The organism is Flavobacterium sp. CF108 (assembly GCF_900129795.1).
Lineage (GTDB): Bacteria > Bacteroidota > Bacteroidia > Flavobacteriales > Flavobacteriaceae > Flavobacterium.
Window position 1 is genome coordinate 230,686 of record NZ_FQWW01000006.1, and the last position, 115,343, is coordinate 346,028.

Genomic DNA, 115,343 nt, shown 5'->3' on the forward strand with positions numbered 1-115,343 from the left:
GACTTATAAAGAAATTGGAGACGCAGAAATACAGCACAGTATAAGTAACATTGGAAAAGCCTTACCAACCGGATCTATTTATTTATTAGACAACAACATGAAACCGGTACCAGTAGGGGTTATTGGTGAAATCTACGTTGGGGGCGAGGGAGTTGCACGTGGGTATATGAATAATAAGGAACTAACAGATTCAAGATTTATAAAAAATCCTTTTAAAGAAGGGGACCGATTATATCGATCTGGTGATTTGGCTGTATTACTGGAAAATGGAGACTTAGAATATAAAAGACGTTCTGATAATCAAATACAATTAAAAGGATTTAGAATTGAATTAAAAGAAATAGAGCATCATTTATACCAGCACAAACTAATCGACAATGCAGTTGTGATTATGAGAGTGTCTAAAAAAGATGAACCTTATTTATGTGCGTATTACGTAGGTAAAGAAGAACTAGATATAAATAATTTAAGATCTTATTTAGAAGAACTTCTTCCTCATTATATGATCCCGTCATTTTATGTTAAGATTGAGGAGATGCCATTTACTTCCAATAATAAAATCGATATCGCCAAATTACCAGAACCTAAAATTGGGTTTGTAGGCAATTACATAGCTCCTACTAATGAGGAAGAACAAATCATGTGTGAGATTTGGGCAAAATATATGGATATAGAGCAAGTAGGGATAATGGATAATTTCTTTAGTCTGGGAGGAGATTCGTTGAGAGCCATTGCATTAATATCGACTATAAACGAAAAGTTATCAGCATCATTAATGATTGCAGACTTGTATTCTTTCCCTACAATTAAGGAACTTGTAGTAGCCTTAAAGTCTAATAAAGGTGAAGAACAAGCATTCTTAAAGAAAGAAGCAGTAAAAGAACTTAAGTTATTTCAGGAAACATACAGAGCAGAAAACGAATTTTTAGATAACTATGAAGAGGTATATCCTATGAATGGTATCGAGAAAGGAATGGTTTATTATTCTTTATTAGGTAATACAGATAGTATCCATAACATTATGTATCACGAACAAAATATGTATGACGTGCCATTTGAAAATTTCGATTTTGAAATTTTCAAAACCACACTGAATATGATGATTAAAAAACACAGTGAGTTAAGAAAGATATACGATCTAAAAAACTTAACGCACATCATATTGAAAGAAATTGAACCCGATGTTCATTTTATAGATATATGCCATTTAAGTAAAGCAGAGCAGGATAAATTTATAGAAGATAAATTAGAAGAAGAAAAACTTAGAACAACAGAATTGTCACTATCCTTAATATGGAGAATGCACATTATTAAAGTACGTGAAGGGTTTCAATATCTTTTATTTGATTTTAATCATTCCTTATTTGATGGATGGAGTCTGGCTTCTTTTTTAACAGAACTAAACAATACCGCAATAGCACTTAAAAAAGATCAAAATTACCTTCCAAAGCAAATAGTAGGTAGTTATAAAGATCAGATACTTGGCGAATTGGCTGCAATTAATAGTGAATCCAGTAAAAACTACTGGCAGAAAGAGTTATCCGGCTACAATCGTTTTGAATTATTCCCAACCGGTAAACCCCATGTATTTATTACTGATGACCATGATTTTGGAAGAGAATATAGAAAAAAACTAGAAGCAGCAGCAAGTAAATTCAATACAAGCTTTAAACACTTATGCTTTTCGGCAATTATCTATGCTCTAAGAAGAATAAATTTTGAAAATGACATAACTATGGGAGTTGTGACCAATATTCGACCATTAATTCCAGATGGAGAATATCTTTTGGGTTGTTTCTTAAATACAGTTCCGCTTAGAGTTCAAATACCTGAAAATTTATCTTGGGGAGAGTATGTAAACTTTATTGAACAAAAATTCACAGAATTAAAGTATCATGAGCGAGTACCTTTTTATAAAATATTAGAATTTATTGATGAGAAAACATTCAATGCAAATCCAATCTTTGACGTTAAGTTAAATTATATAGATTTTAGAGTATACAATGATTTTCAAGGATATGACGAAAATTATTTTGGACCATCAAATGCGAGAACCAGTTATTTAAATGAAAATACACTGCTTAACCTTCATATCATTGCTAATAATGACGATTTTATTTTCCGTATAGTTTATTCTACTTCTTTTTTCGAAGCAGAACAGTCTAGTAAACTATCTTCTTATTTTAAAAGTACGCTGGATCAAATATTAAATGATGCAGATAAGAAGCTGGATGATACTTGTGTTTTAAATGAAGAAGAGCAAAACGTAATTACAGAAGAATTTAATAACACTGAGTTTAGCTTTCCTCAAAACGAAACAATTTTAGATTTGTTTAAAGAGCAGGTAAAATCAGCACCAGATAATATTGCTGCTGTAATTGATGATAAAGCTATTTCCTATAGTGAGCTGGAAAGTTTATCAAACCAGTTATCTCATAAGCTGATTCAGATTGGGGTAAATTCAGAAACTCTTGTTCCTATATCTTTAGATCGTTCATTAGAAATGATAATAGGAATTTTAGCTATTCTAAAAGCAGGAGGAGCCTATGTTCCTATAGATCCTACATATCCGCAAAATAGAATTGATTATATTTTAGAAGATATTCAATCTTCATTTATTTTAACCGAGTCCAAATATGAAAACAGCTTTGATATACCAAAACTAATCTTAGATGATAAAGCCATTTATGATAAACAATTAAAATCAGCTCCCGAAGTTAAAATAAGCGAAACTTCTTTAGCCTATGTTATTTACACATCAGGAACTAGCGGTAAACCTAAAGGAGTAATGAATTCGCATGAAGGTATCTATAATAGATTGGCCTGGATGCGCGATCATTTTAATGTAACATCTAAAGACAATATTTTACAAAAAACGAATTTTTGCTTTGATGTATCAGTTTGGGAATTAATACTTCCTTTAATTACCGGAGCAAAATTAGTATTTGCAAAACCAGAAGGTCATAAAGAAACCACTTATCTCGAGGAGATCTTAGATAAAGAGAATATTACATTAATGCATTTTGTACCCTCAATGTTATCTGCATTTTTAATAAATCTGGAAAACTTTAATGGAGGCCAGTTGAGAAGTGTAATTTGCAGTGGAGAAGAACTAAAAGCTGCGACATTAAAAGATTTTCAAACCAGACTTCCGGGTGTTAGTATTTATAACTTGTACGGTCCAACCGAAGCAGCAATTGATGTTACTGCGATAGATTTAACCAATCAAAAAGAAGGTAAAGTTTCAATAGGTAAGCCTATAGCAAATACACAGCTTTATATTGTAGATAGTGAATGTAAAATTCAGTCAGTAGGTGTAAAAGGCGAATTGCTTATTGGAGGTATACAAGTAGCGAAAGGATATCTTAACAAACCAGAATTAACGTCTCAAAAATTTATAAATAATCCATTTAACAAAAAGGACAAATATAAATTATATAAGACCGGTGATATGGCCAGATGGCTTCCTGATGGAAATATTGAGTACTTAGGCAGAATTGACGGTCAGATTAAATTGAGAGGAAACCGAATAGAATTAGGAGAAATAGAAAGTTATTTAATTGATTATCCGGAAATTCTAGCAGGTGCAGTTGATTATAGAAAATACAATAATGACTATTGTATTGTAGCGTACTATGTTGCTGAAAATAACGAAAAATTAGAACTGGAACAGCTGAAAAATTACTTAGCAAAGTCTTTACCGGCTTATATGATTCCATCTTATTTTGTCAAGTTAAATGAACTTCCAATAACCTCAAACGGGAAATTGAACAGATCTGCTTTACCTGATCCTGAGATATTAAGCGCAGAAACATATGTAAAACCATCTAACGAAACCGAAGAAAAGTTAGTAGAGATATGGTCTGAAATTTTAAGTATTGAAAAAGAAAAAATAGGCGTAGAAACTAACTTTTTTGACATAGGAGGTCATTCGTTAAAAGTAATTACCCTTGTTAATACAATCTTTAAAGTTTTTGCTGTTGATGTAGCCTTAAGTCAGGTTTTTGAAAAACAAACAGTTAAAGGCATATCAGATTACATTATTACGGTTAAACAAATGGAATCGGACACAGAAAAAAATCAGCAAAAAATCAAATTATTCATATGAAAATAGATGAGTATATTTCTCATTTGAGAGACGAAAATATCATTATTACTGTGAAAGAAGATAAAATTGCAGTAGAAGATCCAAATGATGTTTTAACTTCTCAAATAATTGACGAGCTTAAGTCTAAAAGATTAGAAATTTTAGACTTTTTCGGCTCGATTAAAACTAAAAAAGAATCATTTATACCTATTTCTAAAGCTCCTGTAAGCAATTATTATCCATTGTCTTCGGCACAACAGCGTATGTATTTTTTGTACGAATTTGATAAAAGAGGAACAACATATAATATGCCAATGTTTTTAAAGCTGGAAGGGAATATTGATTTCTGTCAACTGGAAAAAACATTTAAAAAGTTAGTAGATCGTCATGAGAGCTTACGAACAATATTTGAATTGCAAGACGGCAGTCCTGTTCAGCGATTAGCTCATGATGTTTCATTTTCGATTGAATATGCAGCAAATGATAATTTAACAACAGAATCTGTAATAAAAGATTTTATACGCCCATTTGACCTTTCAAAACAATTACCGATAAGAGTAATAGTAATTAAAGAGGCAGAAGACACCTGTATTTTAGGTATCGATTTGCATCATATTGTAAGTGATGGAAGAACCATGGAGATTTTGACGCATGATTTTTGGTCATTGTATAGTGGAGAAGCCTTAAACGTTTTGCCTATTCAATATAAAGATTATGCTGTATGGCAGCAGAGCAAAGTGCACCAAACTTTGGTTTCCAGCCACAAATCTTATTGGTTAGACACTTTTGCAGGCGATTTTTTCTCTTTGGAATTACCTGTAGACTATTCCAGATCATTAGAACAAAGTGATCGGGGAGATACTCATTCTATACATTTTAATAAATCACAAAGCGATAAGTTACGTGCTTTTATAAGCGCTGAAGGAATCACTACTTACACCTTTTTTTTAGCGATTTATAACATTTTGCTTAGCAGGCTGTCAAACCAGGATGATGTTATAGTTGGGACTTCTACTCTTGGCCGTCATCATTCCGATTTGGAAGAAATAGCAGGAATGTTTGTAAATACACTTGCTTTGCGCAATCGTGTTGATTCTGATAAGAGATTTAGTGATTTCTTATTTTCGGTACAAGAATCCGCGATGAGAGCTTTTGACCATCACACATTTCAATATGAAGAACTAGTTGAAACATTAGACATACCCCGTACTGCTGGCCGTAATCCTTTGTTTGATGTATTCTTCTCCTATCGTCAGGAAATGGAAGGATTAAAGCTTAGTAATTCCAATATTAAAATAGAGCACTATAATGCATCTCCTAAAATTACGGCCAAGTTTGACCTTAATTTAGCAGTATTGGATTCTGAAGAAATTAGCTTGTCATTTACCTATCGAACAGATTTGTTTAAGCAATCAAGTATCAGTCGTTTTTCAGATTATATGATTCGAATTGTCGAAACAGTTCTCGAAAATCCGAATCAACTAATAAAGAATATTGAGATATTATCGAAGAAAGAGAAATCACAATTACTGGTTGACTTTAATAATACAGCTGTAGATTATGATTTAGAAGAGACTGTATTAGATATGTTTGTGGCTCAATCCTTAAAAACACCCTATGCAGAAGCTATTGTATTTGGAGAGGAACGTCTTACTTATCATGATTTAAATACCCATTCTGATCGTTGGGCATCAAACCTTATTGAATCAGGAATAATTTCCGGTTCAATAGTAGGTTTAATAATGTCAAGATCAACAGAAATGGTTACAGCAATCCTGGCAGTAATGAAAGCAGGAGCAGCATATCTGCCTATCGATCCGGAGCAGCCTTTATCCCGCACACTTCATATTTTAAAAGAAAGCGGAAGTAGTTTTGTTATTGGAAATCTAGAGGTTGTTCCTGACGAGCTGAAACAATCTTACCTTTATTTAGGAACAGAAAAATTGGATAAAACTGTACTAAATAGAGCTCAGCAAACTACATTTTCTTCTCCGGATGATTTGGCATATGTTATTTATACATCTGGATCTACCGGACAGCCAAAAGGGGTAATGACACAACACAAAAATGTATCAAATTTCATTAATCATGAACGTAATTTTTTAAATATAGATGCCTCTGACAGTATATTACAATTCTCTCCCTATTACTTTGATGCATCTGTTAAACAAATTTGGCTGGCTTTAACAACTGGAGCAAAACTGGTTTTAGTGCATAAAAACACATTGAGTGACAGAAAACAATTGATAAACTATCTGGAAAAAGAAAGCGTCACGATGCTAAATGTAACACCTTCTTTTTTAAACGGTTTAGACATTCCAAAATTATTTAACCTTAAACGAATTGTTGCCTCCGGAGAAGAATGTAAAGTGAATTTAGCAGAGAAATATTATAAAGAGTATGATTTTTATAATGAATATGGGCCAACAGAAACGACCGTTATCACTATTTCCGGTAAAGTGACTCAGGAAATGATTAACAGGAAAAACATAGCTATTGGCCGACCAATAGCAAATGCAAAAGCGTTCATTTTAGATACTAACCTAAATTTAGTTCCAATAGGATTTACCGGTCAGCTTTATATAGCTGGTAAAGGCTTGTCTAAGGGATACTTAAATCGTTCTGAATTGACAGAAAGCCAATTCATAAATAACCCATTTGGCGAAGGAAAAGTTTATAAAACAGGAGATTTAGCAAGATGGCTTCCTGATGGTACAATAGAATTTTTAGGAAGATTAGATGATCAGATAAAGCTTAATGGCGTCAGAATAGAATTAGGTGAAATCGAAAGCCAGTTAAATACATTTAAAGGCATTAAAGACGCTGTTGTTAGTCTTCGCGAAATCCAAAATAATAAATTTTTGATAGCATATTATGTCTCTGATGATGTTATATCTCCTTCTGAATTAAGAAGCCACTTGATAGATCAAATGCCATTCAGTATGATACCAAGCTATTATATGCAGCTGGATAAACTGCCATTAAGCCCGACAGGCAAACTGGATCGTAGATCACTGCCCGACCCAAAAAAGAAAGAATGGATTTATAAAGCGCCTTCAAATGAAATAGAAAAACAATTGGTATCAATTTGGTCAGAGCTATTACAGCTGGAAATAGAAAAAATTAATGTTGATGATGGATTTTTTGAATTGGGAGGCAATTCTTTAAAGGCAATTTCACTTGTAAATACGATCTCTAAAACATTGTCTGTAAAAATTACCCTGAAAGAAATTTTTATAAAACAAACCATAAGAGAAATTGCTGATTACATCGTGACGGTTAATCAGATAAAAAATATTAAAGCAGATATTAATGGAGAAGTAAAACTTGTACTATGACAACAGACGAATACATTACTTATTTAAGAAGCCTAAATATTATAGTTACTTCACAAGAAAATAAAATTGCGGTTGAGGATCCAAATGATGCTTTAACTTCTGAAATAATTGAAGAACTAAAAGTTAGAAAAACAGATATTTTAGAGTTTTTTAATTTGATAAAAAGTAAAAAAGAACTTTTTATTGGTATATCCAAAGCTCCTGAGAGCGCTTATTATCCATTATCATCAGCGCAGAAGCGCATGTATTTTCTATACGAGTTTGACAAAAAGAGCACTGCTTACAATGTACCTGTTTTTTTCAGGATTGGCAGACCGCTTGATGTTTCCCGTTTAGAAACCGCCTTTGCAAAATTGGTTTCACGCCATCAAAGTCTTCGTACCGTATTTGAAATAGTGGATGGCGTTCCTGTACAGCGTATATTAAATGATAATTCTTTTAAAATGGAACATTACAGCGGGAATGTTTCAGAGATCAATACCTACATCAATACCTTTGTCCGTCCCTTTAATCTGTCTGCAGAGTTTCCAATCCGCATCTCGCTGATGGAAGTTACAGGAGAAGATTACCTTTTAATGTTAGACATGCACCATATTGTCAATGACGGTGTTTCGCATGACATTTTAATGCGTGAATTCTGGGCATTGTACAAAGGCCTGCAGTTAGATGAACTGCGCATTCAATATACAGATTATGCCGTATGGCAGCAGAGCGATTCGCATCAGTCTTTAGTATCGGCCCATAAATCGTACTGGCTTGATCTTTATTCAAAAGAGATCAGTGCTTTAGACCTGCCATTGGATTATCCGCGCCCGCTTTATAAAGGCGGTCAGGGCAATAGCCATTCGCTGCATCTTAATAAACAGCAGAGTGCGAGACTACGCAGTCTGGCAGCTTCAAGCGGTGTAACGGTTTACACCTTGTTTCTGGCTGTTTATAATGTACTGCTCAGCAAGGTCTGCAATCAGGATGATATTATTGTAGGAACTCCCACAGCCGGACGCCACCATGCTGATCTTGAAGGTATAGTGGGTATGTTTGTCAACACACTTGCGCTTCGTAATAATGTAGATTCCGGAATTTCATTCAAAGATTTTCTGGCTTCGGTACACGAATCGACATTATCTGCTTTTGATCATCAGCTGTATCAGTATGAAGAACTGGTTGATGCACTGGAGCTTCCACGTGATGCGAGCCGCAGCCCGTTATTTGATGTTTTCTTCTCTTATCAAAATCAGGTTGATGATTCCGGGTTTAACGATCCGGAGCTTAAGATCAGCTATCATGAAGTATCCTATGATATTGCCAAATTTGATCTGAGCCTTGCCGTACTGGACGCAGAAGAAATCATCCTTAACTTCGGTTACCGTACAGATTTGTTTACAGTTTTAAGTCTGGCACGTTTCAGCAGCTATCTTCATAGAATTATCGAAGAAGTTCTGGAAAATGAAAATCAATTAATAAGGGATATTACAATTTTATCAGAAGCAGAGAAATCGCAGCTACTGGTTGACTTCAATGATACTTTTGCAGATTATGACCTGAAGCAGACAGTTCTGGATATGTTTATCTCGCAATGTGCTGAAACACCAGATTCAGATGCAGTTGTTTTTGGAGAAGAACGCCTTAGTTATCGTGATCTTGACGAGCGATCTGATCTTTGGGCATCTCATCTTATTGATTCGGATGTAGCTGCAGGTTCAATAGTTGGTTTAATCATGACCCGTTCAAGCGAAATGATAACGGCTATTCTTGCTGTTATGAAAGCCGGGGCAGCTTATGTCCCAATTAACCCAATCCAGCCTGTATCACGTACAGCTCATATGCTGGAAGAATGCGGCAGCGTGTTTGTGATCAGCAACTTAGAGAAGCAGCCGAATGAACTGTTAGGATATACTTACTTGTCTGTGAAAGATCTGGACAGTGAGCAGATCATTAGAAGCCTGGAAAAAAAGAAACTTCCAAAAGTAAATTCACAGAGCCTTGCTTATGTAATTTATACTTCGGGTTCTACCGGAAATCCAAAAGGGGTTATGGTTCATCACGAATCGGCTACCAACCTGATTAATTATGAGCGTGAATTCTTTTCAATAGAATCAAGTGATAGAATCCTGCAGTTTTCGCCTTACTATTTTGACCCTTCTGTAGAACAGATTTGGTTATCCCTAACAACAGGTGCAGCTCTGGTTCTTGTTGATGAAGCAACGCTTTTAGAAAGTAGTATTCTTAATTCCTATTTAATAGAAAAGGGGATAACTCATTTCCATAGTACACCATCTTTCCTGGAAAAAGTTGATTTTGAAGGAGTGTCAACTCTTCGCCGAGTGATATCTGGAGGGGAAATTTGTAAGCTTCAATTAGCAGAAAAAATTTCAAATAAATATTCGTTTTATAATAAATATGGTCCAACAGAGACCACTGTAACTTTTACAATTCATAAAATAGTAAAAGAAAATATACAAAGTAAAGTTTCTATCGGCCGTCCTGTAGCCAATGCTCAAGCTTATATTCTTGATGGGCAGATGAACCTTCTTCCAATTGGGGTAAAAGGGGAACTTTATATCGGCGGTAAAGGTTTGTCAAAAGGATATTTAAACCGTTTGGATTTAACTCAGGAGCGTTTTGTAGAGAACCCTTTTGGAACGGGGCTTTTATACAAAACAGGAGATCTGGCCAGATGGTTTGCTGACGGAACTATCGATTATTTAGGACGTAACGATAACCAGATAAAACTTCGCGGTTACCGCATCGAACTGGGAGAAATCGAATCACAATTAGAAGCAATTGATACAGTAAATCAGGTTTTAGTAATTGCCCACGGATCAGACGACAACAAACAGCTGATTGCTTATTTAAGCGGCAGTGAGCAGCTGGAAAGTGCTAAAATTAAATCCATATTATCATCAAAACTTCCTGATTACATGATCCCTTCAGCCTTTATCTGGCTGGATAGTTTTCCGGTTACCGCTAATGGTAAAGTAGATAAAAGGACACTTCCTAATCCTGATTTTACAGCCGGAGAGGTATATGTCGCTGCCGAAAATGAAGATCAGGAGAAACTGGTCATGATATGGTCTGATGTTTTGGGTATTGCGGCTGATAAAATCAGTATCCACTCCGACTTTTTTAATCTGGGCGGACACTCTTTAATGGCCATTACCCTGAGTAATAAAATCAATAAAGTATTCTCGGTTAATATCTCACTGCGTGATTTATTTGAACACCGTACTATATCTGAATTATCAATATATATTTTAAGTGCCGAGAAGGTTAGTTTTATATCGATTCCGCAGGCACAGCAAGAAGATTATTACCCATTATCTTCTGCACAGAAACGCATGTATTTTTTATACGAGTTTGATAAAGAGAGCACGGCTTATAATATGCCCGGTTTTTTCAGGATTGGCAGACCGCTTGATGTTTCCCGTTTAGAAACCGCCTTTGCAAAATTGGTTTCGCGCCATCAAAGTCTTCGTACCGTATTTGAAATAGTGGATGGTATTCCTGTACAGCGCATATTAAATGAGAATTCCTTTAAAATGGGACATTACAGCGGTGATGTTTCAGAAATGAATACCTACATCAGTGCCTTTATCCGTCCTTTTAATCTGTCTGGAGAGTTTCCAATCCGCATCTCGCTGATGGAGGTTAAAGATGAGGATTACCTTTTAATGTTTGACATGCACCATATTATCAATGACGGTGTTTCGCATGAAATTTTAATGCGTGAATTCTGGTCATTGTACAAAGGGCTTCAGTTAGATGCCCTGCGTATTCAATATACAGATTATGCTGTATGGCAGCAGAGCGATTCACATCAGTCTTTAGTATCGACCCATAAGGCGTACTGGCTTGATCTTTATTCAAAAGAAATCAATGCTTTAGACCTGCCGTTGGATTATCCTCGTCCGCTTTATAAAGACGGTCAGGGCAGCAGCCATTCGCTGCATTTGAACAAAGAGAAGACTGCTAAGCTCCGCAGTCTGGCAGCTTCAAGCGGTGTAACGGTTTACACCTTGTTTCTGGCTGTTTATAATGTACTGCTCAGCAAGCTCTGCAATCAGGATGATATTATTGTAGGAACTCCGACAGCCGGACGCCATCATGCTGATCTTGAAGGCATAGTGGGGATGTTTGTCAATACACTTGCACTTCGTAATAATGTAGATTCTGGGATTTCATTCAAAGATTTTCTGGCTTCGGTACACGAATCGACATTATCTGCTTTTGATCATCAGCTGTATCAGTATGAAGAACTGGTTGATGCACTGGACCTTCCTCGTGATGCAAGCCGCAGCCCATTATTTGACGTTTTATTCACCTACAACAAACAGGTTGATGATTCCGGTTTTAGTGATCCGGAACTTAAGATCAGCTATCATGAAGTATCGTATAATACTGCCAAATTCGATCTGAGCCTTGCCGTACTGGATGCAGAAGAAATAAGCCTTGATTTTGGTTATCGTACAGATTTGTTTACAGCTTCAAGCCTGGCACGTTTCAGCAGCTATCTTCATAAAATCATTGAGGAAATACTGGAAAATGAAAACCAGTTAATAAAAGATATTACAATTTTATCTGAAGCAGAAACATCAAAACTGCTGGTTGATTTTAATAATACTTTTGCAGATTACGACCTGCAGCAGACAGTTCTGGATATGTTTATCTCGCAATGTGCTGAAACACCAGATTCAGATGCAGTTGTTTTTGGAGAAGAGCGCCTTAGTTATCGTGATCTTGACGAGCGATCTGATCTTTGGGCATCCCATCTTATTGATTCTGGCGTAACAGCAGGTTCAATAGTTGGTTTAATCATGACCCGTTCAAGTGAAATGATAACAGCTATTCTTGCCGTTATGAAAGCCGGGGCAGCTTATGTACCGATTAACCCGACCCAGCCTGTATCGCGTACGGCTCATATTCTGGAAGAATGCGGCTGCGAGTTTGTGATCAGTAATTTAGAGAAACAGTCAGATGAACTGCAAGGCTATACTTATTTGTCTGTAGAAGAACTGGACAGTGAGCAGATAATTAGAAGCCTGGAAAAAAAGACACTTCCAAAAGTAAATTCACAGAGCCTTGCTTATGTTATTTACACTTCAGGTTCTACCGGAAATCCAAAAGGGGTTATGGTTGAACATGAATCGGTTACCAACCTGATCAATCACGAACGTGAGTTTTTAGAAATAGAATCCAGTGATAAAATCCTGCAGTTTTCACCTTATTATTTTGATGTTTCTGTAGAGCAAATCTGGTTATCGCTGACCACAGGAGCGGCTCTGGTATTAATTGATTCTGTGGTATTAACAGATCAGGATTTGTTTATAGGATATTTAGAGGAACATTCAGTTACACATCTAAATGTTACGCCATCCTTTTTAGAGAGCTTATCACTTCCAGTTTTGCCAAATCTTAAACGAATAGTAGTATCTGGGGAAGAATGTAAATTAGGACTGGCCCGCAGGTACAACGAAGATTATGATTTTTATAATGAATACGGGCCAACAGAAACAACAGTTATCTCGATTTCCCAAAAATTAACCTCAGAAACATTAAAAGGCGATAAAGTTTCCATAGGCCGTCCTGTAGCCAATACTCAGGTATATGTTCTGGATGCGCAGATGAACCTTTTACCAATTGGGGTAAAAGGGGAGCTTTATATCGGCGGTAAAGGTTTATCAAAAGGCTATTTAAACCGTTTGGATTTAACCCAGGAACGTTTTGTAGAAAACCCTTTTGGAACGGGGCTTTTATACAAAACAGGAGATTTGGCAAGATGGTTTGCTGATGGGACGATCGATTACTTAGGCCGCAACGATAACCAGATAAAACTTCGCGGTTACCGTATCGAACTGGGAGAAATAGAATCTCAATTAGAAGCAATAGATACTGTGAACCAGGTTTTAGTAATTGCCCACGGATCAGACGACAACAAACAGCTGATTGCCTATTTATGCGGCAGTGAGCAGCTGGAAAGTGCTAAAATAAAATCCATATTATCATCAAAACTTCCAGATTACATGATCCCTGCAGCTTATATCTGGCTGGATAGTTTTCCGGTTACCGCTAATGGTAAAGTAGATAAAAGGGTACTTCCTAATCCTGATTTTACAGCCGGAGAAGTATATGCTGCTGCAGAGAATGAGGATCAGGAGAAACTGGTCATGATATGGTCTGATGTTTTGGGTATTGCGGCTGAAAAAATCAGCATCCACTCCGACTTTTTTAATCTGGGAGGGCATTCTTTAATGGCCATTACCCTGAGTAATAAAATTAATAAAGTATTCTCGGTTAATATTTCACTTCGTGATTTATTTGAACACCGTACTATATCTGAATTATCAGTATATATTTTAAGTGCCGAAAAGGTTGGTTTCGTATCAATTCCACAGGCACAGCAGCAAGATTATTATCCATTATCTTCAGCGCAGAAACGAATGTATTTTCTATATGAGTTTGACAAAGAGAGTACGGCTTACAATATGCCCGGTTTTTTCAGGATTGGCAGACCGCTTGATGTTTCCCGTTTAGAAACGGCCTTTGCAAAATTGGTTTCACGCCATCAAAGCCTTCGTACCGTATTTGAAATAATAGATGGTATTCCTGTACAGCGTATATTAAATGAGAATTCCTTTAAAATGGGGCATTACAGCGGAGATGTTTCAGAAATGAATAGCTACATCAGTGCCTTTATCCGTCCTTTTAATCTGTCTGGAGAGTTTCCAATCCGCATCTCGCTGATGGAAGTTACGGGAGAAGATTACCTTTTAATGTTTGACATGCACCATATTATCAATGACGGTGTTTCGCATGAGATCTTAATGCGTGAATTCTGGGCATTATACAAAGGCCTGCAGTTAGATGCTTTACGTATTCAATATACAGATTATGCCGTATGGCAGCAGAGTGATTTGCATCAGTCTTTAGTATCGACCCATAAATCGTACTGGCTTGACCTGTATTCAAAAGAAATCAATGCTTTAGACCTGCCATTGGATTATCCGCGCCCGCTTTATAAAGGCGGTCAGGGCAGCAGTCATTCGCTGGATTTGGATAAAGAGAAAACCACTAAGCTTCGCAGTCTGGCAGCTTCTAGCGGTGTAACGGTTTATACCTTGTTTCTGGCTGTTTATAATGTACTGCTCAGCAAGATCTGTAATCAGGACGATATTATTGTAGGAACTCCGACAGCCGGACGCCACCATGCCGATCTTGAAGGTATAGTAGGTATGTTTGTTAACACGCTTGCACTTCGTAATACTGTAGATTCGGGAATTTCATTCAAGGATTTTCTGGCTTCGGTACACGAATCGGCATTATCTGCTTTTGATCATCAGCTGTATCAGTATGAAGAACTGGTTGATGCATTGGAGCTTCCTCGTGATGCGAGCCGTAACTCTTTATTTGATGTTTCTTTTACGTATCAAAAACAGGTTGATGATTCCAGTTTTAACGATCCGGAATTTAAAATCAGCTTTCATGAAGTAGCGTATAATACTGCTAAATTCGATCTGAGCCTTGCCGTGCTGGATGCAGAAGAAATAGGTATTTCCTTTAATTATCGTACAGATTTGTTTACAGCTTCAAGCGCAGCACGCTTTGGTGATTATCTTCATAGAATTATCGAAGAAGTTCTGGAAAATGAAAACCAGTTAATAAAAGATATTACCATTTTATCTGAAGCAGAGAAATCGCAGCTACTGGTTGATTTTAATAATACTTTTGCAGATTATGACCTGCAGCAGACAGTTCTGGATATGTTTATCTCGCAATGTGCTGAAACACCAGATTCAGATGCAGTTGTTTTTGGAGAAGAACGTCTTAGCTATCGTGATCTAGATACCAGATCTGATCTTTGGGCATCCCATCTTATTGATTCTGGTGTAACTGCCGGTTCAATAGTTGGTTTAATCATGACCCGTTCAAGTGAAATGATAACAGCTATCCTTACTGTTATGAAAGCCGGGGCAGCTTATGTACCGATTAACCCGACCCAGCCTGTATCGCGTACAGCTCATATGCTGGAGGAATGCGGCTGCGAGTTTGTGATCAGTAATCTAGAATCACATGACCTGCAGGGTTATACTTATCTGTCTGTAGAAGATCTGGATAGTGAGCAGATCATTAGAAGCCTGGAAAAAAAGAAACTTCCAAAAGTAAATCCACGGAGCCTTGCTTATGTTATTTATACCTCAGGTTCTACCGGAAATCCAAAAGGGGTTATGGTTGAACATGAATCGGTTACAAATTTAATCAACCACGAACGCGAATTCTTAGCGATAGAAGCCAGCGATAAAATCCTGCAGTTTTCGCCTTATTATTTTGATGTTTCTGTAGAACAGATCTGGTTATCGCTGACCACGGGAGCGAGTCTGATATTAATTGATTCTGTGATATTAACAGATCAGGATTTGTTTGTCGGATATTTAGATACACATTCGGTTACACATCTTAATGTTACGCCGTCCTTTTTAGAGAGTTTATCGCTGCCAGTTTTACCAAGTCTTAAACGAATAGTAGTATCTGGAGAAGAGTGTAAATTAGGACTGGCCCGCAGGTACAACGCAGATTATGATTTTTATAATGAATACGGGCCGACAGAAACAACGGTTATCTCGATTTCTCAAAAATTAACTCCGGAAGTATTAAAAGGTGATAAAGTTTCTATAGGCCGTCCTGTAGCGAATACTCAGGTATATGTTCTGGATGCGCAGATGAAACTTTTGCCAATAGGTGTAAAAGGAGAGCTTTATATAGGAGGTAAAGGTTTATCAAAAGGATATGTAAATCGTTTGGATTTAACTCAGGAGCGTTTTGTAGAGAACCCTTTTGGCTCCGGGCTTTTGTATAAAACAGGAGATTTGGCAAGATGGTTTCCTGATGGAACAGTTGATTACTTAGGAAGGTTAGACGGGCAGATAAAACTTAATGGTGTTAGAATTGAGTTAGGTGAAATAGAAAGCCATTTAAAAGCTTTTAAAGGAATTAAAGATGTCGTTGTCAGCCTCCGTGAAATTGAAAACAATAAAACGCTGGCAGCTTATTATGTAGGAGACGAGATGATAATTAAATCTGAATTAAAAGATTTTTTAATCGACCGACTTCCATTTAGCATGATACCAAGTCATTATATACAACTGGATAAATTGCCATTAAGTCCAACAGGTAAATTAGACCGCAGATTGTTACCAGATGTGGAAAAGAAAGAAAAGGTTTATGAAGCTCCGTCAAACGAAATAGAAAAGCAATTGGTATCAATCTGGTCCGAACTATTACAAATAGAAATTGAGAAGATCAATATTAATGACGGATTTTTTGAACTGGGCGGTAATTCCTTAAAAGCAATTGCACTTGTAAATACTATTTCTAAAATGTTATCTGTAAAAATAACATTGAAAGAGATTTTTACAAAACAAACTATTAGAGAAATAGCGAACTATATCATTACAATTAAACAAATAACAGATACAACAGAAGAAAATAAAGAAGAAATAAAACTTATACTATGAGAACAGACGAATACATTACTCATTTGAGAGGGAAAGGAATTATGGTGTCTATTCAGGAAAATCAAGTAGAGGTTAAAGCTCCGGATGGAGTATTAACACCTGATATTATAGAAGACCTTAAATCAAAAAAAAGAGATATTCTTGATTTTTTTAATTCGATAATTGAAGAAAAAGAGTTTGAGTTAATTAAACCAGCTCCAATACAACCGCATTATCCGTTGTCACGCGGGCAAATTCGTCTTTGGATTCTTAATGAGCTTGGAGAAACTCAGGGATTATATAATTCACCTTTAATTTATCCTATAGGAGAGTTAGATGTCGATATGGTTAAGGAAACGCTTAATGATCTGATTTTACGTCATGAAATCCTTAGAACAGTTATAAAAATTGTAGATGGCCAGCCTCGCCAATTTGTTAAGGAATTTAATGATTTTAAGTTAGATATTGATCATCTTGAGGCTTTTACGCCCGCTGATTATAGAACAATAATAGAGAAGGAACTTTTTTATCCTTTTGATTTAGCTAAGTCAGCAATTAAAGCATCTTTAGTGAAAAATTACGACGGAAAAATGCTGCTTGTCCTTATTTTTCATCATATTATTATAGATGCCTGGTCATTAAATGTACTTAGTAACGAGTTTACCGAAATTTACAAATCAAAAGCTACAGGATCTTTTGCTTATGTTCCTAAATTAACAATTCAGTATAAAGATTATGCTGTATGGCAAAACACTTTACATGAAACAGGAAATTTTGATGGTGCCAGAAAATATTGGATTGATAAGTTTTCTGGTAAAATAGCCAGATTAAAATTACCGGTAGATTTTTCATCTGAGGAAACTCAAACCTATGAAGGAAACAATGCTAATTTCGAAATTTCAAATAAAATTTCAAATCAGCTGATAGCATTTGCAAAACAGCATAATGTTTCTCTATATATGATATTTATAGGGGTTTTAAAATCCTTATTTCACAGATATACCGGTGAAGAAGATATAATTTTAGGTTCTGTTGTAAGCGGGCGAGATCATGCCAGTTTAAAAGATCAGGTTGGTTTTTATGTAAATACCATTGCTCTTAGAACTGCTGTTAAGGGGACAAGTTCGTTTAAGCAGATTCTTCAAGATGTAAAAACGACAACTCTGGACGCTTTTGAACATCAGTCTTATCCATTTGATTTATTAGTAAATGAAATAGAAAGTGAAGTTAATGCAGAAAAAAATCCATTATTTGATGTATTAATATCCTATCATGATTCTGATGATTCTATAGATCCGTCAAATAAAATTATAGAAAGCCTGTCTTTAGGGGACGAGATTGAATTTTGTAATACCATTGCCAGTAAATTTGATTTATCTTATACTTTTCAAAGAAAACCAGATGGTACAATAATGGGAACTTTAGGATTTAATGCAAATCTTTTTGGCAAAAATAAAATTACAAGAATGATTCATCATTTTAAAAATTTGCTTGAAGAAGTATTAAATAATCCAAATGAACCTATTGCTGATATTTTTTATTTAGAGAAAGAGGAAGTTAAAACCTTAGCAGCATTTAATAATACTGCTAAAACACTTCACTTTAATAAAGGGATGAAGCATATTATTGAATCCCGTGTTGAAAAAAATCCTGCATCAACAGCTATAATTACTGAAAATGGAGAAGTAACTTTTGAGGAATTAAATAATAAAGCAAATCGTTTATCTCATTATCTCAAAGATACATTTAAAGTTTCTAAAGGAGATTGTGTAGGGGTTATGATGGACAATACGGTCGATAGAATGGTGGCCCTTTTAAGTATTATCAAACTTGGAGGAGTGTATGTGCCTATTGATAAGGAAAATCCATTTGAAAGAACATCTTTTATACTAAATGATACCAATGCTAAACTTTTAATGACCGAAAGCTTCTGTAAGGTGGTTCAGGAAGAATCGCGATACAATGTTGCTTTTGTAAAAGTGGATCAGATAAAAAATGATTTAAATGAGTTTTCATCAGAAAATATTAAAGTCAACGTTGATTTACAAGATCTGTTTTCAATATTATATACTTCAGGATCAACCGGAAATCCAAAAGGCGTATTAATTAAAAATGAAGGGTTAATAAATAGAATAAATTGGTTTTGGGATCATTATGAATTTACTGAAAACGATATTATTTTTCAAAAAACACCATTTGTTTTTGATGTTTCGATTGGAGAAATATTCATGCCGCTGTGTTTTGGAGCAAAATTAGTGCTTGCTACCGGCGAGGAAAATTCACTTCAGATTACAGAAAGTATTATTAAATACAATTTAACTTATATACATTTCTCACCTACTCAGTTAAATAACTATTTAGATGCTGTAGATAATGATTTTTCAAAAATTACTTCTTTAAGAAGGATTGTCTGCAGCGGAGAAGAATTGACAAAAACTATATTAACGAAGTATTATAAGCATCTTCAAATTCCATTATCAAATCTTTATGGACCTACAGAAGCTTCTATTGAAGTTACTTATTTTGATGCATTTCCTGCTTTTGTACAAAATAACAGTTCAAGAATTCCTATCGGGAAACCAATTAATAACGTACAGATCTATGTATTAGATCCTAATCGTAAAATAGTTCCTATTGGTTTTGTTGGCGAGATTGCAATAGGAGGAGTATGTCTTGCAGAAGGTTATCTAAATTCACCAGAAAAAACTAAAACTCAGTTTATAGAATGTGAATTCAATTTAAATGAGAGCACAAGGGTTTACAAAACCGGAGATTTGGGAATGTGGTTAGAAGATGGTACGGTACAGTTTTTAGGCAGAAAAGACAATCAAATATCAATAAATGGTTCCAGAATTGAACCGGGAGAAATAGAAAGTGTTATTTCAAAACATCCCAGAGTTCATAATATAGCTGTAGTCCCTAAAAAAGATGAGTTTAATAACTGGCACTTAATGGCTTATTATACGCTTAAAAATGAAGAACTTATTGAAGTAAAAAAGAAAAATGCTGTAGAAAAAGATTTTCCAATAGTTAAAAATCAAAATTTTAATTATGAAAAATTATCCTCTAACAAAACGAATATATATCAATTATTTCAAGATTCATTTGATAAAAATGCAAATAATACCGCAATTGTTTTTAAGGATAAGAATTTGACTTATAAGGAACTAAGTTCTGAAGTTGACAAGCTTGCCGCCTTATTAAGAGTAGATCATAACCTGGGCGTTGGAAGCCATGTAGTTTTAATTGCCGGAAGGTCTGAGCAAACAATTATATCCATTCTTGCCATCATGAAAATTGGTGCGGCTTATATCCCGGTTGATCGAGATTATCCGGAAGCAAGAATAAATTACATTGTAAACGATTGTGCTGCAGATTTAATTATAATAGATCAGGATGTCGAATATGAAATAGAGAATGATGCTGTTCCTGTTTTATTTTACGATTATTCAAAACACCATTCAGGAGATCATTATCTGCATGAAGATGATGCATCTGCAGACTTAACAGACCTATGTTATATTTGTTATACTTCTGGCTCAACAGGAGAACCAAAAGGAGTAATGATTGAACAACGATCTGTTATTGATTATGTTGAAACATTTTCTAATTATTTTGAACTATCAAATAAAGATGCAGTTATCCAGCAATCGTCTATATCATTTGATACATCTATCGAGGAAATATTCCCAATATTATCCACAGGAGGTACTTTAGTTGTGCTTTCTGAAGGAGGAAGAGATATTGAAGGGATTATTGATGGGATAAATAACCATAATGTAACAATCCTGTCGACAACACCTTTGGTTATTAATGAACTTAATATTAATTCAGACAGATTACAGTATATTCCAAGAGCCATTATTAGTGGTGGAGATGAATTGCGAAAATCTTATATTGATAAGTTAATAGAAAAAACAGCTCTATTCAATACATATGGACCAACAGAGTTTACTATATGTTCATCTTTTGCTCAAATTGATAGTGTTGAAAATTGTAATGTAATAGGAAAACCTATAAATAATCATACAATTTACTTATTTGATGATAACTTAAAAGAGGTTGAGACTGGAGAAATTGGTGAAATCTTTATTGCCGGATCAGGTATGGCCAGAGGATATCTTAATAGGATTGATGAAACTAAATCACATTTTATATCTCACCCTTCGGTTGAAGGACTAATCTATAAAACAGGCGATTTAGCGAAATATAATGAAAATGGAGAACTGGAATTTTGTGGAAGAAAAGACAGTCAGGTAAAAATTAAAGGATATCGTGTTGAGCCTATCGAAATAGATAATACCCTTCAGAAATTTACGGATATACTAAATAGTGTTTCTGTTGCTAAAAAAGATTATAATAACGACAAACATTTAGTAACCTATTACAAAGGATCTGATAAAGTTGAGGAAAAGGAAGTTATTGCATTTTTGCGAAATGAACTGCCTCATTATATGGTACCTGATTATTTGGTAAGAATAGAAGAATTTCCAATAACTTCAAATGGTAAAATTGATGTAAAACTGTTACCTACTCCAAACAGTCTTTTGCATAATGAGTTATTTTATCTTGAGCTAAAAGATTTTATGAAGCAATTCCTTCCTGCATATTTAATCCCTTCTCAATTTGTTTTAATGGATAAGCTGCCATTGACTGTGAGTGGGAAAATAGACAGAAAATTTTTGGAGAATAAAAAAATCGAAAAAAGAGAGGATAAAAAATATGTAGCTCCTCAAAATATAACCGAGGAAAAAATTCAAAAAGTATGGGAAGATAATTTGAAATTATCTAAAATAAGTATCGACACCAACTTTTTTGAAATAGGAGGAAATTCAATAAAAGCTACGCAGATAATGGCAATGATATCTAAGGAACTGGAAATATATGTTCCTTTAAAAGATATCTATAACAACCCAACAATTTTAGAGCTGGCAAGAAAAATCAATGACAATTTTACAAGCGAAAGTTTACTTATAAAGCTTAATAAAATAGTAGATCATGTTCCTAACGTTTTCTTCATTCCTCCGGTTTTAGGATCTTCAATAATCTTTAAAAATTTAGCTACAGATTTGAATAATTTAGCTAATGCATATGGACTGCAGTATCGAGGTTTTGATAAAAATGAGCCATTTGATGAAAGCATAAAAGTTATGGCCAGATCATTTGTTCAAGAAATAAAAACCATAAAATCAGTAAATCAGCCAACTGTTTTAGTGGGGTACTCAATGGGTGCAACAATAGGTTTTGAAGTCGCAAAAATTTTGGAAGAAGAAAATGTCGATGTCAAATTAATATTAATTGATAGAGGTGCATACGAAACGGAAGAAATTTTATTTGATCAGAAAAAATCAGATGATGTAATTGATAATGAATTAGCGCACTGGGGCAAAGAAATTAGAAAAGAGGACTTTGATCGAATTAAACAGTTAGTTTTTCATAACATAAAAATATTAGCCTCTCATAAACTTGAAGGTAAAATAAGCAGTGAAATCATTGCAGTAGAAGCTAATAAAAATTCAGATAAAGTTAAAATGAAAGGATGGCAAGGATATACTAACGGTACTTTTGAGTATCATTTCTTAAATACGACCCATTATGAAATAATCAACGAACAAAAAGACGAACTGGCATCACTTATTAAAAAAGCATTACTGTAATTTTTACAGGATGCTGCAGAAATATCAAATTTAATTTAAATAAAGATATTTTTTAAAGTGAATGTTGACGTAAGTAAATTAGATAATAATCCTATAAAATTAATATGCAATGACAGAAAAAATAAAACTCTTTTGCTTGCCATTTGCCGGAGGAGCATCAAGTATTTACCGAAATTGGGGAACAGGATTAGCAGATAGTATCGAATTATGCCCTATTGAACTAGCCGGGCGCGGTATTCGAATAGCCGAAGATTGTTATGCAAATTTAGAAGAAGCAGTAGAGGATATTTTCAATCAGATATCTGATGATATATCTAAATCTGATTATGCAATTTTTGGACATAGTATGGGGGCTTCTTTAGGATATGAAGTCCTTCAAAAAATTATGTCATTGGGCATGAGGCCGCCAATACATGCTTTTTTTTCAGGAAGATATCCGCCAGATGTGCAAAGAGTGAGGGAATTGTGGTCACTTATGGGGCCACAAGAGTTTCAGGAAAAAGTCTTAGCTTTGGGAGTAACACCTCCTGAAATTTTTCAACATCCGGAACTAAGCAAAATATTTATTCCTTTACTAAGAAGTGATTTTGCCATAGCTGAAACAATGGTTCACAGACCGGAAATAATTCCTTTGAAAGTAAATATTTCAGTATTAATAGGGGAAAGTGAAGGGATTTCACGCGAAACAGCGGTTAAATGGAAAGCACATACAACAAAAAGATGCTCGATATATTATATTGAAGGTGGACATTTTTTCCTTTTAAAAGAAAAAGATGCGGTAATTAAAATTATTAATGCCAGCTTAGTGCAGCAAAACTTAGAATTTTTAATTTAAGAGTAACTATTGTATTTAAAAACAAAATAAAATGAGTCTTACAACAGTAAAAGAAAATAAACATGTCATTTCTCTGGTAGATTTGTCAGTACAGGAAACACTTGATATAGTTAATAGAGGTATCGAATATGCAAATGGTATGGTCGAACTTGGCCATCAATTACAAGGTAAAATAGTAGGGATATATTTTACAAAGACTTCTACAAGAACAAGAACCTCTTTTTCTACGGCGGCGCTTAGACTAGGGGCACAAGTTATTTCGTATGGCCCAAATGATTTACAGATAAATACAGGTGAAAATTTGAGTGATACTTTGCAGGTACTTTCTCAAATGCTGGATGGTTTAGTAGTAAGAACCGGAGAATCTCCAGCTTTACTCAGAACTTTTGCAAATCAGCAAAGAATGTCAATCGTGAATGCCATGACCGAAGATGAACATCCAACGCAGGCCTTAGCTGATCTAACAACAATGAAACGCTATTTTGGAGAAATCCAAGGACTTGAGATTATATATCTGGGAGAAGGAAATAATACAGCGTCAGCATTAGCTTTAGCATTTGCTAAATTTCCAAATGTAAAAATCAGCTTTTTTACACCGCCAAATTATCAAATTGATCCTCAAATTTTGCATTATGCACAAAAAGAGGCAGTAGGAAGAAATACAGTTATCGCCGAATATCATGATCTAAAATTCTTGCCGCCAAATGCAGATGTAATCTATACTACACGCTGGCAAACAACAGGAACTGTAAAATTAGATGTTAACTGGAGAGACATATTTGAACCTTTTGCAATTACACAAAAACTTATGTCAAGATATCCTAACGCAATTTTTATGCATGATCTTCCAGCTCACAGAGGGGAAGAGGTTGAAGCAGAAGTAATTGATGGGGATAGAAGCATCGTTTTTGAACAGGCAGAAAACAAAGCACATAGTGCAAAAGCAGTTCTTGAATGGTGTATGCAATAAATGTATTGATATGATTTTGAAAAAAACACGAGTTTTTTAAACAAAATACTACAACTTTTTTTAGCTTTAAAGAATAAAAGGCAGGACATATTTTTGAGTATGATTCTGCCTTTCTTAATGAATTAATTTTTCCCCCTATATGACAATAGTTTATTATACGCTCTGCAAGCAATTAACGGATGAAAAATATATAAAAGCAGTTTCATTACTTCCTGATGATATGCAAAATAAAATCGAGAAATTCAGACGCTGGGAGGATGCACATTCTTTTTTATATGGAAAGTTACTGCTAAAACAGGGCATGCTTAAATTAGGATATCAGGATTCTTTAGCAATAATGAAGAAAAACCAATATGGAAAACCTTATTTCTCTTATGACTCTTTTAGCTTTAATATATCTCACTCTGAGGATTATATTGTATGCGTAATAAGTACTGATGAAAAAGAGAATATAGGAATTGATATTGAAAAAATAAAAACTATTGATATTGAAGATTATAGTTCTGTTTTTACTTCAAAGGAAAAAAATAATATTACCAGCGAGAAACATTTTTATAAATACTGGACACGTAAAGAAGCAGTAATTAAAGCCGATGGAAGAGGATTACAAATCCCTTTAAGGAATGTTGATACAACAGAAATAAAGGTAGAAGTAGAAGATAAATTTTATTATTTACTCGAAATTGAAATTGATAAAGAGTATGAAATGCATTTGGCATCTTCAAAAAAAATAGAAGAATATACACTTCAATACGCTTCGTTAGATTATCTATGATGTCAAAATTTCAGTAATCGCTATTTAAAAATTTAAAATAAACCTTGTTTCTATATTTGGAATCGAATGTACTTTAATGGTACCGTCATGTAAACGCATAATTTGTTTAGATAAACTCAGTCCTATACCTGTTCCTGTAGTTTTTGTAGTAAAGAAAGGAACAAAAATTTCTTCCATTAGCTCTGCCGTTATTCCCGGACCATTATCAGTAAGCATGATGAATTTTTTATCCTGATTGTTTATGCCGGCAGAAATTTTTATAATACCATTTTCCTGATCGTTCAATGACTGCAGCGCATTTTTACCCAAATTTATCAATACTTGAGTAATTTGCTTTTTATCTATGTACAATTCTAAATTTTCAGGAAATATCTCAATATCTATTTTTACAGTATCATTATTTGGATTTATTAGTAAAAACATATTGTCTAATAATGTTTTAGCCGGAACTATTTCTTTTTCGGGTGCAGGAACACTTAATAATGTTCTGTAAGATCGTACAAAACTCATCAAATTATCACCCTGTTCACTAATAATTTCTAATCCTTTAGCGGTATTTATTATATGTTTTTCATCAAACTCGCTAATTGGAATTAGTTTGTTATTGATTTTATAATACTTTAAAATAGATTCAGAAATTGATGTGATTGGTGCTATTGAATTCATAATTTCATGCGTTAAAACCTTAATAAGTTTTATCCATGAATCTGTTTCTTTTTCTTCTAATTCCTTATTAATATCCTGTATAGTAACTAAAAAAAGATTCTCTTTATGTATGCTGATAGTGCTGGATTTTATTGAAAGCTGTTTTTTTTCTCTCTCATTTGTTATTTGAAAAAGTTTCTGTTCAAAAGGTTTTAAGTTATCAAAAAAAGAAAATAATTTTTCATCAACCTGTCTCAGTTGTTTAATATGATTTAAAGGTCTGTAGTTAAGTAAAGTTTCTACGGTAGGGTTCGAATAAATAATATGACCATTTTCATTAAAAGCAAAAATTCCAATATTGGCTTGTTTTAATATTTCATGGTAAAATTGTTCCTGAGCTTGTTTTTTTAAATGCAGCTCATGGATTAAACTATTAACCTTATTAAGACTTTGGTTAAGGTTTTTAAAAGGTTTTATAAGATCTTTTTCAGGAAAGTGCAGTGTAAAATCTTCATTTTCTATTCCATTTAAAAAATGGGATAATTTCCTGTTTGTATAATTGATGTATCGTATGAATAATAATACTTGCAATATTAAAATAAGAAGAAACAGAAGAGAAAGAATAAGAAAACCTCTATCAAAACAGAATGCAAATCCAAGAGAAGACATGGTGATAAAAACAATCCGTAATACAATATTTAAATAAAAATTGATGTTAACCATTGCTTTTCCTTTTCTTTATTTTATTGTACAATGTTTGCCTCGAAACACCTAGTTGGTTGGCAGCCGCACTTAAATTAGAGTTGTTTTCATTTAAGACCCTGTTTATCATTATCTCTTCCATCTCATCCAAAGTATTTGGCTGGTTGTTTGGAGATGCTGAAGATTTATTGATTAACAAAAAGTCATCTGGTTTTAAAACATTGCTTTCGCATAAAATTATAGCTCTTTCAATGGTATGCTGTAATTCCCTGACGTTCCCTGGCCAGGAATAAGCCATTAATTTTTCCTGAGCTGCAGCATCAATTTTCATGTCTGGTCTATCGTATTTAGAAGACATTTTTTTTAAATAAAAATCGGCCAAAAGTAAAATGTCTTTATCACGATCTCGCAATGAAGGAACTTCAAGATGAATAGTGTTGATTCTATAAAGTAAATCCTCTCTAAAAACACCGGCGGCCACCATTTGATGCAGATTGCAGTTTGTCGCACAGACTAAGCGAATGTTAACAGGGATAGGCTTATTAGAACCCACTCTAACAATGATTCTATTTTGTAGTACCGAAAGAAGTTTAGCTTGTAATTGAAGTGACAGATTTCCAATTTCATCTAAAAATAATGTACCTCCATTTGCAGCTTCAAATTTACCAATTCTGTCCTGCTTAGCATCTGTAAAGGCCCCTTTCATATGTCCAAAAAGTTCACTTTCAAAAAGTGACTCAGAAATAGAACCCATATCTACCGAGATAAATATTTCATTTTTTCGGCTCGAAAGTCTATGCAGTTCCTGAGCAATTACCTCTTTTCCGGTACCATTTTCACCGGTTATTAAAACACTAACATCAGTCTTTGCTACTTTTTGAGTTAGATGAAGAAGGGATAATAATTCTTTAGAATTACCAATAATAGAGCTTTCATTCTGATCATTAATCTCCTTTAAACCTTTTTCATTCGTTTTTGGTTTATTTCTTTCTTTTAAAGATTTTTTTAATAAGTAAACTGATTTTATTGTAGATAAAAGTTTATCGTTATTCCAGGGTTTAAGTATAAAGTCAGAAGCCCCGGCCTTCAAAGCATCCACAGCTAAATCGATAGCTCCATAAGATGTAATCATTATTACCGAAATGTCCGGAGCCTTCTTTTTTAGCTCTTTTAGCCAAAACAGACCTTCATTTCCGTTATTAACACCAGCTACAAAGTTCATGTCTAATAAGACAATATCAAAATCAATTAAATTTTTAAAAGATGAAATTTGATTTGGATTAGATAACGTTTCAATGTGCTTGTATTCAAATTGCAAGAGAATTTCTAAAGCACTCAATACACTTTTGTTATCATCAATTATCAAAATTTTTCCGTCAATCATAAAAAAGGCTTATTGAGAAGTTGTTTTTAGGAGGAAATCAGAACTAAAAAAGTGTGGTTCGTTGTAACAAATATAAAAATAATAAGCGAATTCTGATTTTAATTGTTAAGATATTCGACACTGAGTGTAAAAATATTTGACACTTTAAAAAAGGTGTTTTTTAAATATTTGTTGTAAGTATTTGATAATTAACTGTGTAGTTTTTTGGCACGAGGCTTGGATAAACGGTAGCAGTAGAAAAAGAATAATTTGAATTCCGTTATAAACAACTAATATATGAATATTAAAAATAATATTAAAACTGCAATTATACTTTTTTTGATTTCAAAATCAGCAATTGCTCAACAATCCTGGACATTAGATCAATGCATAGACTATGCAGTTGAGCACAATCTTAAATTGAATGAGTACAAGTATAATTTTGAAGCAAATAAAGAAACTCATAAACAATCTGTAAGGAGTTTATTGCCCGCAATTGAGGGGGTTTTAGGTTATAGTACCCGATATGGACGTTCTATTGACCCTATTAATAATAATTATACAACTACAAGTTTTTTTACAAACGAATATACTTTACAGTCTTCTGTTGATTTATTTAAAGGCTTCCAAAAAATAAATACAATTAGATTGACAAAGTTATTACAAAATGCTGCACAACAGGATTTATTACATGAAAAATATATGCTGGCTTTTAGAGTAATGGCCGCTTTTTATGATATTTATTTTTATCAGGGGTTAGTAGTTATATCTAAAGAACAATTAGAAATCTCACAAACTAATTATGACCTTGTTAAAAGAAAAATAGATTTAGGCTTAAAGGCTGGTACTGATTTGTATGAAGCAGAATCTACATTAGTTTCAGATAAATTACTGCTTACTCAACATGAGAACAGCTTAGCAATTGCTCAATTAAAACTTATTCAGGAAATGAATTTGGGAGATATAAGCAAGATTTCATTAGCAGAACCATCAAATGAATTTGATATGCCGGATAACGATCCTGCTTTAGAAGATTATGAATCAATTTTTAAGACGGCAAAGAGTTTTGTTCCGTTGATAAAATCTGAAGAATTTAAAACTCAGGCAGCGATGAAAGATGTTTCGATAGCAAAAGGAGCCTTATATCCAACCTTAACATTATTTGGAGCGTATGGTACAGGATATTATGAAACTTCCTTTGATGAAAACGGAAAAACGATTCCATTCAAGAACCAGTTCAGTAATAATGCAGCGCAGCAGGTTGGTTTTTCATTAAAGATCCCAATTTTTAACGGTTGGTCTGCCCACTCAAATATCAAACAAAAAAAGATAGAATTTGAAAGAGCTAATAATAATTTGAACCTACAAAAACAAGAACTCTATAGACTGATTCAGGAATTAGTGCAAAATCAAAAAGCTTTTGAAAAAGAATTTGAGCAAAGCAATCAAAAAATAGCAACAAGAGAACTTGCATTTAAGATAGAACAGAGAAAATATGAATTAGGGTTAATAAGTGATATAGACCTATATCAGTCAAAAACGCTGTATGCAAACTCTAAGAATGAAAATTTGCAAGTAAAAATAAAACTAAAAGTCAATAAAAAAACATTGGATTTTTATAAAGGATTATCAATTTTTAACATCAAGAACTAATTAATATGGACATTCGAATTGAAAAGAAAAAAGGCCTAAAACTTAAGCATGTGGGCTATGCGGTACTAACAATCGTAGTGATTGCTGTAGTGTTTAAAGTATTTTTAAGTGACTCATTAGGCACATATGACATTGAAAAAAATAAATTATCAATCGCTCAGGTTACTCAGGGCAAGTTTGATGATTATATTACGATCAATGGTAATATTGCCCCAATTTCTACAATCTACCTGGATGCATATGAAGGAGGAAGGGTAAAAGAAAAACTAGTAGAAGAAGGAAATATGGTTAAAAAAGGGGATGTAATTTTAAAACTGGAAAACTTAGACTTGTACGAGCAAATTCTAACAAGCGAAAGTAATCTTGCCCTAAAACAAAACGATTTAAGATCTACAAAACTGGCTTTTGATACAAGACAATTAACGGATCAAAAAGATCTTGTTAATTCTCAATATGATCTTCAAAAGCTTAAAAGAAATTACGAGCAAAATGAAGCTTTATACAAAGAAAAACTTATTTCTAAAGAAGAATATTTACTATCTAAAGAAAAGTATAACCTTACCAAAGAACAATATGTTATTAATAAAACACAAGCAGATAGCGACAGTAAACTAAGAAACACATCGTTTAAGAGTTTAGATGCCGATTTAGTACGTATGAAAAAGATATTAAATATGGTGTATCAACGATTGGATCATTTAAATGTAAAGGCTATTGCAGATGGGCAGCTTGGACTTCTTAATGCAGAAGTGGGACAAAATATTAGTCCGGGTGACCGTATAGGGCAAATAAATGTACTAACAAACTATAAAATAGAAGCCACAATAGATGAACATTATATTGATCGTGTAAAAAATGATTTATCAGCAAGTTTACAGCGTAACAACACAGAGTATCCTTTAAGAATACAAAAAGTTTATCCGGAAGTTCGTGACGGAAAATTTAAAGTTGATCTTGTTTTTGTTGGTGGCAAACCAGAAAATATAAGAACCGGTCAAAGTTATAATATTAAATTACAGCTGGGAGAATCTAAAAAAGGGATTTTGTTACCAAAAGGCAGTTTTTTTAACAGTACAGGCGGGCAATGGGTTTTTGTTGTAGATAATAAGACAGAACAGGCGTTAAAAAGACCAATTAGAATTGGAAGACAAAATTCAAAATATTATGAAATTTTAGAAGGTCTTAATGGTGGAGAAAATGTTATAATTTCTGGTTACGAAGGATTTAAGGAAGTTGACAAAATAATATTAAATTAGCAAACAATACATTAACAAGATAAATTGCATACAAATACTTAAAAAATATAGAAAGATGATAAAAATTAAAAATTTAAAAAAGAGTTTTAGAACAGAAGATATTGAAACTCTAGCGTTGAATGATATCAATTTGAATGTAGCAGAGGGAGAATTTCTTGCTATTATGGGACCGTCAGGCTGTGGAAAATCAACATTGTTAAATATTGTAGGTATGCTGGATAATCCTTCAGAAGGAAGCTATAAATTTAATGATATTGAAGTAGCAGGTTTTAAAGAGCAAGAACTTACCACTTTACGAAAAGGAAACTTAGGTTTTGTATTTCAAAGTTTTAATCTAATTGAAGAATTAACGGTTTTTGAGAACGTAGAATTACCCTTAATGTATCTTAATATAAGTAAAAGTGAGCGAAAAGCAAGAGTATTAGAAGTTCTTAAAAGAATGAAAATTGCTCACAGAGAAAGCCATTTTCCAAAACAATTATCAGGAGGACAGCAGCAGCGTGTAGCTATATCAAGAGCTGTAATAACAAGACCTAAATTAATTTTAGCAGATGAGCCTACAGGTAACCTGGATTCTAAAAATGGAATTGAAGTGATGAATTTGTTAACGGAATTAAATAAGGAAGGTGCTACTATTGTAATGGTAACCCACTCAGATAGAGATTCTCATTATGCACACAGGGTAATTAACCTATTTGATGGACAAATAATGAGCGAAGTAAAAGCATCTCCGTTAGCAGCAGCGGCTGTGGCTCAAAGTTTAGTATAAAAAAAGTACTGCATCAAGTGAAAGCAAAGAATGCTGCGCAATAAAAATTTTTAAATAATTGAGTGATAAAAAAAACCTGCAGATCTGCAGGTTTTTTTATCTAATCTAGAAAATTATATTTTGATTAATTTAAAAACTCATCAATTTTTATACTCCTGTTTTCATTATTTGCATTTTCTATAGCTTTCAAAATACTTGTGATTTGATTTTTATTCATCATATATTTTCCAAAGAAAACACTTTCTATAGTTTTTGTATTTTTAATATCTTCTAATGGATTTTTTGAAAGAAGTATTAAATCTGAATTATATCCTGTTTTTATTTTTCCTGTTTTGCTTTTTAGCCAATTGCTAGGTTCAACAGTTGCAGAATAAAGGACTTGTGAGTTTGTCATTCCTGCCTTAGCTAAAGATTGCAGCTCATTATGAAGCGAAAAACCCGGAACAATAGTAGCAACGTTTGCATCTGTCCCCGCCATAATTGTAACATTATTGTCAATTAACGCTTTTGTCATAATATGGATGGCTTCAACATACGTATTCCAGAAAGTTAACGATGATTTTAATGCTTCAGGATTATCTTCGCCGTCATATTCGTATCCATTTTTACCAGGTAACCAGCCTAACTTATATATTGGACTGCCTTCAATAATTTTAGGATTAGCGTATTTTAATTCTATTTCTCTGAGTCTGGATTTTAAGTCGAATCTCTGTTGTGGAAAACTTTCAACTAACGAAATAGTTGAGGTTACACAAATATTATTTTCCTTTAATTTTTTGGCTATTAGCTTTGAATGTATTTTTAAGAAATTAATATATTCTTTTGGATTTTTAGAAATTGATTTTCCAAAATCATCCATATTTTTGATAGTTAATTCTTCGATGTGAGCAACCTCTTTTTGACCTGAATGATACAAGGTGTCTAAATTTACCAAAGGAATATGTCCAATAACTGGAAGATTATTTTCTTTAGAAATCTCAATTGTCGTTTTATATATTTCGGGATTAACAAAACCGTACATTTTAACGGCATCGTATCCTTGTTCTTTTATCTTTTTAATTTCTTTTTGGGCATCCTCTTTAGTTGAATAATTTATAGCCTGTCTTGTCCAGCTAAAATAATAACCACTTAATCCACTTTCGCTATATATTGGAGGAGATGCAATAAACATTCTGGGGCCAATACCATTTTTCTTTATTGCTTTTCTCCATTTTAAAGTTACAGGTCTCCCAGCCATTTCTCTAATATAAGTGATACCATTAGCTAAATATAGAAATAGATCGTTTTGGCTTTCTTTTAAGTGAACGTGTGAATCTATAAGGCCAGGAATTAAAAATTTATTTGTTCCATCTATTATAATAGCTGTGCTGTCCAAAGGTTGATTTTTTCCCAAGCTGACTATCTTTCCATTTTCAATGACTATTGTCTGGTTTTTAATAAAAGAAGTACAATCTTCTGAAAGTATATTGACATTTTTTATTTGAATTGTTTTGGAAGGCTTTACAAAAGAAGAAATGGGAATCACTTTAGTTGATTTACCCAAAACTTTATTTAATTCATTATCTGACCAGATAAAAACGCAGATAATAATGACTAACAATATCATAATGGCATATATGAACCTCCTGAACCATAGTTTTTTCATGAATTAATTATTTGGATTTAAATGTAAATATACATATAAATAGGGCGTTAATTTAAGGTATAAACGTTTGCTATGCGAGTTTATTCTGTACATAAATAAAAAGATGGAGGGCTATAGTAGATAATTTACCAGAAGAGTAAAAAAAGTAATGCTCAGTAATGTAAGATATGTAAAACTTGGTGAAACGTATCAGTTCAAATAGAATAACTAATGGGTAAATTTATAGAAGATGTACTTTTGAAGATATGGATAATAAAAGAAAAAAGCCTTTAAACAGTAATGTTTAAAGGTTTTGATTTTTAAAGTTTCTTTTGAAACTTCTACTGGTGGAGAAAGAGGGATTTGAACTATTTAGTCTCAGCCCGCTTTTTATACTGCATCTTCCGATATATTCTAACTGGTGCGCCACAATTCTGCCATAAAAGTATATATAGCCAATAGATACAATTTTAGATTTTTTTAATTTTATAAATTCTTTAAATTTAATAAATCTAAAACCTTTGGTGAAACTTTCAAATCAGATCGGAACTTTAAAACACCCTTTATGAAATGTCTTTTTAATTCTTTTCCATTACGTATTGAAAATGGAGTATTGAATATAATGGCTTTATAAATTATTATGTTCCTAGAGTTGTCGAAATAATATACACAAATATCATAGCCCGCATCTTCTCCCTCTGATAAAACTACATCATAATTTTTCAGATCAGGATTTGGATATAAAGACTCAAAAGTTAGGGATTCAATAATTATTTCATCTTTACAATGGTGTAAACCATTTTGATCAACTATTACTTTGGTAATTTTGTTTTCTCTGGTAACGATTGTATCCTTTAATACCGAATATACCAAAAGAGATAAAAGAATAACCGATAGTATTCCAGAAGAAATTTTAAATTGAACAGATAGTTTTTCAGATTCAATAATAATTATTTCTAAAGTAATTATTCCTAAAATTGCACTCACAAAAATAAATGCTCCTACAGTCTTTGTTATAAGAGTTATTTTCTTTGACTTTAATGATTCCATTTTTGAAAATTCATTATTCTGAAAATCCATTTTTTGCAAGAAGTTAGAGGTTAAATATTACAGTTGTTGGAGCAAACTTAAAAGATAAATTTATTAGTAAGTTTTTTGGTGCTGCTGCGGAATTTGAAAGGGATCATGTCCCGCCCAGTCTCTGCAATTGTAAAAAAATAGATAAATTGACCATTCTTATGATTTGTTTTTCGTCTGGATTAAATATTTTCGAATGTCTTTTTCTAACTTTTCAGGATATTCGTAGTTTAATTTTTTTGACAATTTAGTTCCGACTTCCGAAACTAGGTCAGCCATTGAAAATAAAGCATTCCAGTTATCGTCTATATTACTTCCAGAAAATGTTTGCTCTGTTTTTAACCACATCTCTGGGTTTAGATACTTTTTAAACAGTCTCCCATATTTGTTAGTTGTAATGGCCCAATTGTGTTCACTTGCAATATGCCATTCAATTAAAGGAATTAAATAGTCGGTTCGGATATTTGTTTCCGACATAAATTTTGCATAAAATATTTCATCCCTTGCAAGGCATTTGGCTACGTAAGTCGTATCCCACCAAAAGTCATTAAGAATACTTTGAAATTCTTCTTTTGAAGGTTTTATGATAATGGAAACTTGAAAAGCTGGTTGTTGCATTTCCTGTGTTATCTTGTCTTTGTCAACGATAACTTTATAGCCAATATCCCAGTCTTCAGGCAATTCTTTTAGTTTTATTTCTTCTAAAAATTTGTCTTTACTAAATAGCTTAAAATCAACTTTTACATTGTCATCATACAAAACCATTTTCATTGCGTGTTTATGCTCGAAATAGTTTTCGTCTTCTTCAATCATCGCAATTGGATTTCCAAAGATATGAATCCAGCTATTACTAGATATGTAGTCGGAATTATTCGCGAAAACAAATTCAATATCTAAATCACTAAAATCATCAACAGGTGCTAATGGATTTACAAGTGAACTTGTAAGCAGCACCGCTCTTACATCTTTGTTGTTTTCTGCCCAATTAATGATGGCATTTAACTTATCATCTCTGACTATCATTTTTTATAAGTTCGATTTTTTACTGTGCGATCTAACAGATTAGATTTTTGTGATGTGGCGGCAATAGTATTCCGTCTACTCAAATATAGTACAAAAGCTCAATAAAAGTAATATTGTTGCGGCTTTAACAACAAGCCGTCATATTACCAATACTTTATTAAACTAAACCCTTCAATGATCCTTATCTTTATTTGGTACCTTTATAATTAAAAATTCATAACTATACTTCAAAAAAAACATCCCAATGTAACAATAGATAATAAATGTTTGGCAAAAAACGAGTTCATTCCTTGAAATGAAGATTTGTTCTTTGAATCTAATTCAGCACTTTTAAAAAGAGTATCATAGAATTTGGTGGATTATTAAGGTACCTATAGAAATAAAGTAATCTATCGTATCTGATACCAGTTGATACCATCACTCTGTACTTCAACACAGCTTGAGGCATTAATTGTACTTACTGAACTTCCTGCTAAATTAATATAATTTACGGTGAGGGATTTTGATGAGGCAGAATTATTAATAATGCTATATATTCGACCCGTTACTCCTGACGCAGCAGCTGGGAGCGTAACAGTAAATGCAGACCCAAGCGGAATGATCACGGTTTTATGGTTTTGATCTAATGTTAAGTTTGCAGAAATCACTGTAATACTATTGGCAATACTGCCATTTACATCAAAAGTAGAAGTTGGTGAAATTGCGACTCCAAAACTCCCTGCGCTGGTGAACCTTGCAAATGTAGTAAAAGCCGTTGTGTTAGTAAATTTACCAAAAGCGAGATGTGGAGCTCCTGCAAAATTTGATGTAAACACACGCAGCGCATCTGTTGTACCGGTTTGAGCAGCTGAAACTTTCTCCATACCATATGCATCCCCTATAGCAATAAAATATATTGCTGCTATGCCCATTCGTGTATCTTTAGCAAATCCTAACCCAGCTGGAGCCTGGAATTCTGGCCTTCCGGAACCTGAGAAAGTAAGATTATTAGATCCCATAGTAACTGTACGATTGCCTGTCAGCGTACCATTGCTGTTGTAAATGTCGGTTGCGGTTGTTGATGATCCTAATGTAGTTTTCCACGCACTATTGGTATAGACAAAAGCCACAGCCTGACCATTGAGAATCGTGGTGCCTGAAAACGTTGCACTAAAGCCGCCGGTAGTATTATTTGAAATAGTTAATATATGACCATCTATAGTTGGGGTAAATGCCGTTATTGCAACAATACCGGTAGCACTGCCTGTAATGCTGGCGAGTGAAGTATCAATATTAATATTTACCGCATTAGAAGCGGCAGTAAAACTTACCTCCCTATGGGTAACTGCTCCGTTGACATCCAGCATTGTTCTGGGATCAGTAGTATTCATCCCAATTTGGGCAAAGGACAACCAAGGGGTAAAAAACAGCAGCAGAATTTTATTCTTCATTTTAATTGTCTTTTAAGATTATGTAATACTTTACAAGTCTTTATTAAACTTTCATTTTTCAGGCAATAACTTTATACTTTGATCTAAAAATACATTTGACAAAAAGTTTATCTTAAGTCATAAAAATCAGTTTTCGAGCTGAATTTTAGAATATGAAACCTTTAAAAACTCTTTCTGTCTTATTGTATCTGATGCCAGTTAGTACCGTCACTCTGTACTTCTATACTGCTTGCTGCATTGATTGTATTTACAGAAGTTCCGGTTAAATCAGAATAGTTTACGGTCAGGGATTTTGAACTGACTGTATTATTGACAATGGTATAAACTCTCCCCGATATTCCTGCTGCTGCGGGCAGCGTAACGGTAAATGCAGACCCAAGTGGAATAATTACTGTTTTATGGCTCTGATCTAATGTTAAGTTTCCAGAAATAACTATGATACTATTAGCAATACTGCCATTTACTTGAAAAGTAGAAGTTGGTGTAGTAGTACCAATACCAAAATTGCCCCCGTTGGTAAATCTGGCATATTCAGTAAAAGCAGTTGTAGTGGTATATTTACCAAAAGCAAGATGTGCCGCTGCCGCATTTGCTGTAAATAAACGCAGTGCCGGAGTTGTACCACTTTGGGCAGTCGAAACCTGTTCCATACCATATACATCACCAATAGAAGTATTATATATTGCTGAAATCCCCATTCGTGTATCTTTTGCAAACCCGAACCAATTTTGAAATTCAGTTCTTCCCGTACCAGCAAAAGTAAGACTATTAGAACCGAGAGCAACCGTACGATTGCTGGTCAGGGTACCATCACTGTTGTACAGATTGTTTGTTGATATGGTCGATGATCCCATTGTAGTTTTCCATGCGCCATTGGTATATACAAAAGATATAGCTTGGGCATTGGGAATAGTAGTTCCTGCAAACGTTGCACCAAAACCACCTGTGGTATTATTGGAAATGATTAATATGTGACCATTTATAGTTGGGACAAACGCTGTAACTGTTACAGTACCTGTGGCAGTGCCTGTAATATTGGCCAGTGAAGTATCAGTATTAATATTGACTGCATTAGATGCTACAGTAAAGCTTACTTCTCTATGTGTGACTCCTCCGTTGACGTCTAACGTAGTTCTGGGGTCGGTGGTGTTTATTCCTATTTGGGCAAAGGATAAATAAGGAATAAAAAACAGAAATAGAATTTTACTTTTCATTTTTAATCATCTTTATATTAAAAAAATAAAGATAATATTTTTTGGCTTATCGCTGTAAATTAGTGATTTATAATTATGATGATCGCTTTATTCTAAAAAAGGCTGGTCTATTTGATCGTTTTTTTTCAATTTTAGGGACAAGATATCAGTTGTTATTATTGGGTTATTTATAAGATAAAGGGAATAATAAATAAGCTCTCAAGGTCATTTGATTTTCGATTTTGTTTGCTTAAAAAAACTGTTTATCTAAAATAACTTTTAGTACTAATTCTGTTAAATTATTTAAAGATTACTTACGCCATAATTGTAGAGAGGTTGTATTTTTACAAAACCGATTTAGTATACAAATAAGACTTGATTTTTTATAAAGAATAATTTGGGTTTTATAATGAGTACAACTATTTGTTTAAGAATTTTTTTAAAAGCCAATTATAATTTTGAAATTATATTACGATGAAATATTTTTTTTCCTTTTTCCTTTTTTACATTTTTGCGGGAATAGCAAATAGCCAGCAAAAACATGATTTTTCATTTTCTAAAAATGATTTTATGCTCGATGGAAAGCCTTTTCAACTAATTAGTGGGGAAATGCATCCTGCAAGAATACCCAAGATATACTGGCGTCATCGTATTCAAATGGCAAAAGCTATGGGGTGTAATACTATTGCGGCTTATTTATTTTGGAATTATGTTGAAGAAAAGGAAGGAGTTTATGATTTTAAGTCGGAGAATAGGGATATAGCAGAATTTGTTAAAATATGTCAGGATGAAGGGATGTGGGTACTGTTCAGACCAGGACCTTACGTTTGTGCGGAATGGGATTTTGGAGGACTGCCTCCTTATCTTTTATCGATACCGGATATTAAAATCAGGTGTATGGATCCAAGATATATGGCCTCAGTAACTAAATATGTAAGTGAAGTTTCTAACCAGATCAGACCATTGTTGTGCAGCAATGGGGGGCCTATTATTATGGTTCAGGTTGAAAATGAATACGGCAGTTATGGAAATGATAAGGATTATATGAACGCCATACAAAAGCTTTGGATTGATAATGGAATTAATGTGCCTTTTTATACTGCTGATGGCCCTGCTTCTTTTTTACTGGAAGCTGGAACAGTAGAGGGAGCTGCCATAGGTTTAGACAGTGGAAGCAGCGATGCTGATTTTGACAGGGCTGCTAAACAGAACCCGAATGTGCCTTCTTTTAGTGCAGAAACATATCCGGGATGGCTGACACATTGGAATGAAAAATATCAAAAGCCCGCAGTAGAGGATATTGTCAAACAGGTTAGCTATCTGATGGATCATAAAAAATCATTTAATCTTTATGTAATACACGGAGGCACAAATTTTGGATTCAATGCTGGAGCTAATTCGTCAAACAGGACCCAGTTTCAGCCTGATATTACCAGTTATGATTATGATGCACCAATTAACGAAAGGGGAGAGCCAACTACTAAATACATGGCATTACGAAATCTCATTGCGAAATATAATAAAAAGAAATTGCCAAAAATTCCAGAACCAACGGCTGTTACTGAAGTGCCCGAATTTGAGATGAAGCCTTTTACAAGCGTTTGGAATGAGCTGCCGGCGGGTATTAAATCTACTCAGGTAAAATCTATGGAAAGTATGGGACAATATGCAGGTTTTATACTTTATCGTACCAAGTTGATTGGACGCAAAAGCGGCGAACTAGTGATTAATGAACCGCATGATTATGCTAAAGTATTATTAAATGGAAAATTAGTGGACACTATTTATCGTGATGGTGGGAAATGGACAGTCAAATTACCGGAATCAGATGTGAAGGATCCTGTTTTGGAAATTCTGGTGGAGAATATGGGGCATATTAATTTTGGACAATTTGTGATTGATCGCAAGGGCATTACAGATCGCGTTACACTTGAAGGGATGACACTGTTTAACTGGGAAATATTTAACTTACCCATGAATGATCAATATATTCAATCGCTTAAATCTCATGAAAACAGTGATTTACACGATGGTGTTTTTTTTAAAGGTTCATTTAAATTGAAATTAACTGCTGATACTTATCTGGACCTTAGTAAATTTAAAAAAGGAGTTATTTGGGTAAACGGACACAATTTAGGAAGATTTTGGAATGTGGGTCCCCAGTTCCGTCTTTACTGTCCTGCAAACTGGCTAAAGAAAGGTGAAAATGAAGTGCTGGTATTTGACTGGCATCAAAAGAGCGCAAGTTCAATTAAAGGTGTGAAAACTTTAGAGTAAATAGGAAGAAAGATGTTTGAAAGCAATATATGATTTTTGTGTTTCATTTTATATTTCGGGATAAATTTTGTCAACTATTAAACTTTAAAACATTAAAAACTGCTGACGGTTTTATATGAAAAAACCGCCTCAAATTTTAAATTGAGACGGCTTCTTTAAAAAAAAACAGTAGGTGCGATCGGGTTGGGATTGTTTAATCTCGTATTTATCCTATACAAATAATGGTATAATGCGGATCGTTTTGTATCTGAGTATAATTTACATTATCAAGAATGTGAACGATTTGTTTTGGAACCTTCTCAAATCAAATTAGCGTCCTTTGATAACAAAATAATGATTTCTTCTTGAAGTTGACAAATCTGTTACATTCATTGCATTGATATCAATAGCAAGCTTGATCATGACTTGATATATCTTTTTTAAATCGTATTTAATTAATTATTGAAATGAGTAAGCAACCATTCTAAAAGGTGTTGTTGTACTTGTAAAAGTATAAGCTCTATAACCAACAACGGGTATTTCTGCAAAATAAAGACCTTGAGGACTCATAAATTCATCATCAAGTGCTTTTAAGAAAGAAGGGGGCGTGATTGTTGGTGATTTGGGATTACGACGAGATTTCCAAACATCTGGAATAAGTGTAATTGTTTTGTTTACATCATCTGCTTTTAAAGTAAAGTAATGATAATATGATACGTTTCCAAATCTGTATTCTATATAATTAGTACCATCAGTATTATTAAACCAAAGCTGTGCTCTTTCCAGAGGTTCTCCGTTAGCTTCCTCTATATCTTTTAATAAAGATAAAAATAATGCAGAGTTTACTCCTTCAAGTTCTGTGTAATCATGTATATAAGCATAGGCATTATTTCCGTTTCCGATTCCAGGTAACAGCAATGTATAATCATCCATTAAAATCAAAGGTTTATCAGTATATTTAATTGAAGCACTCACACCATTTGTACCTGCTGCAGTAAAACTCCCTGTGCTGTCATCATAAATAAATTCAGTTAATTCCTGATCGTTGACCACTACAGCCGGACTCACAATAATACCTGTTTTTGTAAAGGCAATTCTCATATTATAACTCATACTATAACCTTGCTCTACAGAGTTTGCAATACCTTCCACGTCGTTCCATTCATTTCTATTTAATTGATTTAGATACCTTCCACCATCAAACGAGTGTCTGGTAAATTTTTCAATGGTTGTATTTTAACCTCTGGTTTTGCCATTCTCGAAATTGCATTTAATGCAGCTGCAATAGCGCCTTCTTGCCAACCAGGAAGGGAGGAAATTTGATCACCAACAATAAAAAAGTTAGCATTGCTAGCATTTTTTGTTTTCGGATCTATAATTCCAGATCCTTGTGCAATAGCGTTAAATTGTTTCGTTGAGTAGTTCGCATCTCCAACGGCTTGCCAATATGCCCAGCCACCCTTGATATTTGGCATATTTTGCCAAGCTATGGCAACGCCTTCTTCTAAGCCTTCGGCAAATTTCTTACCGAATTTACTGGCATCATTTCGTGCTTTGGTAAGTCGCTCATCAACGGGTAATTTTCCCCAATCGTGTGCTACTTTATCAAAATTATAAGCGCCTGTGAGTACGCCTTTTTCGTCTTGATACGCCGTAGATGGATACCAAATTTGTTGAATTTCATTGTCTGTCCAAGAGATTCCTCCAAAAATAGGTACAACTCCCACTTCGGATTTTTCAACTGCCATTGTCTTGAGATTTATTGGGCTTCCTTGCCATAAAGATCGATTTGCTTGCCAACCCACTTTGGAGGTACAGGCTAAAAAACGTGGAACGTATCCGTCTTCTCGCGGTTTATAACCTGGAGCTTGTGTTGGTTCAAATTGTGCCACAAAAACGGCTTTTAATGCATCTTTAAATTTAGGTTCAAGTCCCGATTTTAGGAGATCAGAATCTAGAATGTTTTTCAAAAAAGGCATCGCAAGGTTGCAAACACAATAATCAGCTTCGTAATAGATTGGTTCTTCTGTTCCAACTTGTCCAACCGAAATGATGTACTTCTCTTTAGTTGAGTCCCATTTTATTTTTTTTACAGGACTATTCAAAAGAATGTTTCCTCCCAAAGCTGCCACTTGTTGAGCAAAAGCGTGTTGCACCTGATCCATTCCTCCAACGGGTTGAAATAAGGTAGGTTGCCAAAGAAAATCTGTAGGTTGATAGAATTTCGTGCCTTCCCAAAATTTTGATTCGAGCAATTTATTAAAACTCAAAACATCGGCTACAATTCCAGCCGCAACACCAGGTAATACTTCATATCCAGCGCGTGTTTTTCCATCTTCGAAGCCAGGTGATCCAGCCGTTGCGCTATAGGTCCCATCTACATCAAGCTCTCCGAAACTGATCATCAAACTTTGTAATTCTTTAACGCGTGTTTTAAGATTACTTTCACTAATTCCCACTTTTGAATTGCGAAGTAATTCTTCTGCATTTTTGTATACCATGTGCGCCAACCAACCTCTTGTATTATGATCCAAACGACGGTAAACCATAGGCTTACCTCCGAAACTTTCGTCCTTTTGAACCAAATTAGATTCAGAGTTCATCACATATATTTCAACGTCTACCGAAAAACGTTTTAAGTAAGAAAGGAGTCGTTTGTGACTGCTTGGAATACGACCAGGACCTGCATTAAGGTAAGGTTCTGAGTCTCCCACTGGGCGTTTAAATCGAACAACTTGTGGTTTTCCAGGTTTCGAATCGAACAAATCACTGTTTGCATCTTCGATGAGTGTATCCCCTGTGCGTAAGCTCATGCAGCGTCCTCCCGTTTTATGAGATGCTTCCAGAATGGTTACTTTTGCACCAGACTCTTGAGCGAGTAGTTCATACGCGGTGGTAAGTCCCCCAACACCAGATCCGATGATAATAACCTCCTTTCCTTCTAGTTGATTTGGACTAAGTTTAATCGCTTGATTGGTAATCTTGTCTTGCATTTTTGTTGCTTCAGCCAATGCGGCGAATGCAATTGATTTTGGATTGTTTTTTAAAAATTCCTGACGACTTTTGTACTGTCCCATTTTGTATAAATTTTATGTTAAAAAATAATTTTTTTTTGATTTCTATGGTATTCGTATTTTCTTTGGGTTAATCTCGAAAACGCTTTCTAACTCTAGGTTTTATTTTCTGAAATGAAATTAATGATTGAAAATAAAAAAAATGAAAAAGATGTCGTTAATGAAGGTTTTTCTGTCGTGAATGGATGTTTTTTTGTTGTGAATAAAATTGATTTATTCCAATAAAATAAATTACTTAAGGTTATTGTATGAATGCGGCTTTATAAAGAAGATTAAAATATAAAAAAGTAAAGCCTACAATTATTTTGTCAGCCTTTTACTTTTTTTTTAATTAGATTTAAAAAGATTTCCAGAAGTTTTGCTAATTGAATCTGCTTCTAAGTAATATCAGGTTCTGTCGTTGATCATGCTACTATTCAGCGCTGGGTTTATAAGTTTACAACTATCATTGAGTCAGAGATGAAGAAGAAAAAGGGTAGAGTGGGTACAAGTTGGAGATTGGATGAAACCTATATCAAAGTAAAAGGTATTTGGTGTTATTTATATCGAGCAGTAAATAAATTAGGCAATATAGTAGACTTTCTTTTGACCAGAAAAAGACAGAGAATGAGTGCTCAGTCATTTCTAATTAAAGTAATTAGTAACAACTGCAGGCCAAGAGTAATAAACATTGATAAAAGCGGTTCTAATACCGCAACGATCAAAGTATATAACAAGCGTTCGTTCTCAAAGATTAAAATCCGGCAGTGTAAATATCTCAACAATGTTGTAGAACAGGACCATAGATTTATAAAATTTAAGATACAAAACGGGTTAGGCTTTAAAAGCTTTTCCAGCGCTCAGTGTCCCACTGGCGTCTGGTGGATGCTTCTTTCGGGATTTCGTCAACGGTTATCCTGAAATAGACACTTCTAAATATTGAAAAGCGGTATAAAAGAAAAAACCCTGCAAATCGTTGGATTTGCAGGGTTTACCGCTCTTTTTAGGCTTTTATATAAACTTTGAAAAGTCTCTTTTTAAGCCTTCTGCGGAGAAAGAGGGATTCGAACCCCCGGACCTGTTACAGTCAACAGTTTTCAAGACTGCCGCATTCGACCGCTCTGCCATTTCTCCAGTATGTCGCTATCATTTCGTGATTGCGAGTGCAAATATAAGGTGTTTTTTCAATTGAGAAAACTTTTTTGGAACTATTTACAAAGAAAATAATATTATAAAAAAAGAAACCCTTAACAAAAGTTAAGGGTTTTAAGTTCAGCGGAGAAAGAGGGATTCGAACAAAACCGTCACATCCCGCTTTTATACTGCATTTATAATATTTTCTAATTGTTGCGCCACGATTCTGCCATCAGGATTTTCGCTATTATTATAAATATTGAAAGTTTCAGACTGGCTTAAATCTATTTAAATTGACGTTATAATTCTGAATTAATTTAGAGATAAAATTACGCATTTTTATGACAAACAATGACAAATAATTTTAAATATTTAAGGCAGTGGCGGGGAATTGAGGGATAGTGAATACTTACTTTTGTAGCAAAAAAAGTATTCAATCCAATAAGTTGAATAATTCTATATGTCAGTTAGATTATTAAGTTATGAACAAATTCTGTAATAACAGGAAGATTTTCATAGAGGCCTTTCCCTGCAACTGATGCAGATACGCTACCTAACCATTTCATTATTTTGGATGTTTTTGTGGGCTTGTCTGCTGTACTCTCAATTATAGTTTTCAAGTCTAAAATTTCTTTAGCACTAACCCCTAATTCTTCTAATTTTTTTTCGGTTTCCTGAGGAAGGTAATTATTTTGATTTAGTATTTGCTTGTTATTATTTCCTGCCGCAATGTTGAGAGGATTGTTATCACCAAAAATATTTGTTATTATATTTTGAACTTTATCAGTATTCTCTTTATTGACATTATAAGCGTCATCTAAATTTGGAAACTCGTTATCTAATTCCATAAGTGTATCTAAAAGTTTTTGTTTGGTCATTTCGAGGACATTTTGGTATTGTACCCTTCCTACTTCTCTGCTCCCGGTTCTAATTATTCCTCCATGTCTGTGTACATCTTCGCTATATAATCCAGCAATTGCCTCTACTTGTTTAGCAGGTAAATTTATATACCCTTTTGACTTTGATATTGTTTTTATCTGCTCTTCAACAATTGAAATAGGCTCTGAAATTTGATGACGATTGACGAAATCAAATTCATCCTTGTCAAATTCATCCGTCAATACGACTACAATCGGCTGTGTTCTTCCATATGTGAATTCAGCAATTAATGTTATTGGACTCCAGACTTTTCTGTAATCAGGCAATGTTACATCATCATATTCATATCCTTCCAGTTCTTTGGTCAGCCAATTTTTGAAAGTTTGATTTTTAATTTTTGCAGCTATCAGTTTTGCTATAGTTAATGCTTTGGACAACGAAATGCTGTCATAAGCTATGTCTTTAATTAGTTGCTTTATCATGCTTAATTTAGTTTATTTAAAATTAAAACGCCTGGTATTAGAAAAGTATACTGTTACTGGTCCATATGATTTCTCGGAAGTAAATCATATTCCTCAGCAAATTGTTCTAGTGTTCTTTCTCCTCTAAGTATTGAATTCATGTATTGCTCACCTAAAGAATTACCTTGGTTAGTATTATGAGGAGATGATTTTGGAACGAGGATCACGTTATATTTTGAAAGATATCTATTTCTAAGCTGTGGATTAATAAGTTCTGTATATTCCCCATCAATAAAGGCAGCACCGTCCTGATATTCTTCGAAGGTTACTTTTATATCATTATCTAACCCAAAAGATTCTTGATAATATCCCCTGCTGGCTACCTGCCTGTCAAATACCGAGGTTTTAATATCGTTAACACCTGATGCTTCATCCGGCAGAGTCTCAATATAGATAAAACAGGAATAATACGAACTTGAATTGTATACTGCAATCCTGTCTATAATTAATTCATCGCTGTTATTTAGTAAGATCTTGTTATCTTCAATTTTTTTGAATTTGCTTACAGGTAATGCACTGCTTCCCCTGAACCACCATATTGGATCTGCAAGTACACCATAGCCTTCAGCTATGTCGTAACGTAAAGGCTCATACAAAAATCTGTTTAGGCCGTCTACTGCTGCTTTTCCTTCAAACCATTTTACACCCCGCACGCCAGGGAATGCCTTTGTAAGCCGTTCATAGAATAGGACAGTTGGAGGTGTATGTGTGACTGTCTTCTCGTTTGTGTTTTTCTCTTTAGCTATTTCTGGTGTTTTTGCTTCTGGCACCTTGTCTGGTTTGTAGCCCGTTTTTAAATATTGGAAGAAAGCAAATGGATAACTGCCGACATCTACACTACTGGTGTAGGGTATCTGTTTGAAATCTTTATCTAAACTGACTTCTTTTCTCACATAATCGGCAATCACTGTAGGTGTTATAAAGCCTAAGTTATTGTAGTTTTCTGCTGTAGTAATTGCTTTCAAGAAATAGTGGGTCAATGTGCCATTCTGGAAAATACTTTTCTCTGTTGCTTTTTGATCAAATCTGGAGGCTGCAATAATAGTTTTAGTTTCTGACTTGGAAGCCAGTTTATTCCAGTAAAGTTCTGTCATAAAATCGTCCTCTTCAGCTGATTTTATTTTTTCACCTGAATGGCAGGCATCAAAAACAAAAATTTGATTTTTTGGATTTAATTTCTCTTGAACGACGGTGTATATTTGAGAAACTTTTATATACTGAGTATGAAACAATAAAGTAGCTTCTTCCTCATGAACCCCATGTCCGGAGAAAAAGAAAAATACGGCATCTTCATCCTGATTAAAATCTTTGCTTATGCTTTCCAGGGCATTATGAAACAGGCTTAAAATTTCTTTATTGGAGCTCCCGGGATCACTTGTAATTATTCTCAGATCATTGGCATTAAATTGACAGTTTTTAACTAGAGCTTCTGCAATTTTATTTACATCATTTACGCAGTAATCAAGTGGGTTTACCGCATAATCATTTATTCCTATTAACAATCCAAATCTTCTGCTCATCTTTAACTTTCTGTTATTGAATATTGTTTAACTGTTTTTATTAAGTAATTCTAAGTATTGGTTAGACTTATGGCTGAAGGGATTCTCATCTATATTTCCTTATTATAAACTCTGTTCTCTTTTTTATCTACCCTTTCGATTAGGAATTGAGTCCTGTTTTTAAATAATACTTCTTTTTCATTATTAACAAATGTCAATTCCTGTATGTCTTTTGCATTACTATTTTTTGTAGTTGTTATTACAAATTGAAAATCTGTCTCTTCATCAGATATTCTTTTGTCATCTGTATGGCATGATTGAAAATCATTGAACATTAACGCTCTTCCGATATTCTGCTCGTAATATTGCAGACATGCATCATTTCCATTTTGTGGGTGGCGTATATCTCTGTAAAGAATTTGTTCACTAAAGGAGGGCAGTTTATCAAGTGCTGAATTTAAACGATTACTATAAACTTTAAAATCTTCATCTAAGTTTTCAAAGTTATTTCTCAAATTATGATTTAAGTTTTCATAAATATGATGATGTGTATACATATAAACAATGGACGCTTCTTCTTGGCTTAGATCATATTTTATAATTGCGTCAAGATTTTCACCTGAAGAAGTGGTTTTCCCAAACTCATGAGCGGATAGTTTTTTAATGAAACCTTCGTGATGTACCTGGTAATAATTTATACCTCTTTCAGGCTCGAAAAATTCTCGATTGAATTGAATTGCCCTCTCATGCCTAACATCTTCACATTTCTCAAATGAGTCAAATAAATCTTGCATAACTAAAGCAGGTGTTGATGAGTTTTAATTGTATTTTGCATGTGTTTGAAACCATTAAATATATAAATAATGGTAATATAAAACTAAATAGGAACAAAAGAATATATTCTTTTTACAAGTTCTTAACGGCAGAAAAAATTACAGTTAAAATATTTTCTGATAGACTTGAAAGCACTCATGGACTATTATACTTCCGATGTTAATCATTTTTAAATTTTATTCATCAAATACCGTAAAGTCCATAGTATTTAATAATGTTCTAATGGAGAGATTGTTTTCTTTCATCCAGTATAAGAGATTATTTAGCATTTCTCCGTGGACAGTTAAAAAATAGACAGTTCTCTCTGAAATTTGATTCTCGTCGACGTACACTAAATTGGCATTTTCTAATATATTTATTTCTACAATCATCTCCTGAGATGAAATATTCAAAAATTTTTCTAATGCCTGAGGTATAATTCTTACGCTGCCTGAGCTGAAATAATTGTCTCCCATTTTTCCTCTGTCTGCAATTAATGCAATTATTTCTCTTGTGACACGGGGAACAGATGCCAAGTTATCATAAAGTTCATCCAATTCTGCCTTACTTCTTTTGTAGCCGAAAACTGAAGGCTGTCCTATTAATTTAATTCCATTTTTTGCTTGGGATGATGGTTTTAATTCGACGGCATTATAATAGGAACTTTCAAAATTACCTTTTTCGTCGATAGGTTCAAGTTCAATTTTAACCTGCCTGAATTCTCTTTGAAACAAGGTGTAGATTATTTCTAATTTTTGAATATCAAGAAGGACGATGTCCCGTAATAATGAATCAATATCGTGAATGTTTTTTTCAGGTGTGAAGAAATATTTTTTGGCAAGCTTCGGATTTAAAGTATAGCTGGTTTGTTTCTCACCAATTATAAAAACATTTATTGTATCGTAAGATACTATTTGATCTTCAGTAATTTTTTCTAAGGTATCATTTATTTTCTGGGATGTTTTCTGAGAAGTTATCTGATAAGCAGTTTTATTTTTACTATCACCTAAATCCAAGCCTGGAACATTACTTCTGGTTTTATTTAAATTCTGTAAATTTAAAGAATAGGCGGTATTTAAAAGTTCCCTTAAAAAATCTTCACAGTACTTTGTCAAATCAAATTGCCCTAGTTTATTTCTGGTTTCAATTTGATATTTCAGGCTTGCCAGGTCATCAACTATTTTCCCAATAATAATTCCTCTTGTGATCATGTGTCTAATATTTTTATTATTACAGTTATACTGATTTTAAGATTATCTATTCTTACTTTTATATGTCCACTTTTAAAACATGCCATGGATCTCTGGAATTCCAGTCACAGGTAACATTATTTTTAAAAACGATTGGTTTATCGCGTTTAACTTTCCATTTCTCAGCCCATCCTGGAATAATCTGTTCATTTGCCAGATAGATAGTTCCATTATTTAAGGTGACCGTTTTGCCATGTCCTCTTTGTAATGTCTGGGAGTAGTATTTGTTATCTGTTAAACATATAAACTTTTTAATTTGGAAACTATCGAAATGCTGCAGGCGTTCAATATCTATCAGGGCATCATAACAATCCAGTTCTTTTGCCCGATTACTTGCCTTCATAAAACATTTAAGCTCGATTGCAGCTTTGGTCTTTCCAAAACCACATACAATATCTATGCTTTTATTTCCATAATTTGTTTCCATCTCAATTTTAAAAGTTTCATTGGGAAGAATGCAATATAAATTTCCCAGATCAAATATAATTTTTGATAAATGAAGCTGTAAGGAAGATTCCTTATTAATGATAATTTTACCAGAAACTATATTTTCGAATAGAAGATCCCAGGCTAAATCGATAATCTGGTTAAGTCTTGTATGTTCATCAAGTGAAACCATAAATTTTTCGTTATTTGTATAGTGACATGAATATAAATTTTAAAGGCGGAAAGATTCTTAAGGCTTGGTTTGGACAGTTTAGCACATTTAATCAATTCTCATTCAGCTTAGAGAGAACAAACTTGATATGCCATATCAGCCTTTCATATGATCCGTTGTCCAGTGCCCGCTGGTCAGTAAGCATACTTGTAAAAAAAACAGGAACATTTTTTAATTCTGTATTGGTTATTCGATAGGTCCCGATTTCCTGATCAAACACAAAATCAAAATCCATCCAGACGCCGGTATTCTTTTCTTTATTTTTATCAAACCCCAAAAAATGCCTGGACAGGGCGTTTGAAACCACAATAATCTTAGGCTGCGCATCCAGAATTACTTTTTTAGAAACAGCAAGCTGTTTAAAAAGAAAGTCGGAACCCACAGCATCTTTTAGCAGCTTAAGAATAAAATTTTGTCGGGTTTCCCTGAAAAAGTACAAATCATAATGCGTCCAGGATAATTTTGTTTTTAAAGAAATATCTTTGAATCTATTAAAATAAGGATGATTCTTTTGGTTTTCATCAATATTAATAAAATGGCTCATAGATTTAGGATTACCTGAAAATGATGGATTTATCCCTAAAAACAGGATGGAACCCTTTTTAATTCTATCATGAATGGCATAGCCTCTTTGAAGCACTTCAATACTGCTGTATAATGGATCATTTGAAGAAAAGCATATAAGTGGATCGAAAACGATAATTTTTACAAAAATCGACATCTTTTATTTGAGTATATATTTTTCCGTCAGTATCTCTTAGCTGTCTGATAACAGAACAGACAAACTGCTCTTCAGCCAGGGTAATTATTTCCCCGCGATAGGCTTTATTGATTAAGTCCTGCGCTGTGGAACCGTATTCCAGTTTATCTGGGAGATTTGCGGAAAACGATTGTAATTTTTTTCTTTTATAGTTCATGAATACTTAATATTGAATGTTCATGTTGTCTGAGCGCATTTGCGCTTTAAGATATTTTTTTAAGGTTTAAATTTTCAAGGATTGGACCACTTATTCATGATATAGTAGGTCTTTTAGAATTTCTATGTTTTTCTTTATAATTAAATCTTATTTACAAAAATAAGATGACTGTGCGCAATCATTTTACGTAGATGAAAATGTCTGTAAAAAAAATGGAAGTTTTGATGATCTTGAATATTATCATTAAAAATAAATGATTTGAAATTACGTATAAATTATATTCTTTTAGTTAAAGTAAGATTCGTGCAATTTATTTTTTGTATGATCTTAATAATTATGTTTTATGAGATTTATTTGATTCCAAATATTGACAATTTCATTTTCAACATTTATAGCAGGATAATTAAATTTCATTTTTAATAATACATTGTCATTCCAATCAAATTCTTCTAATAATTCGGGAAATTCCAGATTTATGCATGTTGTTATAATTTTTATTAGCTCAACAACTAAAATAGTTTCTGCATTGGTATGAGGAACATTAAAAATTATTGGTTTAAAATCATCTGCAAAAATGGATTTATCTCCAATTCTATAATTGTGAGCTAAAATGTAGTTTCTGTAATTTTTAAAATCGGACCAAGAATTCAATCTCTTCAATGCAGGTTTAGTAATTTGTTTTAACCTTTTTAACCTTTTAGAAAAATCGGGATGTTTAGATACTGTAAATTCTTTGTTGTATTCGTCAATAAACGAACATGCAATTATATGAGAATAATTTTGAAGAGAACCCGAAATGGCCTTTGCAAATGGTAGTTTTGCATAATGATTTTCAAATTTTACTTTATTTAAATAATCTTCATTATCTCTGTACGTTTTATAGACTTCGTTAAAAAATATCATTTGCGTTCCTAAATGAAGTAGTGTTTTATATGATTCCAGTAATCTTTGCATTTGTTTTTAAGATTTAAATTAATCTTTATATCAATTTTAAAAACTCTCCATCTTTTTTTACAATTTCAGATTTAACTGCTTTTATAATGGATAGTAAAATATGGTTTCGCATATCTTCCGTAACTCTCGCAAATCCAAAAAGTTTTGCAATTAAGATAACAGCATTATCTGGCTGAATAGCGATAGAACTTTCAACAACTTTAATGATTGCCAAGTTCATTTCTTCATCAGAAATAAGATTTAATTTTTTTGAATTTGGACTAAGTAAACTTCTATCTCTTATTATTGGTAAATGATCTTCAAAATGCCAAAGAAATTCATCTTTCTTTTTAATTAAGCCAGTTCTAATAGCATAGTTTAATGCATCTGTAATAGATGCTCTGACACGGCTTCCTATTTTTGAAATGCCATTTGCATCTGCAATTCGACGAGCCATTTCTTCAAAATGAACAGGACTTTCTACTTTGACGACTTCATGTATCCACGCTCCAAGTTTTCCAAGGGAATAAGTATGAATTTCTTGATGGCAAACCTCAATCGGAAGAGAAGCTTTTATATAGCGGGGGATTGAATTATCAATTTCTTCAGGCTCTTCTCGGACAAGATTTTTTAAATCTTCCATTAATTCTTCTTCAAGTGCATCATTATGTTCAACTTGATTTTTAGCATTTTCAATAGTTTCTATTAAAAGTCTTAGCTCTCCTTGGGGATTCCGGAACCAATCAGTGCTCCATACATTAAATAATTTCCAGCCCATTCCTTCAAGGACTATGGTTCTTAATCTATCTCGATCCCGAGCTGATTTTGCAGTTTCGTAAGACTTTCCGTCGCAGCATATTCCAAGAATATATCTTCCAGGATTATCGTTATCCACTATTGCCAAGTCAATATAAAATCCTGCAGAGCCGACTTTTTCTCTCACGATATAACCATTATCGCGAAGACTTTGAGCAATAATTTCCTCAAATGGCTGGGGTTTAGTTATTATTTCTTCCTTGTCGCTTTCAAACTTCCCATGCTGTGCATAATAAAGAAAACTTTTTAATGCCCGAATACCAAATTTCGCATTTGGTCCAGGATTCATATCACTGGCTGTAATATTTGTGAATACTTCACATCTGCTTTTTGCCCTTGTAATTAAAACATTTAGTCTTCTTTCACCACCTTCATTATTTAGAGGTCCAAAACTCATAGGTACTTTACCGTCTGCAGTTCTTCCATAACCAATGCTAATAAAAATGACATCTCGTTCATCTCCTTGAACATTTTCAAGATTTTTGATAAAAAGAGGTTCAGTAGGGTGGCTCCTAAAGAAATTTTCAACTTCAGGATTTTTTCTTCTTTTTACTTCAAGTGCATTTTGAATAGCCTGCATTTGCGCTGTGCTAAAAGCAACAACGCCGAGACTTAGCTTCGGATTATTTAGCGCATGGTTAATGATAGCATCAGCAACTTTTTCAGCTTCTTTAGGGTTGGTGCGTGTTTTACCTTTGTCATAATAAGTATCTGGCAGGTGATTAAATGCTAAACCCATTTTGCTTCTAGATCCGGGACTTGGAAAAATTATTAATTTATTTTCGTAAAACTCCTGGTTTGACAAGTTAATTAAGGATTCATGTCTACTGCGATAATGCCAGCGCAACATACGTTGAGGAGCACCTTGAGCATCACACATTCCAAGGATGCTCTGCATATCAGCAGTTACGTTTTCTTCATCTTCAGTATCGGTATTAAGTTTGTCAAAAAAACTTGTTGGAGGCATTTGCTTTGTATCCCCCACAACAACTACTTGTCTTCCACGTAAAATAGCACCCAAAGCATCAACAGGACGTACTTGGCTGGCTTCATCAAAAATAACCAGATCGAAATCAATACTATTTGGAGGGAGAAAATTTGCAATTGACATTGGACTCATCATTATAACAGGTTTAATTGCTTGAATTGCCAGTCCCGCTTCCTGCATAAGTTTCCTAATCGGCATATGTCTGGCTTTGCGATTGAATTCGCTTTTAAGTACATTAATTTGTCCGCCACCTTCCTGTTTTGGTAAACTCTCCCAATGTTTAAGAGCAACTTTGGCGCGATTATAGAACTGATTAAGTACATCAAGTCGTTTAAATTTTTCGATGACTTCTTCATGACTTGATCTTTCAAATTTTCGAAGTTCTACACTATTAGTCATTGCCTGCTCAATCAAATGTTCGTACCAAGTTTTCTGTACAGCTGTTTTTAAATGCAAAACAGCGTCGGGCCAGTTGTAAACTGCTCTAATCAAATAATCGGCTCCATTTCTTTCAATCTCTTCTTTCATTACGTTCCAAGATACTGCCTGATGTATCTCAGGTAGATTTTCGAACCAATTTTTTATTAAGCTTTGCTGTTTTGCTAAACTTGTATTTAGTATTTGATTATCTTTTAAATCCAGTTTTTCTAAAAGTGACTTTAATGAAATATTTTGTTTTTTTAAAGCATTCTCCAAATTAATTAAAAAGTCAGCCGCAACAGAAGACTCCTGATTTTTGCTAAGAAAGGATAGAAATGTGTTTGATATTACGTCATCCTGAATAAGAAGGTGTACCTCTTGTAGATATTGAACTGCTTTTTTAACAGTTTGCCAATCTGTTCGTTTCTTTTGATATCTTATATCAAATAATTTTTGCGCTAAAGGTTCTAAAGATAGGAGAGAGGCTGTAAGACGCTTTCCTTCCATTAAAGCATTAACATACTCCAATTTTGTGTTTAAATCTGAAGGTACCTGAGTTGTGAGAAGTGCCGACAATTTTTTTACACTATTTTTATAATCGCCTATTAAAAATTTATACCACTTACTGCCATGTACAATTAAATTTTGCCTGATTTCAAGTAGATCATAATCCCAAGCTTCTGGAATAACTAAATTGTCATATTGTGTATGCAGTTCCTCTAGTCGAATTCCAGTTTCTAATAATTCGGCAATATCAGCTTGATTATTGAGCCAAGCGGAATCGGTTATATTCATAGATGTGATGCCTGGATTCTCAGATGCAGTTTTTATAGTTTTTAATAATAGCTTAACAGCATCTGTTTCTGTGGACGGATTAATTTCAACATAATTTGAAATGGAAGTAATAAGAGTTATTACCTCATTTGTATCTTTAATTACAATTTCTAATAATTCTTTTGAAGTTTCCTCATCTATTGGGAGGAAAATTTTTATATCAGTTCCATAAAATAGCAAGTTCTCAGGTTGTCCAATTTTTTCTAGTCTTACTTGTATTTTTTCAGCCAGCTGTTCAACCTCTTTAATCTTTATAGAATCCCATAAGCTAATATTTTCAACGTGTATTTTAGGAAATTTATAATCTTTATTATGAGTTGCTATTTTTAGTAAATTTCCCATCACTTCTTGTGCTGAGTAACCACTTTTTGAAATTTCAGAATTTACTGAAGTACAATATTGATTAAGTTCGTTTATCATAGGATGAAGAAATCTAATTTCTTCTTCTAAACGAGTCATTGTTGGCTTGCCTAAATCAAGTATTCGTTTTAATTCATTATGTAATTCTCTTTTGTTTGCTTTGTGGCTATGTAATTCTAAGCATGCTTCTCCTAAGTTAACACTGTCTAATCGTCGTTTTACAACTTCTAATGCAGCCATTTTTTCAGCAACAAAAAGTACTTTTTTCCCATTTCCGACAGCATTTGCTATAAGATTTGTAATTGTTTGTGATTTCCCTGTTCCTGGAGGGCCTTGTATTACCATGTTACGCCCTTCATGTACAGCAAGCATTGCAATGACTTGTGAACTGTCGGCATCTACGACTTGCATAAGCTCGTCAGCATTCGTATCATTGTCAAGATGATGTTCTTCACCAATTGATGGTTGAGGTTCATTAAATCCAGTATCGAATAAAGATTGTAAAATATTATGGTTGAATGGTTTTTTATCTTCTGGCCATTTGTCACTGTCTAAATCATGATAAATCATAAATTTACCAAAAGAAAAGAATCCTAATTCTATGGCATCCTCTTCAACTTTCCAATTTTCAATGTGGCTGATCCGTTCTTTTATAATGCTGTAATATGTTTTAAGATCTAGTTCTTCTTCTTCCGGCAGATCAGGAATAGTGATGTTGTAATCTACCATCATTTTTGCCTGCAATGATAGATTTGGTCCGATTTCAGTACCACTGAACCTTAAACGAAAACGTTCATTTGCACTGGAACGCTCAAGTACGACGGGAAGTAAAATTAATGGCGCTTTTCTTGTATCGTCACTATTTCCTTTTTCATACCAATTTAGTATTCCTAATGCAAGATATAACATGTTGACACCCTGTTCTTCAATGCTTGTTCTAGCAAAATAATAAGTATTTAGTATTTTAGTCTGAAGCTTGGCTTCTGTTTCATTGGTCTGTAATCTGGTATCATTATAAGCATCTTGTATTTCCGGTTCGGTAAGTTCTGGAAGTTCAAGTAATTCATCATCGTCATCTTTGCCTGGGCGTCCTAAAAAAGTCATAGCTTTATTCTGCCTGACTAAGATATCATATATCGATGAAGATTGTTCTTGTACAATTTGTAAGCCTTTAACTTTGGATGTCTTATAGTTAAGTAATGTATTGCGCATTCCTAAATCTAAAAGCTCTTTACGAGATGCTTCCAATTTAGGTAGAATTGATTCAGACATATATTAAGATAATTAAGTTTCCTAAGTTATTAAATAAAACACTACAAAAAGAGAAAGACAATGTTTTAAACTTTTAAAACATTTAGGAAAGGGGAGTACTATTTATTTTTTGATTAATTTGATGTATAGCAACTTTAAGGACCTGCCAAGAAATTTTAGAGGTATGATGATCAGGGTTAAAACGATTTTTTACCTGTTCATTTGGGTGTATATAATTCCGAAAATCCCTAAGCGAATGACTGAATTTTTTTACGTCCTCATTGAGGTATCCAACTTCGCAGGAAACTTCTATTAAATTAGCTAGTGTCCACTCACTAAGATGTTTTACTCTGCCTTCTTTTGTAGGAGCTTTAGGAGCTGTATTGTAAACTCTAGGATGTTTGTTTGCAATGCCGTTTAATAATCCCTCTAAAGTACTGCCGCATAAAAATATAACAGAAAGAGGAGCTTCGACACTCAAACATTTTTTGATTTCTGAAAGCCTTTGGTTAAGCGTTTCCGTAAGTGAAGTTTCTAAATTCAATGTATCTAATCCTAATTCATCGAATTCTTTTTTTAGAAAATCATCTTCTATTGAATTTGCTTTAGAATTTGTTTCTTCAAAAATTATTTTGTCAGCTTTACTAAAACTTATAGTAGCTCCATCGCGTATTACTTTCCAACTATCAAAAACAAGGAATTTATTAAAATCATCAATCATTTTATCTAGACGGGTAAAGTTTCCAATGAAATTTACTGGGGCAAAGAGTTGAATAATGCATTTATCCAATTCTGGTGTTCCATTAATTTTACTTAGTTTTTCATCAGTGAATTTCCATCTGGATGGAAAACCTTCACCATAAGAATCTTTAAAACCTAAATTATTGAAAAATGTAACCAGTTTTGGACCAGTTCTATATTCGGTTTCCTCATTGATAAGATGTCTTAACTTTTCGAGTGTTTTCTGATGTAAAATCATATTGATTTATTTAGCTATTTAATGAAATCATTAATTAAGATAATTGCAAAAATTAGAAATTTAAATTTAAAGTTTTTACGGAAAAACGTAATTGTAAAATTTATTTTAAAAATAAAAATCGAATAAAAGTGTTTTTGCAAAAAGGATCCTTAATATTTATTGAAACATTAAGTTCAATATTTTCAAAATTATAGATTAAAGAATATAAATCACTACGTATAAATACCTTTTTTAGTTAGTAATCAATCTATTGTAGTTCCATCTTTGGCAAAGTCCTCTCTGGTATTAAAGGTAAATTTGGCTTTGATTTATATTTACTGGCTGGTGATTTTGATACAAATTTAATTGCATTTAATTAAATGATATAGTTACAGGTTAGTAAGCAGTTCAAATGTACTGCTATAAAAGCAATATAATCTATTTTGTAATAAGATACTGTTTTTGAAATTCCTCGATTGTCAGGTTTCCAAGCGCGGAATGTCTTCTGTATCTATTATAGAAATTTTTGATATAGTCTATGACTGACTTTTTTGCTTTTTTTATCGTTGTATAGTTGTTTTGGTAAATTAATTCTGTTTTTAAGGTTTTGAAAAAACTCTCAGCGACAGCATTATCATAGCAGTTGCCCTTTCTGCTCATACTTTGGGCGATCTGGTTACTTTTTGATAATGTGGAAACAAAATCTTTACATGCATATTGAATCCCTCGGTCTGAATGAAAAATTAATTTCTGGTTACTAGTTAAAGGACGATTACGCAAGGCTTGTTTAAAGGCAGCAATAGTTGTATCTACTGTCTTCATGGTTTCACTTACCGACCATCCTACTACTTTACGATCAAAGAGGTCTATAACAGCAGTAAGATATGCCCAGCCTTTTTTAGTTCGAATATAGGTAATGTCCGATACCCATACTTGATTTTGGTTACTGACTTTAAAATTCTGATTTAATAAATTCGCTGCTGCAGGATATTTAGCAGAGGATATTGTAGTTCTTTTAAATTTTAATTTTGGAATCCTAGGCATATTATGTTCCAGCATTATCTTTGCAACAAAAGATCGGCAAGCTTTTATGTTGATTGACGTTAATTCTTTGGCTATTCTTCGACTACCGTACCTGCCTTGACTCCAATGATAAATTCTTGAAATCTCTGATATTATAAATACTTTACGTTCAGCTCTGCTTGTAGGAAGTCCTTTTAACCATTTATAATAGCTGCTGGGATCTACATGAAAAATTTTGCACATCAGGAATATGGGAAATTTATCGGCGTTTTCTCTGATAAATTGATACCGCAAACGTCTTTTCTGCAGAAGATATGCAGCACCCTTTTCCAGAATATCCCGTTCCAGTTTGATGTTCTTAATTTCCTTTTTTAACCTTAATATTTCTTTCCTGTTCGTATAGGAATCAGATGATTGCTGAAGGGTAAGTTTTCCATCCTTATAAAGTTTCTTCCAATGCTGCAGGCTGTTTTTGCTGACTCCAAGCTCCTGAGCTACACGAAGTACACTTTTGTACTGGTTGCTGATTGTGACCGCACAGATTTTAAATTCCAGGGGCCACCTTTTTCTAGGTGTTTCCATATCTTTAAATTTATAAAGTGGTGATTATTTTACAATTAATCTCTTCATAAATTATCTAACTCAAACCTTGCATAAATATTTCTAAAAAAACCGTCTTAACTTTTTGTGGCAAAAAAGGTATCCACTCCATTGAAAATGCGCCACGAATGCGCCACAAAGTTTTAGAGTGTTTTTATAAATATTGAAAAGCGGTATAAAAGAAAAAACCCTGCAAATCGTTGGATTTGCAGGGTTTACCGCTCTTTTTGGCCTTTTTTGAAAACTTTGAAAATCTTATTTTTCCTTTGTTTTCGGGCCTTCGCGGAGAAAGAGGGATTCGAACCCCCGGACCTGTTACAGTCAACAGTTTTCAAGACTGCCGCATTCGACCGCTCTGCCATTTCTCCAGTATGTCGCTATCATTGTCTGATTGCGGGTGCAAATATAAGACGGTTTTTCGGTTCTGAAAACTTTTTTTGAAACTTTTTTTAAATAATTTACAAGTGTCTAGTTATCAGTATTTCCGAAAAAGAGATTTTTGAAAAAATTAATCCAAGTTGTCCAAAATTGGCGTTGGTTTCTTGTTTTCATCAACAGCAACAAACGAAAAAGTTCCTGAAACTACTGTTTCGCGAAGCTCAGAATACATTTGTTCCATAAAAATATCAACGTGAATTTTACAGCTTGTTCTTCCAACACTATCAACTTTTGCCACTAATTCTATTAAAGTTCCTGCCGGAATCGCCTTTTTGAAATCAATTTGACCTGTAGATATCGTAACTACTTTTTTGCGGCTGAAACGTGTAGCGCAAATAAAAGCCACTTCGTCCATTAAATGAAGCGCAGTTCCTCCAAATAAAGTATCATAATGATTCGTTGTACTCGGGAAAACCGCTTTAAAAATATGTGTTTCAGATTTTAAAATTCTTTCTTCTAATGTACCCATAAAGATTAGTAAGTTACGTATTCAGTGATTTCAAGCCCATATCCAATCATTCCAACACGTTTTGTTTGTGCAGTGTTCGAAACCAGTCTAATCTTAGAAATATCAATATCATGAAGGATTTGAGCCCCAATTCCGTAATCTTTACTGTCTATGATTACTTTTGGTGCTTTTAATGTTCCTTGTGCTTGTAATGTTTTAAGTTCAGAAATTCTGTTTAATAAATTTACAGCTGTCATATCTTGGTTAATAAAAATAACCGCACCTTTACCATGTTCATTAATAACCTTAAACATATCGTCTAACTGCTGCTCTGCATTGTTAGTCAATGTTCCTAATAAGTCATTATTAACCTGCGAAGAGTGAATTCTCGTTAAGATAGGTTCTCCAAGATTCCAAGTTCCTTTTGTTAAAGCAATATGAATTTGTTTATTTGTAGTCTGCTCGTAAGCTCTTAATCTAAAAGTCCCAAAACGGGTTTCAATATCAAAATCTTCTTTTTTAATGATAAGGCTGTCATGCTGCATTCTGTAAGCAACCAAATCTTCAATCGAAACTAATTTTAAATCGAATTTCTTTGCCACCTTTATAAGTTCGGGCAAACGAGACATCGTTCCGTCTTCGTTCAAAATTTCGCAGATAACACCTGCAGGCTTAAAACCTGCTAATCTTGCAAAATCAATTGCTGCTTCTGTATGTCCTGTTCTTCTTAAAACACCTCCTTGTTTAGCGATTAAAGGGAAAATATGTCCTGGACGAGCTAAATCATGTGGTTTTGTATTTGGATCAACTAGTGATTGTACAGTTCTCGATCTGTCGGCAGCAGAAATTCCGGTTGTAACGCCATTTCCTTTTAAATCAACAGAAACCGTAAAAGCAGTTTCCATATGATCTGTATTATTAGTAACCATGGCGCGTAAATCAAGTTCCTTGCAACGGCTTTCTGTAAGTGGTGTACAGATTAATCCACGTCCATGTGTAGCCATGAAATTGATCATATCAGAAGTAACTTTTTCTGCCGCAGCTAAAAAGTCACCTTCATTTTCACGATCTTCATCATCAACTACAATGATTACTTTACCTTGACGAATATCTTCTATAGCTTCTTCAATGGTATTAAGTTGAATTTTTGTTGACATAATTATTGTTTGTTTTGAGCTGGTGAAAACCGCTCGGAAATTTTTTGAAATAGTTGTGATATTGGGGTCGTTATCGCATCAAAATTAATTAATCCATTATCGTTTGTGGCACGATACGTTAATAATACCGCTAATGGGGAAAGAATAAATGACGACATCCATGAACCCATAAAAGGAGTCATTCCGCCTTCCTGCGATAATCTTTTTCCAAAAGTATTAATGAAATGGAAAGTAATAAAAATTAATACCGCAAAAACAATTGGCAAACCAAGTCCTCCTTTTCGGATAATCGCTCCCAGAGGTGCGCCAATAAAGAACATTAAAAAGCACGCAAAAGCAATAACAAACTTTTCATACAAAGCCGTTAAGTGTTTATTGATATCGCGCTGCTTGTCTTTTAAATCTTTTTGGGTTGATTCGATAGAGAAGATGTTGCTGGTAACATTACTGCTAGCCATCTTTAGAACATCAACTTTTTCTTTATTGTTGTATAAAGACAAAAGATCACTTGGTAAAGTCTTTTTCTTTTTTGCTTTATCAGTAACCATAGTACCTGATCTTCTAAATCCAACACGCTGATTTATATTTTCAGAAAATGAAATAATTTCATTATCCAGATTCTTATTTAATGAATCTAAAGTATAACGTAATTCATTAACATTAAGCATTGCATTTGTACCGGCAATACTTTCTTTACTGTCGTCAACTTTATTTAATTCAGATAAATCGATGTTAATGATATGTGTTTTAAAAGCCCCTTTTATAAAAGGGAGTTTAGCGCGGTCTTCGTATTTTTTTGGAGTAACATCCTGATAGTAATAACCATCATTTAAAACCAGTTTCAAAATGCTCGATTTTTCATTACTGATTAACTCTCCATCTTTAGCTTTGATAACAGTTTTGTTTTCTCCAAAATTGTTAGCCTTTTCGTGAATAGTTACACCTGTTAAGATATTTCCGTTTTCGCCAGATTTTTTGTTGACTTTAATGTTGTAGGTTCCAACATCATTAAACTGACCTTCGGCAATTGCCATGGCCGGTTTTGCCTGTGCGATATTCTTACGGAAATTCACAAATTTATATTCGGCAAAAGGAATAACATTATTGGCAAACCAAAATGCTACAATACTCAAAACGAATATAAAAATAATTAAAACCCGCATTGCTCTTTGTAGTGAGATTCCGGAAGATTTCATGGCCGCAAATTCATAATTCTCGGCTAAATTTCCGAAAGTCATAATCGAAGCCAAAAGAACCGAAAGCGGCAAAACCAACGGGATAATACGCGGCATAGAAAAAAGCAGGAATTTCACGACCAATATTAAGTCGAGATCTTTACCTGCTAGTTCTGATATAAATAGCCATACTGTTTGAAGTATGAATATGAAAAAAAGGATTACAAATACCGTAGTAAATGTAACTAAGAATGTTTTTAATAAGTATTTGTCTAGTATTTTCAACCTTCTGATTAATCTAATTTATTGATGTAGTATTTCGGGTATTTACTCGCTACAAAGGTAAATTGATTTTTTGATAATGGCTGATTGGTTTTAAAAGAATTAACGGTTAAAGTTGTTTTTGTTCCGTTTTTTCCAGTTTCAATCAAATTATAGATGTGTTTTGTCTGGACATCAATACCTAAAAGAATTTCTTTTCTTTGATCTTTTCCGGTAGTTGGTACTAATTTAATGTATTGAATCTTTCTTCCTTTTACATTTTGTACGATATCCATATTGTATTTGTAGCCAGAATTAAAGAAAGTAAGCATTTTTGAAGGCGTGATAGCATTATCATCCTTTTCATTTACTTTAGAAACTGTAACTTCTTCGTCTTCAGGAACAATTGTGTACGTTTTTTGTCCGTCAAAAATTTTAGTAACGCCCATAAAATTCAATACATATTGATTTCCTTTCATGGTTACATTTCCTTTACTGTCCTGGTTAATATTCTCTTTTGCATTGTTTAGAGAATATTTAAAATCTATAACAATATTATCGTAGCTTTTTATTTTAGCAGTCACTTCGTTCAATAAATCTTTAGCTTTTTTATCCTGAGCCTGAATAGAAGTGAAGCTCAAAAGCAAGATAACTGCCATTTGAAAACACTTTTTAGTCATGTTAGTGATAGAATTGTTTTTGATTTCCTGAATGTTTGTTCTCATGATTGGATTAATTTTGTTCATTATTAAAGAATTGATCAAGAGCACTTAAGTCTAAAATGTTCACGCTTCTTGCTTTACTGCCTTCAAACGGTCCAACAATTCCTGCTGCTTCCAGCTGATCGATCAAACGACCGGCTCTGTTGTAACCTAATTTTAATTTTCTTTGCAGTAATGAAGCAGAACCTTGCTGCGCATTAACAATAATCTCGGCAGCTTCTCTAAATAAGGTATCTCTTTCGGAAATATCCATATCAAGATTAATGCCAGTTTCTTCTCCAACAAACTCCGGAAGCAAATATGCTGTGGCATATGCCTTTTGTGAACCAATAAAATCTGTAATTTTTTCGACCTCTGGCGTATCTATAAATGCACATTGTACACGCGTTACATCATTTCCATTTGTGTACAGTAAATCTCCACGTCCAATTAACTGGTCAGCTCCCTGAGTATCTAAAATTGTTCTCGAGTCAATTTTTGAAGTTACCCTAAACGCAATTCTTGCAGGGAAATTGGCCTTAATTAAACCTGTTATAACGTTTACCGAAGGTCTTTGAGTTGCAATAATTAAGTGAATACCAATAGCACGCGCCAGCTGAGCCAAACGGGCGATCGGAACTTCGACTTCTTTTCCTGCGGTCATAATCAAATCAGCGAACTCATCGACAACCAAAACAATGTAAGGTAAAAATCGGTGTCCGGCTTCCGGGTTTAATTTTCTTGCTTTGAATTTTTCGTTGTACTCTTTAATATTACGAACCATCGCATCTTTTAATAAAGAATAACGATTGTCCATCTCCGTACAAAGTGAATTCAAAGTATTAACCACTTTTGCATTATCAGTAATAATAGCATCTTCTGTATCTGGAAGTTTTGCTAAATAATGTCTTTCTATTTTATTGAAAAGCGTAAGCTCTACTTTTTTCGGATCGACCAAAACAAATTTTACTTCCGCCGGATGTTTTTTGTATAACAGCGAAGTTAAAACCGCATTCAATCCAACAGATTTTCCTTGTCCTGTTGCTCCCGCCATCAATAAGTGAGGCATTTTTGCAAGATCGACCACAAAGGTTTCGTTTGAAATGGTTTTTCCTAAAGCAATTGGTAATTCCATTTCGGCTTCCTGAAATTTAGCAGCGCCAATAACGCTCTTCATCGAAACCATAGTTGGAGTCTTGTTTGGAACCTCGATACCAATTGTTCCTTTTCCTGGAATAGGAGCAATAATACGAATTCCTAAAGCAGATAATGAAAGCGCAATATCATCTTCTAAACTCTTAATTTTAGAGATTCTGATTCCGGCTTCCGGTACAATTTCGTATAAAGTTACCGATGGACCAACGGTTGCTTTAATCTGCGCAATTTCAATTTTGTAATTACGAAGTGTATCTACAATTTTATTTTTGTTTTCTTCTAATTCTTCCTGATTAATGGTAATTCCACCCGTCGAATATTCTTTTAATAAATCGATAGTTGGGAATTTATAATTGGATAAATCCAAAGTTGGATCAAATAATCCGAAATCAGCAACTAGGCGAGAAGCAAGGTTTTCTTCGATAATATCTTCTTCTTCGGCCTTTTCAATAACAAATTCTTCTGTGTGTACAGGAGGAGTTTCTGTTACCGGATTTACATTCATCTGTACAGGTTTTAAAACCGGATTTAAATCAATTTCAGACGAATGATTGATAGTTGGTTTTAAAGCTTCTTTGTTGATTTCAAATTTAGAATCATCTGTTTTTAAATGAATATTATCCAGTTCCGGATCTTCTTCAATTGCAAATTCTTCTAAATTATAAGCGCTTTCAGGTTCTAAATCCTGCTGCGGTTTTTTGATAGAATTTAATTCTGATTTTAATTCATTTTTAGTAGAATCAAAATAAGACTGGATTTTTTCAGGAGATACTTTTATTTTGAAAATTAAATAAACGATCAATCCAAAAAGTAAGGTTAATAAAGTTCCGGTTTTCCCGATATAATCCTGAAGGAAAAGATTTAATTCATAACCAATTGTTCCGCCAAGCTCTGGTGCCGAAGTAGCAAAAAAGCCAAATAAAATAGAAACAACGATAATGGCAAATAAATCCCAGAACCAAGTATTTTTTAATTTTTTGGTCGAAAGTTCCAATGCCAGAAATAATCCGGTTAAAAAGAATAAACGAACAATTATAAAAGAGGCAAGACCGAAACCTCGGTATACAATTAAGTCTGCAAGAAAAGCCCCGAATTTTCCGAGCCAGTTTTGCACTACTTCTTCACGGTCGCCAAGCTGACTAACCGCACTTTGGTCTGTCTGCCATTGTCCGTTGACATAAAAAGAAATAAATGCAACTAATAATGCAATAGAAAAGAGTACCAAAAGGCAGCCCAAAACAAATTTTTGTTGTTTGGATAATGACCAGGATCTAATGCTGGCGACTTTTGATTCGGTTTTTTTGTCTACAGTTTCTTTTTTTGTTTTTGCCATTCTTGCGTTCCGCCTATATAAATTTTGGAATATAAATTATCAAACCAATCGCTATTGCTGTCATGGCGGCAAAAAATACCGCTCCTGCAGCAATATCTTTAATAAACCCAATTCGTCTGCTGTAATCGGGGTGGATAAAATCGGCAATTTTTTCAACAGCCGTGTTTAATCCTTCAATGCTTAAAACCAAACCAATGGCTAAGGTTTGACATAGCCATTCAGTTTGTGATATATGAAAATAGAACCCGGCAATAGTCATCACAATTCCCAGTGAGAATTGTACCATAACGCTGTGTTCTGTTTTTATCAATTTTACAGCCCCTTTAAAAGCATAAGTTACACTTTTTAAGCGACCTGTAACAAAAGTATTATCTTTTTGAAACTCCATTTAGTGGAAAATATTATAGTGCTGCTAAAGCCGCTTCGTAATTTGGTTCGTTTGCAATTTCAGCAACTTGTTCTGTATGAGTAATTGTTCCGTTTGCATCAACAACAATAATAACTCTTGAGTGTAAACCTGCTAAAGGTCCGTCAGTGATTTCTAAACCGTTTGTTTTACCAAAAGATCCTGTTTGAAAATCAGATAAGTTTACTACATTTTCTAAACCTTCGGCACCACAAAAACGTTTTTGAGCGAAAGGTAAATCTCTTGAAATACATAAAACAGTAGTATTTTCTAATCCGCTTGCACTCTGATTAAATTTTCTAACAGATGCCGCGCAAGTTCCTGTATCAACACTTGGGAAAATATTTAAAACTAATTTTTTACCAGCGAAATTGCTCAAAGAAGCAACTGATAAATCGTTTTGTACTAATTTAAAATCAGCAAGTTTAGAACCAACTGCAGGTAATTCGCCTGATGTATGAACTGGATTTCCTCCTAATGTTATTGAAGCCATGATAATTTTTTTTAATGAGGTTCAAAAGTAAGGATTAATATTTGAATCTAAAAGTATTTGTTAAGGGTTTAAGGTGAGATTAAGGCAGAAGTTTATTCGTATTGGTTTGCGTATATATGGCACACAGATGACACAGATTAAACGGATTTTTATTCTCATTTTTGTCAGGCTGAGCGAAGTCGAAGTCCACACAAAGTAACTCCATAATCTAAATCGATAATCTTTACGCGGGCTTCGACTTCGCTCAGCCTGACAAAGATTGGGTAAACTGAAAACTGCGACCGAAAAATGTAAACAAAAAAAAGCGTCTCAAAAATGAAACGCTTTCTCAGTCATGTTTTTTTGTTTTTTACTTGAAAAAGAGGTCGATTTATTTATCGATTGAACCTAAAACACGTTTCATGAACGCGTTTAGAGCTTCTTTTTTATCAGTTCCCTGAGAAACCATTTTGTGTACTTCAAGAGCACCGTACATATTCGAAATCAATTCGCCAATTACATCTAATTCTTCGTCTTTAAGAGAAGGAATTTCGGTCATAGCTTCAAGGACTTCAATCGTTTCAATGATATAATCCTGATCGTTTTCTTCGATGAATTGCGTTAATTGCTTTATTACTGGTAATTTCATGTTTAGATTTCTTAGATTTTTAGACATTCTTAGACTCTTTAGACTTTTTTAAAATTTAGACAACATCTAAGAAGTCTAAAAATCTAAGCAAGTCTAACCAATCTAAATTTAAGCAATTGCGTTTACAAGGTCGATTAAAACTTCTTGTTTATTAGTTTGAGTTTCACCAACTAATTGTCCGTTTACAAAAGTTGCAAATGTTGGCAGGTTGCTTACATTAGCTAATTTTCTTGATTCAGGAGAATTTTCTGCATCAACCAAAACAAAAGTGATAGCTTCATTTTCTGTTGCTAATTTTTTGAATTTTGGTTTCATAATACGGCAGTTTCCACACCATGATGCTGAATATTGTACTACTACTTTTTCGTTTTTAGCAACTAAATCTGCTAACGTATCTTCGTTTAAGTCGATTAACATAATTTTCTGTATTTAAATTCCAAGTTTATAAATTCCAAATTCCAAATCTTACGATTGAATTTAGAAAATCTAAATTTTGAAAATATTATTGATTTTTTGAGAGAGAAAAATTCCAAATCCCAATTGGAATTTGGAATTTTAAAAATTTGGAAATTTTATTTCTTAGTTAGCGCTTAAGTATTCAGCAGTACTAACTCTGTCTGCAGACATAGCTTCTTTACCAGCTTCCCAGTTTGCAGGACAAACTTCACCTTTAGTCTGGATGTGCGTGTAAGCGTCAACCATTCTTAGGTATTCGTTTACGTTACGTCCTAATGGCATATCGTTTACACTTTCGTGGAAGATTTTTCCAGTTTCGTCAATAAGGTAAGTAGCTCTGTAAGTTACGTTTGAACCTTCGATGATAACTGAATCAGTATCTTCGCTGTAGCTTGTAGATTCGATATCAAGAATACCTAAAATGTTAGCTAAGTTACGGTTTGTATCAGCTAAGATTGGGTAAGTAACACCTTCGATTCCACCATTGTTTTTTGGAGTATTTAACCAAGCAAAGTGAACTTCGTTTGTGTCACAAGAAGCACCAATTACGATAGTATTTCTTTTTTCAAATTCTGGTAATGCAGCTTGAAAGGCGTGTAATTCAGTTGGGCAAACAAAAGTGAAATCTTTTGGGTACCAAAACAATAATACTTTTTTGTTGTTGTTTACTGCTTCTTCAAAAATGTTGATTTTTAAATTATCACCCATTTCTGAGATAGCATCTACTGCAATACTTGGGAATTTTTTTCCTACTAAAGACATATTTTTCGTTTTACGTTAAAAATTTATTTCTGGTGCAAAAGTAGGTGATAAGTACAGATTCTTACAATAAGATGTGATTATAAAAATTTATAAGTTGATAAATTCTGACTATTTAACTTTTTAACTTATTGGATATCAATATTTACTGGAAGAATTCCGTTTGAAGAAATTTTATCTAAAAATTGAATTGCTGCTGTTTTTTGAAATTCTTCAAAATCCTGATATGCCTGAACTAATCCTGAAGCTTTTTTAAGATTCGGAATTATTGGTAAAGCATACGGATTTCCGAAAACGTAAACAATGCATTTTTTGGTTTGAAGTAAATCAGAAAGCAACTCTAAAACTGAATTATCAATTTCGAAATTATTTGCTGGTTTAGCTTTTGGAACAAACAATGAAATTAGGATAGTTTCAAAGTTTTCCAATTCTTTTTTAATTGATGAAATATCCGAAACTTCTAAATTTTCAAAAGTAAATTCAGGAGATTCTAATTTTGTATTTAAAGTTTTAAAGAAAGTGTTTTCGGTATTTTTATATAAACTTAATTTAGCTAATTTGTTGTTTTTTTGAGCTTCAAATGCTAATTCTGAATTTGAATTATCAATAATTGTTGTGATCGCATTTAGAGCAATTTCCAGATTTAATTCAGATGCTTTTTCAAAATTTAATTCGCCCGAAGCAGCGGTGTTTCCAGAAAGAATTCCTGCTTTTTCTTTAGCTTTCATGATTCGGCTATAGCTTTCAAAGATTCGGTCTGGTGAAGCATTTTTAAAGATAGCTTCGATTCCTTCTGGAACATTTTCGGCGAAACATAAAATATCATTTCCGGCATTAAAAGCTTCCCATTCCAGCTGGCCTTTGGTTTCGTATAATTTTGAAACACTGTGCATATTTAAAGCATCAGAAATTACCAAACCATCATAACCTAATTTGTCTCGCAAAAGATCCTGAATCACAGCTTTTGATAATGTTGCCGATGTATCTTTTCCATCATTTAAACTCGGAACGGCTAAATGTCCAATCATAATCGAATCAACATTATTTTCAATTCCTTTAATGAACGGATATAATTCGTTTTCTAATAATTCTTCCAGCGTTTCTTTTAAAACCGGTAATCCTAAATGCGAATCAACGTTTGTATTTCCGTGTCCGGGAAAGTGTTTGAGACAGCCTAAAACGCCAACTTCTGACATTCCATTTAAATATTCAACTGCAAAATTGGCTACTTTTTCTTTGTTTTCACCAAATGAACGATACCCAATAACCGGATTATTTGGATTATTATTGATGTCTGCCAAAGGTGATAAATTATACTGAATTCCGGCAGCTTTTAAATCTAAACCTATTTGTTTTCCAACTTCGAAAACTAGATTTGATTTGTTTTCCGGTAAAGCGCCAAGTGTAATCGCATACGGATATTGCGGTGTTTTTTCGATACGCATTGCCAGACCCCATTCGGCATCAATACTGATTAAAAGTGGAGTAGAAGCGGCCTTTTGGTAACGAACTATAAGTTCTTTTATTTTTTGATAGCTGTCGTCATTAAAAACAACTTTTTTCTTGCTTTCATAATTCGTTGCAGCGCTTGCACGACTGTGGAAAAAGGTCAGTCCGCCAATGTTGTGTTCTTTTATTAAACGTTCGGTTTCCTGAATATTTTCTTCGGTATCGTTTATAAAAACGGCAGGAAAAAAGAATTGTCCTATTCTTTGTCGTAATGCTTCGGCTGTAATTTTCATTATTATAAAGTCTTTTTCATGCAGACACTGTTATCCATTTTTTCGTAAGGCGGATAATTTGGAATGATTGTGTAACCTAATTTTTGGTACAAATTTATGGCTTCGGGCTGGTTTTTCCCAGTTTCGAGAATAGTATAAGTATAGCCGACTTCTTTCGCCCAAATTTCTAATTCGGCTAAAACTTTTGAAGCAATTCCTCTTTTGCGAAAATCAGGATGAACATACATTCGTTTGATTTCTGTTTTGTCGCTTTCTTTTTCGCGAAAAGCGCCGCAGCCAACCGGAATGTCATTTTCGTAATAAACAATTGTGTGTTTTATTTTATCGGTTTTATTAAACTGATTGTAAAACGCATGATCTTCTCCGTCTCGAATCGCTAAATCCTGATCTAATAAAGCCACCAGATTTATAAAATCGATATCGTCTGAGTTTGTTCGCTTTAAAGTAATCATGATTCGAAAAAAAGTTTAATTATGTAAAAGTAAGTTGCCTTATTTTTCTACCATTAAGATATTAAGTTTATAAAGTTTGGCTTAAATTACTTAATGGCTGTAATGGTAAAAGAAAATTAAGCTTAACTTAATTTAGCTACTTCAGTTTTGCCTTTTTTTGTTTAGCTAATTGCTTTTTGGTTTCAATTGCTTTATCCAATCGGTTTTTAAAACGGAAAAGTTTTGGTAAACCTTCCAGTCGGTCTTCGATTGTAATTTCTTCGTAAACGATAATGGCTTTTTCTAAAACCCTGATTTCATTGTCGAGATCGTTTTGGTTTTTGTAGATTGTTGCTAATCTATCGTAGGGATGGTTTCCTTTAAAGCTTTCTGCGACATTTTCCTCATATAATTCAATTGCTTTTTCAAGATTTCCGGTTTTTTCGAACTCAGCTCCTTTTAAGTTGCGTTCGGCCTGCAAATTTTCATTGATTTCCATAAGTAAGAGTTTGATTTGGGGTTAAACTTCTTCAGATTTTTTCCCAAAATCTTTCGGGAAAATTAAAAAACGTGATAAAATAAGACCTGGAATTGTCGCTATAAAAACCCATATAAAAAAGTTTTGATAGCCTAAAAATTGTTGTATATAACCGCTCAACATTCCCGGAAGCATCATTCCTAATGCCATAAAACCGGTTGCAAGTGCATAATGCGCTGTTTTTGATTCTCCCTCTGCAACATGAATTAAATACATCATAAAGCCGGTAAACCCAAAACCGTAACCAAATTGTTCAAAAATAACTACGACGTAAATGTAATAAATTGATGATGGATGAAAGAAAGCTAATAGAATAAATCCTAAAATTGGAAGATGCATTGCCAGAAACATTGGAAGCATCCATTTTGTAAGACCCTGTTGAGACAGTACAATTCCTCCTAATATTCCGCCCAAGGTTAAAGCAATGAGGCCAAAAGTTCCATAAATTAAACCAACATCTTCTGTTTCGAGGCCCATTCCGCCTTTGTGAATTGTTGCTTGATTTCCATTTGTAGTAATTAATTCATTGACAAAATGAACTCTTGCTTCATTTACTTTTTTATATTCTTCACCTTTTTTGGGTTGAGTTTCTAATATAGGTTTTTTCTCTTTTCTGGTATCAGCAACAATTGGTAATTTAGAATATAAAAGTTGTAATTCTGAGGCTTCAAGTTTTACACCTGTTTTTACTTTAGTATTATATAAGTATAATGCCTTTTTTTCGTTTAAGTCTGCAGTTTTTTCTACTAGTTCATATTTAATAGGGTCAACTAAAAAGGGAGTTAACATTTTTAATAATTGTGATTCTCCCAACCTAAAAACCAGGATAAAAATTAAAACAGTTACAATTTGTTTTTTCTTAAAAAAGCTGATAAAAATAGTTCCAAAGCTTTTATGGTGATGTTCTTTATTTTCTACTAAATTAATTTCGTTTTTAGGTGTAAAAATGAAATTGTAAATGGTAATAAGAGTCATTAACAGGCCAACAAAAATCATGGTATACGACCAGGCTTTTGTATTATCACCGTATTTATGTTCTAAATATCCTGCTAAAAGTATTATTAGTCCATTACCGGCAATCATAGAGATTCTGTAAAATGTACTTCTTATTCCTAAAAAGAATGACTGCTCTTCTTTTGGTAAAACCAATAAATAAAAACCATCACTTGCAATATCATTTGAGGCAGAAGCAAAAGCTGCAGCCCAGAATATTGCCAAAGTAACAAGGAAAAAATTATGTAAGGGAATAGTGAATCCAACAATTAAAAAAGCAATAGAAATAAGCAATTGCATCCATAAAAACCATTTTCGTTTTGTGCCATAAAGCTCAACTAACGGACTCCATAAAGGCTTGATTACCCACGGAAGATATAGTAAGCTTGTATATAAACCGATATCTTCATTAGTTATTCCTAACTTTTTATACATCAAAACCGAAACGGAGATGATAATAACATAAGGAAATCCAGAAGCGAAATTAAGTAGCGGAATCCAAAACCAGGGTTTATTATCTGTTTTCATTAGGCTGAGCAGGTGAATAGATTTTAAAATTCTTTTTTAAGTCGGCAGCAGTTGGGGTGCTTTCGTTCGCAAAATAATCAATAAATGTTACAGCACAAGCTTTATACATATCGATTTTTTCTGCGGGAATAGAAAATGATATAACGCCGTCTTTTTCAACAGCTCTTACTTTATCAATTATTTTTGAGGCATCGGCTGTATTTACTTTCGAAATATGCTCTCCGCCATAAATTACAATATAACGCACTTTTGTATTCAGCGGATTTTTGATGCTGAAAGAATAATTTACAGTGTCTTTTACAAAATCTGTAATGACTGGCGTATCGATAATAATACGTTTCAGGTTCGGAACTGCAGCAGGAAGCGCAGGAAATCGATATTGATTGTCTTCCAGAAGACGAACAAGATCTAAGTTTTTATTCATGAACCATTTTGCGCTGAAATAAGCACTTCCGGAAACATTTTTAGTGCTTCTGGCAAAATCGATCTGGGTCGGGATTTCGCTGACATAATTCCAGCTTTTATCACCGTCGGCCCTAATTTTGTAAGAAGCGTGACCAATATAAACAGCCGTATTATTAGAGTTTTCTGCCCACCATTTTACTAATTTTGAATAAGAAGCCCTCGGATTATACATACTCCAATACAATTGAGGAAGTATATAATCGATCCATTTTTGATCCATCCATAAAAGCGGATCGGCATATAGATCATCGTAATTTGCGGTTGACTGCGTTTCTGAACCTTTTGGGTCAACAGATTTATTTCGCCAAACCCCAAACGGACTAATTCCGAATTGAACCCACGGCTTGCTTTCTTTTATAGTTGTTGAAATCGTGTGCACAAAGTTACTCACGTTGGCACGACGCCAGTCTGCAAGGCTTAAACCTGCTCCGTATTTTTTGTACGAAGCTGAGTCGTTAAAGACTTTTCCGGGAACGGCATATGGATAAAAATAATCATCAAAATGAATCGCGTCAATATCGTATTTGTCAACGACTTCTTTTACCACTTTTGTTAAATGTGTCTGAACTTCTGGTAATGCAGGATCGTAATAATATTTTCCGCCGTATTCGATCATCCATTCCGGATGTTTAAAAACGTCATGATTTGGGCTTAATTGCTGTTTATTTAAATCGAAAGTGGCACGATATGGATTCAGCCACGCGTGAAATTCAAAGCCTCTGTTATGCGCTTCTTCAATCATCCAGGCCAAAGTATCATAATACGGACTTGGAGCTGCACCTTCTTTTCCTGTTAGGAATCTTGACCAAGGCGCAAGTTCTGTTGGGTAAAAAGCATCACCAACGCTTCTTATCTGAACGATAACAGCATTGTAGTTTAATTCTTTATAGGTGTCTAAAATTTCTAAATAATCAGCTTTTTCTTTTTCAACATTATCTGTGGCTGTTTTTGGCCAGTCAATATTTACTACAGTCGCAATCCAAACACCTCTAAATTCATTTTTAGGATGCATTATTTTTTCTTGTGCGTTAGATTTTAATCCAAAGAAAAATAAAAGTATGATTGAGTATAGTAAGTGCTGATTTTTATGCATTTTAATCTTTAATTTTAACAAGAACCAAAAATAGTTTGTTTTGCTAGGAATTCAATGAATTCTGCTAAATTTTATTTTAAATGTTTTTTTGCCACGAATTACACAAATTTCCACCAATTTTTTATTCTCAAAGCATTAAAAAATAATTCGTGATAATTCGTGTAATTCGTGGCAATCATTTTTTGTAGCCACAGATTAAAAGGATTATTTGGATTAATCTTTTTAATCCTTCTAATCTGTGGCAAACTTTATTAATCTGGAAAAGAAATTTTCCCCATTGTTACTGAGGGAATTCCTTTTTTAGATCCAAAATTATAATTTCCTCCCGCTACGGTTTCATTAGCCAAAACGGCAAATAAAACGGCTTCTTTTGCATCGCCTGAAATTCCGAGAACATCGCTTTTCTCAAATTTACAAGGCAATAATTCCTGTAACCAGCTCACCAATAACGGATTTCGTGCGCCTCCGCCTGACATATAAACTGTAAACTCTTCGATTGGAGTTTTAGTATTTTGTACAACAAACAAAACCGCTTCGGCAATTGTCTCGGCACTAAGTCGTGTTAAAGTCGCAAGCAAATCTGGTGCCGAAATGTTTTCTAAACCTAATTTCACCAAAGCCGAGTTCACAAATTCATGGTTGAATAATTCCTGGCCAATTGTTTTTGGAAAACTTTTTTGGAAGAAAGCATTGCTTTTTAATTCGCTTAAAAGTTCCTGATTTACGGTTCCGCTTTTGGCGATTTCGGCATCTTTATCGTAACTTTTTTCAGGGAAATACTGTTTGGTGCAAATATCGATTAACGTATTTGCGGTTCCCGTATCGGTTACAAAAACCTCTTCGGCGTTTTGTGAAGCTGGTAAATAAGTGAAATTTGCGATTCCGCCCATGTTAAGCATGATTCGGTTTTCATCTTTTTTACTGAATAACAAATAATCTCCATAAACAGCCAAAGGCGCGCCTTCACCGCCCGCAGCAACATGTTTTTGCCTAAAATCAGATAAAGTTATAATTCCGGTTTTTACCGCAATATGATCGCCGTCGCCAATTTGTAAAGTCGCATTTGGAAATTTTTCCTGCTGATGTAAAAACTTTGGCGCATGCAAAACCGTTTGTCCGTGCGAAGCGATTAGATCAACTTCATTTGAAGAAATATTCCATTTTGAAAGACAATCGTTAATCATTCCGGCATGCAAGTCTGCAATCCATTCGTTGAGTAAAACCAAATGCTGAAAATCGATTGTTTTTTTAGCAAACACTTTTCTGATTTCGGTTTTAATATCTTCGCTGTAATCGATGGTTTCAAACTGCTCGATTTTGACAAGCGTGTTTCCGCCTTCGCCAGAAATTTGACAAAGAGCCAAATCGAGTCCGTCGAGTGAAGTTCCAGACATTAAACCTACTATTTTTCGAGTCTCTTTTTGAGCAATTTCGTAAAGAGCGCTTATATTTTTATTCATTAATAATGATGTTTTAAAAAAGCATTTTATTTGGAAACGCTAAAATGGGATTTTTTACATATAAATATAAGTAAACTTTGAGATTTATTTTTTGAATGTTGAGTGTAAATGTTTTGTAAACACATAGAGACATAGTTTTTCTTTGTGGGTAAAGGCATTTCACTTTTTTAAAACAAACATAGATAGAGGTTTTTTAAACCGAATAATAACATTGTATTTTAATATAGCCAGTGGTTTCAACCACTGGAAACGTATTGTGAATCATATTGTGTCCAAGTGGTTGAAACCACTTGCTATGTTTAAAAAAGAAATGAGAATATTATGCAGCTATGTGTAAAATCTTGATTTTATTTAATCCTTTTATTCACTCCCAAAAAACTATGTTTCTATGTGTTTAAATAAAAACACAATGCTAAACAAAACTTATTTCTGTTTTTATATATTTGTTTTCAAACTAATTAAAATTTAAACCATGATTGTTGTTATTATCCTTTTTGTTTTCATCATAATAGGAGTGTTCATTTACAATTCGCTTATCGAAAAAAGAAATCAGGTTACAAATGCTTTTTCGGCAATTGATGTTATGCTGAAAAAACGTTTTGATTTGATTCCGAATTTGGTTGAGATTGTAAAACAATACACTAATTATGAACAAAGTACCTTAACTAAAATCGTAGAACTTCGTTCAAGAGCAACTTCAGGTTCTTTAACCGAGGCCGAAAAAGCAAGTTTAGATACAGAATTAAGCACCGCTGTAAAGGGTTTAATGGTTACGGTTGAAAATTATCCAGACTTAAAAGCAAATACAAATTTCTTAAACTTACAAAGTACTTGGACAGAAAGCGAAGAACAAATCGCTGCGGCCAGAAGAACATATAATGCTTCGGTTACGAGTTATAATAACGCTATTATGATGTTTCCGGGAAATTTGTTTGCTGGAATGCTGAATTATACTAAAATTGATGTTTTAGCAACGCCAGAAGAAGAGCGTAAAAATATTAGTGCAAAAGAACTTTTCAATAATTAATGGATTCAGAAATTAGTAACAATTCAGCCTTGCAAGAGGTTTTGAATACATTAGAAGTTGAGAGAAAAAAAATAGCCGAAACCTATAAAACTACCTATATTTTATTTGGTCTTGCCATTGTATTTATGATAATTGGTTTATTGATTAGGTTTCCGACTTTAGGTTTTCTGGGATTTGCCGTTTCTGCCATTACTGGCATCGTAATGCATTTTAGAATTGGCGACGATGTTAAGAAATACAAAATGGCTTATAAAACCAATGTTGTAGGATCTGCATTAAAAAATATCAACGAAAGTTTGACGATAACGCCGCAAAACGGACTTCCGGAATATGAGTTTAGAAGTTCGGAACTTTTTACAACCGAATCTGATCGTTATAAAACACAGGATTTAATAAGCGGAACAAACGATAAAACTTCTTTTTGGTTTGCCGAAGTTCACGCCGAATACAAAACCGAAACAAGCACAAAAAACGGAACCCGTACACAATGGCATACTATTTTTAAAGGAATTGTTTTTGTGGCCGATTTTAATAAAAACTTCAATGTTTCGACAGTTGTTCGCCCAAAAGATTTTGGAAATGCTATTGGTTCCTGGTTTTCTAAAAATGTTTTTAGTTTTGGAAATACCGATGTGATCGAATTAGAAAACATCGATTTCAGCAATAAATTTGTAACCTATTCGAGTAACCAAATCGAAGCGCGATACATTTTAACGCCTGCCATGATGGAAAGAATTCTGGATTTAAATGGTAAATGCGACGAAACGATTTCGGTTTCGTTTATACATTCTAAAATGTATATTGCTTTTCCATTGTCCGAAAATTATTTTGAAGCGCCTATTCATTCTTCACTTTTAGATCCCGATTTACTTTCCGGCGATCTTTCGATTGTGAAATTCATGCATGATATTGTTCATGAACTGGATTTGAATACTAGGATTTGGGGGAAGGAGTAGAGGTTTTTTATAAAATATTTTTAAGCCGTTTAATAGATTTTGATTTGATCGAGATTTATTGAGTGGTTTTCTCTTTTATGTAATTCAGGTATAAATACGTGGCAATTGGGAATAGTTAATTGATATTTTTGAGTCTATAGAAGTTTTAAAATTATGGACTATGGTTTTTCCACAATTTATTATTCTTTATTTGATACAAATTTGTACTGTTATAATTTGAAATTTCTAGAGAATAATGAAAACTATTAATAATAAGTTTTTTAGGATTTTAAACAAAAAATATTAAAAATGGATATAAGACAACAAATTGTTCTAGATCAAATTGAAAAATTAAATGAAACTTTAGTTTTAAAAAATGAAGATAAAGCTTTTCAGATATTTGCACATAGTTTATTTACAGACAATAGTGTATATTCATTTGATCCAAATGACGATGTTGATGGAGGACAAGATAAACAAATTGATAATATAACGATAGATCAAAAAGACGGAGAAGGAACAATATATATAACACAAGTGAAAAATGAAAATTCTTTCTCATCTAATTCCTTAATTCAAATTAGAAATGGACTTAATTGGATTTTTAATCAAAAAAAAGCAAGTATACATAGTTTAACTAATGTAAAATTTAAGGATAAAATATTTGAATGCAAAGATTTAATTAATTTGGTTGGTCCATCAAATATAAATGTTGAGGTCGCATATATATCAAATAGTTTATCAACAAATATTTCAGATGAATGTATTCAAGAGCTTAATAATATTTTGGAACAATTCGATAATGAAACTTTTTCATCTTTTTCTTTTGAGATGATTGGCGCTATAGAAATTGTAGATAGACTTAACTCACAAGAAAAGAAAAATAAAAAGATTAATGCTAACATTAAAATTAAATATGATGCAAATTCACCATCGCTAATTAAATATCATTCTTATGGATTGAAAGGGATTATATGTACAACTACGGCAAAAGAAATTGCGAGAATAGTAAATGATGATGATAAAGGATTTGTTTTTGATTTAAATGTTAGAAAATATTTAGGAAATCTTGGAACGGTTAATAAAGATATAAAAGAAACTTGCTCTGATGAAGAAATGAGTTATCTTTTTTGGTTTTTAAATAATGGAGTAACAATAGTTTGCGATAAAGTCGATCCAGTCACTGATCCAGATAATCCCCATATGAAAATTGAAAATCTTCAAATTGTAAATGGATGTCAAACTTCATCATCTTTAGCAATTGCAGAAAAGGAAGGATTACTTCAAGAAAATGCAAATGTAATTCTTAAAATATTTGAAACATCAGATTTATCTTTAGTTGATAAAGTTGTGTTGACTACAAATAATCAAAATAAAATTACAAATAGAAATTTAAGGGCAAATGATAAAATACAAAGAGATTTTGAAAGAGCCTTTGAAATTCATGATTATTTTTATGAACGCAAACCGAGGCAATATAATGATAAGGATGTTTCAAGAATAATTCCCAATGAAATTGCGGCAACTTCTTATTTAGCAATTGTTTTAAAAAGGCCATCGGACGCAAGAAGTAGAAAATATAAAATTTGGAGCGATTATTATGATAGTATATTTAAAACAATACCTATTCAATCGTTTATAATAAGTTATCTTATAAAAAATAAGACAGCTAATTTTATAAATTCTTCTAATTATGTTCTAAGCAAGAACGAAATAGAAAGATATCTTGCTAAAAATGCTCAATTTCATTTGGCTCGTATGACTTCATTTATATGGAGAAAATCCGATAATTGGACATTAAATAACGAATTAGAAAAAAATCTAAAAGAAATAGAATTAAATATAAATCTATTAGATCAATATATTGAAACTGCTTTAAGTGATTTGGTTGAAATTCTTGAAAAAAATCCTACTCTGAAATCAGATTTAAATAATACTCTAAAATCTTCCTCTTTTGATAATTTAATAAGTGCAGAATTATATAAAAAATATATTGCTAAACAAAAAGGTGATGAGTAATAACTTTGTTAATTAATAAATCCCAGCTAGCACGAGCGTCCCGCTCGTGCCCGCACAGAACATCAATTAATATCAATTTCTAAAACAGTTTGATCATTATTGCCATAGTTTCTTGCGGAACTATATTTCCAATCTACTGCCCCCCGCTAGCGCGAGCGTCCCGCTCGTGCCCACACAGAAACATCAATTAATATCAATTTCTAAAATAGTCTGATCATTATTTCCGTAGTTTCGAGCTGAACTATATTTCCAATCTATCGAATTAGTAACAAAACCAGTTTCAAGAGGATTGTTATGAATATAGTTTAGCTTTTGCTCAAAAACTTTTAGAGACCAAATTTCTATAGGTTGATTATTTTGCTGCCAAAACTGCCTGAATTTCACATTACTATTCTTCTTTCCGGCTCTTTCAAACATCCATAGCATCCATTCTTTTCTGCTTTCTTGCGGATTTTCTTCGATTGTTTTAAGCAGTTTTCTTGAAGTAAATCCTTTAAAGTCTCTTATCAATCCTGAAGGATCTCCACTTCCGGATCTGAAAATTAAATGAATATGACTTGGCATTATACAATATCCATAAATTTCCATTGATTTATGTTTGCGACAATAATCTAGAGATTCGATGATTGCTCCAAAATATTCTTCTCTTGTAAATACATCTATCCAATAAACTGTAGCAAAACTGATAAAATATGCTCCAGTTTTTTCTCCAAATTTATATTTTCTGCTCATTTGTTTTTTATCTAATGCTGGAAATACTTTGCGGGCACGAGCGGGACGCTCGCGCTAGCGTCTTAAAATAGTTCTCAAAATCAAGAACCTCTCTGCTGGCGCGAGCGTCCCGCTCGTGTCTACAAAGTTTATCAATTACTAAAAGAGAAAACCTCGATTTTGAATTCGAGGTTTTGCTTTTAAAATTCTCACTCCAAATCCAAATAAGGATTTAAAGTTTCAGCTAATTCATTGAGCCAGTAAAAACTATCTCTTAATTTGTTGATTTCGTTTTGAAGTTCTTCGTGTTCGCTTAAAACACCTAATGCAAGTGTGAAATTTACCTGCCTTAGTGTTTTAGCCATTTCTTCAGGTTCAATTCTTTCGTTGAAAAAATTCAAAAGCCTGATTTGGGTTTCTTTTGAAAGTGTGTTTTTACTCATATTGTTGTAGTTTTAGAATAAAAAACCCTTGTAAATTAGTGCTTCTAACGCCTACAACAGCGCTTACGGCCGTTTCCGATACCGCACACATAATACAAGGGCAAATCTTATTTCGTTCTTAATGTTGTAGTTTAAGAATTGTAAATGTATCAAAAAACAACAATAAAAAGTAAGAAAAATAATATATTTTATTAAGGCTTAAAAATGAGCTAAATAGACTAAACAATCTCTACGAGGTAAATATAAAACGTTATTTTTACAAATGAGAATATTCAAATAAATGAAATATATACAAGACGAAAATATTTTAAAGATAATTGCTGGAATCATCTTTTGTGGTTTTTTAATTTGGTGGATTAGATCAGGAGATATAAAAGAATCTAAAAAACTAGAAGAAGAAGGTTTAGAAATGAATTCAATTACTAAAATGCGAAGTTGGAGAGTTTATATTATTGCAGGAATTGGATTAATTGTTTTTTTATTTGAAGTTTTGAAACGACTTTATTTATATTTCACTAAAATCTTCTTATGAAAACGAGATTTCTAGCCCTAATGGAAGCGGCATCCTTTTGTGGCGGGGTTCGCCACAAAAGATATAGCGGACAGCAGGAAATAGCTCCTAAAAAATAAAATTCCAATTTTTTAAGTATCAAATTCCAAAACGAGAAAATTTACGTTTCCATTAGCCTTCGACTTCGCTCAGGGTGACAATTGTGTTTGTGAAATTGTAAAGTTTTCATAAGCCTTTTCCCGATAGCTATCGGGATGGCTCAGGATGACAATTGGGTTAAAGAGATTTATTTCTTTTTAAATTTATACTCTCGTTTGTTGCTTTTTGGGTTGAGATCGACAAATTCGTATTCTTCAAAATCTTTAAAATTGGTTTTAAAGAAATCTGTTGCTTTTTCGAGCGACCAGGATTTAGGATAATAAAAACCGTCAAATTCAGCATTTTGAAGAAGAAGCTCAAAATCATGTCTGAATTCGTCGGCTCCGGAATAGGTTAAAGCAATTTTTCCAGTCCATTCAATATCATATTTGTTTTGTGCGGTTTCTGTGATTTTTATTCTATGATTGGCGCAAGTATCGTGTCCTAATAAATAAATCCCGAATGCGATTTCATCATAATCAAAATCATCATCAAGAGGAAAAGTGTCTGCCAATAAATCATCTTTTATAAAATCATTGAAAACAGCTTTTTGTGAAGTTTTATTGATTTTAATTCCATAATCTCCCCAATGTGTTGAAGACATAGTACATTGATGAAAATTGCCCCAGACTCCTTTTGAATACCAGTCACCTTTAAATTCTTCATCGTCGTCTTCGGATTGATCTTCGGCATAATAATCATCTGTTTTTAAATGAAAATCAAACCAAATCGATTCATCTTCTTCGATTCTTCCGTTCCATTTAAATTGTTCTAAAGTGTGACCATTTGGATATGGATTTCCTAAAAAATAGATTCTGTTTGGCTGGTTCATATATTGGAGATTTGTAACTCAAATATAAATTTCAATTTTTGAAATACCAAATTCTAAAAGGCTGTATTGAAATATTGGTTTCAAAAGCCTTCGACTTCGCTCAGGGTGACAATTGGGTATAAATTCCAATCCTGAAGTTTCGGGATAAATTCCAAATTCTAAGGGGGGTATTAAAAATATATGTTTTATGAGTCTTCGACTTTGCTCTGGGTGACAATTGGGTTTATAAAGGCCCAAGAAAAGAAAACCTTTGCTGCTGTGTCAATTTGTATCTTTGTACCTTATAAAAACACCTAAAAAAGAAGTATTTTTGTAACTCAGGATCATGAATTTTAGACAAAAATAAGTCAGAATGTCAATAAATAAGGAGTTACAAGAATTAGCCGCATCGTTAGAAGGCACACTTTTATACGATGATCTTCATAAAACACTATATTCTACAGATGCATCGGTGTATCGAATTCGGCCAAATGCGGTGGCTTTGCCTAAAACAACCGCAGATATCAGTAATTTAATTCGTTTTGCGGCACAGCATAATATTTCGATTACGCCCAGAACTGCCGGAACTTCACTTGCCGGACAAGCAGTTGGAGACGGACTTGTAGTCGATGTTTCGAAACATTTCACCAAAATATTAGGTTATAATGCCGAGAAAAAAACGGTTACGGTTCAGCCCGGCGTTATTCGCGATGAACTGAATTTATATTTAAAACCGCACGGCGTATTTTTCGCACCCATTACATCAACTTCAAACCGCGCTATGATTGGCGGAATGGTTGGAAATAATTCATCTGGAACAACTTCGATTCGTTATGGTGTTACGCGTGATAAAATTGCTGAGGTAAAAGCGATTTTAAGCGATGGAACAGAAGTGGCTTTTGGCGAATTGACTTCGGCCGAATTTATCGAGAAAACCAAAGGCGATTCTTTAGAAAATAAAATTTATAAAAGCGTTTACGATGAACTTTCGGTAAAAGAAATTCAGGCAGAAATTATAAAAGAGTTTCCGAAACCGGAAATTCACAGACGAAATACTGGTTATGCCGTTGATATTCTGCTAAGATCAGAATTATTTGGCGGAACTGAACCAACAATAAATCTCGGAAAATTACTTTGCGGAAGCGAAGGAACTTTGGCTTTTACAACCGAAATCACTTTAAAAGTTGACGATTTACCGCCAGCACACAGTATTATGGTCGTTGGACATTATCATACAATTCAGGAATCTCTGGAATCTGTTGTAGTGGCGATGAAACATCATTTGTATACTTGCGAAATGATCGATGACACGATTTTAGATTGTACGAAAACGAATCGTGAACATATTAAAAATAGGTTTTTCTTAGTTGGTGAACCAAAAGCGATTATGCTTTTTGAAGTGGCGTCTCATACTTTAGAAGATGCAGAAAATCAAGCCAATGCTTTAATTGCTGATTTAGAAAAAAACAACTTTGGTTATGCGCTCGTGAAAATTTACGGAGCGGATATTGATAAAGCCAACGAACTTAGAAAAGCCGGACTTGGACTTTTAGGAAGTATTGTAGGCGACAATAAAGCAGCCGATTCTATTGAAGATACAGCGGTTGAATTAAGTGATTTGCCAGCTTATATTGCAGAGTTTTCGGCGATGATGTTACGCCACGGACAGGAAGCGATTTATTATGCGCATGCCGGTGCGGGAGAACTGCATTTGCGTCCTGTTTTGAATTTGAAGAAAACATCAGATTTAAAATTATTCAGAACCATTGCGACGGAAGTGGCACATTTGGTAAAAAAATACAGAGGTTCGTTAAGCGGTGAACACGGCGACGGAATTGTGCGCGGCGAATTTATTCCGTTTATGATTGGCGATAAGAATTACGAACTGTTGAAAAGAATCAAATTAGCATTTGACCCGAATTCGGTTTTAAATATCGGGAAAATTGTCAACGCTTTGAAAATGGACGAAAACCATCGTGTAATTTCTGGAAGGGTAGAACCGGATATTAAAACGTTTCAGGATTTCTCAGATAGTTTAGGAATTTTACGCGCTGCCGAAAAATGTAATGGTTCTGGCGATTGCCGAAAAATGCCATCGGCGGGAGGAGCGATGTGTCCGAGCTATCGTGCGACACGAAACGAGAAAGAAACGACTCGTGCGAGAGCAAATGCGTTAAGAGAATATTTGACGTATTCTGAAAAAGAAAACAAATTTGACCAGAAAGAATTATACGAAGTTTTTGAGTTATGTGTAAGCTGTAAAGCCTGTGCCAGCGAATGTCCGAGTAATGTTGACGTTGCGACTCTTAAAGCTGAATTTTTATACCAATATCAGAAAGCAAACGGATTCTCAACCCGAAGTAAGATTTTTGCCAACAACGCAAAATTGAACAAAATGGGCAGTTTGTTTCCGTCGATCACGAATTTTATTTCGAATCAGTCGTTGGTTAAAAAATCAATGGGAATTGCACCCGAAAGACAAGTTCCGCTTTTGGCGAAAAAGACTTTTAGAAAATGGTATGAAAATAATAAACCAAAAAGCACAGATTTTCCAAATGGACAATTGTATTTGTTTGTTGATGAATTTACCAATTACTACGACGTAAATATCGGGATTGATGCTTTTGAATTGTTGACGAAATTAGGTTACGAAGTTTTAATCGTAAATCACGAAGAAAGCGGAAGAACTTATTTGTCAAAAGGGTTTTTGGAAGAAGCGAAAAAGATAACGGATATTAATGTCAATATATTCAAAGATTTGATTTCGAGTAACACACCGTTAATTGGAATTGAACCTTCGGCAATTTTGACTTTTAGAGATGAATATTTACGATTGGCATCGGATAAAGAAAGTGCGGAACGTTTGTCTCAAAATGCCTTTACAATTGAAGAATTCTTCAAAAAAGAAATCATCGACGGAAAAATAACGCCAAATTCTTTCTCTGAAGAAACGAAAGAAATTAAAATTCACGGACATTGCCATCAAAAGTCATTAAGTTCTGTTGAAGCGACTTTTGCAATGCTGAATCTGCCTAAAAATAATACGGTTACGATTTACAATTCAGGCTGCTGCGGAATGGCGGGTTCTTTTGGCTACGAAAAAGAACATTATAAAGTGAGTATGCAAATGGGAGAGGACACGCTTTTCCCAAAAGTGCGCAACACTGCCGAAAACGTAAAAATTGCCGCTGCAGGAACCAGCTGCCGCCATCAAATTTATGACGGAACAAAAAGAGAAGCACAGCATCCGGTTAGTATTTTGAGGAATTGTTTGAAATGAGAAATAGCACGCGGATGACACGGATTCACTTCGTGAAAACGCGGATGAAAACGGATTTTTTGTTTTATTTTAAGTTTAGCCACAGATTAAAAGGATTAGAATGATTTTTATTTACGCAGATTTTAATTATATCTAATTTAAAATTAAATCTGCGAAATCTGCTTGAAAAATTATTTAGATAAAGATTGAAAAATCATTTTAATCCTTTTAATCTGTGGCAAAAAAACTTTGTGACTTAGTGTCTTTGCAGCAGAAAAAAAACGCCTGTAAAAACAAAATCGTTTTATATATTTGAAATAAGGATAATTTTTGCATTATTTGCAAAATAAAACCATAACAACTGAATTAAATTAATTTATAATACAAAACATATATGGCATTTTCAAGTTTATTCCGAAAGAAAACAGTACAGGATATTCTGAAGCAAGTTGCTCAGAATGAATCAGATGGTCATAATGCGCTAGGGAAACATTTGACGACCAAAGATTTAACTGCTTTTGGAATAGCGGCTATTGTTGGAGCGGGAATTTTTAGTACAATTGGAAAAGCCAGTGCAGACGGCGGACCAGCTGTTATTTTCTTGTTCTTATTTACGGCTTTGGCTTGTAGTTTTGCTGCTTTTGCTTATGCTGAATTTGCTTCGATGGTTCCGGTTTCAGGAAGTGCTTATACGTATTCTTATGTTGCTTTTGGAGAAATAATTGCCTGGATTATCGGATGGGCTTTAATCATGGAATATGCAGTCGGAAATATAACCGTCGCGATATCGTGGAGTGATTATTTTACCGGACTGCTCCAGAGTGGCGGAATTCATTTACCGCAATGGATTCAAATGGATTATTTAACTGCTTCAAACGGATTTAATGATGCCGAAGCTTTAATGCGAGGCGGAAAATCTTTCGAAAATTTAAGTGTCGCTTTACAACAAGCACACACAGCGTGGACAACTGCGCCAACTATTGGATCTTTCCATTTTGTTACTGATATACCAGCATTATTCATTATTATTTTAATTACAGCTTTGGTTTACAGAGGAATGAAAGAATCTCGTAATGCGAGTAACTTAATGGTTGTGGTAAAACTTTGTGTGGTACTTTTAGTAATTGCTGTTGGAGTATTTTATGTAGATACAGCAAACTGGGACCCGTTTGCTCCAAATGGAGTTGGAGGAGTTTTAAAAGGAGTTTCTGCTGTTTTCTTTGCTTATATTGGTTTTGACGCTATTTCGACAACTGCCGAAGAATGTAAAAATCCACAGCGTGATTTACCACGCGGAATGATGTGGGCAATTATTATTTGTACGATTCTTTATATTGCTATCGCCTTGGTTTTAACCGGAATGGTAAAATATCACGAATTAAATGTTGGAGATCCTCTTGCATTTGTTTTCGATAAATTAGACTTAAAATGGATGTCGGGAATTATTGCCGTAAGTGCAGTAGTAGCGATGGCGAGCGTTTTATTGGTTTTCCAAATGGGACAGCCTCGTATCTGGATGAGTATGAGCCGTGATGGTTTGTTACCAAAGAAATTTTCTACCGTTCACCCAAAATTCAAAACACCTTCATTTGCTACAATCGTAACAGGTTTTGTGGTAGCGATTCCGGCTTTATTTTTGAACTTAACAATGGTAACCGATTTATGCAGTATAGGAACTTTATTTGCCTTTGTATTAGTTTGTGCAGGAGTTTTAGTATTGCAAAACAAACCAGATATTCCAAGGGGAAAATTCAAAACGCCTTACGTAAATTCAAAATATATTTTACCGGTTTTAATGATCGCAGGATTGTATTATGCTTTTGCTTTCAACAATAAAGCTACAATGACTTTTATTAATAATGAGACACAGATAAATGATGCAACAACAATCGTAACATCTTTAGATAAAACAGAATCTGAAAAAGTATTCAATTATTTAAAAAGCATCGAAGTAAACAATAAAACTGCCGAAACTTCAGATTTAGATCATTTATTAGGGCAATATCAAGATAACGAAACCAAATATGCTGAGGTTGTAAAAGGTTTACCAATTGATGATTCTGCTAAATATGAATCAGGATTTAGTTTATTCAAACACAAAATTCCAATGTGGATATTCTTATTCGTTTTAGTTGGATTAGCTGTTTGGGCTTTCAGAAGAAACTTATCTTTAATTCCGCTTTTAGGATTAATCTGCTGTCTTTATATGATGGCCGAATTAAGCGTTTGGAACTGGATTTATTTTACAATTTGGTTATTAATTGGGTTGTTTATTTACTTTACTTACAGTAGAAAAAATAGTAAGTTAAATTTAGCTAAGTTATAAGTTAAGAGTTATAAATTATAAATAAAAAGCCGTCCTGAGATTGTTCAGAACGGCTTTTTATTTTGCTACAGATTAAAAGGATTAAAAGGATTTTTTAAGCGTTGCGTAAATAATTTTTCACGCAGATTTCAAAAGATTTAAGCAGATAATTGCAGATTTATTTGTTACAAATTTTAAATAAAATCTGCTAAAATCAGCAGAATCTGCGTGAAAAAATCTTTTTAATCCTTTAAATCTGTGGCAAAAAGAAATCAGCGTAAGACCCGTTAAACCTGTAAAACCCGTGGGCTGGAAAATTCCAAAATCCCAAGCTCAACCATACATTGCTTCATCATTTCATAAGTACGATCAATATCATTATCCAAACCAATAGAAAAACGAATCAAACCATCTGTCAATCCCATTTCGTGTTGTTCTTCTAACGGAATTTCACTAGAAGTTGAGGTTCCCGGCGCGCTGAATAAAGTTTTATAAAAACCTAAACTTACCGCTAAATAACCCAAATTTCGGGCTTGCATCAATTCCATTAATTCATTCGCTTTCTCCAAAGTACCAACATCAATCGTCATCATTCCCCCAAAACCATATTCCGGATTAATCATAGTTTTGTACAATTCATGACTCGGATGACTTTTTAATCCCGGATAAACCGTTTTTAAACCATCTTTCTCGAATTTATCAGCCAAAACATGCGCGTTATGACTGTGCTGCTTAATTCGGATATGAAGCGTACGAAGATTTTTCATCACACTTGCCGAACGTAAACTATCCATTGTTGGTCCCAAAAGCATACTCGCCCCAGAGTTTACATTTTTCAACGAATTAATAAATTCTTTCGATGCACAAGTTACACCGCCAACCGTATCGCTGCTTCCGTTAATGTATTTCGTCAAACTGTGAATCACAATATCAGCACCCAATTTCGCAGGAGAAACCGATAATGGCGAAAAAGTATTATCGACAACCAATTTCAAATTATGTCTTTTAGCAATTTTAGCCAAACCAGCAATATCAGCAACCTCTAATAGCGGATTACTAACTGTTTCGCAATACAAAACTTTTGTATTTGGCGTAATTGCAGCTTCTACAACGTCAAGTTTAGTAATGTCCACAAAGCTCGTTTCAATCCCAAATCTTGGTGTAAAGTTTTTAAGGAAAGCATAAGTTCCGCCATAAATAGTTCGGCTCGAAACGATGTGATCGCCCGCACTGCATAATTGCAATAGAGTAGGCGTAATCGCTCCCATTCCTGAAGCCGAAACATTTGCTGTTTCTGTTCCTTCCATCACTGCCAAAGCCTGATCTAAATACAAATTACTTGGCGACGAATGACGTGAATACAAATAACAGCCTTCCATATTTCCTTCGAAAGTGTCAAACATAGTTTTCGCCGAAAGAAAAGTATAAGTCGAAGAATCAGAAATCGACGGATTTACACCGCCAAATTCACCAAAGTACTGCAAATCCTGAATTTTATCTGCTGGGTTAAAGTCTTTCATATAGTTAGTTTTTGTTTTGTTTCAAGTTTCAGGTTTCAAGTTGTTTGAACCTAGTGTTGATTTTTAGGAGCTATTCCTGCTATCCGTTCCAATCTTTTGTGCCGAACCCCGGCCACAAAAGGATTTTTACTTCTATCAGGGCTAGGGCTCTCGTTTTCAAAAGAAATTCTATTCAAAATAAGATCTAATTAGAATATTAATCAATTATAAAGTATATAATTAGATTTTAAAACTATAAAAATGTATTTATATGGATTTTTAATCTAATTTTGATATAGAAAATGTATTTAAATAGATTTTCTTTCATTTCAGTAATAACTATGAGGATGAGATTGCTTCGTTCCTCGCAATGACACAAACATGACTTTAGACGAAATCGATAAAAAACTCCTGGTTTTACTGCAAACCGACAGTAAAAAAACAAACAAAGAATTGTCTTTAAAACTAAATCTTTCGGTAACTGCGGTTTATGAAAGAATCAAAAAACTTGAACGCGAAGGCATAATTAAAAACTACGTAGCCTTAGTCGATAAATCTAAAATTGAAAAAGGATTTGTAGTTTTCTGCCATTTAAAATTAATTCAGCATACTAAAGAATTTTTAACCAAATTTGAAAGTGAAGTAATCAAGCTCAACGAAGTTTTAGAATGCCATCACGTAAGCGGCGATTATGATTATATTCTGAAAGTCTTAGTAAAAGATATGGAAGCTTACAGGGAATTTTTAGTGACTAAACTCACTTCGCTGCAACACATTGGAAGTACGCAGAGTATGTTTATGATTAGTGAAGTAAAGAACTCGACGGTGATTTCTTTTTAAGGAGGTACAAAGGTTCAGAGAGGCAAAGGTTCAAAGTTTTTTTGTAGAGACGCACAGCAGTGCGTCTAACATCCTGTTTGTCATTTCTGTAAAGGTTAGATATTTCCAATCTTTGTCGACTCACTAGTGCGATTTCTCCTTTCAGTCGAAATGACATACTTTGTAAAAAAAACTTTGCGACTCTGCGTCTTTGCGAGATTTAAAAACAAAACTTTATGTAAATCTTTGTGAACTTTTCGGCTAAATTCATAAACTAGAAACGTTAACAAAATTCAAAGCTAAAAAGGTTTAAATTTGAATTAAATACAAGTGAAATGGAAACGAAAGAATTAAGACGTAAGCTTATAAAGGATTTTGGAAGATTCATTGAAGACGATTCTAAATTAGAAATTTTAGAAAGTGTTTTTGATGCTATAAATCATGATGAAAAGAAATCAATTGTTTCCGATTCTCATTACAATTTAGTTGCCGAAGAGAGAGAAAAATATCTTTCAAATGAAAAAGAAGCAAGTTCTTGGGAAGAAGTAGAACAACGCTTGAATGCTAAATATGGTTTTTAAAATCAAAATTTTACCCTTAGCAGAAAATGAAATTGATGAATCTATTGAATTAATTCTATGAAAGTAGAAGTAAAGGTTTAGGAAAACAATTTCTAACTTATTTAAAATCACACCTACAAGTTTTAAAAACTCATCCGGAATTATTTGAAATAAAGAAAGAACCAGGGTATCGGGAACTAACTTTGGTAAAATTTCCTTTCGTTATTATATATGAAATTATTAACGATGAAGTTATAATTTATTCTGTTTTTCATACTTCAAGAAATCCTGAAAGGAAGCCTTAGGTAGAAAGTACAAAGTTACAGAGAGACAAAGGTTCAAAGGTTTGTTTAAAGGGGCTGAGGTTCTGAGTTGCTAAGGTTCTACGTTTTTATTTTAATTGCCTCCAGCTTTAGCTGGAGGAATGAAATTTAATAGAAAAAGGCTTTAGCCAAATCTACTACAGTTTGGCTAAAGCCTTTTTCAACTTTCACAATATTTGCCATCCAGCTAAAGCTGGACGCAATTCATTTAACAAAAAAACTTTGCGACTTCGCGTCTTTATGAGACTAAAAAAAATAAAAACTTAGCGAACCTTTGCGCAAATCTTAGCGCTCTTTGCGGTAAAACCACAACCCAAAATTTCACGCAAAAAACATTGAAAATTAAACTTCAAACAGAACTTTATTCCTTAATTTTGTAACCGCTAAAATAAAAACAAAATACTATGAGTTCATTTGACGTAGTCATTATAGGTTCAGGTCCTGGCGGATATGTATCAGCAATTCGTTGCGCACAATTAGGTTTCAAAACTGCAATTGTAGAAAAATATAATTCATTAGGCGGAACTTGCCTTAACGTAGGTTGTATTCCTTCAAAAGCATTATTATCTTCTTCTCATCATTATGCTGAAATTGCTCATTTCGCAGATCACGGAATCGAGGTTTCTGGAGATGTAAAAATCAATTTAGAGAAAATGATCGCGCGCAAACAAGCCGTTGTAGATCAAACCGTAGGTGGAATTAACTACTTAATGGAAAAAAATAAAATTACTGTTTTCAATGGTTTAGGTTCTTTCGTAGACGCAACACACATTGCAGTTGCAAAAGCTGACGGAACATCGGAAACTATTGAAGCAAAATATACTGTAATCGCTACAGGATCAAAACCATCTTCTTTACCATTCATTAAAATTGATAAAGAAAGAATCATTACTTCTACTGAAGCTTTGGCTTTAAAAGAAGTTCCAAAACACTTAGTAATTATTGGTGGAGGAGTTATCGGAATCGAGCTTGGACAAGTTTATCTTCGTTTAGGAGCTCAGGTTTCTGTAGTGGAATTCATGGACAGAATCATTCCTGGAATGGACGGTTCTCTTTCAAAAGAATTAACTAAAGTATTGAAAAAACAAGGAATGAAATTCTACGTTTCTCACAAAGTAAAATCAGTAGAAAGAAACGGCGACGCTGTTACCGTTCAGGCTGAAAATGCAAAAGGAGAAACAATCACTCTTGAAGGAGATTATTCATTAGTTTCTGTTGGTCGTCGTCCTTACACAGACGGATTAAACGCTGACAAAGCCGGAGTGAAAATTTCAGACAGAGGACAAGTTGAAGTAAACGACCATTTACAAACCAGCGTTCCTAATATTTATGCAATTGGTGATGTTGTTCGTGGAGCAATGTTGGCACACAAAGCAGAGGAAGAAGGAACTATGGTTGCTGAAATCTTAGCAGGTCAAAAACCACACATCGATTATAACTTAATTCCTGGTGTAGTTTACACTTGGCCAGAAGTTGCTGCAGTTGGTCAAACTGAGGAGCAATTGAAAGCTGCAGGTGTTGCTTACAAATCTGGAAGTTTTCCTTTTAAAGCGTTAGGACGTGCAAGAGCAAGTGCTGATTTAGACGGATTTGTAAAAATCCTTGCTGACGAAAAAACAGATGAGGTTTTAGGAGTTCACATGATTGGAGCGCGTACAGCTGATTTAATTGCTGAAGCGGTTACTGCAATGGAATTTAAAGCTTCTGCTGAGGATATTTCAAGAATGAGCCATGCGCATCCAACTTTCGCGGAAGCGGTAAAAGAAGCAGCATTGGCAGCTACAGAAAATAGAGCTTTACACGTATAATTTTTACGTAAAATCATATTTAAAACCCGTCAGGAATCATTCCTGACGGGTTTTTATTTTAAAGCAAATTTTAATACCTGAAAAAATATAAACTTGAAGAAAAATTTTGTAAATTAGATGTGTAATTCAGATGGTATCTTTATGATAATAAAAAGATTACATCATGAAAAACAAATATATTGCTCCGGTACTATTAGGAGCAGGAATTGCATTCGTTCTTTATTCTTGTGGTTCAACTATTCCTAAAAAAGCAGTTGCCGTTATCAATTTTGATAAAGCAAAGTATTTAGGAAAATGGTTTGAGATCGCACGATTAGATTACAAATGGGAAAGAAACTTAGATAATGTTACCGCCGAATATTCTCTTAACGATAACGGTACCATTAGAGTCGATAATAAGGGCTATGATGTCAAAAAAGACAGATGGGAACAGAGCATCGGGAAAGCCAGGTTTGTCAAAAAAGACAATGTTGGTATGCTCAAGGTCTCATTTTTTGGTCCTTTTTATTCAGGATATAATATTATTGCCGTAGACAGCGATTACAAATATGCACTTGTAGCAGGCGAGAGCCTAAAATACATGTGGATACTTTCCAGAGAAACTACAATGCCAGAAAGCATTAAAGCAGATTTTTTAATCAAAGCCCAGGAAATAGGATATAACATATCAGACTTGGTTTGGGTAAAGCACGATAAAACAAATTAAATAAAAAACCCGGCATTAAATGTCGGGTTTTATTTGTTTTTATACTTTACAAACTCAAGGAGTAAATACAGTTTTATAATTATCCCAATATCTGTAAATCAAAAATAAATTAGCTAGAAAAAGCAACGCAGCAATTGGCAGTCCTTCTGGCGTTAAAAAATAATTGATAAATAAAATATTGATCGTAATTGGTAAAATCAAAATATTTGCCAAAGTCACAAAACGACCTGTTACAAATGAAAGACCACAAAGCAATTCAACTGTTTTTGCAAGGGGAAGCAAATAAGTTGAAGCAACTAAACCCATACTAAAAGCCTTAAAATTACCTGTTGTTTCTGGTTCCGGCGCAAGTTTAAAAAAGAACGAAATAGAAGCAAACAGCAAAAGAAGGCCGATCAAAACGCGGACAATAATAGTAGCAATTTTCATAATACTTAGAATTTTTAATAGGTTAAAATGATATAATTAGTGTGCTGATAATTCAAATCAATATTCTTCAAATAAAATAAAAATCTATTTTAAGCTTTATTTTATTGAGAATTTAACAATCAATAATATTCTATTTTGGGATTAGTTTAATGCTATATCAAATATAACGAATTTTTTATTATGAAATTGTTGTTTTATTAACACTTTTCTTATTTTTTATAATATTTTTTGTAAAGAAAGAATCCGCTGATTATCAGTAATATAATTGGCCAAAGATTAACAAAGAAAACTAATATTGCCTGTAAAATGTACCACCCGCTTTTTAAAGCATCAATAATCTGAATACCTAAATTAGGTTTATACGCAGTACTGTCTTTTTCACCCGCTGTTATTTCTTGTTTGATGGTTTCATTTTGGTAAAGCTGTAAAGTAATGGTACTGAAATTAATTTGATCCTGCATCGATAAATTCTCAATAATGCGATTATCGTTTTCTTCTTTTTGATTGGCCAATGCATTTTCAGCATCCATAACATCGTTTATTTTTTTACCTTTAGAATCAATCGCTTTTTCGACTCTTTTTTCGTTTACAGCGCCTCTTTTTTGCGAAAGCTGATTAGCAAGTAATTTTATGGAAACATCATCGGCCTTTATAATTCTATAATCTAAAAAGTCAATTTGTTTGGCAATAGTCTTAATAATAGTATCGAGTTTTGTATTAGGAACACGAATGGTAATATTATTTTCTACAGAATATTTAGTAGTTTCAAGTGTACTGTCCTGGCTTATTTTAGTTTTAATTTGATCGTGAATGTTGCTTTGCAAGTTGGTATAAGTAACAAAACCTCCAAATTTTTGAACAGCATTTTCAATTGCATAGGTAGATTTGACGACATTTTTAACTTTGAATTTAATATCAGCAGTTCGAATAAATTTCTGTTTGCTGTCTTTTTGTTCGACGGCTGCAGAAGATGAAATTGCAGTAGTATCTGCGGCCATTTTAGAATCTGCTAATTCCCCAGAATCGTAATCTGCTTTTTTGCAGGAAAATAATAAAGTAATAATAGTTAAGGCGGTCAAACCTAATTTTGCAGTTGTTTTCATAAAGGTTTAAAAATTTGATTAATAAATAAAATAATTGGCTGATATTAATTCAGCTTATTTGTTAAAATGTTTGTGAATTAATATAAAATCGATGTACTAAAAAGCGTGCCAATAATTTTTATGGAATCTTTTATTGAAGGTCTTTTTTTGTTGTAATTTTGAAATTTAAAAATCCATTCATTTTTGAGAGTTTCTATTACCAAGTATATTTCAAACCCAGAGCAGTTTAAACAACAGCTTTTAACCTGGGTACAGCAATTTCGTGAAGTCATTTTTTTAGACAGTAATTCCTATCCGCAGCACTATTCAAGTTTTGATTGTTTACTGGCTGTAGATGCTTTTACATCATTAAAAACTGATTTTCACAATGCTTTTGATGACTTAAAGCAATACCAGCAAACCACAAAAGACTGGCTGTTTGGCTATTTATCTTATGATTTAAAAAATGATATTGAAGACTTAAAATCCAATAATTTTGACGGATTAGAATTTCCGGATTTATTCTTTTTTCAACCCAAAAAAATATTTGTATTGAAAGGAAATCAGCTTGAAATTCAATATTTACTGCTTTGTGATGATGAGGTTGAAGATGATTTTAATGAGATAGTCGAAAGTCAAAAGTCGAAAGTTGAAAGTGTTGCATCTTTAAAAATTGAGCAGCGTATTTCCAGAGATTTATATATTGAAAAAGTAACTAAAATGCTCGAACATATTCATAAAGGTGATATGTATGAAGCAAACTTTTGTATGGAATTTTTTGCTGAAAATGCTGTAATTAATCCGTTAGAAAAATTTGAGAAACTGAATGAAATTTCACAAGCACCATTTTCAGTTTTCTTCAAAAATCACAAACAATATTTACTTTCTGCCTCACCAGAACGTTATCTGAAAAAAGTAGGAGATAAAATTATTTCTCAGCCCATAAAAGGAACTTCAAAACGATCTTTAGATTTGGCAGAAGATCAAAAATCAAAAGAATTCCTCGAATCTGACGCAAAAGAACGTGCCGAAAATATCATGATTACAGATTTAGTCCGAAATGATTTATCGCATACGGCACAAAAAGGTTCTGTTGAAGTTACAGAGCTTTGCAAAATCTATTCTTTTTTGCAGGTTCATCAAATGATTTCGACCATAACATCAAAATTAGATCCTCAATATTCTCCGGTAGATGTTTTAAAAACAACTTTCCCGATGGGAAGTATGACGGGTGCGCCAAAGATTTCGGTTATGAAAATCATCGAAAATCTGGAAGAAACCAAACGCGGACTTTACAGCGGCGCAGTTGGCTATTTTACACCCGAAGGTGATTTTGATTTCAATGTCGTTATTCGAAGTATCTTATACAATCAGGAAAAACAATACGCTTCATTTTCAGTAGGAAGCGCCATAACATCCCTTTCAATTCCCGAAAAAGAATACGAAGAATGTCTGCTGAAAGCTAAAGCAATGCATGAAGTTTTACAGTAAAGATGGTTTGCCACGAATTATACTAATTTCCACTAATTTTTTTCTTCAATTTGATGTAAAAAATATAGCCACAGATTTAAAGGATTAAAAAGATTTTTTTGTTTCACGCAGATTTTGCAGATTTAATTTAACATTTAGAAATAAATAAAATCTGTGTAAATCTTTTTAATCTGTGGCAAAAAAAATAATTCGTGAAAATTTGTGTAATTCGTGGCAAATAAAAAAATCACTGCTTAACATTTCATTTAAAAATAGATAAAATTTAATTTGTTACTTTTATCAAATGCTTTCAAAATTCCAAAACCATATCACATCCAGATTTCCATTTTTAGCCGAGAAAAAGCTTTTTCTCGCTGTTAGCGGGGGCTTAGACAGTATGGTTTTATTGCATTTGCTGCAACAATTGCCGTATGAAATTGCCGTTTTGCATTGTAATTTTCAGCTTCGCGGCTTAGAAAGTTTCGGCGATCAGAGTTTTATTCAGGAATATTGCGATCAAAATAATATTCCCGTTTTTATAACGCAGTTTGATACCGAAGCATTTGCAAAAGATTATAAACTTTCGACTCAGGTTGCGGCGCGAGAACTTCGTTACAGCTGGTTTTATGAACTTCTGGAAGAAAAAAACTTCGATTATATCTTAACAGCGCATCATGCAGATGATAATCTGGAGACCTTTATTATTAATCTAACCCGCGGAACTGGATTAGAAGGATTAACCGGAATTCCAGAAGAAAACGATAAAATAATACGTCCGCTTTTGCCATTTTCAAGAGAAGAAATCCTGAAATACGCCGAAGAAAATAATATCGAATGGAGAGAAGACAGCAGTAATGCTTCAAATAAATATTTGCGAAATAAAATTCGTCACGATTTAGTTCCTATTCTAAAAGAAATCAATCCCAATTTTTTAAACGCATTTCAAAAAACACAATCGTATTTGCAGGAATCGCAGGTTATGGTTGAAGATGCGTCGATTATGATTTATCAGCAAGTTGCAAAAGAAGTCGGTGACGATATTCATTTCGATTTGAATCAATTGAAAAAACTTCCAAATTATAAATCCTATTTGTACCAATGGCTGAATGAGTTTGGTTTTTCGGCCTGGAATGATGTTTATGATTTAGTCGAAGGACAATCTGGAAAACAAGTTCTTTCTTCAGCATTTCGATTATTGAAAAATAGAGAAACTTTGATTTTAAGCCCGGTTTCAGAAATATCAGAAAAAGAAGAATTTGAAATTGCTGCAAACGATACAGAAGTTAATTTTCCCTTAAATTTGAAGCTTTGTCAGGTAGACGACATTACAATAGATTCAAATAAAGCTATCTTTGTGGACGCCGAAAAAATCCAGTTTCCTTTGATTTTACGTAGATGGAATGAGGGAGATGTTTTTCAGCCTTTTGGAATGCATGGAAAGTCTAAAAAAGTAAGCAAGCTTTTTAAAGATGAAAAATTATCGCTGATCGAAAAGGAAAAAACATGGATTTTAGCGTCTGATAATCAAATAGTCTGGGTCGTTGGAATCAGGCAGGATGAACGTTTTAAAATAAAAAAGACCACAAATAAAATACTTAAAATAGAATTGCAATAATGAACTTTAATCAAAACCATCAAACGATACTTTCTAGGAGTATCTGGAATAAAATCACTGTTTTTTTTCTGTTTTTCTTTTTTGCTTTGGCAAGTAATGCCCAAATTTTAGAGCCGGTAAAATGGACTTCTAAAATTGAAAAAAAAGGAAATAATGCAGTTTTAATTTTCGACGGAACGATCGAAAAAGACTGGCATATGTATTCGCAATTCACTCCGGAAGGCGGACCGCTTGCGTTAGAAATTGCCTTTAAAAACCAAAAAGGAAACTACGAATTAGTGGGTAAAGCAAAAGAAGGTAAAACCAGAACTGCTTTTAATGACGTTTTTGGTGTAAATGAAACTTTTTTTGAAGGAAAAGCACATATCGAGCAGGAAATAAAAATCATTAACCCGAATTTAAAAACGGTTGATGTTGATTTTGATTTTCAGGTTTGTAAAGAAGTTTGTATCAATTCAAATAAGAAATTTTCTATTTCAGTTCCTTCAACCTTTAAAATGGATGAAGTTCCGGTTATTGCACCAGCACAATTAGACGAAACTAAAAGAACCGGTTTAGCAATAGATACAGTTAAAAAAGAAGCAGAAGTAACGAAAGCTGAAACCGTAAAAGCAGAAACTGAAAAAGCGGTAAAAGAAGAAATTCCTGCTCCGGCACCAGCCAGAAGTTTATGGTCCATCTTTTTTATTGCATTCTTATCAGGATTTGCAGCCTTGCTGACACCTTGCGTATTCCCAATGATTCCTATGACGGTAAGTTTCTTTACGAAACAAAGTAAAAGCAGGGCAAAAGGAATTAGAAATGCTATTATTTACGGACTTTCGATTATTGCTATTTATGTGATTTTGGGTCTTATTGTTACCAAAATATTTGGTGCCGATGCTTTAAATGCATTGTCTACAGATGTTTGGTTTAACTTGATTTTCTTCGTTATCTTAATCATTTTTGCTACTTCGTTTTTGGGAGCTTTTGAAATTATGCTTCCAAATTCTTGGGCAAATAAAGCAGATCAGCAGGCAGATAAAGGTGGAATTGTTGGAATTTTGTTTATGGCTTTGGCTCTTGCAATTGTATCATTTTCATGTACAGGGCCAATTGTTGGAACTTTATTGGTTGAAGCGGCTTCAAACGGGGGAATTGCCCCGGTTGTGGGAATGTTAGGATTTTCATCGGCATTAGCCTTACCATTTATGTTGTTTGCTATGTTCCCAGGCTGGTTAAATTCATTACCAAAATCTGGCGGATGGTTAAACACCGTAAAAGTGGTTTTAGGATTTTTAGAATTGGCTTTAGCATTTAAATTTTTATCAAATGCCGATTTAGTTTTACAATTGCATTTCTTAGAAAGAGAAGTTTTCATCGCAATCTGGATCGCTATTTTCGCAGCCTTGACTTTATATTTATTCGGAAAAATTACCCTGCCTCACGATAGTCCGTTACAGCATATTTCTGTTGGAAGATTGTATTTAGGATTACTTACATTAGTATTTACAATGTATTTAATTCCTGGACTTTGGGGAGCACCTTTAAAATTAATCAGCGCATTTCCGCCGCCGCCGCAATACAGCGAAAGTCCGTTTGGAGTAGGAGGATCTGGTAATTCAGGTTTGAGTACTGATGTAAAAGGACTTCCAGAAGGTGCAGAATTAGGCCCGCATGGCATTATGGTTTTCCATGATTACGAAGATGGATTAGCTTATGCAAAAGAAATCCATAAACCAATTATGCTTGATTTTACAGGTTATGCCTGTGTAAACTGCAGAAAAATGGAAAATAACGTTTGGTCTGAACCAACGATTTTACCAATCTTAAAAAATGATGTTGTTTTAATTTCTCTTTATGTGGATGACAAACGCGAATTGCCAAAAGAGGAACAATTTGTAACCGCTGCAGGAGATAAAATCATTACAGTTGGCGACAAATGGACAGATTTTATGATCTCTAAATATAAAACCAATACACAGCCTTTATATGTTATTACAGACTTAGAAGGAAACAATCTGCATACTTCTAAACCAACAATTAGCTATGTAAGTGCTGCAGAATATTTAAATTGGTTAAAAGAAGGAATTGCTAATTTTAAATAAGTTCTTTTGAGTTATGAGTTATGAGTTAAGAGATATTCTAATTCTAAATAACTAGCGATTCAAAATATCGACACCTTCAAAAACATAGCCCGTGGTTTCAACCACGGGTACGCATAGAAAAAAAATAGAATAGAAATCTGATGTTGATTGTGCTCCAGTGGTTGAAACCACTGGCTATGTTTAAGCAGTTTGTGTTAGATTTTTAAAGATCAATACACATTATAATCTAAAATCTACACTCTAAAATCTAAAATATTCAAAAGGTTAATTCAAACAAAAAAGCACTCTATATTATTTAGAGTGCTTTTTTTATCAGCAAGTAGTATATAAAAATTATTTTCTATAAGAATTCTCCGTGTTGAGAGATATCTAAACCTAATTCTTCTTTTTCTTCAGTAACTCTTAGAGGAGTAATTTTATTTACAATGAAGAATAAAATATAAGAACCTACGAAAGCGAAGATTGAAACAATAACTAAAGCAGTTAATTGGTTGATGAACAAAGTTGGAGTTCCGAAGATTAAACCTTGGTTATCACCAACAACCGGATTAATAGCTTTTGAAGCAAAAACTCCAGTTAATAACATACCTACCATACCACCAACACCGTGACAAGCAAATACATCAAGAGCATCGTCGATTTTTCCTTTAGGAAATTTGCTTACTACAAGGTTACTTACAATTGCAGCAAATAAACCAATGAAGATTGCGTGAGAAATGCTAACGAAACCAGCAGCAGGAGTAATAGCAACAAGACCTACAACAGCTCCGATACAAGCTCCAAGTGCAGATAATTTGTGTCCTAAAATTTTATCAAGGAAAACCCAAGCCATTGCAGCAGCAGCAGCAGCAACTGTAGTTGTTCCTAAAGCCTGTACAGCTAAACCATTTGATCCTAATGCAGATCCTGCATTGAAACCAAACCATCCAAACCATAGTAAACCTGTTCCTAATAATACATATGTAATTCTCGCAGGGTTAACTTTTTGAATTTTTCTTTTTCCTAAAAAGATTGCTCCAGCTAATGCAGCCCAACCAGCACTCATGTGTACTACAGTTCCACCAGCGAAGTCAAGAACTCCCATTTTAAAGAAAACTCCATCAGGATGCCAAGTCATGTGAGCCAAAGGAGAATATATAAATATGATAAATAAAACCATGAATAACAAATAAGCCCAGAAACGTACACGTTCTGCAAAAGCACCTGTGATTAACGCAGGAGTAATGATGGCGAATTTGGCCTGAAATAATGCGAATAACATAAACGGAATCGTTGGTGCAAGGCTCCATGCTGTGTTTGTTCCAACACCTTCAAAGAATAAATTAGTAGATGGATTTCCGATGATTCCTCCAATTGTAGGACCAAAAGCTAATCCAAAAGCAACAACAACCCATAAAATTGTAACAATTACCATTGCCATAAAACTTTGAAGCATAGTACTGATAACGTTTTTCTTACCTACCATACCTCCGTAGAAAAATCCTAATCCTGGAGTCATTAACAATACAAAAGCAGTTGCAACGATCATCCAAGCCGTATCTCCCGTATCAAACTTTACAGCTTCTGCCGGAATTGGGTTATCGGCAATGATGAAATTCGATATAAAGGTTAGTACCAAAATAGTGATAAGAATCACACTTAAAATAATTTTTCGCATAGTTATTTAGTTTTAAAATTTTTGATAAAAGTATAAAATGATTTAATACCCCCTAATAAAATAGAGTCCAATGTTTAATTTTTGTTAATTTTTAAATTTAACCCCCTCAATTTTGAATGTATTTGTTAAAACAGACTTAAAATTTACATTTTAGCAGCATTTTTTTTCACTTAAATTTCAAACCGAATATTTTTCCTATTTTTTTAATACACTTTTTTGAGTTAAACTTGTTGTTTGTTATCTAAAAATATCTAATTTTATTTATTGTTGAATTATATTTAATGTTTTTAACACTTTTTATAATTAAAATTTAAGAATGAAAAACCAAAAAATAAAGTGGGGAATAATTGGTTTGGGAAACATTGCACATCAATTTGCTACAGACTTATTATTGATAGAAGAAGCAGAATTGCTTGCGGTAGCCTCTCGGGATATTTTGAAAGCAGATGAATTTGCCACAAAATACAATGCCGCAAAAGCATACGACTCTTATGAAGCACTTTTTGCAGATCAGGAAGTTGATATTGTATATATAGCAACGCCTCACGATTCGCACGCTGAATTGTCTATAAAAGCAATCGAAAGTGGTAAACATGTTTTATGCGAAAAACCAATTGCGCTTTCGTATAAAGATGCCGAACGTATGATTGAGGCTTCTAAAAAACATAATAAGTTTTTTATGGAAGCTTTTTGGACACGATTTATTCCGGCTGTTCAGGAAGTTTTGGCAAAAATTGAAAGTGGAATTATAGGCGAAGCAAATTACATAAAAGCCGATTTTGCTTTTATAGGAAATGATGTAGAAGGAAGCCGACTTTTTGATAAAAACCGCGGCGGCGGCTCATTATTTGATATTGGCGTTTATCCATTATTTCTCTCCTATATAGTGTTTGGAATTCCGAAAGAGATAATCGCAAAAGCTGTTTATCATAAAAACGGAATTGATTTACAGGCTTCCATGATTTTACAATATGAAAAAGCACAATCCATTTTAAATTCTTCTATAGTTTCAGAATCTGATATGAAAGCTTTGATTAGCGGAACACAAGGCCGAATTGAATTAAATTCGCCGTGGTTTGTGGCTGATGGATATTCTGTTTTTAATGGGGAACAAGAATCAGTTTATAGTTTACCGACTATTGGGAAAGGTTATGCTCATGAAATTTTGGAATGCAATGATTGTATTTTAAATAATCAAATTGAAAGTAAGCTTTGGTCACATCAAAATAGTTTGGATTTGAGTAAGATTGTTGAGGAGATTAAAACACAAATCGGATTAAATTTTTTTTAGCTTGATTGAATTAATACATTAAAGATGATATCCAAAACCTACATATTCGATTTGTTTTTCAGCAAAATATTTTTTGTATATTAGAACTTCTTCATAAATATTTTTTAAATCTTCTTTTAGAATTGTTTTATCTAAATACCAGATATTATTGCCAAAATTGTCTATCCATCTTATAATATTGTTGTCGTGAAAAACCTGAATGCCTTCAGTTCGGCCGCTGCATTCAGGAAGACCGCAATTACAAGAAAAAATAAAATAGTTTCCGTCAGATTCCAGACTTTTAAGAAAGACAGGAATATCAATTATCTCTTCGTCTTTATATGGTTTTACTCCATTAATAGTAATCTCAAGATCTCCCTGCATCCAAATGTCTAAATGCATTTGTACGGCAGTAACATTTAGTTCTAGTAAAATTTTATCTGTGGATGAAATCATGGGCGAGTGTTAAAAGTAGTAAAATATTTACAAATATAAAGTTTTTTCTTTCCGAATTAAATACTTTTACTTTTCAATAATAGATCAGTGTATGTTAGTAAAAGTTTACGGAAGTGCCGTTTTTGGAGTGGAAGCAACAACGATTACGATCGAGGTTCATATGGATAAAGGGATTGGTTATCATTTAGTTGGTCTTCCGGATAATGCCATAAAAGAAAGCAGTTACCGAATCGCGGCAGCCCTCAAAAATAATAATTTAAGTTTTCCCGGGAAAAAAATTACCATAAATATGGCACCCGCCGACCTTCGAAAAGAAGGTTCTGCTTATGATTTGCCTCTTGCAATGGGAATTTTGGTTGGTTCAGATCAGATAAAAGCTCCAGAAATAGAACAGTACGTTATTATGGGGGAACTTTCTCTTGACGGAAGTTTACAGCCTATTCGCGGCGCTTTACCAATAGCCATAAAAGCAAAAGAAGAAGGTTATAAAGGTTTTTTTCTGCCTATACAAAATGTAAAAGAAGCTGCAATTGTTGCCGGTTTAGATGTTTACGGCGTTTCGAACCTGCAAGAAGTAATTGATTTTTTCGCAGGAAAAGGAAAACTTGAACCAACAGTAATTGATACAAGAGCTGAATTTTACAAAACCTTAGATTTTCCTGAATTTGATTTCTCAGACGTTCGCGGTCAAGAAAGTATAAAACGCTGTATGGAAATTGCCGCAGCCGGCGGACATAATATTATTTTAATTGGCCCGCCCGGAGCCGGAAAAACAATGCTAGCAAAACGTGTTCCCAGTATTTTACCGCCAATGACGCTGCGCGAAGCACTTGAAACGACTAAAATTCATAGCGTTGCCGGAAAATTAAAAGAAGTTGGGTTGATGAATCAGCGTCCGTTTAGAAGTCCGCATCATACAATTTCAAATGTGGCGCTGGTTGGCGGAGGAAGTTATCCGCAGCCGGGAGAAATCTCGATGGCGCACAACGGCGTTTTGTTTTTAGATGAATTGCCGGAATTTAAGCGAGATGTTTTAGAAGTAATGCGTCAGCCGCTTGAAGATCGTGAAGTTACAATTTCACGCGCTAAATTTACGGTAACTTATCCGTCATCATTTATGCTTGTGGCGAGTATGAACCCAAGTCCGAGTGGATTTTTTAATGATCCAAGTATGCCGAATACTTCATCGCCGCACGAAATGCAGCGTTATATGAGTAAAATTTCAGGCCCGCTTTTAGACCGAATCGATATTCATATTGAAGTTACTCCGGTTCCGTTTGATAAACTGGCAGACGACCGCAAAGCCGAAAGCAGTGTAGAAATTCGTAAACGTGTAACCGCAGCACGTGAAATTCAAACGCAGCGTTTTGCAGACATAGAAAATATCCATTACAACGCTCAAATGAGCAGCAAATTAATCCGTGAGTTTTGTGCCTTAGACGAACAATCAAAAGAACTTTTAAAAAATGCCATGGAACGTTTAAACCTTTCTGCAAGAGCGTATGACAGAATTTTGAAAGTTGCCAGAACTATTGCGGATTTAGATAATGCTCCGGTTGTAATTTCGCAGCATATTGCCGAAGCGATTCAATATAGAAGTTTGGATCGTGAGGGATGGCTTGGATGATTTTAGATTTATGGTTTTAGATTTTAGATTGTAATACTTTGAGGTGAAAACTTTGTCAAAGTTTCAAACTTTGACAAAGTTCTGCGCAATCATGTCATTCCGAGAGAGGAATGACAAATTATGCGTTTAATTTCAATTCAACTCAATAAAATCCTCAATATGTATTTCCTCTAAAAAATGAGCATCATGCGAAACCACAATTAAAGTTCCTTTATACTCATTAATTGCAGCCGTCAGGATTTCGATATTTTGAATATCAAGATTATTTGTTGGTTCATCGAGAATGATAATATCAGGAGCTTGATTATTAATCGTTAAACAGCAAAGCATCAAACGCATTTTTTCTCCTCCGCTTAAAGCGAAACAAGGTTTGTTCCAGTCATTTTGCGAAAACAGAAATTTATTCAATTTCATTTTTATATCATGTTCCTGTAAACCCGAAACATTAAATTTTTGGGTTTGTTCATAAACCGAAATTTGATTTTCAATAAGCGAATAATCTTGATCGATGTAAATTGTTTTCGAATCGGTTTTGTAGACAGTTCCAGTTTTGGGCTTTAATTCGTCCATGATTATTTTTATCAAAGTCGTTTTTCCAGAGCCATTTAAACCTTTCAAGGCAATACGCTGACCACTTACAATTTGAAAACTAAGCGGATTTTTCCACAACATTTGATTTTCATAACTATGATTAATTTCAGTCGCTGTAAAAAGTATTTTCCCTTTATGAAGATTGGTTTTGTCTAAGCCAAATTTCATTTGATCAATATCATGTAAAGCCGAACGTAATTCTTGTAAATCTTTTGAGATTCCGCCAATTTTTTCAGCATGAACACCTTTTGTTTTTGCTGTACTATTTTCGGCATTGTTTCGTAAAGTATTCATCATAATTCTTGAAACTCCGGCTTTCTTTTGCTTTTTTTCACCACGGGAATCCAGTTTATTTTGGCGTTCCAGCGTTTCACGCTCTTTTTCTTTCGCTTTGCGCAAAGCCTTTTCTTTACTCTGAATATCCTGACTCAAAGCGTTGTTTTCGATTTGCTTTTGCTCTGCATAAAAATCATAATTACCGCCGTAAACTGTAATTCCGTGTTTTGATAATTCGTAAACAGAATTTAGCAAATTCAGTAGTTTTCGATCGTGGCTTACTATAATTAAAGTTGAAGAAGTGCTTTTTATAAATCCATATAATAATTCTCTTCCCGAAATATCCAAATGATTACTCGGCTCATCAAGCAAAACAAGTTCTGGTTCATGAATAGAAATTCCGGCCAGGAAAACTTTTGTTTTTTGTCCGCCGCTTAATGTTTCTAGTTTTTGATCTAAACTTAAATCCTGCAGCTGCCAGTATTGCAAGGCTTCATTACAGCGATCTTCAATTGTCCAGTCATCATTTAAAATGTTGAGATTTTTTTCAGAAACATTTCCGTTAAGAATTTCGTGCAATGCATTTAGTTTATCTTCAACATGCAAAGCCTCAGCAATTGTAAGATGATTAAACTGCCCAAATATCTGCGGCAGATAATAAGGTTTAGAATCGGTTTTTAATAACCCGTCGGCAGGCTGTAATTCGCCTGCAATAATTTTTAATAATGTTGATTTTCCAACACCGTTATTGCCAATTAAAGCAATCTTTTCGTGATGATTAACTGTAAAAGTAATTGTATCAAACAACAAATCTTTGTTTGAATGCAGGTATGAGATATTCTGTAAAATAACCATAATTTCTTTCTTTAAGGAATAAACAAATGAGCAAGCCGTTTTGTAGCTTACCTTAAAATTGTCCGAAAGAAATTTTTATTCACATAGAGTTTGTGCGGTTTATTTAGTTTTGCAAAGATATAAAAAATATTTTTTAAGATTTGAATCTCAGATTATTCAAATTTTAAATGGGCATTTTTAGACATTAAATAGGAGGTAAGTTTTTTAATTTTTCCATTTTCCATTTCAAAAACATCGCAAAAAACGGCATCGAGTTTATTTCCGTTTTTCATGTTTCCCTGAACGGCGCCTTCGGCAATTACGATATCATTTTCTTCAATTAATTTTATAATCTGAATCGTTGGACTGCCTACAAAATTGTCATTTTCAATTTCTTTATCAAATGCTTCTTTACCCGCATGCTGATAAATTCCAGGTATTTCCCAAATTACATCATCTGTAAGACAAGCAAGAACTCTGTCATGATCGCTTACTCTAAAAGCGGCGATATATTCGTTTACGGTTTGTTTATTTGGTGTCATGATTAAAATTTTAAACTAACTTAAGAATATTATTTTTAAGATTTAATTCCTAAGAACCGTTTCATTGTTTTTAGTTTTTCTGATTCTAAGCTAGTTAAATTAGTTTTTTCCAATTCAGAAAAAACCTGTTTAACGCTTTCAATTCCATAATTATCTTTCATCCAGAAAGGTAATTCTTCAACACTTTTATTCCAGTTTTTTAATGTTCGACTAAGGATTGAAGCTGCGCTTTCTTCTGTTTTTGGATTTAATTTTTTCAGAATTATTCCGGCATATTTTTGATCGGTATAAACAGAATCAACTCTGTTTTCATCTTCAAAAACCTGAATGATACCTTCAATAATTATTTCATCGCTAACCTTTGGTAAAATTTGAATCAATTGACGAATGCGTAAATCTCCAACTTGATTTATTTTATCAACGGAATTAAAAAGTTCATTTTTTAAATCTTCAGGTGTAGTTGGAAACTTCATTTTAAGACCTTGATTTTTAGTCGAAAATACTAATTAAAATTTAATGGCTTTACAAATTTTTAGAAATATTCCAGAAACTCATCTTTCTTCGGGTAACAAAACCTAATTTTTCATAGAGTTTGACGGCTCCTGTATTACTTTCAACAACATGCAAAAACGGAATTTTACCTTCATCAAAAATATTATTCACAACGTGAGAAGTCAGCTGTTTAGCGTAACCTTTTCCGGTGTGATCCGGATGCGTAATAATAGCGCTGACTTCTGTGAAATTGTTCATTTTCATACGTTCGCCCGCAATTGAAACTAATTTTCCATTATTGAAAATTCCGTAATAATTACCTAATAAAGATGTCTCGGGTTTAAAATATCCAGGCTGAACTAAATTTACTAAATCGAATAATTCTGCTGAATGTTCTTCATTCAGTTTAATAATTTCATTATCAAATGTTATTTGAATTTTTTCACGAATAATCATTTGAAGACAAACCAGTTCTTTTACAATTTTTAAAGTGTCGGCGATTTTAGGTTTTTCGCCAACAATAAAAAAGTTTTCGCATAATGAAGCATATTTTTCTACTGATTCTAAAGTACTCTCAAGCTCAAAAAATCCTCCAAACGGACAATAATTTGGATTGTAAAATTTGGTTCCGTTATAGTCAATAGCAAATTTGTCATGGCTTTCAGATAGTGAATTCCAAACAGGATTATCTAATTTATTTTCTTCTGTAACCTCCATTTTATTCTTTGTTTTGCGGATAAAAGAATTTAAAAGAATTCGAAACTGCCGGATGTAAAATTGTACCGTGGTTTTCTGCAGGGAAATAATCAAAATAACTTTTGATGTTTTTGCTTTTTGATGCCTTTATTTTTTCGGCCAATAAATTAGCATCGACTTCCATAACTCTCGGAATTTGGGTTGGTGCAAGCCCTTCCTTACCTACAGCAATGTAAATCTCTGTTTGCTGATTGAAATTCTCCTGAAAAATTTCAGAATCCAGATTTAAAATAGAACCATTGTCCCACCATAAACTTGGGCTTACAATTACATATTTATTAAAAAGAGAAGGTTTTTTGAATAAAATTTCGGTTTCCAGTAATCCGCCTAAAGATTGACCAATAATCGTTTTAGAATTGTTTGTTTTGTATTTTTTATCAATAAAAGGCTGTAATTCTTTTTCGATAAAAGCAATAAATTTATCTGAATGTCCGGTTGTTGGAAATCGGCTTTTATCCTTTTCAACAGTTGTAGGGAAAGTAAAATCCCTTCTTCTGTCGACAGTTGCAATACCCACAACAATCGACTTTGGAACCTGATTGATCCATTCAAAACTATTAAACTGAACTAAACCCGAAATATGAATAAAGTCTTCATCGGCAGAACCATCCAATAAATAAATAACGGGATATTTTTCCTGATCTTTAGGATTATAACCTTCAGGAAGGTAAATGTTTAAAATTCTATTTTCGCCTAATTCCTTAGATTGAATTTCATCTATAACACCTAAAACAAAAGGTTTAGTAGTTTCTGTAGTTTTAGATTTGCTGTTTTGGCTGAAAATTAGTGTTGAGGAAAGAAATAAAAAAGTGAGGGTAAAAAATTGGTTCATTATGAAAGCAAAAATGATTTGTAAAAAGACGAAAGTTACAATTTTTATTTTTTGCAGCTTTCGTCTTTTATACCATTTGTAGGGATTTATTTTGCTTTTCCGGCAAAAATATCGTCTAAACCTTCCATTGCAATGGTAAAACCTTCTTTGAAACCCATTTCGATGATTTTCTCCAAATCAGATAAATTTTCATGTTTAATGGCGATATCAACAATAGTTGAATTTCCTTCTTCAGAAAAATTCAAATTCCAGTTTGATCTCGGAAAATCAGTATTTAAGTTTCCTTCGCTGTCGCTAAAAGCATCCAGATATTTAAAGTTAGTTTTCGGACTAATCGAAGTAAAATCGGCAATTGCCCAATGCTCTTCGCCTTGAGGGCCAACCATAGCATATATTCTGCGTCCGCCTTCTTTAAAATCCATGCTTTTAGTTCTGGATTTCCACGGAGAAGGTGCCCACCATTGATCTAAAATTTCAGGTTCTGTCCATGCAGACCAAACGTTTGCTAATGAAGCATCAAACTCACGTTTTACATTTACAGTACTATTTTCTTTGTCTACAGTAAAATTCATTAAAAGATTTGATTTCATAATTCATTAAATTTTAAATTGATTACTATTTTATTTTCGTGCTTCAAAGATTTTATCCAGACTTTGCATAGTAGCTGTAATTCCTTCTTTGAAACCCATTTCGATTATTTTTTCTAATTCTTCAAAGCTGTCTCGTGTTATTGCAATATCAACAACTGTCAAATCGCCTTGCTCAGAAAACGTTAAATCCCAATAGGAACTTCCAAAAGCTGAATTTGGGTTTCCTTCGGCATCACAAAAAGTGGCAGCATGTTTAAAGTTTGTTTTTGGAGAAATCGAACTATATTCAAAAATACTCCAGCGTTCGTCACCCTCCGGACCAACCATGGCATACAATCTTTTTCCGCCTTCTTTAAACTCCATAACTGTTGTTTTAGATTTATACGGAGCCGGTGCCCACCATTGGTCTAAAATTTCTGCTTCTGTCCATGCTGACCAAACATCTGATAGCGATGCGTCGAATTCACGTTTTATATTTACGGTTTTATTTTCTTTGTCAACTTCAAAATTCATTAATAGATTAGATTTCATTTTTTTTAGATTTTAGATTAATTAATACTTGATCTAATTGACTAAATCGGCTTTCCCAAATCTTTTTGAATTGCTCCAGCCATTGATCAACTTCTTTCATTTTTTCGATTTTGAGCTGATAATAAATTTCCCTGCCCACTTTTTTTTCGTCGAGTAATTCACATTCATTTAGAATTTTAATATGTTTCGAAACGGCTTGTCTTGTCGTATTAAATTGTTCTGCAATAGCATTTGGGGTTAATGCATTGGCAGAAACCAAAACTAAAATTGCTCTTCGGGTAGGATCGGCAATAGCCTGAAATATATCTCGTTTCATTTTAAATATAATTTACGCAACTAATCAGTTGCAAATATAAGCAACTTTTTGGTTGCGCAAAATATTTTTGCAATTTTTTTATGGAAATGTTTTGTCTAATTGGGATTGAAACGTACTACTATGCGCTTCTAAGTACTGTAAATAGGGGATGTTCTTAAATTTCTATTTCGGTTTTGAATACAACAACAGCATCGCCTTTTATTTGAATCAAATTAGGTTTATCGTTTTGAATTGTAACTCTAACTTTTACTATACCTGGCCGATCTATTTTTTCTCCTTGTTTTCCGTTAAATTCAAATAGGTCATCTTTAAAATCAACAATGTTGTTTTGTATTAAATAACCGCCCAGCGGCCCATTTGCATTACCGGTAACGGGGTCTTCGTTTATACCAATTGCAGGGGCAAACATTCTGCCATAAGTCAAGATGTCTTTGCTGTCAGAATCAAATGTAAAGACAAAATAGCCGTTACAATTAATCTGTTTACTTAAATCGGCTAGATCATTATATTTTGGTAACAAAGCATTAAGTTTCGCTCTGCTTTTAATCCCAATCATAACTTTTGAATGTCCTGTAGAAGCAATCTGGATTGGGCATTTTTCATCAATATCAGTATTGTCCAGTCCTAATGCGTCGATGATTTTTTTAGCTGTACTATTATCGAATGCGGGACTGGCTTCAAAATTGCCCTGAGTCATTACAATTTGGTAGTCTCCGTTTTCCTTAATGATCTCAAAAGGAAGAATACCAACTTTAGTTTTCATCTTTAATACACATGAATCTAAGTTGTCTTCAAGAGCCTTAGCGTACATTGCGGCAATTGTGGCGTGACCACAAATTGGAACTTCTATACTTGGTGTAAAATATCGTATTACACCATCACAATCATTATCGTCTGGAGAGAATAGAAAAGCTGTTTCAGAATTATTTAATTCTCTCGCAATCTGCTGCATTTCATAATCCTTTAACCCATCTGCATTTACAACTACTCCGGCAGGATTTCCTTTAAATTTTTCTTTTGTAAAAGAATCAATTTGGTACGTTATAAGCTTTTTCATGACTTTTGATTTATAGGAAGAATGTCCAATACTGATCTGTGATAATTTTGATTAGTACTATCCTCTAAATTTATTTCGAACAATAATATCTTTTAATCTTGCTTTTAGATCTTCGCCCGTATCATAAACCATTTGTTCGTTGTTTGGAAACGGAACGGCACGTTTATTAAAATACGAAACGTAGTTATCGTCGCAGGCATTTCGATCACCTTTGTAAGTCGAATAAATATTTTCAAAAATATACTCACTGCTTACAGGAAAAGTCTGCAGTAACTGATTCGTTTTTAAATCAACATAATCTACTTTTGCTGTTACCTGACAAGATTTAAATTGTCTGAACTCGTAAATATTGGCACGAAGCGTTCTGTAATTATCAACTTTTATTTCTTTTCCTAAGCTGTCTTTTACAGGTTTTCCGCGACTGTCAAGAAGTGTTTTTACACCATCCTTAATTTGTCTTTCTTTAATAAATTCTTTCTCTTTAATCTGCTCTGGCGAAATAAAAATCTCTTTAAAATTGATGATTAAACTGTAATCATAATTTATATTTTTTTGCCTCGCATTGTGGTAAACCGTCCATTTATCGTTCAGTCCGTACGTTTTAAAATCCAATAAATCGTCCTGAAGCAATTTCGGGATCACCATATTGGTTTCGTTTTTAGCATAAACATCTACAAAATCAGTTCCTTTAAACTGAGCGTCGTCCATCAGTTTTTTGGTGTTTTTGTAATTTGGGTTTATGCTTTCCAAATAGAAAAAATCATCATAAGCTTTTCTAAAATCTAGTTTGTTTTTTGATTTTAAAAGTGCCGAAGCATTTTCATATAAATATTTGGAAAGTGCATTTCTGCTGCTTACAATTTGATCTGAGTAATTATCAAACGGAAAACTGGCATTTTTTCCTTGTTTCAATAAACGAAGAGGCAATAAAGGACGAATTTTTTCCTGACGGTTATTTAGCTGTAAATAAGTATTGTAAATACGTTCTGCATTTGCCGAATTGGCTTCTTTTGACATCATATCAAGATCGCGCAAATCTCTGTCTTTTGCCTTTGCATATGCTTCTTCAAGCAAAAACACATAATCTTGTTTTCCTTTAGAATCTTTATTGGTTCTCAAAGCTTCTACAGCACGATCAATTGCGCCGTCGTAATTACCGTCGCTTATTAAAGCCTGCGTTGTTTTAACGCCGCATGAAGAAAAGGCTAAAAATAATATAGAAAATAAAAAAGTAATTTTTTGCATGATATTCATTTTGAAGGTGTAAATATATCTTTTTTAACTTTCAACCACTATGCCTTTTTTAAATTTTTTAGAAGCAGGGAATTTCATTTTCTAGAAGGACTTTTAGTCCCGCTTTCGCCTTTATCTCTCCATTCCATTGCGAGGATATCGGCTCTATCGGGGCTAAGCCAGAACAATAGTTTTTTATAAGAAATTAGAAAAATTTTGCCGATTTTTTATTCAGTTAAAAGTTTTTTAATCAAAACAATCTGCCCTAAATGGTAATAACTGTGTTCAATCATGGCTTCTATATTTCTTTTATACGTTCCGTATTTTTCATCTACAAAAACCTGATCTAATTGTTCATCTGTCATTTTTTCAACGAAAGAGGCAAATTCTTCGGCAGCATTCCAGAATTTATCTAAAAAAGCCTGCCAATCTTCCTGCGAAGTAACAGGAGGGAAGTCAAAACTAAATTTGTCTTTTATGTCCAGTGGCCCGCCTTTAAAAACATTATTAATTCCGTTGATGTAATAATGGATGTGCTGCGCCAAAATTGAAATGGTATTGAGGTTTTTTACCGGAGTTATAGCAATTTTCCAGTCTAAATTTTCGAGCTGGTGTTTGTAATTGGTATTAGCAATCCAGATTCCGTTTAAAATAGTTTCTCTAAAACGATTGGCAATTTCTACAGTGTTTTTCATAATTGTATTATTGTCGTTGTTAGTATCAGTAAAGATTGTTATTTATTTAAAATCGCTTCTATTTTTGCTTCAGATTTTTCTTTGATTGGACTGTCAGGATGAAAACTCCAAATGATTAGAAATTTTCCTTTTGCCAGATATTCTTCCGGATGTTCATCTGTTGGCTGGCCATCTTTACCCCATAATAATCCCTGCAGAAATCGATCGCCTTTAAATACGTGATCAAATTCAAAATACATGATAGATCCGCTGTCTGCTCTATTTTTAAAACTCTGAATTTGTTTGCTTTTTACAGTTCCAACAATGTTGCTGTAGGTTTCAATATCAGTATAAAAATTACAAGCCTGTGGAGTAACACAAATCTGACCGTCGTTTGGACTATAGCCTTTTGGAATTTCTTTGGCTTTTAGTTTTAAATCTGCGAGAGTTTGGCTGAATACATTTGCCGTAAATAATAAAAATAATGTCGATAGGGGAATCGTAATTTTCATAGGTTTTTAGTTTGGGGGTTATAGAAGTACAAAAGATTGAGCGGTATTTGAATTTGCAACAAGCTAAATTAATATTTTATGATTAAGATTTATTATCCAAATATTCTAAAACATAAATACAAATCAAGAAAATAATAATTACAAATGCTGCATTATAAATTCTATATATTATTTTATTTTTTCTTGTTTCATTTTTCCACTCTACTGTAAAGATTTTATTTTGTCTTTTATATGTTTTGTAATTGAAATACTCAATTATAAAACAAAGAATAACAAAAATCGAAAAAGAAAAGAATAATGAGACGTGTAAAACTGGAAATAAGATTTTCTTTAAAATAGTACAAAATATCATGACAAAACCAGCTTCAAGACTTGAAAGCGCTCTTGTTGGTTTCATTCCAATTCTTGAAGTATTAAGAAAAAAGAATCTCTGGTATATCCTTTTAATATCCATTACTCATTTTCTAATTTTCACCTGATAAACAATTTCCCAAAAAATAATAGAAAACACAGCATTAGCAAATATTGCCGTTTTAACCTGATATGGATCGTAATTTAAAAGCAAATGTAAGTTTGTAAACTTCAAAGCCAGAAATAAAGCCAAAGCCGCAATCCCGACAGCGAAAAGTATATTTAACAAAGGTTTCCATTTTAAAGCTAAAAATGCATAAATAAGATTAAGAACCGCAAACCCACAACCTAAAGTTAAATAAGGATCTGTTTTTAATTTTTCACCCAGCAACAATAAAGGGGAAGTTGCAGTAAGATATAAAAAGAATAGAATTGAATAAAGTAGGATTCGTATTTGTGGTTTCATTTTGTTTGTTTTTAG

General features: G+C 33.6%; 83 protein-coding genes, 2 tRNA genes and 1 pseudogene (1 of these 86 running past the window's edge). 28 read left to right on the forward strand and 58 right to left on the reverse strand.

Features of this window, described 5'->3' with window-relative positions; all coding sequences use genetic code 11:
* The 7 genes from BUE10_RS17405 to BUE10_RS17435 form a co-directional block, all read left to right on the forward strand.
* Positions 1-4,108, forward strand: the 3' portion of a protein-coding gene (locus BUE10_RS17405; RefSeq protein WP_073487136.1) for a non-ribosomal peptide synthetase. Its footprint begins 2,447 nt before the window's first position; the window shows 4,108 of its 6,555 coding nt (coding positions 2,448-6,555); the start codon falls outside the window, past its left edge; it ends in the stop codon at positions 4,106-4,108.
* Entirely contained in the window at positions 4,105-7,425 is a 3,321-nt protein-coding gene (locus BUE10_RS17410) for a non-ribosomal peptide synthetase (protein WP_073487138.1), read from the forward strand. Before BUE10_RS17405 ends, BUE10_RS17410 begins: the two co-directional genes overlap by 4 nt.
* Entirely contained in the window at positions 7,422-16,934 is a 9,513-nt protein-coding gene (locus BUE10_RS17415; RefSeq protein WP_073487139.1) for a non-ribosomal peptide synthetase, read from the forward strand. Before BUE10_RS17410 ends, BUE10_RS17415 begins: the two co-directional genes overlap by 4 nt.
* Positions 16,931-22,570, forward strand: a complete 5,640-nt coding sequence (locus BUE10_RS17420; protein ID WP_073487141.1) for a non-ribosomal peptide synthetase — start codon at positions 16,931-16,933, stop codon at positions 22,568-22,570. The genes BUE10_RS17415 and BUE10_RS17420 overlap by 4 nt, the downstream gene beginning before the upstream one ends.
* Before the next feature lie 109 nt (positions 22,571-22,679).
* Positions 22,680-23,405, forward strand: a complete 726-nt coding sequence (locus tag BUE10_RS17425; RefSeq protein WP_083598145.1) for a thioesterase II family protein — start codon at positions 22,680-22,682, stop codon at positions 23,403-23,405.
* A gap of 31 nt (positions 23,406-23,436) precedes the next feature.
* On the forward strand, positions 23,437-24,375 hold the full coding sequence (locus BUE10_RS17430) for an ornithine carbamoyltransferase (protein ID WP_073487143.1): 939 nt from the start codon (positions 23,437-23,439) through the stop codon (positions 24,373-24,375).
* Positions 24,376-24,514: 139 nt separating this feature from the next.
* Complete coding sequence (locus tag BUE10_RS17435; protein ID WP_073487145.1) at positions 24,515-25,150, forward strand: 4'-phosphopantetheinyl transferase family protein; 636 nt, start codon at positions 24,515-24,517, stop codon at positions 25,148-25,150.
* Between the two features lie 24 nt (positions 25,151-25,174).
* Here the strand turns inward: BUE10_RS17435 and BUE10_RS17440 are convergent, their stop codons facing one another.
* Together BUE10_RS17440 and BUE10_RS17445 are read right to left on the reverse strand one after the other, a co-directional pair.
* Positions 25,175-26,386 (reverse strand): sensor histidine kinase, encoded by a 1,212-nt coding sequence (locus BUE10_RS17440; protein ID WP_234984760.1) that lies wholly within the window; start codon positions 26,384-26,386, stop codon positions 25,175-25,177.
* A gap of 124 nt (positions 26,387-26,510) precedes the next feature.
* Positions 26,511-27,881 (reverse strand): sigma-54-dependent transcriptional regulator, encoded by a 1,371-nt coding sequence (locus tag BUE10_RS17445; protein ID WP_073487148.1) that lies wholly within the window; start codon positions 27,879-27,881, stop codon positions 26,511-26,513.
* Between the two features lie 276 nt (positions 27,882-28,157).
* Between BUE10_RS17445 and BUE10_RS17450 the strand changes: the two genes are divergently transcribed.
* From BUE10_RS17450 to BUE10_RS17460, 3 genes are read left to right on the forward strand one after another with little or no spacing between them, the layout of a single operon-like run.
* Positions 28,158-29,513 (forward strand): TolC family protein, encoded by a 1,356-nt coding sequence (locus tag BUE10_RS17450; protein WP_073487149.1) that lies wholly within the window; start codon positions 28,158-28,160, stop codon positions 29,511-29,513.
* Positions 29,514-29,518: 5 nt separating this feature from the next.
* A complete protein-coding gene (locus tag BUE10_RS17455) occupies positions 29,519-30,769 on the forward strand; it encodes an efflux RND transporter periplasmic adaptor subunit (RefSeq protein WP_073487151.1) in 1,251 nt (416 codons plus the stop codon).
* Positions 30,770-30,824: 55 nt separating this feature from the next.
* Entirely contained in the window at positions 30,825-31,538 is a 714-nt protein-coding gene (locus BUE10_RS17460; protein ID WP_073487153.1) for an ABC transporter ATP-binding protein, read from the forward strand.
* A 124-nt stretch (positions 31,539-31,662) separates the two neighbouring features.
* Here BUE10_RS17460 and BUE10_RS17465 read toward each other — a convergent pair whose 3' ends face one another.
* The 5 genes from BUE10_RS17465 to BUE10_RS17485 form a co-directional block, all read right to left on the reverse strand.
* Entirely contained in the window at positions 31,663-33,183 is a 1,521-nt protein-coding gene (locus BUE10_RS17465; protein WP_083598147.1) for an amidohydrolase family protein, read from the reverse strand.
* 465 nt (positions 33,184-33,648) lie between these two features.
* Entirely contained in the window at positions 33,649-34,242 is a 594-nt protein-coding gene (locus tag BUE10_RS17470) for a hypothetical protein (protein ID WP_073487156.1), read from the reverse strand.
* Between the two features lie 156 nt (positions 34,243-34,398).
* On the reverse strand, positions 34,399-35,262 hold the full coding sequence (locus BUE10_RS17475) for an AadS family aminoglycoside 6-adenylyltransferase (protein ID WP_073487158.1): 864 nt from the start codon (positions 35,260-35,262) through the stop codon (positions 34,399-34,401).
* Positions 35,263-35,651: 389 nt separating this feature from the next.
* On the reverse strand, positions 35,652-36,692 hold the full coding sequence (locus tag BUE10_RS17480; RefSeq protein WP_073487160.1) for a hypothetical protein: 1,041 nt from the start codon (positions 36,690-36,692) through the stop codon (positions 35,652-35,654).
* Between the two features lie 179 nt (positions 36,693-36,871).
* Complete coding sequence (locus BUE10_RS17485; protein WP_234984761.1) at positions 36,872-37,546, reverse strand: hypothetical protein; 675 nt, start codon at positions 37,544-37,546, stop codon at positions 36,872-36,874.
* An 813-nt stretch (positions 37,547-38,359) separates the two neighbouring features.
* Between BUE10_RS17485 and BUE10_RS17490 the strand changes: the two genes are divergently transcribed.
* Positions 38,360-40,162, forward strand: coding sequence for a glycoside hydrolase family 35 protein (locus BUE10_RS17490; RefSeq protein WP_083598149.1), 1,803 nt, complete (start codon positions 38,360-38,362; stop codon positions 40,160-40,162).
* A gap of 438 nt (positions 40,163-40,600) precedes the next feature.
* Here the strand turns inward: BUE10_RS17490 and BUE10_RS17495 are convergent, their stop codons facing one another.
* A complete protein-coding gene (locus tag BUE10_RS17495; RefSeq protein WP_177178053.1) occupies positions 40,601-41,293 on the reverse strand; it encodes a hypothetical protein in 693 nt (230 codons plus the stop codon).
* A 29-nt stretch (positions 41,294-41,322) separates the two neighbouring features.
* On the reverse strand, positions 41,323-43,218 hold the full coding sequence (locus tag BUE10_RS17500) for a flavin monoamine oxidase family protein (RefSeq protein WP_073487166.1): 1,896 nt from the start codon (positions 43,216-43,218) through the stop codon (positions 41,323-41,325).
* A gap of 381 nt (positions 43,219-43,599) precedes the next feature.
* Between BUE10_RS17500 and BUE10_RS24370 the strand changes: the two genes are divergently transcribed.
* Positions 43,600-44,115 carry an IS6 family transposase gene (locus tag BUE10_RS24370; protein ID WP_073487168.1) on the forward strand — a complete coding sequence of 172 codons (516 nt, stop codon included), beginning with the start codon at positions 43,600-43,602 and terminating at the stop codon, positions 44,113-44,115.
* Between the two features lie 128 nt (positions 44,116-44,243).
* Here BUE10_RS24370 and BUE10_RS17510 read toward each other — a convergent pair.
* The 28 genes from BUE10_RS17510 to BUE10_RS17650 all read right to left on the reverse strand — a co-directional run bounded on the left by BUE10_RS17510 (position 44,244) and on the right by BUE10_RS17650 (position 75,708).
* Positions 44,244-44,328, reverse strand: a tRNA-Ser gene (locus BUE10_RS17510).
* Positions 44,329-44,795: 467 nt separating this feature from the next.
* Positions 44,796-45,689, reverse strand: a complete 894-nt coding sequence (locus BUE10_RS17515) for an AbiTii domain-containing protein (protein WP_073487170.1) — start codon at positions 45,687-45,689, stop codon at positions 44,796-44,798.
* Between the two features lie 53 nt (positions 45,690-45,742).
* Positions 45,743-47,248 (reverse strand): caspase family protein, encoded by a 1,506-nt coding sequence (locus tag BUE10_RS17520; protein WP_073487172.1) that lies wholly within the window; start codon positions 47,246-47,248, stop codon positions 45,743-45,745.
* Between the two features lie 89 nt (positions 47,249-47,337).
* Positions 47,338-48,021, reverse strand: a complete 684-nt coding sequence (locus tag BUE10_RS17525) for an ADP-ribosyltransferase (RefSeq protein WP_073487173.1) — start codon at positions 48,019-48,021, stop codon at positions 47,338-47,340.
* Between the two features lie 216 nt (positions 48,022-48,237).
* The gene (locus BUE10_RS17530) at positions 48,238-49,251 is read right to left on the reverse strand and encodes an SMEK domain-containing protein (RefSeq protein ID WP_073487175.1); all 1,014 of its coding nucleotides are present in this window, start codon (positions 49,249-49,251) and stop codon (positions 48,238-48,240) included.
* A 58-nt stretch (positions 49,252-49,309) separates the two neighbouring features.
* Positions 49,310-49,909, reverse strand: coding sequence for a hypothetical protein (locus tag BUE10_RS17535; RefSeq protein WP_073487177.1), 600 nt, complete (start codon positions 49,907-49,909; stop codon positions 49,310-49,312).
* Between the two features lie 91 nt (positions 49,910-50,000).
* A complete protein-coding gene (locus BUE10_RS17540) occupies positions 50,001-50,669 on the reverse strand; it encodes a hypothetical protein (RefSeq protein WP_143055989.1) in 669 nt (222 codons plus the stop codon).
* Between the two features lie 523 nt (positions 50,670-51,192).
* Entirely contained in the window at positions 51,193-51,819 is a 627-nt protein-coding gene (locus BUE10_RS17550; RefSeq protein WP_073487182.1) for a hypothetical protein, read from the reverse strand.
* Between the two features lie 25 nt (positions 51,820-51,844).
* A complete protein-coding gene (locus BUE10_RS17555) occupies positions 51,845-56,488 on the reverse strand; it encodes a DUF3320 domain-containing protein (RefSeq protein ID WP_073487184.1) in 4,644 nt (1,547 codons plus the stop codon).
* Positions 56,489-56,570: 82 nt separating this feature from the next.
* On the reverse strand, positions 56,571-57,446 hold the full coding sequence (locus BUE10_RS17560) for a hypothetical protein (protein WP_073487186.1): 876 nt from the start codon (positions 57,444-57,446) through the stop codon (positions 56,571-56,573).
* Positions 57,447-57,863: 417 nt separating this feature from the next.
* The gene (locus BUE10_RS17565; protein WP_073487188.1) at positions 57,864-59,030 is read right to left on the reverse strand and encodes an IS3 family transposase; all 1,167 of its coding nucleotides are present in this window, start codon (positions 59,028-59,030) and stop codon (positions 57,864-57,866) included.
* Positions 59,031-59,331: 301 nt separating this feature from the next.
* Positions 59,332-59,416 (reverse strand) — tRNA-Ser (locus BUE10_RS17570).
* Between the two features lie 140 nt (positions 59,417-59,556).
* On the reverse strand, positions 59,557-59,955 hold the full coding sequence (locus BUE10_RS17575) for an acyl-CoA thioesterase (protein ID WP_073487190.1): 399 nt from the start codon (positions 59,953-59,955) through the stop codon (positions 59,557-59,559).
* Between the two features lie 5 nt (positions 59,956-59,960).
* The gene (ribB, locus tag BUE10_RS17580) at positions 59,961-61,091 is read right to left on the reverse strand and encodes a 3,4-dihydroxy-2-butanone-4-phosphate synthase (protein WP_073487192.1); all 1,131 of its coding nucleotides are present in this window, start codon (positions 61,089-61,091) and stop codon (positions 59,961-59,963) included.
* 2 nt (positions 61,092-61,093) lie between these two features.
* On the reverse strand, positions 61,094-62,551 hold the full coding sequence (locus tag BUE10_RS17585) for an LptF/LptG family permease (RefSeq protein ID WP_073487194.1): 1,458 nt from the start codon (positions 62,549-62,551) through the stop codon (positions 61,094-61,096).
* A gap of 8 nt (positions 62,552-62,559) precedes the next feature.
* Entirely contained in the window at positions 62,560-63,252 is a 693-nt protein-coding gene (locus BUE10_RS17590) for an outer membrane lipoprotein periplasmic chaperone LolA1 (RefSeq protein WP_082356391.1), read from the reverse strand.
* Between the two features lie 7 nt (positions 63,253-63,259).
* Positions 63,260-65,716 carry a DNA translocase FtsK gene (locus tag BUE10_RS17595; protein ID WP_073487196.1) on the reverse strand — a complete coding sequence of 819 codons (2,457 nt, stop codon included), beginning with the start codon at positions 65,714-65,716 and terminating at the stop codon, positions 63,260-63,262.
* A gap of 13 nt (positions 65,717-65,729) precedes the next feature.
* Positions 65,730-66,104 (reverse strand): diacylglycerol kinase, encoded by a 375-nt coding sequence (locus tag BUE10_RS17600; RefSeq protein WP_073487197.1) that lies wholly within the window; start codon positions 66,102-66,104, stop codon positions 65,730-65,732.
* Positions 66,105-66,117: 13 nt separating this feature from the next.
* Positions 66,118-66,615, reverse strand: coding sequence for a thiol peroxidase (gene tpx, locus BUE10_RS17605; RefSeq protein ID WP_073487199.1), 498 nt, complete (start codon positions 66,613-66,615; stop codon positions 66,118-66,120).
* Between the two features lie 370 nt (positions 66,616-66,985).
* Positions 66,986-67,243, reverse strand: coding sequence for a DUF6952 family protein (locus BUE10_RS17610; RefSeq protein WP_042566605.1), 258 nt, complete (start codon positions 67,241-67,243; stop codon positions 66,986-66,988).
* Between the two features lie 108 nt (positions 67,244-67,351).
* The gene (locus BUE10_RS17615; protein ID WP_007805605.1) at positions 67,352-67,660 is read right to left on the reverse strand and encodes a thioredoxin family protein; all 309 of its coding nucleotides are present in this window, start codon (positions 67,658-67,660) and stop codon (positions 67,352-67,354) included.
* A 162-nt stretch (positions 67,661-67,822) separates the two neighbouring features.
* A complete protein-coding gene (locus tag BUE10_RS17620; protein WP_053471125.1) occupies positions 67,823-68,461 on the reverse strand; it encodes a peroxiredoxin in 639 nt (212 codons plus the stop codon).
* A 125-nt stretch (positions 68,462-68,586) separates the two neighbouring features.
* Entirely contained in the window at positions 68,587-70,200 is a 1,614-nt protein-coding gene (locus BUE10_RS17625; protein ID WP_073487201.1) for a glycoside hydrolase family 3 protein, read from the reverse strand.
* Positions 70,201-70,202: 2 nt separating this feature from the next.
* Positions 70,203-70,652, reverse strand: coding sequence for a GNAT family N-acetyltransferase (locus BUE10_RS17630; protein ID WP_073487203.1), 450 nt, complete (start codon positions 70,650-70,652; stop codon positions 70,203-70,205).
* 136 nt (positions 70,653-70,788) lie between these two features.
* Complete coding sequence (locus BUE10_RS17635; RefSeq protein WP_073487205.1) at positions 70,789-71,130, reverse strand: hypothetical protein; 342 nt, start codon at positions 71,128-71,130, stop codon at positions 70,789-70,791.
* Between the two features lie 21 nt (positions 71,131-71,151).
* On the reverse strand, positions 71,152-72,690 hold the full coding sequence (locus BUE10_RS17640; protein WP_073487207.1) for an MFS transporter: 1,539 nt from the start codon (positions 72,688-72,690) through the stop codon (positions 71,152-71,154).
* The gene (locus tag BUE10_RS17645) at positions 72,677-74,248 is read right to left on the reverse strand and encodes a glycoside hydrolase family 10-like protein (protein WP_073487209.1); all 1,572 of its coding nucleotides are present in this window, start codon (positions 74,246-74,248) and stop codon (positions 72,677-72,679) included. The genes BUE10_RS17640 and BUE10_RS17645 overlap by 14 nt, the downstream gene beginning before the upstream one ends.
* 251 nt (positions 74,249-74,499) lie before the next feature.
* Positions 74,500-75,708, reverse strand: a complete 1,209-nt coding sequence (locus tag BUE10_RS17650) for an anhydro-N-acetylmuramic acid kinase (RefSeq protein ID WP_073487210.1) — start codon at positions 75,706-75,708, stop codon at positions 74,500-74,502.
* 472 nt (positions 75,709-76,180) lie between these two features.
* Between BUE10_RS17650 and BUE10_RS17655 the strand changes: the two genes are divergently transcribed.
* From BUE10_RS17655 to BUE10_RS17665, 3 genes are all read left to right on the forward strand, one after another.
* Positions 76,181-76,735, forward strand: coding sequence for a LemA family protein (locus BUE10_RS17655; protein WP_073487212.1), 555 nt, complete (start codon positions 76,181-76,183; stop codon positions 76,733-76,735).
* Positions 76,735-77,691, forward strand: a complete 957-nt coding sequence (locus BUE10_RS17660; RefSeq protein ID WP_073487214.1) for a DUF3137 domain-containing protein — start codon at positions 76,735-76,737, stop codon at positions 77,689-77,691. The genes BUE10_RS17655 and BUE10_RS17660 overlap by 1 nt, the downstream gene beginning before the upstream one ends.
* Before the next feature lie 288 nt (positions 77,692-77,979).
* Positions 77,980-79,689: an AIPR family protein gene (locus BUE10_RS17665; protein WP_073487216.1), complete on the forward strand. Its 1,710-nt coding sequence runs from the start codon at positions 77,980-77,982 to the stop codon at positions 79,687-79,689.
* A 183-nt stretch (positions 79,690-79,872) separates the two neighbouring features.
* Here the strand turns inward: BUE10_RS17665 and BUE10_RS17670 are convergent, their stop codons facing one another.
* Both BUE10_RS17670 and BUE10_RS17675 read right to left on the reverse strand, forming a co-directional pair.
* Positions 79,873-80,421, reverse strand: a complete 549-nt coding sequence (locus BUE10_RS17670) for an REP-associated tyrosine transposase (protein ID WP_073487218.1) — start codon at positions 80,419-80,421, stop codon at positions 79,873-79,875.
* 188 nt (positions 80,422-80,609) lie between these two features.
* A complete protein-coding gene (locus BUE10_RS17675; protein WP_073487219.1) occupies positions 80,610-80,843 on the reverse strand; it encodes a hypothetical protein in 234 nt (77 codons plus the stop codon).
* Between the two features lie 280 nt (positions 80,844-81,123).
* On the opposite strand from BUE10_RS17675, the gene BUE10_RS17680 reads away from it, so the two are divergent.
* Positions 81,124-81,375 carry a hypothetical protein gene (locus BUE10_RS17680; protein WP_073487221.1) on the forward strand — a complete coding sequence of 84 codons (252 nt, stop codon included), beginning with the start codon at positions 81,124-81,126 and terminating at the stop codon, positions 81,373-81,375.
* A gap of 265 nt (positions 81,376-81,640) precedes the next feature.
* Here BUE10_RS17680 and BUE10_RS17685 read toward each other — a convergent pair whose 3' ends face one another.
* Entirely contained in the window at positions 81,641-82,324 is a 684-nt protein-coding gene (locus BUE10_RS17685) for a hypothetical protein (protein ID WP_073487223.1), read from the reverse strand.
* A gap of 352 nt (positions 82,325-82,676) precedes the next feature.
* Between BUE10_RS17685 and BUE10_RS17690 the strand changes: the two genes are divergently transcribed.
* Positions 82,677-85,583: an FAD-binding and (Fe-S)-binding domain-containing protein gene (locus BUE10_RS17690; RefSeq protein ID WP_073487224.1), complete on the forward strand. Its 2,907-nt coding sequence runs from the start codon at positions 82,677-82,679 to the stop codon at positions 85,581-85,583.
* 373 nt (positions 85,584-85,956) lie between these two features.
* Positions 85,957-87,888, forward strand: a complete 1,932-nt coding sequence (locus BUE10_RS17695; RefSeq protein WP_073487226.1) for an amino acid permease — start codon at positions 85,957-85,959, stop codon at positions 87,886-87,888.
* Between the two features lie 266 nt (positions 87,889-88,154).
* Here BUE10_RS17695 and BUE10_RS17700 read toward each other — a convergent pair whose 3' ends face one another.
* Complete coding sequence (locus BUE10_RS17700) at positions 88,155-89,387, reverse strand: aminotransferase class I/II-fold pyridoxal phosphate-dependent enzyme (RefSeq protein ID WP_073487228.1); 1,233 nt, start codon at positions 89,385-89,387, stop codon at positions 88,155-88,157.
* A gap of 360 nt (positions 89,388-89,747) precedes the next feature.
* Between BUE10_RS17700 and BUE10_RS17705 the strand changes: the two genes are divergently transcribed.
* The 5 genes and pseudogenes from BUE10_RS17705 (at position 89,748) to BUE10_RS17725 (ending at position 93,582) form a co-directional block, all read left to right on the forward strand.
* Positions 89,748-90,206 (forward strand): Lrp/AsnC family transcriptional regulator, encoded by a 459-nt coding sequence (locus BUE10_RS17705; RefSeq protein ID WP_073487230.1) that lies wholly within the window; start codon positions 89,748-89,750, stop codon positions 90,204-90,206.
* Positions 90,207-90,520: 314 nt separating this feature from the next.
* Entirely contained in the window at positions 90,521-90,766 is a 246-nt protein-coding gene (locus BUE10_RS17710) for a hypothetical protein (protein ID WP_073487231.1), read from the forward strand.
* An 89-nt stretch (positions 90,767-90,855) separates the two neighbouring features.
* Positions 90,856-91,050, forward strand: a pseudogene (locus tag BUE10_RS24285) (type II toxin-antitoxin system RelE/ParE family toxin); the annotation flags it as partial.
* Positions 91,051-91,472: 422 nt separating this feature from the next.
* Positions 91,473-92,876, forward strand: a complete 1,404-nt coding sequence (gene lpdA, locus BUE10_RS17720) for a dihydrolipoyl dehydrogenase (protein WP_073487233.1) — start codon at positions 91,473-91,475, stop codon at positions 92,874-92,876.
* 163 nt (positions 92,877-93,039) lie between these two features.
* Positions 93,040-93,582 (forward strand): lipocalin family protein, encoded by a 543-nt coding sequence (locus BUE10_RS17725; protein ID WP_073487235.1) that lies wholly within the window; start codon positions 93,040-93,042, stop codon positions 93,580-93,582.
* 54 nt (positions 93,583-93,636) lie between these two features.
* On the opposite strand, the gene BUE10_RS17730 is transcribed toward BUE10_RS17725, so the two are convergent.
* Positions 93,637-94,011 carry a DoxX family membrane protein gene (locus BUE10_RS17730; protein WP_073487237.1) on the reverse strand — a complete coding sequence of 125 codons (375 nt, stop codon included), beginning with the start codon at positions 94,009-94,011 and terminating at the stop codon, positions 93,637-93,639.
* A gap of 209 nt (positions 94,012-94,220) precedes the next feature.
* A complete protein-coding gene (locus BUE10_RS17735) occupies positions 94,221-95,114 on the reverse strand; it encodes a DUF4349 domain-containing protein (RefSeq protein ID WP_073487239.1) in 894 nt (297 codons plus the stop codon).
* A gap of 183 nt (positions 95,115-95,297) precedes the next feature.
* Here BUE10_RS17735 and BUE10_RS17740 point away from each other — a divergent pair, with 183 nt between their 5' ends.
* From BUE10_RS17740 to BUE10_RS17750, 3 genes are all read left to right on the forward strand, one after another.
* Complete coding sequence (locus BUE10_RS17740; protein WP_073487241.1) at positions 95,298-96,584, forward strand: anthranilate synthase component I family protein; 1,287 nt, start codon at positions 95,298-95,300, stop codon at positions 96,582-96,584.
* Positions 96,585-96,867: 283 nt separating this feature from the next.
* Positions 96,868-98,178 carry a tRNA lysidine(34) synthetase TilS gene (gene tilS, locus BUE10_RS17745; RefSeq protein WP_073487242.1) on the forward strand — a complete coding sequence of 437 codons (1,311 nt, stop codon included), beginning with the start codon at positions 96,868-96,870 and terminating at the stop codon, positions 98,176-98,178.
* Complete coding sequence (locus tag BUE10_RS17750) at positions 98,178-100,265, forward strand: protein-disulfide reductase DsbD family protein (RefSeq protein WP_177178052.1); 2,088 nt, start codon at positions 98,178-98,180, stop codon at positions 100,263-100,265. The genes tilS and BUE10_RS17750 overlap by 1 nt, the downstream gene beginning before the upstream one ends.
* A 340-nt stretch (positions 100,266-100,605) precedes the next feature.
* Here BUE10_RS17750 and BUE10_RS17755 read toward each other — a convergent pair whose 3' ends face one another.
* Positions 100,606-101,922 (reverse strand): ammonium transporter, encoded by a 1,317-nt coding sequence (locus BUE10_RS17755; RefSeq protein WP_073487244.1) that lies wholly within the window; start codon positions 101,920-101,922, stop codon positions 100,606-100,608.
* 316 nt (positions 101,923-102,238) lie between these two features.
* Here BUE10_RS17755 and BUE10_RS17760 point away from each other — a divergent pair, with 316 nt between their 5' ends.
* Positions 102,239-103,213, forward strand: coding sequence for a Gfo/Idh/MocA family protein (locus tag BUE10_RS17760; protein WP_073487245.1), 975 nt, complete (start codon positions 102,239-102,241; stop codon positions 103,211-103,213).
* A gap of 18 nt (positions 103,214-103,231) precedes the next feature.
* On the opposite strand, the gene BUE10_RS17765 is transcribed toward BUE10_RS17760, so the two are convergent.
* On the reverse strand, positions 103,232-103,648 hold the full coding sequence (locus BUE10_RS17765; RefSeq protein WP_073487247.1) for a hypothetical protein: 417 nt from the start codon (positions 103,646-103,648) through the stop codon (positions 103,232-103,234).
* Positions 103,649-103,739: 91 nt separating this feature from the next.
* Between BUE10_RS17765 and BUE10_RS17770 the strand changes: the two genes are divergently transcribed.
* Positions 103,740-105,275 (forward strand): YifB family Mg chelatase-like AAA ATPase, encoded by a 1,536-nt coding sequence (locus BUE10_RS17770; protein ID WP_073487249.1) that lies wholly within the window; start codon positions 103,740-103,742, stop codon positions 105,273-105,275.
* Between the two features lie 132 nt (positions 105,276-105,407).
* Here the strand turns inward: BUE10_RS17770 and abc-f are convergent, their stop codons facing one another.
* The 13 genes from abc-f to BUE10_RS17840 form a co-directional block, all read right to left on the reverse strand.
* A complete protein-coding gene (abc-f, locus tag BUE10_RS17775) occupies positions 105,408-106,997 on the reverse strand; it encodes a ribosomal protection-like ABC-F family protein (protein ID WP_073487250.1) in 1,590 nt (529 codons plus the stop codon).
* Positions 106,998-107,149: 152 nt separating this feature from the next.
* On the reverse strand, positions 107,150-107,518 hold the full coding sequence (locus tag BUE10_RS17780; RefSeq protein WP_073487252.1) for a nuclear transport factor 2 family protein: 369 nt from the start codon (positions 107,516-107,518) through the stop codon (positions 107,150-107,152).
* Positions 107,519-107,553: 35 nt separating this feature from the next.
* On the reverse strand, positions 107,554-107,991 hold the full coding sequence (locus tag BUE10_RS17785) for a hypothetical protein (RefSeq protein ID WP_073487254.1): 438 nt from the start codon (positions 107,989-107,991) through the stop codon (positions 107,554-107,556).
* A gap of 49 nt (positions 107,992-108,040) precedes the next feature.
* The gene (locus BUE10_RS17790) at positions 108,041-108,727 is read right to left on the reverse strand and encodes a GNAT family N-acetyltransferase (RefSeq protein WP_073487255.1); all 687 of its coding nucleotides are present in this window, start codon (positions 108,725-108,727) and stop codon (positions 108,041-108,043) included.
* Between the two features lies 1 nt (position 108,728).
* The gene (locus tag BUE10_RS17795; RefSeq protein ID WP_073487257.1) at positions 108,729-109,598 is read right to left on the reverse strand and encodes an alpha/beta hydrolase; all 870 of its coding nucleotides are present in this window, start codon (positions 109,596-109,598) and stop codon (positions 108,729-108,731) included.
* Positions 109,599-109,684: 86 nt separating this feature from the next.
* Complete coding sequence (locus BUE10_RS17800) at positions 109,685-110,188, reverse strand: SRPBCC family protein (RefSeq protein WP_073487259.1); 504 nt, start codon at positions 110,186-110,188, stop codon at positions 109,685-109,687.
* A gap of 30 nt (positions 110,189-110,218) precedes the next feature.
* Positions 110,219-110,719: an SRPBCC family protein gene (locus tag BUE10_RS17805; RefSeq protein ID WP_073487261.1), complete on the reverse strand. Its 501-nt coding sequence runs from the start codon at positions 110,717-110,719 to the stop codon at positions 110,219-110,221.
* Positions 110,709-111,035, reverse strand: a complete 327-nt coding sequence (locus tag BUE10_RS17810; RefSeq protein WP_073487263.1) for an ArsR/SmtB family transcription factor — start codon at positions 111,033-111,035, stop codon at positions 110,709-110,711. Before BUE10_RS17810 ends, BUE10_RS17805 begins: the two co-directional genes overlap by 11 nt.
* 154 nt (positions 111,036-111,189) lie before the next feature.
* On the reverse strand, positions 111,190-112,092 hold the full coding sequence (locus BUE10_RS17815; protein ID WP_073487265.1) for a PhzF family isomerase: 903 nt from the start codon (positions 112,090-112,092) through the stop codon (positions 111,190-111,192).
* Between the two features lie 57 nt (positions 112,093-112,149).
* The gene (locus tag BUE10_RS17820) at positions 112,150-113,337 is read right to left on the reverse strand and encodes a hypothetical protein (RefSeq protein ID WP_073487267.1); all 1,188 of its coding nucleotides are present in this window, start codon (positions 113,335-113,337) and stop codon (positions 112,150-112,152) included.
* Between the two features lie 215 nt (positions 113,338-113,552).
* Positions 113,553-114,020, reverse strand: a complete 468-nt coding sequence (locus BUE10_RS17825) for a DinB family protein (protein ID WP_073487269.1) — start codon at positions 114,018-114,020, stop codon at positions 113,553-113,555.
* Positions 114,021-114,058: 38 nt separating this feature from the next.
* Entirely contained in the window at positions 114,059-114,511 is a 453-nt protein-coding gene (locus BUE10_RS17830; protein ID WP_073487271.1) for a hypothetical protein, read from the reverse strand.
* 457 nt (positions 114,512-114,968) lie between these two features.
* Positions 114,969-115,328, reverse strand: coding sequence for a hypothetical protein (locus BUE10_RS17840; RefSeq protein WP_073487275.1), 360 nt, complete (start codon positions 115,326-115,328; stop codon positions 114,969-114,971).
* Between the last annotated feature and the right edge of the window lie 15 nt (positions 115,329-115,343).

What these genes read in the sequence shown, in the direction of transcription:
- BUE10_RS17410 (WP_073487138.1), top strand. Translation starts at nt 4,105, where the DNA reads ATGAAAATAGATGAGTATATTTCTCATTTGAGAGACGAAAATATCATT.
- BUE10_RS17415 (WP_073487139.1), top strand. Translation starts at nt 7,422, where the DNA reads ATGACAACAGACGAATACATTACTTATTTAAGAAGCCTAAATATTATA.
- BUE10_RS17420 (WP_073487141.1), top strand. Translation starts at nt 16,931, where the DNA reads ATGAGAACAGACGAATACATTACTCATTTGAGAGGGAAAGGAATTATG.
- BUE10_RS17425 (WP_083598145.1), top strand. Translation starts at nt 22,680, where the DNA reads ATGACAGAAAAAATAAAACTCTTTTGCTTGCCATTTGCCGGAGGAGCA.
- BUE10_RS17430 (WP_073487143.1), top strand. Translation starts at nt 23,437, where the DNA reads ATGAGTCTTACAACAGTAAAAGAAAATAAACATGTCATTTCTCTGGTA.
- BUE10_RS17435 (WP_073487145.1), top strand. Translation starts at nt 24,515, where the DNA reads ATGACAATAGTTTATTATACGCTCTGCAAGCAATTAACGGATGAAAAA.
- BUE10_RS17445 (WP_073487148.1), bottom strand. Translation starts at nt 27,881, where the DNA reads ATGATTGACGGAAAAATTTTGATAATTGATGATAACAAAAGTGTATTG.
- BUE10_RS17450 (WP_073487149.1), top strand. Translation starts at nt 28,158, where the DNA reads ATGAATATTAAAAATAATATTAAAACTGCAATTATACTTTTTTTGATT.
- BUE10_RS17455 (WP_073487151.1), top strand. Translation starts at nt 29,519, where the DNA reads ATGGACATTCGAATTGAAAAGAAAAAAGGCCTAAAACTTAAGCATGTG.
- BUE10_RS17460 (WP_073487153.1), top strand. Translation starts at nt 30,825, where the DNA reads ATGATAAAAATTAAAAATTTAAAAAAGAGTTTTAGAACAGAAGATATT.
- BUE10_RS17465 (WP_083598147.1), bottom strand. Translation starts at nt 33,183, where the DNA reads ATGAAAAAACTATGGTTCAGGAGGTTCATATATGCCATTATGATATTG.
- BUE10_RS17470 (WP_073487156.1), bottom strand. Translation starts at nt 34,242, where the DNA reads ATGGATTTTCAGAATAATGAATTTTCAAAAATGGAATCATTAAAGTCA.
- BUE10_RS17475 (WP_073487158.1), bottom strand. Translation starts at nt 35,262, where the DNA reads ATGATAGTCAGAGATGATAAGTTAAATGCCATCATTAATTGGGCAGAA.
- BUE10_RS17480 (WP_073487160.1), bottom strand. Translation starts at nt 36,692, where the DNA reads ATGAAGAATAAAATTCTGCTGCTGTTTTTTACCCCTTGGTTGTCCTTT.
- BUE10_RS17485 (WP_234984761.1), bottom strand. Translation starts at nt 37,546, where the DNA reads ATGGGATCATCGACCATATCAACAAACAATCTGTACAACAGTGATGGT.
- BUE10_RS17490 (WP_083598149.1), top strand. Translation starts at nt 38,360, where the DNA reads ATGAAATATTTTTTTTCCTTTTTCCTTTTTTACATTTTTGCGGGAATA.
- BUE10_RS17500 (WP_073487166.1), bottom strand. Translation starts at nt 43,218, where the DNA reads ATGGGACAGTACAAAAGTCGTCAGGAATTTTTAAAAAACAATCCAAAA.
- BUE10_RS17515 (WP_073487170.1), bottom strand. Translation starts at nt 45,689, where the DNA reads ATGATAAAGCAACTAATTAAAGACATAGCTTATGACAGCATTTCGTTG.
- BUE10_RS17520 (WP_073487172.1), bottom strand. Translation starts at nt 47,248, where the DNA reads ATGAGCAGAAGATTTGGATTGTTAATAGGAATAAATGATTATGCGGTA.
- BUE10_RS17525 (WP_073487173.1), bottom strand. Translation starts at nt 48,021, where the DNA reads ATGCAAGATTTATTTGACTCATTTGAGAAATGTGAAGATGTTAGGCAT.
- BUE10_RS17530 (WP_073487175.1), bottom strand. Translation starts at nt 49,251, where the DNA reads ATGATCACAAGAGGAATTATTATTGGGAAAATAGTTGATGACCTGGCA.
- BUE10_RS17535 (WP_073487177.1), bottom strand. Translation starts at nt 49,909, where the DNA reads ATGGTTTCACTTGATGAACATACAAGACTTAACCAGATTATCGATTTA.
- BUE10_RS17540 (WP_143055989.1), bottom strand. Translation starts at nt 50,669, where the DNA reads ATGTCGATTTTTGTAAAAATTATCGTTTTCGATCCACTTATATGCTTT.
- BUE10_RS17550 (WP_073487182.1), bottom strand. Translation starts at nt 51,819, where the DNA reads ATGCAAAGATTACTGGAATCATATAAAACACTACTTCATTTAGGAACG.
- BUE10_RS17555 (WP_073487184.1), bottom strand. Translation starts at nt 56,488, where the DNA reads ATGTCTGAATCAATTCTACCTAAATTGGAAGCATCTCGTAAAGAGCTT.
- BUE10_RS17560 (WP_073487186.1), bottom strand. Translation starts at nt 57,446, where the DNA reads ATGATTTTACATCAGAAAACACTCGAAAAGTTAAGACATCTTATCAAT.
- BUE10_RS17565 (WP_073487188.1), bottom strand. Translation starts at nt 59,030, where the DNA reads ATGGAAACACCTAGAAAAAGGTGGCCCCTGGAATTTAAAATCTGTGCG.
- BUE10_RS17575 (WP_073487190.1), bottom strand. Translation starts at nt 59,955, where the DNA reads ATGGGTACATTAGAAGAAAGAATTTTAAAATCTGAAACACATATTTTT.
- ribB (WP_073487192.1), bottom strand. Translation starts at nt 61,091, where the DNA reads ATGTCAACAAAAATTCAACTTAATACCATTGAAGAAGCTATAGAAGAT.
- BUE10_RS17590 (WP_082356391.1), bottom strand. Translation starts at nt 63,252, where the DNA reads ATGAGAACAAACATTCAGGAAATCAAAAACAATTCTATCACTAACATG.
- BUE10_RS17595 (WP_073487196.1), bottom strand. Translation starts at nt 65,716, where the DNA reads ATGGCAAAAACAAAAAAAGAAACTGTAGACAAAAAAACCGAATCAAAA.
- BUE10_RS17600 (WP_073487197.1), bottom strand. Translation starts at nt 66,104, where the DNA reads ATGGAGTTTCAAAAAGATAATACTTTTGTTACAGGTCGCTTAAAAAGT.
- tpx (WP_073487199.1), bottom strand. Translation starts at nt 66,615, where the DNA reads ATGGCTTCAATAACATTAGGAGGAAATCCAGTTCATACATCAGGCGAA.
- BUE10_RS17610 (WP_042566605.1), bottom strand. Translation starts at nt 67,243, where the DNA reads ATGAAATTACCAGTAATAAAGCAATTAACGCAATTCATCGAAGAAAAC.
- BUE10_RS17615 (WP_007805605.1), bottom strand. Translation starts at nt 67,660, where the DNA reads ATGTTAATCGACTTAAACGAAGATACGTTAGCAGATTTAGTTGCTAAA.
- BUE10_RS17620 (WP_053471125.1), bottom strand. Translation starts at nt 68,461, where the DNA reads ATGTCTTTAGTAGGAAAAAAATTCCCAAGTATTGCAGTAGATGCTATC.
- BUE10_RS17625 (WP_073487201.1), bottom strand. Translation starts at nt 70,200, where the DNA reads ATGAAAATTACAGCCGAAGCATTACGACAAAGAATAGGACAATTCTTT.
- BUE10_RS17630 (WP_073487203.1), bottom strand. Translation starts at nt 70,652, where the DNA reads ATGATTACTTTAAAGCGAACAAACTCAGACGATATCGATTTTATAAAT.
- BUE10_RS17635 (WP_073487205.1), bottom strand. Translation starts at nt 71,130, where the DNA reads ATGGAAATCAATGAAAATTTGCAGGCCGAACGCAACTTAAAAGGAGCT.
- BUE10_RS17640 (WP_073487207.1), bottom strand. Translation starts at nt 72,690, where the DNA reads ATGAAAACAGATAATAAACCCTGGTTTTGGATTCCGCTACTTAATTTC.
- BUE10_RS17645 (WP_073487209.1), bottom strand. Translation starts at nt 74,248, where the DNA reads ATGCATAAAAATCAGCACTTACTATACTCAATCATACTTTTATTTTTC.
- BUE10_RS17650 (WP_073487210.1), bottom strand. Translation starts at nt 75,708, where the DNA reads ATGAATAAAAATATAAGCGCTCTTTACGAAATTGCTCAAAAAGAGACT.
- BUE10_RS17655 (WP_073487212.1), top strand. Translation starts at nt 76,181, where the DNA reads ATGATTGTTGTTATTATCCTTTTTGTTTTCATCATAATAGGAGTGTTC.
- BUE10_RS17660 (WP_073487214.1), top strand. Translation starts at nt 76,735, where the DNA reads ATGGATTCAGAAATTAGTAACAATTCAGCCTTGCAAGAGGTTTTGAAT.
- BUE10_RS17665 (WP_073487216.1), top strand. Translation starts at nt 77,980, where the DNA reads ATGGATATAAGACAACAAATTGTTCTAGATCAAATTGAAAAATTAAAT.
- BUE10_RS17670 (WP_073487218.1), bottom strand. Translation starts at nt 80,421, where the DNA reads ATGAGCAGAAAATATAAATTTGGAGAAAAAACTGGAGCATATTTTATC.
- BUE10_RS17675 (WP_073487219.1), bottom strand. Translation starts at nt 80,843, where the DNA reads ATGAGTAAAAACACACTTTCAAAAGAAACCCAAATCAGGCTTTTGAAT.
- BUE10_RS17680 (WP_073487221.1), top strand. Translation starts at nt 81,124, where the DNA reads ATGAAATATATACAAGACGAAAATATTTTAAAGATAATTGCTGGAATC.
- BUE10_RS17685 (WP_073487223.1), bottom strand. Translation starts at nt 82,324, where the DNA reads ATGAACCAGCCAAACAGAATCTATTTTTTAGGAAATCCATATCCAAAT.
- BUE10_RS17690 (WP_073487224.1), top strand. Translation starts at nt 82,677, where the DNA reads ATGTCAATAAATAAGGAGTTACAAGAATTAGCCGCATCGTTAGAAGGC.
- BUE10_RS17695 (WP_073487226.1), top strand. Translation starts at nt 85,957, where the DNA reads ATGGCATTTTCAAGTTTATTCCGAAAGAAAACAGTACAGGATATTCTG.
- BUE10_RS17700 (WP_073487228.1), bottom strand. Translation starts at nt 89,387, where the DNA reads ATGAAAGACTTTAACCCAGCAGATAAAATTCAGGATTTGCAGTACTTT.
- BUE10_RS17705 (WP_073487230.1), top strand. Translation starts at nt 89,748, where the DNA reads ATGACTTTAGACGAAATCGATAAAAAACTCCTGGTTTTACTGCAAACC.
- BUE10_RS17710 (WP_073487231.1), top strand. Translation starts at nt 90,521, where the DNA reads ATGGAAACGAAAGAATTAAGACGTAAGCTTATAAAGGATTTTGGAAGA.
- lpdA (WP_073487233.1), top strand. Translation starts at nt 91,473, where the DNA reads ATGAGTTCATTTGACGTAGTCATTATAGGTTCAGGTCCTGGCGGATAT.
- BUE10_RS17725 (WP_073487235.1), top strand. Translation starts at nt 93,040, where the DNA reads ATGAAAAACAAATATATTGCTCCGGTACTATTAGGAGCAGGAATTGCA.
- BUE10_RS17730 (WP_073487237.1), bottom strand. Translation starts at nt 94,011, where the DNA reads ATGAAAATTGCTACTATTATTGTCCGCGTTTTGATCGGCCTTCTTTTG.
- BUE10_RS17735 (WP_073487239.1), bottom strand. Translation starts at nt 95,114, where the DNA reads ATGAAAACAACTGCAAAATTAGGTTTGACCGCCTTAACTATTATTACT.
- tilS (WP_073487242.1), top strand. Translation starts at nt 96,868, where the DNA reads ATGCTTTCAAAATTCCAAAACCATATCACATCCAGATTTCCATTTTTA.
- BUE10_RS17750 (WP_177178052.1), top strand. Translation starts at nt 98,178, where the DNA reads ATGAACTTTAATCAAAACCATCAAACGATACTTTCTAGGAGTATCTGG.
- BUE10_RS17755 (WP_073487244.1), bottom strand. Translation starts at nt 101,922, where the DNA reads ATGCGAAAAATTATTTTAAGTGTGATTCTTATCACTATTTTGGTACTA.
- BUE10_RS17760 (WP_073487245.1), top strand. Translation starts at nt 102,239, where the DNA reads ATGAAAAACCAAAAAATAAAGTGGGGAATAATTGGTTTGGGAAACATT.
- BUE10_RS17765 (WP_073487247.1), bottom strand. Translation starts at nt 103,648, where the DNA reads ATGATTTCATCCACAGATAAAATTTTACTAGAACTAAATGTTACTGCC.
- BUE10_RS17770 (WP_073487249.1), top strand. Translation starts at nt 103,740, where the DNA reads ATGTTAGTAAAAGTTTACGGAAGTGCCGTTTTTGGAGTGGAAGCAACA.
- abc-f (WP_073487250.1), bottom strand. Translation starts at nt 106,997, where the DNA reads ATGGTTATTTTACAGAATATCTCATACCTGCATTCAAACAAAGATTTG.
- BUE10_RS17780 (WP_073487252.1), bottom strand. Translation starts at nt 107,518, where the DNA reads ATGACACCAAATAAACAAACCGTAAACGAATATATCGCCGCTTTTAGA.
- BUE10_RS17785 (WP_073487254.1), bottom strand. Translation starts at nt 107,991, where the DNA reads ATGAAGTTTCCAACTACACCTGAAGATTTAAAAAATGAACTTTTTAAT.
- BUE10_RS17790 (WP_073487255.1), bottom strand. Translation starts at nt 108,727, where the DNA reads ATGGAGGTTACAGAAGAAAATAAATTAGATAATCCTGTTTGGAATTCA.
- BUE10_RS17795 (WP_073487257.1), bottom strand. Translation starts at nt 109,598, where the DNA reads ATGAACCAATTTTTTACCCTCACTTTTTTATTTCTTTCCTCAACACTA.
- BUE10_RS17800 (WP_073487259.1), bottom strand. Translation starts at nt 110,188, where the DNA reads ATGAAATCAAATCTTTTAATGAATTTTACTGTAGACAAAGAAAATAGT.
- BUE10_RS17805 (WP_073487261.1), bottom strand. Translation starts at nt 110,719, where the DNA reads ATGAAATCTAATCTATTAATGAATTTTGAAGTTGACAAAGAAAATAAA.
- BUE10_RS17810 (WP_073487263.1), bottom strand. Translation starts at nt 111,035, where the DNA reads ATGAAACGAGATATATTTCAGGCTATTGCCGATCCTACCCGAAGAGCA.
- BUE10_RS17815 (WP_073487265.1), bottom strand. Translation starts at nt 112,092, where the DNA reads ATGAAAAAGCTTATAACGTACCAAATTGATTCTTTTACAAAAGAAAAA.
- BUE10_RS17820 (WP_073487267.1), bottom strand. Translation starts at nt 113,337, where the DNA reads ATGCAAAAAATTACTTTTTTATTTTCTATATTATTTTTAGCCTTTTCT.
- BUE10_RS17825 (WP_073487269.1), bottom strand. Translation starts at nt 114,020, where the DNA reads ATGAAAAACACTGTAGAAATTGCCAATCGTTTTAGAGAAACTATTTTA.
- BUE10_RS17830 (WP_073487271.1), bottom strand. Translation starts at nt 114,511, where the DNA reads ATGAAAATTACGATTCCCCTATCGACATTATTTTTATTATTTACGGCA.
- BUE10_RS17840 (WP_073487275.1), bottom strand. Translation starts at nt 115,328, where the DNA reads ATGAAACCACAAATACGAATCCTACTTTATTCAATTCTATTCTTTTTA.